Origin of the sequence: Kitasatospora sp. NPDC092039, assembly GCF_044756065.1 — a bacterium.
In the GTDB taxonomy this organism is placed as follows: Bacteria; Actinomycetota; Actinomycetes; order Streptomycetales; family Streptomycetaceae; genus Kitasatospora.
Genome location: NZ_JBIVSD010000011.1, coordinates 1 through 115,343 on the forward strand (window position 1 = coordinate 1; position 115,343 = coordinate 115,343).

General features: G+C 70.6%; 96 protein-coding genes and 6 pseudogenes (1 of these 102 running past the window's edge). 60 read left to right on the forward strand and 42 right to left on the reverse strand.

The features are described 5' to 3' along the window. Positions 1-249: 249 nt before the first annotated feature. The 3 genes from ACIQI7_RS21715 (at position 250) to ACIQI7_RS21725 (ending at position 2,987) form a co-directional block, all read left to right on the forward strand. Positions 250-1,053, forward strand: coding sequence for an MBL fold metallo-hydrolase (locus tag ACIQI7_RS21715; protein ID WP_401112489.1), 804 nt, complete (start codon positions 250-252; stop codon positions 1,051-1,053). Between the two features lie 7 nt (positions 1,054-1,060). Further along, the gene (locus tag ACIQI7_RS21720) at positions 1,061-1,492 is read left to right on the forward strand and encodes a nuclear transport factor 2 family protein (RefSeq protein ID WP_401112491.1); all 432 of its coding nucleotides are present in this window, start codon (positions 1,061-1,063) and stop codon (positions 1,490-1,492) included. Positions 1,493-1,679: 187 nt separating this feature from the next. Further along, positions 1,680-2,987, forward strand: coding sequence for an NAD(P)/FAD-dependent oxidoreductase (locus ACIQI7_RS21725; protein WP_401112492.1), 1,308 nt, complete (start codon positions 1,680-1,682; stop codon positions 2,985-2,987). Positions 2,988-3,699: 712 nt separating this feature from the next. Here ACIQI7_RS21725 and ACIQI7_RS21730 read toward each other — a convergent pair. From ACIQI7_RS21730 to ACIQI7_RS21740, 3 genes are all read right to left on the reverse strand, one after another. Next, positions 3,700-5,022 (reverse strand): hypothetical protein, encoded by a 1,323-nt coding sequence (locus tag ACIQI7_RS21730; protein ID WP_401112494.1) that lies wholly within the window; start codon positions 5,020-5,022, stop codon positions 3,700-3,702. A 209-nt stretch (positions 5,023-5,231) separates the two neighbouring features. After that, positions 5,232-5,603 (reverse strand): hypothetical protein, encoded by a 372-nt coding sequence (locus ACIQI7_RS21735; protein WP_401112496.1) that lies wholly within the window; start codon positions 5,601-5,603, stop codon positions 5,232-5,234. Between the two features lie 784 nt (positions 5,604-6,387). After that, a complete protein-coding gene (locus ACIQI7_RS21740; RefSeq protein WP_401112498.1) occupies positions 6,388-10,812 on the reverse strand; it encodes a ricin-type beta-trefoil lectin domain protein in 4,425 nt (1,474 codons plus the stop codon). A gap of 342 nt (positions 10,813-11,154) precedes the next feature. On the opposite strand from ACIQI7_RS21740, the gene ACIQI7_RS21745 reads away from it, so the two are divergent. Both ACIQI7_RS21745 and ACIQI7_RS21750 read left to right on the forward strand, forming a co-directional pair. Then, positions 11,155-18,333: an RHS repeat-associated core domain-containing protein gene (locus tag ACIQI7_RS21745; protein WP_401112499.1), complete on the forward strand. Its 7,179-nt coding sequence runs from the start codon at positions 11,155-11,157 to the stop codon at positions 18,331-18,333. Beyond that, positions 18,326-19,078: a hypothetical protein gene (locus tag ACIQI7_RS21750; protein ID WP_401112501.1), complete on the forward strand. Its 753-nt coding sequence runs from the start codon at positions 18,326-18,328 to the stop codon at positions 19,076-19,078. Before ACIQI7_RS21745 ends, ACIQI7_RS21750 begins: the two co-directional genes overlap by 8 nt. A 1,031-nt stretch (positions 19,079-20,109) precedes the next feature. Here the strand turns inward: ACIQI7_RS21750 and ACIQI7_RS21755 are convergent. The 4 genes and pseudogenes from ACIQI7_RS21755 to ACIQI7_RS21770 form a co-directional block, all read right to left on the reverse strand. After that, positions 20,110-20,604: an ATP-binding protein gene (locus ACIQI7_RS21755; RefSeq protein ID WP_401112900.1), complete on the reverse strand. Its 495-nt coding sequence runs from the start codon at positions 20,602-20,604 to the stop codon at positions 20,110-20,112. Between the two features lie 25 nt (positions 20,605-20,629). Continuing rightward, positions 20,630-20,959, reverse strand: a pseudogene (locus tag ACIQI7_RS21760) (ATP-binding protein); the annotation flags it as partial. Next, the gene (locus tag ACIQI7_RS21765; protein ID WP_401112503.1) at positions 20,956-21,312 is read right to left on the reverse strand and encodes a hypothetical protein; all 357 of its coding nucleotides are present in this window, start codon (positions 21,310-21,312) and stop codon (positions 20,956-20,958) included. The pseudogene ACIQI7_RS21760 and the gene ACIQI7_RS21765, both read right to left, overlap by 4 nt. 10 nt (positions 21,313-21,322) lie before the next feature. Continuing rightward, positions 21,323-21,589, reverse strand: coding sequence for a Mu transposase domain-containing protein (locus ACIQI7_RS21770; protein ID WP_401112505.1), 267 nt, complete (start codon positions 21,587-21,589; stop codon positions 21,323-21,325). Positions 21,590-21,681: 92 nt separating this feature from the next. On the opposite strand from ACIQI7_RS21770, the gene ACIQI7_RS21775 reads away from it, so the two are divergent. Both ACIQI7_RS21775 and ACIQI7_RS21780 read left to right on the forward strand, forming a co-directional pair. Continuing rightward, the gene (locus tag ACIQI7_RS21775; RefSeq protein ID WP_401112506.1) at positions 21,682-22,308 is read left to right on the forward strand and encodes a DUF6000 family protein; all 627 of its coding nucleotides are present in this window, start codon (positions 21,682-21,684) and stop codon (positions 22,306-22,308) included. Positions 22,309-22,362: 54 nt separating this feature from the next. Beyond that, positions 22,363-22,638, forward strand: a complete 276-nt coding sequence (locus ACIQI7_RS21780; protein WP_401112508.1) for a hypothetical protein — start codon at positions 22,363-22,365, stop codon at positions 22,636-22,638. Positions 22,639-22,661: 23 nt separating this feature from the next. On the opposite strand, the gene ACIQI7_RS21785 is transcribed toward ACIQI7_RS21780, so the two are convergent. The 3 genes from ACIQI7_RS21785 to istA are packed head-to-tail and all read right to left on the reverse strand — an operon-like array spanning position 22,662 to position 27,433. Next, positions 22,662-24,917: a tyrosine-type recombinase/integrase gene (locus ACIQI7_RS21785; protein WP_401112510.1), complete on the reverse strand. Its 2,256-nt coding sequence runs from the start codon at positions 24,915-24,917 to the stop codon at positions 22,662-22,664. Continuing rightward, positions 24,832-26,217, reverse strand: a complete 1,386-nt coding sequence (locus ACIQI7_RS21790; RefSeq protein ID WP_401112902.1) for a tyrosine-type recombinase/integrase — start codon at positions 26,215-26,217, stop codon at positions 24,832-24,834. Before ACIQI7_RS21790 ends, ACIQI7_RS21785 begins: the two co-directional genes overlap by 86 nt. Then, on the reverse strand, positions 26,198-27,433 hold the full coding sequence (istA, locus tag ACIQI7_RS21795) for an IS21 family transposase (RefSeq protein WP_401112511.1): 1,236 nt from the start codon (positions 27,431-27,433) through the stop codon (positions 26,198-26,200). The genes ACIQI7_RS21790 and istA overlap by 20 nt, the downstream gene beginning before the upstream one ends. Before the next feature lie 869 nt (positions 27,434-28,302). On the opposite strand from istA, the gene ACIQI7_RS21800 reads away from it, so the two are divergent. Further along, the gene (locus ACIQI7_RS21800; protein ID WP_401112513.1) at positions 28,303-28,617 is read left to right on the forward strand and encodes a hypothetical protein; all 315 of its coding nucleotides are present in this window, start codon (positions 28,303-28,305) and stop codon (positions 28,615-28,617) included. Between the two features lie 615 nt (positions 28,618-29,232). Here the strand turns inward: ACIQI7_RS21800 and ACIQI7_RS21805 are convergent. Next, the gene (locus ACIQI7_RS21805) at positions 29,233-29,781 is read right to left on the reverse strand and encodes an NUDIX hydrolase (protein ID WP_401112515.1); all 549 of its coding nucleotides are present in this window, start codon (positions 29,779-29,781) and stop codon (positions 29,233-29,235) included. 1,242 nt (positions 29,782-31,023) lie between these two features. Between ACIQI7_RS21805 and ACIQI7_RS21810 the strand changes: the two genes are divergently transcribed. The 5 genes from ACIQI7_RS21810 (at position 31,024) to ACIQI7_RS21830 (ending at position 35,363) form a co-directional block, all read left to right on the forward strand. Continuing rightward, positions 31,024-32,739, forward strand: a complete 1,716-nt coding sequence (locus ACIQI7_RS21810; RefSeq protein ID WP_401112516.1) for a hypothetical protein — start codon at positions 31,024-31,026, stop codon at positions 32,737-32,739. Between the two features lie 241 nt (positions 32,740-32,980). Further along, positions 32,981-33,664, forward strand: coding sequence for a hypothetical protein (locus ACIQI7_RS21815; protein WP_401112518.1), 684 nt, complete (start codon positions 32,981-32,983; stop codon positions 33,662-33,664). Further along, the gene (locus tag ACIQI7_RS21820; RefSeq protein WP_401112519.1) at positions 33,661-34,335 is read left to right on the forward strand and encodes a hypothetical protein; all 675 of its coding nucleotides are present in this window, start codon (positions 33,661-33,663) and stop codon (positions 34,333-34,335) included. Before ACIQI7_RS21815 ends, ACIQI7_RS21820 begins: the two co-directional genes overlap by 4 nt. Next, positions 34,332-34,958: a hypothetical protein gene (locus tag ACIQI7_RS21825; protein ID WP_401112521.1), complete on the forward strand. Its 627-nt coding sequence runs from the start codon at positions 34,332-34,334 to the stop codon at positions 34,956-34,958. The genes ACIQI7_RS21820 and ACIQI7_RS21825 overlap by 4 nt, the downstream gene beginning before the upstream one ends. Positions 34,959-35,096: 138 nt before the next feature. After that, entirely contained in the window at positions 35,097-35,363 is a 267-nt protein-coding gene (locus ACIQI7_RS21830) for a multiprotein-bridging factor 1 family protein (protein ID WP_401112523.1), read from the forward strand. 172 nt (positions 35,364-35,535) lie between these two features. Here the strand turns inward: ACIQI7_RS21830 and ACIQI7_RS21835 are convergent, their stop codons facing one another. The 6 genes from ACIQI7_RS21835 to ACIQI7_RS21860 form a co-directional block, all read right to left on the reverse strand. Beyond that, on the reverse strand, positions 35,536-35,850 hold the full coding sequence (locus ACIQI7_RS21835; protein ID WP_401112524.1) for a DUF6980 family protein: 315 nt from the start codon (positions 35,848-35,850) through the stop codon (positions 35,536-35,538). Between the two features lie 312 nt (positions 35,851-36,162). Beyond that, positions 36,163-37,149, reverse strand: a complete 987-nt coding sequence (locus ACIQI7_RS21840; RefSeq protein WP_401112525.1) for a hypothetical protein — start codon at positions 37,147-37,149, stop codon at positions 36,163-36,165. A 388-nt stretch (positions 37,150-37,537) separates the two neighbouring features. Further along, positions 37,538-38,317: a transposase gene (locus tag ACIQI7_RS21845; RefSeq protein WP_401112527.1), complete on the reverse strand. Its 780-nt coding sequence runs from the start codon at positions 38,315-38,317 to the stop codon at positions 37,538-37,540. Positions 38,318-38,992: 675 nt separating this feature from the next. Beyond that, the gene (locus ACIQI7_RS21850; protein ID WP_401112529.1) at positions 38,993-39,598 is read right to left on the reverse strand and encodes a Fic family protein; all 606 of its coding nucleotides are present in this window, start codon (positions 39,596-39,598) and stop codon (positions 38,993-38,995) included. Further along, positions 39,585-40,307: a hypothetical protein gene (locus ACIQI7_RS21855; RefSeq protein ID WP_401112531.1), complete on the reverse strand. Its 723-nt coding sequence runs from the start codon at positions 40,305-40,307 to the stop codon at positions 39,585-39,587. The genes ACIQI7_RS21850 and ACIQI7_RS21855 overlap by 14 nt, the downstream gene beginning before the upstream one ends. 141 nt (positions 40,308-40,448) lie before the next feature. After that, positions 40,449-40,646 carry a hypothetical protein gene (locus ACIQI7_RS21860; protein WP_401112533.1) on the reverse strand — a complete coding sequence of 66 codons (198 nt, stop codon included), beginning with the start codon at positions 40,644-40,646 and terminating at the stop codon, positions 40,449-40,451. A 632-nt stretch (positions 40,647-41,278) separates the two neighbouring features. Here ACIQI7_RS21860 and ACIQI7_RS21865 point away from each other — a divergent pair. Beyond that, positions 41,279-43,108, forward strand: a complete 1,830-nt coding sequence (locus ACIQI7_RS21865) for a hypothetical protein (protein ID WP_401112535.1) — start codon at positions 41,279-41,281, stop codon at positions 43,106-43,108. 342 nt (positions 43,109-43,450) lie between these two features. On the opposite strand, the gene ACIQI7_RS21870 is transcribed toward ACIQI7_RS21865, so the two are convergent. Next, positions 43,451-44,038: an SMI1/KNR4 family protein gene (locus ACIQI7_RS21870; RefSeq protein ID WP_401112903.1), complete on the reverse strand. Its 588-nt coding sequence runs from the start codon at positions 44,036-44,038 to the stop codon at positions 43,451-43,453. Positions 44,039-44,620: 582 nt separating this feature from the next. Here ACIQI7_RS21870 and ACIQI7_RS21875 point away from each other — a divergent pair. The 5 genes from ACIQI7_RS21875 to ACIQI7_RS21895 all read left to right on the forward strand — a co-directional run bounded on the left by ACIQI7_RS21875 (position 44,621) and on the right by ACIQI7_RS21895 (position 48,683). Continuing rightward, positions 44,621-45,010, forward strand: a complete 390-nt coding sequence (locus ACIQI7_RS21875) for a hypothetical protein (protein WP_401112537.1) — start codon at positions 44,621-44,623, stop codon at positions 45,008-45,010. Positions 45,011-45,115: 105 nt separating this feature from the next. After that, entirely contained in the window at positions 45,116-46,024 is a 909-nt protein-coding gene (locus ACIQI7_RS21880; protein ID WP_401112539.1) for an ABC transporter ATP-binding protein, read from the forward strand. 11 nt (positions 46,025-46,035) lie between these two features. Further along, positions 46,036-46,776 (forward strand): ABC transporter permease, encoded by a 741-nt coding sequence (locus tag ACIQI7_RS21885; RefSeq protein ID WP_387751100.1) that lies wholly within the window; start codon positions 46,036-46,038, stop codon positions 46,774-46,776. A gap of 3 nt (positions 46,777-46,779) precedes the next feature. Beyond that, complete coding sequence (locus ACIQI7_RS21890; protein WP_401112541.1) at positions 46,780-48,063, forward strand: sensor histidine kinase; 1,284 nt, start codon at positions 46,780-46,782, stop codon at positions 48,061-48,063. Next, a complete protein-coding gene (locus ACIQI7_RS21895) occupies positions 48,060-48,683 on the forward strand; it encodes a response regulator (protein ID WP_387751094.1) in 624 nt (207 codons plus the stop codon). Before ACIQI7_RS21890 ends, ACIQI7_RS21895 begins: the two co-directional genes overlap by 4 nt. Before the next feature lie 69 nt (positions 48,684-48,752). Here the strand turns inward: ACIQI7_RS21895 and ACIQI7_RS21900 are convergent, their stop codons facing one another. The 4 genes from ACIQI7_RS21900 to ACIQI7_RS21915 all read right to left on the reverse strand — a co-directional run bounded on the left by ACIQI7_RS21900 (position 48,753) and on the right by ACIQI7_RS21915 (position 54,127). Continuing rightward, positions 48,753-49,568 (reverse strand): thioesterase II family protein, encoded by an 816-nt coding sequence (locus tag ACIQI7_RS21900; protein ID WP_401112543.1) that lies wholly within the window; start codon positions 49,566-49,568, stop codon positions 48,753-48,755. 10 nt (positions 49,569-49,578) lie between these two features. Then, positions 49,579-52,755 carry a type I polyketide synthase gene (locus ACIQI7_RS21905; protein WP_401112544.1) on the reverse strand — a complete coding sequence of 1,059 codons (3,177 nt, stop codon included), beginning with the start codon at positions 52,753-52,755 and terminating at the stop codon, positions 49,579-49,581. Continuing rightward, positions 52,752-53,897, reverse strand: coding sequence for an HAD-IIIC family phosphatase (locus tag ACIQI7_RS21910; RefSeq protein ID WP_401112546.1), 1,146 nt, complete (start codon positions 53,895-53,897; stop codon positions 52,752-52,754). Before ACIQI7_RS21910 ends, ACIQI7_RS21905 begins: the two co-directional genes overlap by 4 nt. 107 nt (positions 53,898-54,004) lie before the next feature. Next, the gene (locus ACIQI7_RS21915; protein ID WP_401112548.1) at positions 54,005-54,127 is read right to left on the reverse strand and encodes a hypothetical protein; all 123 of its coding nucleotides are present in this window, start codon (positions 54,125-54,127) and stop codon (positions 54,005-54,007) included. Positions 54,128-54,354: 227 nt separating this feature from the next. On the opposite strand from ACIQI7_RS21915, the pseudogene ACIQI7_RS21920 reads away from it, so the two are divergent. Then, positions 54,355-54,551: pseudogene (locus ACIQI7_RS21920) on the forward strand (transposase); the annotation flags it as partial. Between the two features lie 51 nt (positions 54,552-54,602). Then, positions 54,603-54,839 (forward strand): annotated as a pseudogene (locus ACIQI7_RS21925) (oxidoreductase C-terminal domain-containing protein); the annotation flags it as partial. Positions 54,840-59,241: 4,402 nt separating this feature from the next. On the opposite strand, the gene ACIQI7_RS21930 reads toward ACIQI7_RS21925, so the two are convergent. From ACIQI7_RS21930 to ACIQI7_RS21950, 5 genes are all read right to left on the reverse strand, one after another. After that, positions 59,242-60,351, reverse strand: a complete 1,110-nt coding sequence (locus tag ACIQI7_RS21930) for a hypothetical protein (RefSeq protein ID WP_401112549.1) — start codon at positions 60,349-60,351, stop codon at positions 59,242-59,244. A gap of 2 nt (positions 60,352-60,353) precedes the next feature. Continuing rightward, positions 60,354-63,434, reverse strand: coding sequence for a type I-U CRISPR-associated helicase/endonuclease Cas3 (gene cas3u / locus ACIQI7_RS21935; protein ID WP_401112551.1), 3,081 nt, complete (start codon positions 63,432-63,434; stop codon positions 60,354-60,356). Then, positions 63,431-64,903, reverse strand: coding sequence for a type I-U CRISPR-associated protein Csb2 (gene csb2 / locus ACIQI7_RS21940; RefSeq protein WP_401112552.1), 1,473 nt, complete (start codon positions 64,901-64,903; stop codon positions 63,431-63,433). The genes cas3u and csb2 overlap by 4 nt, the downstream gene beginning before the upstream one ends. Before the next feature lie 6 nt (positions 64,904-64,909). Continuing rightward, positions 64,910-66,103, reverse strand: a complete 1,194-nt coding sequence (gene cas7u / locus ACIQI7_RS21945) for a type I-U CRISPR-associated RAMP protein Csb1/Cas7u (protein WP_401112554.1) — start codon at positions 66,101-66,103, stop codon at positions 64,910-64,912. 355 nt (positions 66,104-66,458) lie between these two features. Further along, positions 66,459-66,833, reverse strand: a complete 375-nt coding sequence (locus ACIQI7_RS21950; RefSeq protein ID WP_401112556.1) for a hypothetical protein — start codon at positions 66,831-66,833, stop codon at positions 66,459-66,461. Positions 66,834-66,895: 62 nt separating this feature from the next. Between ACIQI7_RS21950 and ACIQI7_RS21955 the strand changes: the two genes are divergently transcribed. Beyond that, positions 66,896-67,300 carry a transposase gene (locus tag ACIQI7_RS21955; RefSeq protein ID WP_401112558.1) on the forward strand — a complete coding sequence of 135 codons (405 nt, stop codon included), beginning with the start codon at positions 66,896-66,898 and terminating at the stop codon, positions 67,298-67,300. Between the two features lie 23 nt (positions 67,301-67,323). After that, positions 67,324-67,706, forward strand: a pseudogene (locus ACIQI7_RS21960) (transposase). Positions 67,707-67,772: 66 nt separating this feature from the next. Here the strand turns inward: ACIQI7_RS21960 and ACIQI7_RS21965 are convergent. Then, entirely contained in the window at positions 67,773-68,687 is a 915-nt protein-coding gene (locus ACIQI7_RS21965) for a transposase family protein (protein ID WP_401112905.1), read from the reverse strand. On the opposite strand from ACIQI7_RS21965, the gene ACIQI7_RS21970 reads away from it, so the two are divergent. The 4 genes from ACIQI7_RS21970 (at position 68,661) to ACIQI7_RS21985 (ending at position 71,430) form a co-directional block, all read left to right on the forward strand. Then, positions 68,661-69,203, forward strand: a complete 543-nt coding sequence (locus ACIQI7_RS21970; RefSeq protein ID WP_401112560.1) for an integrase core domain-containing protein — start codon at positions 68,661-68,663, stop codon at positions 69,201-69,203. The genes ACIQI7_RS21965 and ACIQI7_RS21970 overlap by 27 nt on opposite strands. 454 nt (positions 69,204-69,657) lie before the next feature. Further along, positions 69,658-69,795 (forward strand): hypothetical protein, encoded by a 138-nt coding sequence (locus tag ACIQI7_RS21975; protein ID WP_401112562.1) that lies wholly within the window; start codon positions 69,658-69,660, stop codon positions 69,793-69,795. Positions 69,796-69,963: 168 nt separating this feature from the next. Continuing rightward, positions 69,964-70,410 (forward strand): hypothetical protein, encoded by a 447-nt coding sequence (locus ACIQI7_RS21980; RefSeq protein WP_401112564.1) that lies wholly within the window; start codon positions 69,964-69,966, stop codon positions 70,408-70,410. 195 nt (positions 70,411-70,605) lie between these two features. After that, a complete protein-coding gene (locus tag ACIQI7_RS21985) occupies positions 70,606-71,430 on the forward strand; it encodes an SAM-dependent methyltransferase (protein WP_401112907.1) in 825 nt (274 codons plus the stop codon). A gap of 75 nt (positions 71,431-71,505) precedes the next feature. On the opposite strand, the gene ACIQI7_RS21990 is transcribed toward ACIQI7_RS21985, so the two are convergent. The 3 genes from ACIQI7_RS21990 to ACIQI7_RS22000 all read right to left on the reverse strand — a co-directional run bounded on the left by ACIQI7_RS21990 (position 71,506) and on the right by ACIQI7_RS22000 (position 74,368). Further along, the gene (locus tag ACIQI7_RS21990; RefSeq protein ID WP_401112566.1) at positions 71,506-72,471 is read right to left on the reverse strand and encodes a Scr1 family TA system antitoxin-like transcriptional regulator; all 966 of its coding nucleotides are present in this window, start codon (positions 72,469-72,471) and stop codon (positions 71,506-71,508) included. Positions 72,472-72,580: 109 nt separating this feature from the next. Then, positions 72,581-72,826, reverse strand: coding sequence for a DUF397 domain-containing protein (locus ACIQI7_RS21995; protein ID WP_401112568.1), 246 nt, complete (start codon positions 72,824-72,826; stop codon positions 72,581-72,583). A 1,341-nt stretch (positions 72,827-74,167) separates the two neighbouring features. Beyond that, complete coding sequence (locus tag ACIQI7_RS22000; RefSeq protein ID WP_401112570.1) at positions 74,168-74,368, reverse strand: hypothetical protein; 201 nt, start codon at positions 74,366-74,368, stop codon at positions 74,168-74,170. A gap of 416 nt (positions 74,369-74,784) precedes the next feature. Between ACIQI7_RS22000 and ACIQI7_RS22005 the strand changes: the two are divergent. From ACIQI7_RS22005 to ACIQI7_RS22015, 3 genes and pseudogenes are all read left to right on the forward strand, one after another. After that, a pseudogene (locus ACIQI7_RS22005) lies at positions 74,785-75,361 on the forward strand (EamA family transporter); the annotation flags it as partial. A 575-nt stretch (positions 75,362-75,936) separates the two neighbouring features. Then, entirely contained in the window at positions 75,937-77,070 is a 1,134-nt protein-coding gene (locus tag ACIQI7_RS22010; protein WP_401112572.1) for a sensor histidine kinase, read from the forward strand. After that, positions 77,067-77,744 (forward strand): response regulator, encoded by a 678-nt coding sequence (locus tag ACIQI7_RS22015; protein ID WP_401112574.1) that lies wholly within the window; start codon positions 77,067-77,069, stop codon positions 77,742-77,744. The genes ACIQI7_RS22010 and ACIQI7_RS22015 overlap by 4 nt, the downstream gene beginning before the upstream one ends. A 164-nt stretch (positions 77,745-77,908) precedes the next feature. Here ACIQI7_RS22015 and ACIQI7_RS22020 read toward each other — a convergent pair whose 3' ends face one another. The 9 genes from ACIQI7_RS22020 to ACIQI7_RS22060 all read right to left on the reverse strand — a co-directional run bounded on the left by ACIQI7_RS22020 (position 77,909) and on the right by ACIQI7_RS22060 (position 89,641). Further along, a complete protein-coding gene (locus ACIQI7_RS22020) occupies positions 77,909-79,294 on the reverse strand; it encodes an alkaline phosphatase family protein (RefSeq protein ID WP_401112576.1) in 1,386 nt (461 codons plus the stop codon). A gap of 336 nt (positions 79,295-79,630) precedes the next feature. Then, on the reverse strand, positions 79,631-80,668 hold the full coding sequence (locus ACIQI7_RS22025; protein ID WP_401112578.1) for a LuxR C-terminal-related transcriptional regulator: 1,038 nt from the start codon (positions 80,666-80,668) through the stop codon (positions 79,631-79,633). Further along, positions 80,668-81,072 (reverse strand): hypothetical protein, encoded by a 405-nt coding sequence (locus ACIQI7_RS22030; protein WP_401112579.1) that lies wholly within the window; start codon positions 81,070-81,072, stop codon positions 80,668-80,670. Before ACIQI7_RS22030 ends, ACIQI7_RS22025 begins: the two co-directional genes overlap by 1 nt. A gap of 388 nt (positions 81,073-81,460) precedes the next feature. After that, complete coding sequence (locus tag ACIQI7_RS22035; RefSeq protein ID WP_401112581.1) at positions 81,461-81,961, reverse strand: ATP-binding protein; 501 nt, start codon at positions 81,959-81,961, stop codon at positions 81,461-81,463. 254 nt (positions 81,962-82,215) lie between these two features. Then, a complete protein-coding gene (locus tag ACIQI7_RS22040; protein WP_401112583.1) occupies positions 82,216-83,553 on the reverse strand; it encodes an L-serine ammonia-lyase in 1,338 nt (445 codons plus the stop codon). Further along, the gene (locus ACIQI7_RS22045) at positions 83,550-84,560 is read right to left on the reverse strand and encodes a TolB family protein (protein WP_401112585.1); all 1,011 of its coding nucleotides are present in this window, start codon (positions 84,558-84,560) and stop codon (positions 83,550-83,552) included. The genes ACIQI7_RS22040 and ACIQI7_RS22045 overlap by 4 nt, the downstream gene beginning before the upstream one ends. Then, on the reverse strand, positions 84,557-85,723 hold the full coding sequence (locus ACIQI7_RS22050) for an MFS transporter (RefSeq protein WP_401112587.1): 1,167 nt from the start codon (positions 85,721-85,723) through the stop codon (positions 84,557-84,559). Before ACIQI7_RS22050 ends, ACIQI7_RS22045 begins: the two co-directional genes overlap by 4 nt. Before the next feature lie 201 nt (positions 85,724-85,924). After that, entirely contained in the window at positions 85,925-87,631 is a 1,707-nt protein-coding gene (locus ACIQI7_RS22055; protein ID WP_401112589.1) for an alkaline phosphatase family protein, read from the reverse strand. 102 nt (positions 87,632-87,733) lie between these two features. After that, a complete protein-coding gene (locus tag ACIQI7_RS22060; RefSeq protein WP_401112591.1) occupies positions 87,734-89,641 on the reverse strand; it encodes a S8 family serine peptidase in 1,908 nt (635 codons plus the stop codon). Positions 89,642-89,796: 155 nt separating this feature from the next. Between ACIQI7_RS22060 and ACIQI7_RS22065 the strand changes: the two genes are divergently transcribed. After that, positions 89,797-90,780: a helix-turn-helix transcriptional regulator gene (locus tag ACIQI7_RS22065; RefSeq protein ID WP_401112593.1), complete on the forward strand. Its 984-nt coding sequence runs from the start codon at positions 89,797-89,799 to the stop codon at positions 90,778-90,780. 234 nt (positions 90,781-91,014) lie between these two features. Here ACIQI7_RS22065 and ACIQI7_RS22070 read toward each other — a convergent pair whose 3' ends face one another. Together ACIQI7_RS22070 and ACIQI7_RS22075 are read right to left on the reverse strand one after the other, a co-directional pair. After that, positions 91,015-91,593, reverse strand: a complete 579-nt coding sequence (locus ACIQI7_RS22070; protein WP_401112594.1) for a hypothetical protein — start codon at positions 91,591-91,593, stop codon at positions 91,015-91,017. 8 nt (positions 91,594-91,601) lie between these two features. Next, positions 91,602-91,895, reverse strand: coding sequence for a hypothetical protein (locus ACIQI7_RS22075; protein ID WP_401112596.1), 294 nt, complete (start codon positions 91,893-91,895; stop codon positions 91,602-91,604). Here ACIQI7_RS22075 and ACIQI7_RS22080 point away from each other — a divergent pair. The 29 genes and pseudogenes from ACIQI7_RS22080 to ACIQI7_RS22220 all read left to right on the forward strand — a co-directional run. Next, on the forward strand, positions 91,870-92,106 hold the full coding sequence (locus ACIQI7_RS22080) for a hypothetical protein (protein ID WP_401112598.1): 237 nt from the start codon (positions 91,870-91,872) through the stop codon (positions 92,104-92,106). The two genes, ACIQI7_RS22075 and ACIQI7_RS22080, sit on opposite strands and share 26 nt — an antisense overlap. A 179-nt stretch (positions 92,107-92,285) precedes the next feature. After that, positions 92,286-93,269, forward strand: coding sequence for an acyl-CoA dehydrogenase (locus ACIQI7_RS22085; RefSeq protein WP_401112600.1), 984 nt, complete (start codon positions 92,286-92,288; stop codon positions 93,267-93,269). A gap of 539 nt (positions 93,270-93,808) precedes the next feature. Beyond that, entirely contained in the window at positions 93,809-95,275 is a 1,467-nt protein-coding gene (locus ACIQI7_RS22090; RefSeq protein WP_401112602.1) for an SCO6880 family protein, read from the forward strand. Positions 95,276-95,310: 35 nt separating this feature from the next. Then, positions 95,311-95,760 carry a DUF6238 family protein gene (locus ACIQI7_RS22095; protein ID WP_401112604.1) on the forward strand — a complete coding sequence of 150 codons (450 nt, stop codon included), beginning with the start codon at positions 95,311-95,313 and terminating at the stop codon, positions 95,758-95,760. 23 nt (positions 95,761-95,783) lie between these two features. Continuing rightward, positions 95,784-97,289, forward strand: coding sequence for an ATP-binding protein (locus ACIQI7_RS22100; RefSeq protein ID WP_401112605.1), 1,506 nt, complete (start codon positions 95,784-95,786; stop codon positions 97,287-97,289). Positions 97,290-97,320: 31 nt separating this feature from the next. Beyond that, positions 97,321-97,866, forward strand: coding sequence for a hypothetical protein (locus ACIQI7_RS22105; RefSeq protein WP_401112606.1), 546 nt, complete (start codon positions 97,321-97,323; stop codon positions 97,864-97,866). A gap of 76 nt (positions 97,867-97,942) precedes the next feature. Beyond that, the gene (locus tag ACIQI7_RS22110) at positions 97,943-98,578 is read left to right on the forward strand and encodes a hypothetical protein (protein ID WP_401112608.1); all 636 of its coding nucleotides are present in this window, start codon (positions 97,943-97,945) and stop codon (positions 98,576-98,578) included. 346 nt (positions 98,579-98,924) lie between these two features. After that, positions 98,925-99,158 carry a hypothetical protein gene (locus ACIQI7_RS22115; RefSeq protein ID WP_401112610.1) on the forward strand — a complete coding sequence of 78 codons (234 nt, stop codon included), beginning with the start codon at positions 98,925-98,927 and terminating at the stop codon, positions 99,156-99,158. Positions 99,159-99,256: 98 nt separating this feature from the next. Next, entirely contained in the window at positions 99,257-100,003 is a 747-nt protein-coding gene (locus ACIQI7_RS22120) for a hypothetical protein (protein WP_401112611.1), read from the forward strand. Positions 100,004-100,062: 59 nt separating this feature from the next. Further along, positions 100,063-100,896, forward strand: a complete 834-nt coding sequence (locus ACIQI7_RS22125; protein WP_401112613.1) for a hypothetical protein — start codon at positions 100,063-100,065, stop codon at positions 100,894-100,896. Between the two features lie 114 nt (positions 100,897-101,010). After that, positions 101,011-101,508: a hypothetical protein gene (locus ACIQI7_RS22130; RefSeq protein ID WP_401112614.1), complete on the forward strand. Its 498-nt coding sequence runs from the start codon at positions 101,011-101,013 to the stop codon at positions 101,506-101,508. Between the two features lie 77 nt (positions 101,509-101,585). Continuing rightward, complete coding sequence (locus ACIQI7_RS22135; RefSeq protein WP_401112615.1) at positions 101,586-102,089, forward strand: hypothetical protein; 504 nt, start codon at positions 101,586-101,588, stop codon at positions 102,087-102,089. A gap of 144 nt (positions 102,090-102,233) precedes the next feature. Further along, positions 102,234-103,463, forward strand: coding sequence for a hypothetical protein (locus tag ACIQI7_RS22140; RefSeq protein ID WP_401112617.1), 1,230 nt, complete (start codon positions 102,234-102,236; stop codon positions 103,461-103,463). Positions 103,464-103,638: 175 nt separating this feature from the next. Next, a complete protein-coding gene (locus ACIQI7_RS22145) occupies positions 103,639-103,998 on the forward strand; it encodes a hypothetical protein (RefSeq protein ID WP_401112619.1) in 360 nt (119 codons plus the stop codon). 23 nt (positions 103,999-104,021) lie between these two features. Continuing rightward, the gene (locus ACIQI7_RS22150; RefSeq protein ID WP_401112621.1) at positions 104,022-104,447 is read left to right on the forward strand and encodes a hypothetical protein; all 426 of its coding nucleotides are present in this window, start codon (positions 104,022-104,024) and stop codon (positions 104,445-104,447) included. A gap of 106 nt (positions 104,448-104,553) precedes the next feature. Continuing rightward, a complete protein-coding gene (locus tag ACIQI7_RS22155; RefSeq protein WP_401112623.1) occupies positions 104,554-106,338 on the forward strand; it encodes a type IV secretory system conjugative DNA transfer family protein in 1,785 nt (594 codons plus the stop codon). A 191-nt stretch (positions 106,339-106,529) separates the two neighbouring features. Further along, the gene (locus tag ACIQI7_RS22160; RefSeq protein ID WP_401112908.1) at positions 106,530-107,405 is read left to right on the forward strand and encodes a hypothetical protein; all 876 of its coding nucleotides are present in this window, start codon (positions 106,530-106,532) and stop codon (positions 107,403-107,405) included. 53 nt (positions 107,406-107,458) lie between these two features. Continuing rightward, a complete protein-coding gene (locus ACIQI7_RS22165) occupies positions 107,459-107,899 on the forward strand; it encodes a hypothetical protein (protein WP_401112624.1) in 441 nt (146 codons plus the stop codon). Positions 107,900-107,927: 28 nt separating this feature from the next. Then, positions 107,928-108,170: a hypothetical protein gene (locus ACIQI7_RS22170; protein WP_401112626.1), complete on the forward strand. Its 243-nt coding sequence runs from the start codon at positions 107,928-107,930 to the stop codon at positions 108,168-108,170. Beyond that, positions 108,170-109,321 (forward strand): DnaB-like helicase N-terminal domain-containing protein, encoded by a 1,152-nt coding sequence (locus ACIQI7_RS22175; protein WP_401112628.1) that lies wholly within the window; start codon positions 108,170-108,172, stop codon positions 109,319-109,321. The genes ACIQI7_RS22170 and ACIQI7_RS22175 overlap by 1 nt, the downstream gene beginning before the upstream one ends. A gap of 112 nt (positions 109,322-109,433) precedes the next feature. After that, positions 109,434-110,021, forward strand: coding sequence for a hypothetical protein (locus tag ACIQI7_RS22180; RefSeq protein WP_401112630.1), 588 nt, complete (start codon positions 109,434-109,436; stop codon positions 110,019-110,021). After that, positions 110,018-110,197, forward strand: a pseudogene (locus tag ACIQI7_RS22185) (DNA methyltransferase); the annotation flags it as partial. The gene ACIQI7_RS22180 and the pseudogene ACIQI7_RS22185, both read left to right, overlap by 4 nt. Next, positions 110,184-111,212, forward strand: coding sequence for a DNA cytosine methyltransferase (locus tag ACIQI7_RS22190; protein WP_401112632.1), 1,029 nt, complete (start codon positions 110,184-110,186; stop codon positions 111,210-111,212). The pseudogene ACIQI7_RS22185 and the gene ACIQI7_RS22190, both read left to right, overlap by 14 nt. 158 nt (positions 111,213-111,370) lie before the next feature. Next, positions 111,371-112,579 carry an MFS transporter gene (locus ACIQI7_RS22195; protein ID WP_401112634.1) on the forward strand — a complete coding sequence of 403 codons (1,209 nt, stop codon included), beginning with the start codon at positions 111,371-111,373 and terminating at the stop codon, positions 112,577-112,579. A gap of 32 nt (positions 112,580-112,611) precedes the next feature. Further along, complete coding sequence (locus ACIQI7_RS22200) at positions 112,612-113,325, forward strand: HAD family hydrolase (protein ID WP_401112636.1); 714 nt, start codon at positions 112,612-112,614, stop codon at positions 113,323-113,325. 138 nt (positions 113,326-113,463) lie between these two features. Further along, the gene (locus ACIQI7_RS22205; RefSeq protein WP_401112638.1) at positions 113,464-114,054 is read left to right on the forward strand and encodes a DUF4913 domain-containing protein; all 591 of its coding nucleotides are present in this window, start codon (positions 113,464-113,466) and stop codon (positions 114,052-114,054) included. Beyond that, positions 114,051-114,800: a glycosyl hydrolase gene (locus ACIQI7_RS22210; RefSeq protein WP_401112640.1), complete on the forward strand. Its 750-nt coding sequence runs from the start codon at positions 114,051-114,053 to the stop codon at positions 114,798-114,800. Before ACIQI7_RS22205 ends, ACIQI7_RS22210 begins: the two co-directional genes overlap by 4 nt. Further along, positions 114,797-115,288, forward strand: coding sequence for a hypothetical protein (locus ACIQI7_RS22215; protein ID WP_401112642.1), 492 nt, complete (start codon positions 114,797-114,799; stop codon positions 115,286-115,288). Before ACIQI7_RS22210 ends, ACIQI7_RS22215 begins: the two co-directional genes overlap by 4 nt. After that, a protein-coding gene (locus ACIQI7_RS22220) for a hypothetical protein (protein WP_401112644.1) crosses the window boundary here: on the forward strand, positions 115,288-115,343 show its 5' end (the start). Its footprint extends 592 nt past the window's final position; 56 of the gene's 648 nt are visible here — the first part of the coding sequence; its start codon is at positions 115,288-115,290; the stop codon falls past the right edge of the window. The genes ACIQI7_RS22215 and ACIQI7_RS22220 overlap by 1 nt, the downstream gene beginning before the upstream one ends.

Below are 115,343 nucleotides of genomic sequence, written 5' to 3' on the forward strand. Positions count from 1 at the left end.
GCCAATGCTCCGCAGTGGCTCCCTCCTCCGCCTTGCGATGCACGCACCCCAACGCCGCGCCCTGATCCGACGCGAATTGTCAGACACGCCCTAGCCCTTCCGGATGCGGACGGGCCGCCGACGCCCGATCCTGGCGGCGAGGCGTGCCCGGCCCCGAGGAAGGACACCGAACGTGAGCGAACGAAGTGAGCGGACGACCAGCAGGCGCGCATCGCGCGAAGCGCCCGCCGAGCGAAGCGGGGCGGGGGCATGAGTGCACTCGACTTCGAGATCATCGACAGCCCGGACAGCTCGCTCAACAAGACCTCGGTCCTGGTCACCGGCCCGCACGACGCACTGCTGGTGGACGCCGGGTTCACCCGCTCCGACGGGCGCCGCCTGGTGGACCGGATCGCGGCCAGCGGCAAGCGGCTGACCACCGTCTTCGTCAGCCACGGCGACCCGGACTTCTATTTCGGCGCCCAGGAGGTCCAGGACGCCTTCCCGCAGGCCCGCTTCCTGGCCACCGCCTCGACCGTCGAGCACATCCAGGAGACCTACGAGCCCAAGCTGCGGGCCTGGGCGCACCTGGGGCCGGAGCTGCCCACCCGGCTGGTGCGGCCCGAGGTGCTGCACGGGGACGAGCTGGTCTTCGAGGGCCACCGCTTCGAGCTGCGCGGCGCCGACTTCCACCTGCCGGACCGGCACTACCTCTGGCAGCACCACCACCGCGCCGTGCTGGGCGGGGTGCTGCTCTTCGAGGGCCTGCACGTGTGGACCGCCGACACCCCCGCCTCCGCCCAACGGGCCGCCTGGATCGACCTGGTGGACGGCATCGAGGCGCTCCAGCCGGCCTGGGTGGCGGCCGGCCACCGGGTCGCCGGCGCACCCACCGACCACACCGCCATCGACCACACCCGCGCCTACCTGCGCGCCTTCGAGACGGAGATCGGCCGGGCCCCGGACGCGGCGGCCGCCAAGGAGGCGCTGGAGCGGCGCTTCCCGCAGCTGGGGCTGCGGATCGCGGCGGACATCGGCACCAAGGTCGTCATGGGCGAGATGGCGTGGGGGTGAGCGGACGGTGATCGAGATCCCCCGGGACACCGCGTCCTTCGCCGAGTCGCCCGCCCCCGCCGACGTGGTGCGCCGCCAGTACCTGGCCTCCGCCCGGGGCGACCTGGCCGCGCTGCGCAGCACCCTGGCCGAGGACGTGGAGTGGACCGAGATGGCCGGCTTCCCGCTGGCCGGCACCTACCGCACCCCGAAGGGCGTCACCGCCAACGTGATGGCGCGGCTGGCCGCCGAGTGGCACGACTGGACGGCGCACGACGACACCTACGTGGTGGACGGCGAGACCGTCGTGGTGCTGGGCCGCTACACCGCCGTGCACCGGGCCACCGGGAAGCCGCTCGCGGTCCGGGTCGCCCACCGCTTCACCGTGCGCGGCGGCCGGATCGTGCGCTTCGAACAGTTCACCGACACCGCGCTGGTCAGGGACGCGATGACCCCGTGAGACCGCCGCCGGGCCGGGCGCGCGGCGCCGCGTGCGGAGTGCGGCAGACCTGCCCGAGGCCGGGCGCCAAGGCGCCGCGTTCACTCGTACGGGCGAGCGCGGCGCGGCGCGCCAGGCGCGGTCTCGACAGACCACCCGGACGGCGGCAGGCTGGCCCCGACCACGGCCGCAGAGCGAGGAGTCGAGCATGGCGGGCACGGACACCGGGACCACCGCGGCGGACGGCGGGCGGGAGCGCCCGATCGTCGTCGTCGGGGCGTCCCTGGGCGGCGCGAAGGCCGCCGAGGCGCTGCGCGAGGCCGGGTACCGGGGCGGCATCGTCCTGATCGGCGAGGAGCACGAGCGCCCGTACGAGCGGCCGCCGCTGTCCAAGGGCTACCTGCAGGGCAAGACGTCCCGGGAGAAGATCTACGTCCACCCGCCGCAGTGGTACGCGGAGCACGACGTCACGCTGCGGCTGGGCACGGCGGTGGCCGCGATCGACCCGGCCGGGCACACCGTGACGCTCGCCGACGACGGCCGGGTGGAGTACGCCAAGCTGCTGCTGACCACCGGCTCGGTGCCGCGCCGGCTGCCGGTGCCCGGCGCCGACCAGGACGGGGTGCTCTACCTGCGGCGGGTCGAGGACAGCGACCGGATCAGGGCGACGCTGCGGCCGGGGGCCCGGATCGCGGTGATCGGCGCCGGCTGGATCGGGCTGGAGGTGGCGGCCGCGGCCCGGGAGGCGGGCGCCGAGGTGACGGTGCTGGAGGCGCTCGAACTGCCGCTGCTGCGGGTGCTCGGCCGGGAGGTCGCCCAGGTCTTCGCCGACCTGCACCGGGAGCACGGCGTGGACCTGCGCCTCGGCGTCAAGGTGGCCGAACTGACCGGTGAGGGCGGCACGGTGAGCGGCGTGCGGCTCGCCGACGGCACGACGGTGGCGGCCGACGCGGTGGTGGTCGGCATCGGCATCGCCCCCGCCACCGGCCTCGCCGAGGCGGCCGGGCTGGAGGTCGACGACGGCGTGAAGACCGACCAGCACCTGCGCACCTCGGACCCGGACGTCTACGCGGCCGGCGACGTCGCCAACGCCTTCCACCCGCTGTTCGGCACCCATGTGCGAGTCGAGCACTGGGCCAACGCGCTCAACCAGCCGCAGACCGCCGCCCGCGCGCTGCTCGGGCAGCCGGACGCGGTGTACGACCGGATCCCGTACTTCTTCACCGATGCCGAGTGGACACCCCGGCATCCTAACGAGCCGGTGGCCTCACGGGACAAGCTGAGCATGGAATACCTCGGCTACGTCGAGCCCGACGGCTACGACCGAGTCGTGTTCCGAGGCGACGTGAAGGCCAACGAGTTCATCGCGTTCTGGCTCAAGGACGGCCGGGTCCTCGCCGGTATGAACATGAACATCTGGGATGTCACCGACCCGATCCGCGAACTGATCGTCTCCAAGCGCGTGGTGGACGCCGACCGCCTGGCGGACCCGAATGTCCCCCTCGGCGAGGTCTGAGACCCGACCGGAGCCCTGGCCGACGAGCAGCCAACCGATCCTCGCTGCGAGCCGCATGAACGGGACCGGTTCGGTGGCCAGGACTCCCTCCGGCGGGCGTACAACCCTCGCCGAGTACGGAGAAACCATGTCGAGCGACCCATCCGGCCACTTGACCCCCAGTCGCCCGGGCGTAGCCATCGCTGCACGTCAGACGGTAGACAACCCGCGCTGTTCGTTCGCCGAAGGGCACCTCAGAGACGGTGGTGAACGGCGCGTGGTCCCCGACAAGTCCCCACGGATACCCCTTCCGCTGCGGCCCCTCAGTCACGCTCGATGGGCAGCCGCATACAGAGGAGTGGAACTCGGGAACTCAATCCAAAGGTCGTACTCGCCGATCTCGCTGTGACGGTGCCGCACAGGGATGATGCGGAGCGACCAGGGCTCGGACCCGTGCGCGGCCTGCATTGACCTGCTGCGATGGTGCCGCGCTGGGACGGCTCGGAGCGACGGCCTGTGCCGGGCAGGCGCCACTGTCCGAGGTGTCGCTGCGATGGTGCCGCGCTGGTGAGGTGAGGAGGGACCAGTGGATCTCCTGGTGGGGCCGACCCGACTTGAAACACTGCGATGATGCCGCACTATGAAAATGCGGAGGGACTCGCCGCCTGGGTTAGTATCTCGAAGCCTCTCAATGGCTGCGATGGTGCCTCACCCGGATAGTATGGAGTGACGTTCAGCGCCCAGAGTTTGCCGGCGCAGTTAATGACCCTGAGATGATGCCGCACCGGGACGGTGCGGAGTGACTGACGTGACCGTCGGGGACGGCGGGACGTTCAAAGTCCTGCGATGGTGCCGCACCAGGATGGTGCGGGTCGAAGACCCCCGGCCCCAGGGGACCCGCTTCGTCGGCAGCCGTCGGGGCGCCGGGAGGCTCGGGCTCGCACCGCACGAGCGCGGTGCGAGCCAGGAGTTGGTCGACGACCAGCTGGGGTGCACGGAAAGTGAGCCTGCGCCGGCCCCAGTCAGCGCTGGTCAGGTAGGTGAGCAGGATGCCAATCGTCCAGTGGTTGAGGCCGCCCAGCAGCGTCCGCTCACGCTGCTGCGAGTAGGGCTCCTCACCCCGGGGTTCCTGCAGGTGTGCGGTCAGCGTCACCATCACGCCCAGGTCCGAGAGGCGGGCGACCCGGCGTGCCTCCTCCTCCCAAGAAGCCAGCAGCCGGTCGGCCGCACGGCGGGCTTCGCTGTACCCATTGCGCCGTGAATTGATTCCCCCGATGGCGTGATACGTGACCAGGGGGTCGCCCGGCAGCCCCCACGCGTCCGCCGCTGAACCCTGCCAGCGGGACCACATCGACCGCAGCCGGCCGGCGATCTCCTCGCGGTCGCCGATGGCGCTGAACGCGTCGTCATCCGTGGGGAGTTCTGGCATCTCCAGGCTCGCGGCCGCCGCTGCTTCCACCAGTGCGGCCGCATCGACGAACAGTCCCGCTCGTTCACGCAGCGCCTGGAGGTACTCCTCCTTCAGTGCCACCTTCGGCCGCGCCCAGTCGGCGAGCCAGGGAAACCTCGCGACGACGCTCTCGGCGAGGTGAAGGCTGTCCGCGGCGTCACGCCACCTGGACAGGACCAGATCCCGGAGGCGCTCCGCGTCGTCGCGGGCATCGCTGTCCTCGTCGTAGGTCTCGTCCTCCTCGGAAACCGGTTCGGCGCGCAGAACCTCCGCGGCGCCTTCTGCTTCCTCCTGCGTCACCTCGTCGTCCGGATCCGCCTCCGTGTACTCCTGCAGTTGGGAGAGCAGCCCGCGGTAGCCGCCGAGCGCGCGCAGGAAGAGTCCGACACCGCTGTCCGGACGGTCCCAGTCCCCGTGATGTGCGCAGGCGGAGCACATCCGGGCGATCGTCGCGGCGTTCAGCGGCGCTTCGGAGGCCACCGCTCCGTCCGCGCGAAGCCGGGGGCATCGCAGGTGTGCATGCAGCTTGGAGGCTTTGCCCTTCGCCGCGAAGACAGGGACGAGATGGCCGTCGAACGGGCCGAGCGGAACGTCAGCAGTCAGCATAGAGTCGCGCACGTAACTCCCCTATCAGTCTCGACCGGTGAGCATATCCGGCAGCACGGACACCGGCCCCGCGAGCGCCTGTTCCGGGCGAACTGCACCACAGCGGGAGCGCGTCCGTGGTACCCCAGCACGCTCGCTCCGAAGAGAAGCCGATCCAGCATCGCGCGAGGACCGGGCTGCCCGACCCACCACGCGGCTGCGGATCTCGGTCAGCTGCCAGGTAGGGCTTCAGGGCCGTGGTCGACGTCGAGGAAGCGGTACTCGGTCGCCCGGGTGCGGCTCATCGCGTCGAAGGTGCGGCGTTGCTCGACGACGAAGCTGACCTGATCGCCGAGGGCCAGGCGCATGGCGAAGAGCTGCTCGGGGTCGTCGAACTTCACGTCCCAGGCTGGTGACTTCTTCGAGGTGCCGGTCTTGATCCGTACCACGCCGGAGCTGCGCAGTTCGGTGATCCGGCCGGACAGGCACTGGACGTCGACGGCTGTGTGGGTCTCGCGAAGGCGGGCGACGTACGCCCGGCCGCGGGTTGTCAGGGTTGCGGTGCGGACGTCGCCGTCGGTGGCAAGCCACTTCAGGCTCATGCCGAGGTCGAATTTTGTCGAGGGCTCTGACGACCTCGCCGCCGCCTGAGACCCCGCCGGCGACCTCGCGGCGTGGACAGGGATCTCCCCGCGAACGCCTACGCCGACTATGCGGCCTATGTGGAAGGGGGCTTGATTATCGCGTTCGGGTGGTGCCGCCTGCTGGACCCGCGGCCGGAGTAGATCGAGAACTGGTCGGCCGCACAGCGGAACCGGCGGGCTGTCGGCTGAGCGTCGACTTCGACGGCGCGTTGCAACTGAGCGCCGCCCGACTGACGGTTGCGTGCCAGCTTCAGGGCCTCGCCAGGAAGGACCTCGACTTCCTCACAGCTCAACCCGCCGTCACCCCTGCCAGCACAAACGGTGCGAACGCCGACCACATCAGCCACTTCCAGGGCGACTGTTCCGACAGTCCGGAGATACCGCACCAGGCTGCCGCAGCCCCTCGTGCCCGTCGTGGAGCCACCGAGCGCGGCTATCGGGCCGGTGCCGTCGGGCGAGATCCTAACGTCCAGAGCCCGCCGACTCCGGACCGTCGCCGCCGGAGACCACCACGGGTCAGTCCGATCGGCCCAGATTCTTACCGGTCGACCGGGCACGGACGAAGCGGAGCCGGGTGTCCTCACAGTCGGCAGCAACCCGGCGTGTGGCGGCAAGTCATCATTGGCCGCCTGGTCCGGCAGAGCCCGTGGTTCTCCCCGGAGTGCAGGCGCACGGTCGCACGGCCTTCATGGAACTGGGCCCCAGCGCCGGTGCGCAGAGGCCCAGTTCCGTGCGTGACGGGTCAGGGGTTGACAGGCTGGGGCGGGGTCCTGAGAGCGGGGAAGCTCCAGGTCTGGGCGGGTGTGCCGTTGCAGGTGGAGGCGGCGAGGCGGCTGCCGGGGGTGGTGTCGTTGTTGGGCAGGTCGAGGCAGTGGTCGGTTGCCGGGTTGTAGAGGCTGCCGTCGGCGCGGGGGAGCCAGACCTGGTTCGGGGCGCCGGGGGCGCAGGTCCAGAGGCCGACGCCGGCGCCGTTGGCACTGCTGTTACCGGTGATGTCGAGGCACATTCCGCGCAGGCTGACGGTGCCGTTGGTGGAGTCGACGGTCAGGCTCTGGGCGGCGGTGTTGTTGCAGAAGGTGAGTTCGATTCCCTGGCTGGTGTCGTTGTAGGGGACGTCGAGACAGTTGTAGCTCGCGGCGTGGCGAATCGCCATGGGAGCGGTGGGCGGGTTGACAGGGGTGTTGTAGACGGCGAAGTTGCTGATGCTGCCGTTGAAGCTGGTCGTCGGCTGGCCCTGGTCCTGGAAGCGGCCGAGGACCAGACCGCCAGTGGGGGCGGGGCTGGTGGCCGCGTTGTGGTAGGCGCTGCCGGCGAGGGCGCCGTTGACGTAGAGGTTCATTTGGCTGGTGTCGGCGTTGTAGCTGGCGGTCAGCCGGGTCCAGGCGCCGTTCTGGACCAGGGCGGCGCTGTTGCTGACCTTGGTGAAGTCGTAGGGCCAGGTGTTGTCGTCGCCGTGCGCGAGAGCGAAGCGCCAGGCGCCTCCGGTGCCTTCGCTCCAGAGGAGGAAGCTGCTGGCGTGGACGGTGTTCTGGCTGGCGACGATCTGGCCGCTGCCGTTGGACTTCGCCCAGGTGCTGATGGTGAAGCTCTTGCGGGTGTCGACGACCGGCTTGTCGGTGGTCATGGCCGAGGTCGCGCCGTTGAAGACCGCGACCTTCGTGCCGCGGCCGTCGACGGTGTCCGCCGCGAAGGCGAGGTCGGTGGCGGTTGCGTTGTAGTCGATGGCAGGGTCGGCGCTGACAGAGCTGGTATCGCCCTGCAGCTTCCACTGGGCGGCCGGGGCCTGGGTGTTGCCGCGGAAGTGGTCGATGCCGAAGCCGGTGACCGTCTTGCCGGTGAGCGAGCCGGGCCAGGCATGGAGCTTGCCGGAGCTGTCGAGGGCCCACAGGTCCGGGACGCCGTCGCCGGTGACGTCGCCGTCGGCGCCGACCGTCGGGAAGGCACCGGTCGTGACGTCGGTGCCGATGCGGTGTGCGCTCGCCGGGGAAACCGCCACAACGGTGGTGTATTCGCCGAGGCCGTCGGTGCGGGTCTCGGTGGTGAGGGCGTACTGGAAGATGTCGCCGGCGGTCCGGTTGCCCGTGGTGGTGCGGGCACGTGCCCACAGGGCCGGCGTGACCGGGATGGTGCCGGCGGCGTCGACGGCGAGGGTGTTGCCCGGGACCATCAGGTCGAGGGTGTCCCAGCCGCCGGTGGCGACGAGGTTCGGCGCGCGCAGGGTGTGGTTGGGCTTGGCCGGGTAGTACCAGAGGTTGCCGGCCTCGACGGCGAGGAAGCCGGTGGCGTCCTTGACCTCACGGTTGGGGGTGCGGGTGTCCTTGGCGGAGCCGATCGGGGTGATCTGGCTGGTGTGGCTCCACTGCTCGTCCTGGTGGTAGCCGGGGCAGCTGGTGTCGCCTCCGGAGCAGTTGGGACGGTCGAGGGTTGCTGCGGTGCCCAGGGTGAAGTGGCCCGGGTCGGATTCCGAGTTGGCGTAGTAGTAGAGCTGGTCTCCGCCGTCGCGGTGGACGAACAGGTCGTCGGTGTTCTTGCCCGGGTCGCGGGAGCCGCGGTGGGTGACCTTGAAGTCCTTCCAGGTCCGGCCGGAGCTGGCTTCGGGTGCCTGGTCGGCGGGGGCGGCGGTGCCGGTCGGGGGGACGTCGGTGTTGCCCGGGTCGGTGGCCCGGCCATGGGTGATCAGGTTGCCAGCGCTGTCCGGGACGAGGATGTCGGGGTTGGCGTCACCGGTGGTGTCACCGTAGGCGACCGGGCCTGGGGCCCACGGGACGTAGAAGGAGTACGACATGGTCTGCGAGGCGTTCGCGGCGTCGTCAAAGACCTGGGCGTACAGGATGTTGGTGCCCCAGTGGGGGGGCGTGGTCTTGATCTCGGTGACGTTCAGGGTACTGCCGGCCGCGGAACAGTTCTGCGTGTAGTTGGCGAGCTGCGGGTCGTAGCCGTAACGGACGCAGACCACGCCCGAGGCCAGCTTGCCTGAAAGGTTGGGGTCATAGGCCGTGAAGGGGATCGAGCCTTCCTGGCCGAGGCGCAGGTTGGTGGTCTGGCCGTTGCCGGACGGCGGGAACTGGGTGTTCGGGTCGGTGAAGGTGCCGAACGCTGCGACAGGCGGGGTGGTGTCGACCGCGAAGTGGCACGTGGCCGTCTCCGGTCCGCGAAGGATGCCGTCGTCGCCCTGGGCGGCCCAGCCATAGATGTGACCGTCCTGCAGGGTGAAGCGGGGGACGGTGTAGGAGGCGCGGCTGCCGTTGGGGATGAAGTCGGACCAGCCGTTGCTGACGATGGGCGATCCGGTCACGGTGTCGTCCCAGATCCTGACGTACTCGGTGAGCTGGCCCTGGTTGTGGCTGTTGACGACCGAGGTCAGGTTGACCGTGGTGTCGGTCACCCAGCGGAACGAGGAGAGCGTCTCGTCGCCGCAGGCGTCGCTCTCGCCTCGGGTGACGCTGCGCGGGGCCGGCAGTGCGCGGGGGTCGCCCGGCTGGAGCGGCACGTGGTCGTACTCGGTGGACAGGACGGCGTCGTAGGCGAGGCGTTTGAACGCCATCTTGTCGCCGGTCCCCTCCCGGCCGATGAGGGCGAACGCCAGGGGCGTGCCGGTGTCGGCGAGGGCGTTGCGCATCGCGCTGGTGACGTTGAAGTCGATGGGGACACCGGCCATGCAGGCGTTGTCGCCTCCGTTGCCGGGGACGTCCTTGCCTTCGAGGAATTCGAAGATGTGGTGGGTGCCCCAGGAGATGCTGCTGTCGAAGGCTCCGGCCCGGTAGGCGCTCACCGGGTACGGAGTGGTGCAGGAGTGGTCGGCGGACACGTGCTGCCAGACGCGAAGGTTGGCGTAGTTGATGGCGGTGTCGGGCAGGTAGCCGTTCAGGTTGAACTCGTACAGCGACCGTTCGATGCCCTTGGTGGTTTCCCAGCCCTGGTAGCCGACGCCGGGGTGGTCGCGGTCGGCAGAACCTGTGCGGTCGTAGTTCCCGGTCCCCGGGTATGCGGATTGGACCCAGGCGTGGTGGCTCTTGCCGCGTGCGTCGTTCGACCACGTCGGGTCGACGTAGATCGGGTAGTTGGTGTTCGGGCCGTCCAGGAGTTCCGGGCTGGGTGACAGGACGATGCTCTTGCTGCCGTTCGCACCCGTTCCGGTTGCCACGGGGATGTCGGCGACCGTGGCCCCGGCTCCGGGGCCGTCCGTCGTACTCGGTGTACCCGATGTCTGCCCGGCGGCCTGGCCGGAGACGCCGCCCTCCGCCGGCGAGTTCGTCGGGCTGGGCGCCGTCGCCGAGGACTGGGTGGCGAACGACGCCTTCACTGCTGTGGAGGTCTGCGTCGGCGCGGCGCCCCCGGACACCGGTGCCGCGGCCGACCACATCTGCGGTTTCGGGGCGGTGAAGATCTCCTTGCCCTCACTGACCGCCTTCAGGCTCCCGTCCTCGTTCGTGGAAAGTTCCACGCCCTTGGTGCTGGTGGGGAAGGTGAGCGAGCGTACCGCCGGGTTCGAGGCGGCGGCGGGCGTGTGGAGGATCAGTACGGTGCTGTAGCCGCCGAACCGGGTCGCGGTCACCTTCAGGTCGGTGTCCGGTGCCACCGATGCGTACAGGGCGCTGTTGCCGCTCACGGTCGGGATCGGCAGAGGCCCCGGGAACGGCGAGCCGACGGCGAATTGCTTGCCGTCCTTGGTCGTCATGGTCGCCAGCGTGCTGCTGCCACTGCCCGAGATGACGAGGTTGTCACTCGCCGCCGCCGGAGCGAGGGTGCCGTCGGGGCGCTTGAGCAGTGTGTCGTCCAGCGCCGTCCATGACCCGTCGGCGCGCTTCACGCGCTGGGCGTCCAGGTGCCTTTCCTGGCGGAGCTTGCCGGAGGGTGTGGCGACCGTGGTGCTGAACTCGTCCGTGAGTGACGGTATCGGGACGTCCTTGCCGGTCTTCTTCGCCTCGGCGAGCGCCAGCTCGGCTGGCCGGGGCTCCAGCAACTCCCCCACATGCCTGGCGTCTCCTGCGGTGACGACGTTCTGCGCGGCCTGCCATGGATCGGTCGCCGGTTCGGCTGCGGCGGGGTGCGACGCGAGGCCTGGCAGCGTCACCGCGAGCGCCAGCAGCGCCGCCAGTGACGAGAAGCGGAGTCGAGCTGGCCGCCGCCTGGCGGTCCTTCCGAGCAGCAGTCGACTGTCAGTCATTTTCCTACCTGGAACACCCATTGGCTCTTTCCGGTGTGAACCCTCGACGCCGGACGCGCAGAGGTCAGGCGGACGGTCTCAGGGAATCAGGCCGGTCGTCAACGATTTTCTTTCCGGAATATCCGCATTGACTGGCATAGACACCCCCACCCTGCAGGCCGTGACGCATGTCACATCGTCGCGTTCTCGATACGAAGAGATCAACTTTCATCACCTCCCATAGAATCCACCAGCCCATAGCAGCACCTTAGTTAACTTGTCGTCAGAAAAACGGAATCGTCGATGCAAATTCGTAGAAGAAACGGGTCACCGCCGGTGAGCAGGCGCATAGCCTGCGCCGTGGTGCTGGCCCTGACCTCATCACTGCTGGGACCTGTCGTCTCCCAGGCCATCGCGGCCGGGCCCGACTTCTCCCGGGTGTGGTCGCCACCCAACACCCCGCTGCCGCGCACCCCGTCGGTCAACGCGGCGGCGGCACCGAAACCGTCCGAGGCCGCGCCGCACTACCCCGTCCCTGCGGCCTCGAACACCGCGCCCGCCCGAACCCCCGTCGAGCAGAAGAGTGCGACAACGGACCTGACGGCCACGCCCTCGCGTGCCGGGACGCTCCCGGTCTGGGTCAGCCCATCCGAACAGGGCTCCACCCCAAGCGCGGTAACGGTCACGCAGGCTGACACGAGGACCGCGGACTCCGCTCAGGTGAACGGTCTCCTGCTCTCCCTGAGCGCCGCCCCATCAGCAGCCAATGCACCGTCCACAGCAGGCGACGGCACGCAGAAGGCGGCCGTGAAGGTCGCCGTCGATGTCGCGGCACTGGATTCGGCAAGCGGGACAGTCGGTGAATTCGCCTCCCGCGGCCGACTGGTCACGATGCCACCCTGCGCACTGACTACCCCGCAGGTGCCGTCCTGCCTGGTCCGCACCCCCGTTGCCACCGCCTACGACGCCGCGTCGAAGCGGCTGGTCGCCGACCTGGAACTCCCTGCTGACCACACTGGCGCGCAGTCCCCTCAGGCGGCCGGCGGAGCGGTCAAGGCCACGTTCTCCAGCACATCGACCTCGACCGGTGAGACCGGGGCCGTTCTCCTCGGTGCGGAGACGGGCTCTTCCGGCGGCGGGGGGACCTATCAGGCTACGAGTCTGTCGAGTTCGTCCGGCTGGGCAGCGGGGGGTTCCTCCGGCGCCCTCACCTACAGCTACAACGTCGAGGTCCCGCCGGCCCTCGGCGGCGCTGCGCCGCTGGTCTCCTTCGGGTACAACTCGTCGTCGGTGGACGGGAAGACGTCGGCCACCAACGCCCAGGCGTCCTGGATCGGTGACGGATGGGACTTCAACCCCGGCTTCATCGAGCGCAGTTACACCCCGTGCGACAAGGACGGCATCACCAAATCCGGAGACCTGTGCTGGGGCGGGTTCAACGCCACGCTGTCCATGGGCTCACATGCCGGACCGCTGGTGCGCGAGTCCAACACGGCGACCACGTCCGACGAGGCCACCGGTGTGTGGCACCTGAAGAACGACGACGGCACCCGGATCGAGTTCGGCGCGGACCCGGCCAGCGGCAACGGCACCTACAACGGCGCCTACGCCAAGGTCACCGACACCTCCGGCACGGTGTACTACTTCGGCCTCAACCACCTGCCCGGCGGCGACCGGAGCGACCCCGCCACCCAGTCCGCCTCCACCGTTCCGGTCTACGCCCCCAACAGTGGCGACCCGTGCTACGACAGCGCCAAGGGCAAGGCCTCGTGGTGCCAGATGTGGCAGCGCCTGTCCCTCGACTACGTCGTGGACGCCCACGGGAACCTGATCACCTACACCTGGGCGCCGGAGAAGAACTACTACTCCCGGGGCGCCGGCCAGAACAACGGCAACGGAACCCTGACCTCGTACACCCGGGCGAACACGCTCGCGCGCATCGACTACGGCCAGCGCCTCGCCGACCAGGTCGCGGCGAAGGGCACGCTCCAGCCCGCGGCCCGGGTCGCCTTCGGCACCGCCGAGCGCTGTCTCGCCACCGGCTCCGCCTGCGACCCGGCGAACCGCACCGTCGCGAACAAGAGCAACTGGCCCGACGTACCGGTGGACCAGGAATGCAAGGACGCCGGCACCTGCGCCATTTCGAGCCCCACGTACTTCACCGCCAAGCGCCTGACGTCGGTCACCACCCAGGTGCGGGTCAACAACGCCTGGCAGGACGTCGACTCCTACGAGCTGAAGCACTCCTTCCTCGACCCCATGGACGTCACCAGCGACCCGAAGGACGCACTCAGCCAGCGCGTCCTGTGGCTCGACTCCGTGCAACGCACCGGGAAGACCGCCACGCCGAACGTCAGCACGCCCGCGGTGTCGTTCACGGCGGTCATGCTGGCCAATCGGGTCGACGGATCGGACCTCGTCCCGGCGCCCCCGCGGATGAACCGGCCGCGCATCCAGCAGATCCGCAACGAGACCGGCGGCGTCCTCACCGTCGACTACAACGACCGCGACTGCTCCCGCGTCAACCACGTGATGCCGACGGCCGAGGACGACAACACCCGCGCCTGTTTCCCAGTGCGCTGGATCGTACCGGGATCCATCGTCGGCGCCGACCCGATCCTCGACTGGTTCAACCACTACACCGTCCGCACGCTCGCCGAGAACGACTTCGCCACCGGCGCACCCGCCAAGACCACCAGCTACGAGTACGGCCCCGCGGCCTGGCACCGCGACGACAGCCAATTCACCGACCCCAAGGCCCGAACCTGGAACGACTTCCGCGGCTTCGCCACCGTGACCACCACCGTCGGCAGCGGCAACGACGGCCCCAAAACTCGGACCGTCACCACCTACCGGCCAGGCATGGACGGCGACATCCTCAAGAACGGCACCCAGCGGACCGTGCCCCGTCTCACTGATGCCCTCGGCCGCAACGTCACTGACGTCGAATGGCTTTCCGGCCGGGTGCTGCAGACCGAGGCGATCGACCTGACGACCGGCAAGACCATGGCACAGGTCGTCAACAGCGCGACTCGGGAACGGACCACCGCGACCCAGCCGCGCGGCAGCGGCCTTCCCGACCTCGTCGCCCGCTACCCGGCCACCGTCAACAGTACGACCAACCGCGCTCGCAAGGCCGATGGAAGCTGGCAGGCCGTCACCAGTACCACCACCGGCGACGAGGCCCACGGAAACCGGCCGGTCACCGAGCTCAACCAAGCCGACAGCCTGCAGGACCTGTGCACCCGCACCGCATACGCCACCGGACCGGACCTCCAGCGTCTCGACCTGCTCTCCGAGACCCTGACCGTCTCCGGCCCTGACGCCTGCACCGCCCCAGCCACAGCAACTAACACCGTCTCCAGGGAGCGGGTCTTCTACGACGGCAAGCCCTACCAGCAGGCCGGGGCAACAGCCGACCCGACAGCCAAGCAGGTCCTCGACCAGTACGACAATGCCGGTACACCAATCTTTACGACTGTGGGTACCCAGACGTTCGATACCTATGGCAGGACCATCTCCAGCACCAACCCAAACAGCACCGACGCTCAACACCCCAGCGGTTCGACCAGCACGACAACGTACTCGTCATCGGCTGTCGGCGAACTTCCGACCACCGTCACAGCATCGATGCCTGTCCCTGGTACGGCGACGGCAAGCTGGGACATCGTCACCACCATCGACAGTCGGCGATCCTTGGTGCTGAGGGTCAAGGACGCCAATGACAAGGTGACTACGGAAACCTACGACGGACTCGGGCGCCTGACCGCGGTCTGGTACCCCGGTCGTACCCCAGAGCTCAAGCCGAACGCCAACCTGACGTTCAGCTACAACGTCTCGAACACCATCGGCGTCCCGTCAACCACTACCTCCTCCACCCTCACTTTCGACGCCAACACCCCCGTCTACACGAGACAGATCACGCTGCTCGACGGCTTCGCCCGCACCCGCCAGGTCCAATCCACGCCGGCAGGCCCCGGCTACACCGGTCGGCTAATCACTGACACCCAGTACGACTCGCAGGGCCGGACCTGGGCCTCCAGCGCGCCCTGGTACAACCAGGCCTCTGGCCCCTCGACGACCCTGGTCAGCGCCCCGGACAGCGATATCCCAGCCCAGACGCGCCTGACCTTCGACGGCCTCGGCCGACAAGTCACCTCGGCGTTCTGGTCCCGGGGTGTCCTGCAGAAGCAGACTGCCACCTCCTATCCCGGTGTGGACCGCACCGATGTGCTCCCCCCGCTAGGTGCCTGGCCAAGCACCACCCTGACGGACGCCCGCGGCCACACCATCGAGGCGTGGCGCTACCGCACGACTACAGCCACAGGGCAGGCTTCCGATGCGGCGGTGACCCGCTACAGCTTCACGCCGGCCGGTCGGCTCGTCGGCCTAACGGACGCCGCGGGCAATACCTGGACATACACGTACGACCTGCGCGGACGCCAGACGAGCGCCACCGACCCGGACACCGGCACGTCCACCCGCACCTATGACGCCGCATCTCGTCTGTCCACCACTACCGATGCCCGCGGCCAGACGCTCACCAACACCTACGATCTGATCGGCCGAAAAGTCGGCCTCTATCAAGGGGCCGTCGCACCAGCCAACCAGCTCGCCTCGTGGGCCTTCGACACGGTGATGAAGGGCAAGCCCACCTCGTCCACCCGCTATGTCGGTGGTAGCAGCGCAGGACGGGCGTACACGTCCGCCGTCACCGGCTATGACAACGGCTACCGCCCGACTGGCACCACCCTGACCATCCCCGGGACCGAGGCGGGCCTCGCCTCCGGCACCTACACCTACGCCACCTCGACCACCTACGACCAGATCACCGGCAACCCCAAGCAGACCACCCTGCCCGCCACCGGCGGCCTGCCCTACGAAGAACTCGCCTACTCGAACAACAGCTACGGCCAGATGTTCTCCTACGCCGGTGCCACCACCTACGACGTCCAGAGCGAGTACGACGCCTATGGCCGCCCCCTGCGCTCGACCGTCAACCCGTGGGGCACCCAGATCGTCGCCACCACCGACTACGACCAGGCCACCGGTCGCGTCCGCGGCCAGTTCCTCGACAAGCAGACCTCCACGCTCGGAGCCGTCCAGCAGACCAACTACACCTACAACGCCGCCGGATCGATCACCTCGATCACCGACATCCCCGACAACGACCCCGCCGCGACCGACCGGCAGTGCTTCACCTACGACTACCTCGGCCGCCTCACCACCGCCTGGACCGACACCGGCGGCATCACCACCTCGGACCCTCTCCAGCACAAGACCCTCGACCAGGGCGCCTGCACCAACACCACACCCACCAGCGGCGCCATGGCTCCGGCCAAGACCACCGTCGGCGGTGGCAACCCCTACTGGCAGGAGTACACCTATGACCTGACCGGCAACCGCACCTCCCTGGTCCAGCACGACCAGTACGGCGACCCGGCCAAGGACGTCACGACCACCCAGCAGTTCCCGGCCCCCGGCACCGTCAACACGCCGACCACCGCGGCCAACACCGGCGGCGGCACCGGCGGTGCCCACGCCCTGCTCGGCTCCACCGTCAAGACCGGCACCACCACGACCGCCACCGGCGCCACCCAGTACGACGCGGTCGGCAATACCACCGCCATCCGAACCGGCATCACCGGTACCGGCACCTCCGCACTGACCTGGAACAGCGAAGGCAAGCTCGCCTCCTACACCGCCCCCGCCCGGATCACCGGCAACGGCGGCACCTGCATCTCCACCGCCGGCGGCAGCAATGCCAACGGCACCAACCTGCAGATCAGCACCTGTAACAACAGCAGCAACCAGCTCTACACCATCGCCAACAGCAAACTCGTCGTCCTCGACAAGTGCGTCCAGGCCATGGGCACCGCCGCCGGATCAGCCGTCCAGCTGCAGGACTGCGACAACTCCGCCGCACAGACCTGGAACACCCGCCCCGACGGCACCATCCACAACCCCGCGACCAACCAGTGCATCGCCATCCCAGGCGACGTCACCACCAACAACACCGCCCTGGCCCTCGGCACCTGCGCAAGCACCGTCCCGGCCGGACAGAATTGGACGGTCCCCAACACCACCACCACCTACCTCTACGACGCCGACGGCAACCAGCTCATCCGCCGCAACCCCGGCCAGAACACCATCACCCTCGGCACCGACGAACTCACCGTCAACGCCACCACCAAGGCCCAGACCGGCACCCGCTACTACCCCATCCCCGACGGCCTCACCATCGTCCGCCAAGGCGCCGGCACCGCACCCGGAACCTTCGTCGTCCAGGCAACCGACCACCACGGCACCAGCACCACCAGCATCGACCTGACCACCTCCGCCACCAACCGCCGCACCAGCGACCCCTTCGGCAACCCCCGAGGCAACCAACCCGCACCCGGAACCTGGCTCGGCACCAAGGGCTACATCGGCGGCACCAAGGACGACACCACCAACCTCACCAACATCGGCGCACGCCAGTACCAACCCACCACCGGCCGCTTCATCAGCCCCGACCCCATCCTCGACCAGACCAACCCACAACAGTGGAACGCCTATGCCTACAGCAACAACAACCCCATCAACCTCAGCGACCCATCCGGCCTGATCCCGCTAGGATGCGGGACGGAGGGAGCGTGCTACGGCTACTCCCCCGACAACGGCTGCAAGGGAGGCACCTGTGGAAGCTCCGAGAACCTCGTGTGGGGTGCCGAGCACGGACTGACTCCCAACAACGGCGGCGGATGCAAGCCTGGCGACTGTGGGACACCACGCGCTTCTGGTACAACCGGCACGTCCGGCTCCTCGGGCAAGGGGAGTTCGTCAGGTAAGGGTGGCTGCGACAGTGCTTGTCAGGCTGCACTGGACTCGCTCGTTCACCGTGGAAAGTGGAAGGACGACGACCTGGAGAAGGGAGTCCACCAGGCACTCGCCGTGGAGCTGCAGAAGTACATCCTGACCCTCGGTGGGAACATCCAACCCTGCAAAGAGGGTGCCAAGGTAACGTCCGGAACAATTGCAGCCTGCAATCAGCTGTCCGGCACCTCACCACAGCTCACCTGGCAGGACCTGCTTCAGCTCTGGGCGGAGGGGAAGGACGGCGCTAACATCTCCTTCGACGGGGGAAGCCAACTGACCCAACAGATCGCCAGAGACCACCACAGCCAGGAGATCCTCAATGCCCTGGCTGCCCAGATTCGGGACGGCAACTACCAGGTCCCACTGTCCGAGCTAGGTGGACAGAATGACTTCGTCGACGGAAAGGATCTGGTCGAGAAGGCGCACAATTTCCCAAAGGACCTTGCGGGAATGGCGACCGACGGGAAGCGCGGAAATCCCACACCGGAGGCCTTCATGGGAGGATATGACGTGGTTTACCAGGTGATCAACGTATCGCCAGAGAAACATTCCTTCACCGTGGCATTCGCCGCCTACAATGACACCGGAATCGCCTCCCTAACTCACGCCCTGCCGAACACCACATGGGGCCCCGGCGCCAGCGTCAGGCAGGAATTCTACTGGGTTGGAACTATTCATGCTTAACACCGCCCAACCCAGCAGTGCTCGCGCCAACAATAAAATATTAGAGTTGGCATCAGGAAAGTTCTTCAGATGGACTGCGCTGCTCCTCCTGACGGCCAGCTACCTGGCAGTGCTCGTCGTCCTATTCCCAGCCAGTTCGGACAACGCAGAGCTAATTGACGACCTGCGATCACGACGCACCTCGATCGTCCAAGTAGATACCAATGGCTCAGAGGTGTTCGTCGAATGGTCCACAGGCATACTTTCCCGCAAGAAGCAAACCTATCAGTTCGCATACGGGAATCCTGGATCGGCTGGCGCCTTCGAAAGGTTCAAACAGGCCACAGAGCAAGATATCGCTGGCAGCGGCACCATTGTTCAGTTTCAGCCCTTCGACCCAAGCCATGGCTTCGGCGGCCTGAAACTACTGGTCTCGATCGCATATCCAAGTCTACTCGGCTGGTCACCACTGGGGATAGGCGCCCTTGTAACAGGCCTATTGGCCATCGGCCACATCCTTTTGGGCATCAGAAATAACCCTCAGAAGAATTTGGCATGGCTCTGGATCTGCATGCTCACCGGATTCGGCTTTTTCGCCTACCTTTGGGTTGAACCACGACCCCTTCTGGCCTTCTCGGCCAAGCGGCGGGAAAGCGGCCCGGCAAGGTCGCCTAGTACTCTAGGCGTACTCGTTCACACCGCCCTCACGATGGCTGTCCTTGCGGCCTTGGGGATCGCCTTCATTCAAACGATCCACGCCATTTAGTAACAATCCCGACCTCGTATGGGTCGTCCGCCGATGGCGGGCGGCCCATACGGCGATAGGGCGCGATGCATGGGGCCGCTCAGGGAACCGTCGGCTACCCGATCGGCGCCAACCGGACCGGGCCGTTCCTCGCGGCGGGCCGGGCTATCGTCCCCGGGTGCCGTCCGATCGGAATCCCTGTCGCGTCGCACCAGGAGCGGGCCACCGCCGCCTCGACGGGGCCTCGCGCCAGCTATGCAGCTCCAGAGCGACCCCGGGCCAAGCGGCCGCTCGACAGGTCGGGCCTACGGCCGGTGGTAACGGGCCGGGTCTGCCTGGCGGGCCTGGAGATCGGCAGCGTTGACCGGGCGTAGCTCGATGGGCCGGGCGACCTCGCCACCCGGATCGTCTCCCTCCCGGCCGAGGCCGACACCTCTGTCCTGCTGAGCCTGGCCCGAGCCTCACCCAGCTCTCCGACGCCGCCTGGCGTACCTACACCCACCCGGCCAGCGCCGCCGCCTCCCAGGACCCCAACTCCGAGGGCTGGCGCCGCGCGGAGGAACGCACGGCGTTCGACGAGGTCCCCGGTGCCATCACCCGGCCGAACCTCCCCCAGGACGGCATGTTCGACGTCGAGTACAGCCCCCTGGCCGAGTCCGCCCACCGCGCCGGCCGCGCCCTGCACGCCCTCGGCGACACGGGCCTCACCGACGCCGTCCTCGCCGAAACCGCCACCGAGCTCGCCGCCGTGGAGAACGCCGAGCTCGGCGACCTCACCGGCCGCGCCCGCCAGACCGTCCTCCTCAGCCGCGAAAGCGCCTCTCCCGTCCAGGTCGCCGCCGCGACCGCCTCCTTCAGCAGAACCCCTTCGGCCCCGCCTCACTGTTCACTGACATCGACCCCACCGCAGCCGCCGTCGCCGCAGCCCACTGGCTCGCCGCCGCAGCCGAAGTCACTACAGAAGTCACCGGCCACTCTCCCAACGTCCTGCTCCTGCGGCCGACGACATCGAAGCCCTCCCCCACGAAACCCCCACCCACGTCCTCGAACTCCTAGAAGCCGGCGCCTCTTCCTACGCCGCGGTCACCGGCCTCGTCCGCCACGCCCTCCACGTCGCCGACGGCCTCCTCCCCGACCCCGTCGGCCTGCGCGAACAACTCGAAGGCATCGACGACCTCGCCCAGCACGCCGGTCCGGACATCGCCCCCGAGGACACCGGCCTGCGCCTGACCCTGCTCGATCCCAAACGCCCCGCCCCCGACCTCCTCGAAGTCCTCCTCGCCGGCATCCACGGCTGCCGGCTCCTCCACGAGGAATACGACGAACTCGACGATCTTGCTGTAGCGGGCGATCACCGAGGACAGGCGGCGGCTCGCGTCGGCCTCGGCGAGCTCGTTCACCAGCGCGCTGGTGGTGGTGTAGCGCACCGACAGGCCCGTCTCGGCGATCGCGGTGCCGATGCCGATCAGCAGGTGGGACTTGCCGGTGCCGGAGTCTCCGATCAGCACCAACGGCCGGCCTTCGCGGACCCAGGTCGGGGACTTCAGATCGGCGACGACCTCGGGGGGGGACGTTCGGGTTCTTCTCGAAGTCGAAGTCCTCCAGCCGCTTGGGCCGCGGGAAGCGGGCCAGCCGCAGCAGCCGCTGCTGGCGGCGAAGGTCCCGGTCGGCGAGTTCGGCCTGCAGCATGTCCAGCAGGAACTGCTTGTAGGTAGCCTGCTCGCGCCGGGCGGTGCCGGCCAGGTCGATGAACCGCTCGCGAAACGCCGGCAGACGAAGCTCGCGGCATGCCTCGTCGATGAGCATGTCCTCCGGATCGCCGGGCAGCGACAGCCTACGGCCGGGGACCTTGCCGGTGTCCTGCTCGTCGTCCTGGTCGGTGACGGTGATGGTCGGGCTCATGCGCCATGGCCTTTCTGGGTCTGGCTGTCGCGGCTGACGACCGCGCTCAACAGCCGGTCGTACTTGCTCATGTCGGGCAGTGCCTGGCGCGGGTCGGGCGGCAGGCGGCGCGCGTGCAGGGAGATCACTTGGGCCCCGCCGTCCGCGGGTGCGGCAGCGGACCCTTCTGCGGCCGCCTCATCGGGGCCGGCCAGGAGCTCCGCGTCGTCCGCGTCGGTGCCCTCCATCGCCTTGCGGGCCTCGATCGCGACCAGGTCGGTGGAGACCAACCCGATCCGGAGGCAGGTCTCCATCGCCGTGACCAGCGCTTCCGACGGCAGCTGGCGGTGCAGCAGCAGAACCTCGATGAGCATCCTGGTGCCCTCACGGTCCCCGGCCTTGGTCTTCGCCGCTGCCCAGAACGCCGCGGGCCTGCACGAGCGCGGAGGCCCCGGCGAAGGCGCCGGGCTTGACCAGCAGGATCTCCAGGTAGTGGTCCAGCAGGTCGTGGTAGGTGTAACGGCGTGTCAGCCGGGGGTGGCGGGCGACGACCTTGCGCCCGTCGAACACCCACAACTCGTTGGCCCGCAGCTTGACGCGGACCTTGGCGCCGATGAACTTCGCCGGCACCGAGTAGTAGCACTGCCGCACCGTGATCCGTTCTCTGAACTAGCGATCACCGCTCGGCAGCCCCTCGGGTAAAACCGCTGGCCGCTGGGCGTTCACCGGGCAAAGATGCAGCTATGCGCCATGCCACCACTGACCCTGAGCTGCTGGGCTTGGTCCGCCGATTCGTCACGCCCGGACGGCGGTACCTTCGGTTGGGTGGAAGCCTGCTGCGGTTGAGTGGGCCTGAGCGCGTGGTGTTCGCGAGGGAGTTGGTCCAGGCTGCCTCGGAGATCACCCCTGCTGAGCTCGATGTCCTCTTCGAAGGCGGATGGCGAGAGCGTAAGACTGCTTCCTGGCTGGTCGTTGTAGCCGGCAGGACCGAGTTCCGCAGCCGTATCGGCGAACTTCTGCTGGCCAGCGAAGGGCCCTATGCCGGCGCGGCGTACTGCGTCACCCTCGCCACGTTCGGTGACAGCGCGGACGCCGATTTGCTGTGTCGGTACCTTGATCGCTATTTGCCGCGGCCTGACCTCGACTACGACCAGGGCTTTGCTCTTGGCGCACTGCTTCACCTCGATGCCGCCCTCGGGTCCGAGCGTGCATCCCGATACCTTGCCGCAGGTGGATTGTGGCAGCAGTGGACCGACGCTCCGCCGCCCAGAAACCAGGACCCCCAGAAGTATCGGCAGGTCGTGCACCAGCTCTGCTCCTTCGCCAGCGAGTGCGCTGAACTCTTCCCGGCACTGGAAAACGAGCACTGATACTTGACCGCTGGGAGCCCCGACTCCCGCGGGGGCCTCGATAGAGTCGGGGCGATGACTGGGAACCGAGGCCGCTGGCCAAAGACCGATGAGGATCGCGGCGTCGAGGACGTGACGCTCTTGATACTGGAATGGCTGGGCGAGCAGGGTGTGAACGCCATGATCAGGATGGACGCGGAGAGGCTGGCTGACAACGCGCCAGCGTGGACGTTCGCTGCCAGCGGTGGCCCGTTGGAGCATGGCATGCGAGCTGACGGCAGGACTGTCCAGCAGTGCATGTCCGTCGCTCTGTCCCAGCTGCGCGACGCTGGACTGTCGGTTCCGTTTTGATCTTCGACCGCCGTTGACGTCGATCACGATGACGGCTTCGTCGTTTCGACGGTTCCTGTGGACTGGCCGAAACCTGGCATGCCGAGTTCAACGGCGGTCGACCGCCTGTTGACGAGCGCGTCGATCTGGGCGAGCTTGTCGTTGGCGCCCGCCAGGCTGGCTTGCAAGCCCTCGACCTCTCCGAGCCAGCCCTCGCGCTCGGCCTCGGCGATGCGCGCGATGAGGTTGTCGCGGATCTCCTCGATACGGAAGCGCTGGTCAGGGTCTGGCCAGTGCATCGAACATCGCAGGCAGGCGTGTTCATGAATGCAAGGGGTTGAGAAAGCGCGTCCGCAGAGCCCGGTGGCGACCTTTCGCCGCTCGAAGTGGCCGAGGAATTCCTGCCACTCGGAGTCGGTGGGAGTGCGGTATTCCTCGCTCGAGCGAAGGGCTCTGCGACGGGCGAGGAAGGCCAGGTGGGACCTGATGGTCTCCTCCGGATATACGGCCTTGTAGCCGATCGTCACGGCTATGTCCTGGTGCCCGGCGATCACCTGGGCGATGTGCGGGGGAAGGCCGTTGAGGATGGCGTCCGTGATGAAGATTCGGCGGAAGTCGTGCGGGGTGTAATGCAGTGCGGTGCCGTCGGCCTGGTCGATCAGGCCGGTGTGGGAGAGGGCATCGTCCAGGAGCGCGCTGACCCGCTCCCGGGCGATGCGCTGCGGTTCGGCGGCGACGTGGCGTTGGAACAGCAACGGGGCCGGTGGCAGCCAGATGTGTTCGTGGTAGTCCCGGGCGCGGACGAGTGGGACCGCGCCGCTGGCGTCGCGGATCCGGCAGATGATCGCGCTGAGCACGTCGGCCAGTTCGGGGCTGACCACCAGAAGCCGTTCGGCATCGGTCTTGGACGGGGCGATCTGCAGCAGTGGGACGATCTCCCCGGTCGTCGGCAGCCGGTATTGGACCAGGCTGTGGTGGCTCAGCTCCAGCATCTCCTCGGCGCGGACACCGGTGTGCCGCAGAACCTCGATGATGGCCCAGGCCCAGAAGGCGTTGTCCTCCTCCCGGTTGAGCAGGCGCCGCTGCCCGGTGGCCAGGTCCTCGACCCAGACGTTGTCCGGGTTCGCGTGCGGCCGGCGGATCCGGATCAGGGTCTGACCGGCGGCACTGAATTGCTGCCCCGGGCCTGCCAGTCGTCCAGCGGCGAGCAGGGCTGCTGAGTCCCGGCGCTGCTGGTCGGCGGAGCGGACGAGGATCGGCAGCACGGGGAGCCGTTCGCGGGTACGGGCGTCCATTCGTGCTTTGCGCCGCCGGGTGGTCTTGCGCCGGTTCAGGTCCTGCTGGCTGACAGGGCAGGGCGCGACCCACTGACCCCACTGGCCGGGGTCCTCCAGGGCCCACTGGGCCAGATCCAGGTAGAACGCTCGGACGCAGGCCAGGGTGTCCTGGTAGCCGAGCCGCTCGACGGCGACCTGGACCCGGTCCCCGCTGCCGGTGGTGGTCGTGGTCCGCCGGGTGCGCAAGCGCTGCTTCCAGGCGGCTGCGACATCGGCGGCAAGACGCAGCGAGTCGATGCCGGGATGGTGCAGCTCCAGGTCCTGCCAGAAGCACTTGGCCAACTGGTAGGTCTGCCCGCGCAGCGTGCCGTAGTCCAGGGCGGGCTGTCGTTCCTTGAGATACTCCACCAGCAGATCGCGGATCGCACGGCAGGCGATCGAGTAGCGGTCGACGAGCTCCTCGACTGACCGCTGGCCGATGCTGCGGATCTCGCGCAGCGTGGGGACGCCGGCGCCGAAGACGCCGGTCTCGCGCAGTGCCCGGAACGTGGCCGAGCCGGAGCGGCGGCTCCCGCGCAACTGGGCCTCGACCGCCAGAACCTCCAGCAGATCCCCGACCCCGATGTCGGCCACCGTCCCGCCCTTGGCAGCGATGATCACCGCGGTGCGGAACAAGACGGCGCGACGGGCCAAGTCACTGATCCCGGGATCGGCCCGGCAGAAGTCGTCCAGCCGGGCGAAGCCGCCTGCGTCGCGGGAGCGGATCATGTTCCGCGCGAGCTTGCGCTTCTTGCCCCCGGTGAGCAACCAGCCCAGCGATGGCCGGATGACGTCGGCCCCGATCATGACGACCAGGGAACTGGTCATGGTCTCCAGCCGGGTCCGCGAGAACTTCCCCAGCAGCTCCAGCCAGCTCGCCGGGCCGTCGGCCCACCGCTCACCAGCCGCATCGGCGCCGCTCGCGTGCCAGCGCTCGTGCCAGGTCCGGCCCGGTTGCTCCTCCAACCAGTCCAGCATCAACATCAGACCGCGCCGACGAAAGTCGTGGCTGCGAGGGTCCTCCTGCCGCGGCGTCGCCTCGATCCACATCCGCAACACCCCGTCGCGGTCCATCTCGGCAGCAGGCCAGTGGGCCGAGACGGGACGCGGCGGAAACTTCGCGGTCTGCTGCTCGGCCGAGAGATGAGGCCGGGAGACCACAGGTGCAGCGGCCAGGAGGTCGGTGACGATCACGCGATACCCTTGCCGAACAGCACATCCATCGTCTCCGGCCGATAACCCGGCGCCGGAGCGGGCGCCTTCCGCTCGGCCGCCTGCCGACTCTGTTCAGCGTGATGGACCAGGACCGACGGATCACGTCTTCCTTGCGAGGCGTCAGGTAGAGCTGTGTCGTAGTGAGCTGAGCATGCCCGAGGACGAGCTGAACGTCCGTCAGCGGCAGCGCTGGGTCCTCGGCCATCCGGAACGCTGCAGTATGGCGTAATGCGTGGAGCGTCGCCGAGGTTCCCACCAGCTGATTCACCCGCTCGAACATGCGGTGCACCGCGTGATAGGTCAGCGGGCGGACCGGGCGTCGAAGCGTCCACCACAACGGCAGACGACGACCTCTCGGGATGAGATCGCCCATCTGGACCTGGTAGAGCCGCAGCCAGACGAACGCGTCGGTGGACGCCGGGAGTTCTTGAACCGCCCCCGTGCCCTTGCGTACCACCGAGATCAGCTGCCGCCCAGGGGCGACCCCGCCTTGCAGCGTCGACAACAGCTCCGAAGCCCGCGCCCCGGTGGAGACGTAGAACGCGACCAACGCCCGGTCCCGGTGCGAGGGGAGCTTGGCGAAGATCTCGTTGAACTCCTCATCCGGGATACTGCGCGGAATGCGCTTCGGGACACGGGGCCGGTAGAGACCTGTCCGCTCCTTGCGGTGCGGCTCCATCGGGTTGTGGTGCGCGTTCACCCGACCGCTGCGGCGTGTGCGGTCCAGCGGGAACGGGTTGACCAGCATGGGCCCGGTGGCGATGTCCAGGTGAAAGGCGTAGAAGCAGCGCAGCACCGTCTCGTTGTGCGCCCGCACCGAGGCCGCATACGGCTTCGCCGAGCTCGGCGACGGCTCCGATGGCTGCCCCGAGCGCCAGTGCGGACGATCGGGCTGTCCGTTGATCAGCAGCCACCGGCAGAAATCCCTCGCTTCGAGTCGCGTGGCGCGGTCCCACGACACGTCGATCGCCCACAGGAAGCGGAACCAGCGCAGCAGGTCCATCCCATAGGAACGCACCGTCGATTCGGTGCGGCCGGCTGCCTGCAGGTCACGGAAGTAGTCCGTCACCGCCTGGACGCCGACGCCGCTCGGGTCGACCAGACGGTACGGCTCCCATCGGCTTCCGGTCGCCAGCAACGACCCGACCGCAGGAACGACCAATGCGGCCAGATCTCGATGCTCTTCCTCGTCTCCGATCACGACCAGGAAACGTAGACCCTGGAGCGCGTATCCGTCCCCTGAACTGCGGAATCTCTGGCCGTAGTTCAGTCAACAGAAGGGAATTGCGCGCGACCGTCGGCGTCAGGTCGATCCCGCAGTCGTAGTCGTCCGCCGGCAGCGCCCGCAGCTGCTCGCGCTCGGCCTCGAAGTCGAACCCGATCGAGGTCGGCCGACCGTGGATGTGCCGGGCGTCTTCCGCGATGTCGATCGCGGCCAGGCGCTCGTTCAGCTCCGCCAGCGAGTCGACCGCAGGGGGCGGGACCAGGTGCTTTCTGCGGAACCGGCCGCCCTCGTGTTCAACCCCGCCCTTCTCGTGGGCGCCGTCCTCGCCGGGCGCGCAGTAGAACGCCGAGAACTGATACCAGGACTTGAACGACGCCCACCGGGCCGATTCCAGCCTGGAGCGCCCGAACAGCACCTGCTTTACCGCGGGCTTCAGGTTGTCGTAGCGGATGTGCACCGACGGCACCCCGCCCAACGCCGTGAACGCCTCCAGGTGCCCTTCCAGGAAGGCCTCCTGGGACGCGGTCGCATAGACCCGGTGTACCGCTTTGCCCGAGTAGCACAGCCGCAACGTGAACAGCACGCACTTGCGCCGCTGCCCGGCCAGGTCCAGCCAGAAGTCCGCGAAATCGACCTCAGCCTCCTCGCCCGGCCTCTTCGCCTGCGGCACCATCCCGTCCAGATGCCGACGACCCTCCAGGGTCTCCGCGCGGATCTGCGGGCGCCGCTTGGACACGTAGTCCCAGACCGTGGTGGAACGGGCCAGCTCGAAATCGTGCTCGGCGGCCAGACGCTCCATGATCCGCGGGATCGTGTGCTTCTGCTTCGCCGGTGCGTCCAGATCCTCGCGCAGCATCGCGTCGATGAAGCCCTTGACGGGCTCCAGCACGCTCTTGCGCGGCGGCGGCGACTTGCGCTTCGGCGGCACCGGCGACTCCAACGCCTTCCTCACCGTGTTCCGCGAGACCTTGAACCGCGCGGCGAGCTCCCGCCCTGACAGCCCCTGCTCACGCTGAGCCCGGCGGATCCTTTCGAACAGCCACTCACGTGACCTGTGCACCAGCGGTCTCCCTGACCTGGACCGTGATCAACAGGCACAGCGTGACGGCCGAACGGCGCAAGCCCCCGCGATTACTCCGAAAGCGGCATGTTCCACACCATCACACCGACTGGCTCCCAAACTCGCCGAAGAGCCACCGGCTCCCGAACAGGCCGAAGCCGTGGCTCTACTTCACCCCGGCAAATACACCTCGCCCGCATCGTCGTCGACGGCCGCGCCCTGTCGACGACAGGACCGCGCACTGCCCCGACATGAGCGTCCAGAGCCTTCACCAAGGCCCTCAAGGACATCCTGCGCGTCCTGTGATCTTGGGCCCTGGCGGTAACCGGGGCAGTAGGTTCGGGGAGGGACCCCGATGGCGAGGAGCGGTGGCAGAGGATCAAGATGCTCAAGCGCCAGATGTTCGGCCGCGCGGGCTTCCGTCTTCTCCGCAAACGCGTGCTGCTCGCGTGAAAGGGCCGGGACCCAGTGGGGTCTACTCAGGACTCCGATCGCGAGTCACGCATACGGCTGCCGCCTAACCGCCTCTTACTCCCACTGGTTCGGCCCTGGGGCCTCGGATGCCCCGGCGACACCTGTTGAAGCGACCGAGCGAGTATTTCACGTCCTGATCAACAAGCCCAGAACCACGGTCAGATGTAACGCACAGTTCACGGTCCACAAAACCTGAGCCAGAACCCGTTGTCATCTACGGAGCCACGAGCAGCCAGGCGCGATGGCCTCTTCGACCGCCTCCGCCTCCACCTCCGTGCGCGGCCCGCGGGTCCTCCCGGGCCATATTTGAACATGTTCAGATTCTTTGCCAGGATGACCCTGCAAGGCCGACGGGCGCTGGGCCTGAGCCGGTCCGTGGATGGGGGAGCAACGCCGTGATACTGACCTTCTTCCTGGCCCTCGGGGTTCTCGCCACGGTGGTTCCGGCCGCCGCGCTCGGCCTTGGCGTGGCGATGCTGTCGGGCCGGCTGGCGATGCCCGTACGGGGCACCCTGCTCGTTGTGGCAGGGGCGGTCGGGGCGGCGGCGTGGATGCTCCTGATTCCCGCCGGCCACGTGGGGACCGTCGCCGCCGCACTGTCCGCCCTGGCCACCCTCGTCGCCGGGGCCGCTGGCCTGGCCTGGTCCGCCCGCCGGCGCCTGGTTGCCCTCGTAAGAGTTCGCATGGACTCCCGGATCACCCGCATCTGACGCAAGCTGGCCAAGGTGCCCTACGCCGCACTGCGAAGCCACTCCTTCGGGGAAGAGAAGCACGGGTTTCGCCTCGAACCCCCGTTGCCCGGACGTGAAGGTCACCGAGTTTGAGGCCGACCACCGACGAACCGAGGCCGAGCTGCGCGCCGCGATGGCCGCGGTCCGCCCTGTTGGCGCCAGCCGTGAGGACGTTCTCGGATCCGATCTGCAGACCGTCCGGGACGCCGTCGCTACCTACCGCACCGACGCCCTCGCCGCGCTGGCCCGCTCGCCGCTCGCCGACGCCGAGGCCGACCTCGCCCACGACCGCGCTGCGCGCCCACCGAAGCCGCCTCACCGCCCAGACTGCCGCCGAACAGGCCGCCAAGGAAGCCCGCGCCGCCACCGCCGGCTACCTGCTCCTCGAGCGCCTGGAGACCGTACGGGCGCTGCGCGAGCGCACCGACCGGATCCGGCGCCGACTGCGGCGAGCACCGCGGCTGACCCCTGCGGGTGCGGGGAAGACGCGCTCCGCCCCTGAACCACCGCCCCCGCTCGGCTTCGGCCGGGCGGGGGCGTCTTCGTGCGTTCCGACCCGGGCGGCCGCCGAGACCGGCCATCGGACGGTGCAGGTCAGGGGCGCGGGCGGCTCAGCCGGTGCGGACCGAGGTAGTAGGAGAGGCCGGCATGCGACGGACCGTCCGCGACCTCGCCGCTGACCAGCAGCCTGACCACGTCGGCCTCCGGTAGCCACTCCACACGGGTCGACTCCGACACGTCCTCGGGCTCACCGACCTGGGTGCAGCCGGTGACGTGGTAGGCGCGGAAGTGGGCGTCGCTGATGCCGGCCATGGCGTCGTACTCGGTCAACAGCTCGACCCGGCCGGGACGCCAGCCGGTCTCCTCCTCGACCTCACGGGCGATCGCAACCGCCGGGTCCTCCCCGGGCTCGACCCACCCGGCTGGCACCTCCCAGCCCCAGCGGCCGGTGATGAACCGGTGCCGGTAAAGGAGGAGGAACTCCCCAGCCTCGTTGGTGACGACCGCACTGGTCGAGGCGCGCGGGTAGCGGACGACGTGGTGGTCGATCCGACCGACGCCGGGCACGTCGACGTCGTCGAGCCACACCTGGACCCAGGGGCTGCCGTAGACCTGTCGACGTCCGAACGTCTTCCACTCCACAGCGGCCTCCCTACATGCGCACGAGCTGTGCCCCCGACTCTCTCACGCGTGCGGCCAGCTCTCGCACGGGCCTCTCGGCGGTCCACGGAGCGACCGAGCGCTCGAAGGCGCGCGCGGAGGACGATCGGCTGGACGACGCTCCCGTTCGCGACGTCGAGGGCCTCGTGTGCGAGCGCGCAGGCGGCATCGAGGTCGCCTTGGGCGAGCCGGACCTCCGCAAGGTCGAGGGTGAGGACGGCAAGGCCCTTGACGTCCGCCGCGGCTCGCCGGTCGATGGCGGTCTCGAGCAGGCGCCCCGCCGCGTCGTGTTCGCCAAGGTGCGCATAGGCCTCGCCCGCGAGACCGTCAAGGCGCGGGCCAGTGAAGAAGTCGAGGCCGCCAACGGGCTCGTTCTCTGCGAGGTCGAGGTGGTGGGCGGCCTGGTCGAGGGCAGCCAGGGCCGCTGTGCTCTCGCCTCGCGAGGCGAGGTTGGGGCGCTTGAACACGGCCGGCTGACCCCCGCGGGTGCGGGGCGGACCCGCCGGAGCGGTGCCCGGGGCCGGGGGTGGTCGGCTGACCCCCGCGGGTGCGGGGCCCGTTGTTCGCCGCGCTGGAGGACGGCTGGCCCCCGCCCGCGCGGGGGAGACGTCAGCCCGACCGCGGCCAGCAGCTCGGCGTACGGCCGACGCCTTCGCCCGACTGGCCCATACATCGCTGGCCGACGCGTAGGCCGACCTTGCCCGCCGGAACCGTCTCACGGCCCAGGCCGCCGCCGAGGAGGTCTCCGAGCGGGCTCGCGCCGCCACCGCCTCAGCCTCAGACCGGCGCCGATCTTGCCCGCACCGTCCTGCACGCCGCCCGCCAGGCCGCCCGCACCAACGGCACCATCCCGGCCCAGCGGGCCGCTCGCACGGACCGGCCCGCCACCACCGCCCGCCGCGTGCCCGCGCGAGCCCGAGCCGATCGCCGAGGAGTTTCTCGCCCTGGTCGCCGCTCACGGCTGGACCCTCGGCACCGCCGGCGGAGGCCTGCGCGACCGCTGGCCCACGCTCGTCGGCCCCGACGCCGGAACAGACCTTCGCCGCAGCCACCGTCGCCGCCCACACCGGTGCCCCCTGGGTCCGGGGCTACCTGGCCGCAGGCCACCGAAGGGCCTCAACTCCGAAGGGCACCACGAAAGTCGAGGCTGCCACTACGCTCCGGACGGCACCCCTGTCCCCGCACCGCCACAGCCTGTCGGAGTTCCCCGTGTTCCGAAGCACCATGCTGTACAGAACCACCCTGACCATCGACTGCACCGACACCGAGCAGCAGCCGGACATCTTCAAGACCGTCCGCGGGAACGCCGCCGCCTGGCTGGACAGCAAGGGCTACGGCGCCGAGGCCCTCGGCTCCTCCGGCCAGCACCAGCTCGACGCCAGCACGACCCTCGACGTCGTCGGCTCCTACAGCCCCGACGGTGACGAAATAGGCCTTCGCCTGCAGTTCATAGAACAGCGGGCGCAGCGGTGGACGACGACGCTCACCGCCGTCGGTCCCGACGCCGGGGGGACCGGCCTGGTGGCGATCGACCTCGAATGCCACAGCGCCGGCGTCCTGCCGCCCAGCGGGCCGCCCCGGATCATCCGCGAACTCGTCGCCGCGCTTCCCGTCATCGACGGCCTGGCACCCGAGGCCGACGGCGGCTGGGCGCCGGTGACCCGGCTGACGGCCTCCCCGCAGCACATAGGAGCAGGTGACGTCGACCACCTCCTGGAGGTCCTCACACATCAGGACCGCCGCCGGCCGGTCATCGTGGCCGCCCGCCCCCACCAGCCGTCGGGTGACTGGACCTGGCGCACCGACAAGGCCTGGGGCGGCGCGGCCGGTTTCGCCTCGCTCTTCCTGCTCACGGACCAGGCGGCCGTCCAGGCGTTCCGGCGTGAGATCGGGCCGGACCACTGGGTGGCCCCCGGCGCGGTGCGCACCTACCTGCCCGGCGTCGATCCGGCCTGGGCCGCCGACGGGTACCGCCACCGGTTCCTGACCTACCAGCGCTTGAACGACCGGCGGGACGAGGCGTGGAGGCACATCGCCAGCGGGGTCCAGGAACACACCCTCGACTCGCCCGTCCCCGAACGCCTCGCCGGCCTGGTCCTGCTGAACACCAGCCCGGCGCCGCAGTCCCCCCAACGACGGCCGACGCCGTCATCGACCCACCTCAACCCGGCCGAGGCGCGCAGCGAGGTCAGCCGCCTCACCACGATGGTCTCCGCCCGCGACGAGGAGATCGCCCGGCAGCAGCGCATGCAGCTCAGCCTCCAGCACCAGCTCAACGACGCCAATGCGAAGCTCACCGCCTCCGAGGCCAGCAACGACATCGAGCTTGCCGAGCACATCGACTCCCTTGATCTCCTGGACCGCGCCAACCGCGAGATCAGCCGGCTCCGGGTACTTCTGATGACGCTCGGCGCCGGCAACGAGGCCTACGCCCAGCAGGACGCCGAGGACGCACCCCGCACCTTCGAGGCCGTCCTCGACCGCATCGCCTCCCTTCCCGGCGTCCAGTTCACCGGCGACCGCTCCCGCACCCTGCGTCTGGACGACACCGACACCCGCAAGGTCCCGGGTTGGGCCCGTAAGGCCTGGCTGGCCCTGCAGGCACTCAGCAGCTACGCGGAGATTTCCACGGGCGAAGGATTCAAGGGGAACTTCCGCGAGTTCTGCCTGCGCAGCCCCCGCGGCGCCGTCGTCATCTCGGGCAACACCGTCGCCATGGTCGAGTCGGAGGACACCCTCAACCAGTGGGCCAACGAGCGCGTCCTCCCGGTGCCCCCACAGGTTCGGCCCGAAGGCGAGATCCTGATGGAGGCCCACATCAAGCTCGACGTCCGGGGGTCCATCTCCCCCCGCATCCACTTCTACGACGACACCGCTGGTCCGACCGGCAAGGTCCTGGTCGGCCTCATCGCCCGTCACCTCACAATCAGCAAGACCTGACGCGCAGGTCTGCCGGGACGGCGATCCGCCGCTACGGCGCCGCCGGCGTCCACGCCTGTGAGGCCTGCCGGGCCGAGAACCGCCCGGCGGTAGTCACTCGCTGGGGGTCGGCGGTGCCTGGTCAGGATCGCCGTACCAGCGGGTTCGACCGGCTTACCCGCAGCAGTTTGTTGTTTCAGCCGCTCCGGCCTCGGAGGGCTCGGACGCCGAGGTCGTAGGCCTCGGCGTCCGCATGCAGAAAATGATCAATGAAGGGGCGTTCGTCCCCCGACTGCGCGACGAAGCGCCCACCGAGGACGCCGCCCAGGACGCGGAACCCGAGGTGCAGGCCGAACAGCCCCCCTCCCGGCACATCCTCGCCTGCGCCAGCACCCTGCGCATCGCACCCGGTCCGATCGACGAGCTGTGCTGCGTGGCCCTGGACGAGGACACCGCCGACCGCTGCAAGCGCGGCGTCTTCGAGCCGGACGAAGGTCAGTGGGTCCAGATGCCGGTGCCCGCCCCCAGGACCCGTACCCGTGCCCGTACCGCGCCGGCCGGCGGTCCGATGTGGGTCTGGGAGGTCAACCCCCTGCTGGGATACATGGACTCGCTGCGCTGGCTGCGCCAGCACTGCGCAGGGCACCACCAGTCGGAGGCGCCGGACGCTACGGCCGTGGAGCTCGTCGACTTCCACCCCGGCTGGCACGCCCCGTACGTTCTCCGCGACCGGCCGGAGGGCTTCGCGCTCCCGGCCGAGCCGGCGGAGAAGCCCCAGGGCAGGGAGCACAGCAGGGTGGTCTGCGCCGGCGACGACTGCCACAACTCGACGGTGGTCCGCGGCGTCCGGCCCGGATGGCTGTGCTACGTGTGCACCCGCCGCGCCGGACGGCGGACGGCGACGCACCGCCGCTGGCAGCAGTACCCGAGGACGGAGGGGCAGTGACGAGATCGACCTACATGGCCAGGGGCCAGAACCCGGTCACCTGGGTGACCAAGGGGTACCCGTCGGTGCTCGTGGGGATCCTGGACAAGCACGGCGGTCTGCCCCGCACGGTCCCGCCCCTGGTGCACCACGAACTCAACGGCCGTACGCCCGCGCAACTGCGCGAGCGCATCGAACGGCGCTGGTACCTGCACTACGCGCGGCTGTCGAAACCGGAGCTGGCCGCGCGCGCCGACCTGATCGCCGAGGACCTGGTCCGTCCCGGCGACTGCCCGGAGCCCCGGTGCGAGGACGGCTGGCTGCTGGACCCCTACGACACGAGCTGCGGCACATGCAGCCGCGGCCGCACCGAGGTCCACCACACCGGGCAGGACGAGGTCGTCGACGGTCCCCGCTCCGCCCCGGAGAACGTCGCGCGGGTCGCGGCCGGCATCCGGGCCCGCATGCGCTCGGCGCACGGCGCCCCCCGCGGCGAACGAAGCCGCCACGTCCTGCGCAAGGACCTCCAGCCGCACGTCCCCGCCCCCTACGCCCGCGAGCCTGAAACCCCGTCCGAGCAGGAGGCCCCCGGCACGCCGCCGCGCTGGAGCCTTCGCGAACCCGAACCCGACCTCGCCGCCGGCCAGAACCCCCCGTGGGCCGCCGCCGACCGTCAGGAGCCACGCCCGTGAACCCGAACGTCCCCGCCAACAGCGTCACCGCCGTCCTGCTCGCCGACGGCTGGCACGACGTCAAAACGGCCACGTTCACGATCGGATCCGACCTGGCCGCCCCCCTCGCACTGCCCCGGCCGGGACGCCGTGGCCGCGCCGCCGCGAAGCGGCCGGCCCCGGCCGCTTTCACCTTCCTCACCACCGACGGCGACCGCATCTCCGGCCCGCTCACCTCGGTCCTCGCCGTCAAGAGCCCGGCGCCCGCACCGGCGCCCGCACCCGAGGTGCCACAGTGGTGCGGACTCTGCAACGACGGAACGCCCACCGACATCGTCGGCCAGCGCTGGACGCAAGGCGATCGCGGCATCATGCGCTGCCCCCGCTGCCACCCGCACGCCGGCGCCACGGCCGAACCCGCCACCAGCCCGTGGTGCGGCCGGTGCCAGCACACCGCCGCCCGCTGGATCGTACGGCGCACGGAGCGCAACGGCGCCACGGCCTTCCAGCCGATCCCCTGCCCGCACTGCCACCCCTCCCCCGAACGGCTGCTGGAAACCGTGCCCGCGGCCCGCCAGCCGTACGAGCAGTACGTCGCGCTGGTGGCAAGCGACCACCCGGACAGCTCCGAGAGGGCGGTATGAAAAGATCTGCCCGATTTTTCTCCGTCTCGGGACCGATCGGCGGGGAAGGGCAGTTGGCGGGGCCTGCCGCTGCCCTCGCGGCCTGGGATCGAGACAGAAGAAGGCTGTCGAAGCCGGGCTCTGCGGCATACTGCGGCCATGAGTGAAGAATCGGCACGGCTGGCGCGAGCCCTCGTCGAGTTCCGTGAAGCCGAAGGTATCTCGGAGCGCGAGCTCGCACGACGTACCTGGCTGAGTCACGCGACCATCAGGACCTTCGAACACGACCGTGGGGACCTGCCCACTCCGACCGTTGCCCGCAGGTTCGAGGAAATCCTCGGCTGGGCTCCGGGGAGCATCAAGGCCACGCCGTCCGAAGCGACAGGCCTTGAGACATCGGCTGATTCTGGCTCAGGCCTCGTGTAGGCGCGCTGGTCAGGGCTGCTTGCTGGACCAGTTCGACGTCGCCGGCGCTGCTCGCCTACTACGTCGTCCCCCGTCTGGAACTCGTCGTCTGCCGGATCGCACCACCACCGGCACGCTGATCGACCGGCCCCCCGCGCTCACGGGGAGGACGAGAAGTCGATCAACGGTTGCTTCACTCCTGACGTAGCGAAGCGAGCCAGGCCCCGTCCTCGAACTCGGCAGGGACCTGGTCTTCCCACGGATCGATCCCGCGACGCTCCAGTTCGTCGAACCAGCGATCCCGCTGGGACTCGGGGAGGCGCTGTCCGCACCAAGGGCAGAAGTCGATCCCGATGCTCGCCGTGCCGCCGTCGTGGACGATCAGCCCGTACTCCTGGAACTTGGGCCTGAAGCGAATCAGGGCGTCTGGGCAGGTGAAGGTGTCGTCGTGCTGGTCGCACTGCCAGTTCACCCGGCTCGTCATCGTCTCGCAACAGTGGTCGGTCACGGTCTCGGCTCCTCGTTACTCAGCAGGACGACTGGAAGTAGATCATGGTCCGAGATGGTCCCGGGGTGGGACAGGGAGAACTGACGACGTCCAGGGCGCCCAACCGAAGGTCCGCCGCAGCGCCGCCCGTGGCAACGACGTCCTGGAGACGGTATGCCGGGATGCCGTGACCGCCCGGCTGCTGCCCCTGATGACGCTCCCCGAAAACGGCCACCCGTGCGACAGGGTTGGCCAGACCTGCTCACCTTGATTCCCCATGGGGTTGCCCGACCCGGACGAACGCCACACCCCCCCATGGAACGCGCCGGCTGTTTACTGCATGACCTCCAGGTGCGGGTGATCGAAGGAGGCGGGGCAGTAGTAGAGCTGCATGTCGTAGCTCCGTCCGATCATGATGCCGATGTCCTCGTCAGAGTCCCGGTCCTCGACCGGATCCCAGCCGCTGCCGTCCAGGGCACTTGAACTGATCGTCAGCAGCGGTCTCATGACGCACTCGCAGGTCGTGCACCGCATGATTGACGGATCGCTGAAACTCCACGGGCCCCAGCCGCCCACCTTCCACCCCGGGGCGACGGACAGCTCATACTGGTAGTAGCGACGGAACTCCTCTTCGTACAGGTACCTCGGGTCAGTGCCGGTGAACTCCTCTTCGCACCAGTCCCCGATACGCTCCGCGAGGTCCGGTTCCAGCTCCAGCAGAGCCGGGTACTCGGTCACCACCTCGGGGTGCAGTACGCACGGCTCGGGCAGGTAGTTGCCGTGCCCCGACACGTCCGCGGGCTGCGGCGGCTCCACCAGCAGCGCGCCCGCCGCGGCAGAGTCGCGCCACACAACCTGGGCGGCCGGCATCCAGTTCGGGTCGTGCTCCAGCGGACACCACAGCACCTGCAGCAGGTCCGAATCCGCAGGGCACGGCAGCCCGGGGATGTCTCTTGCGTAGAGCTGGGCCACCGGCAGCAGGGCATTCGGCTCCTGGCTCCATGGATGACCCACGTACGTCGCATCGAGCGCCTCTTGCTCCTGCGCGGCGGGACTCCCGCCCGCCCAGTCCGTCCTGTGGAGCTCGCGGCGACGCCGGACGTCCGCCAGTGACACCGGCAGGTCGTCCTCCGGGTGCGGGCCGCCACAGGCCGGCCACGGCTCGTCGGCGGGCCACAGGAGCGGGCCGCCGACCGAACTGTCGCGAACGGTCGGCACGCCCAGCCGAGGGTGCAGGCGGACTGCCTGCCGGGCCAGCAGCGCCAGTTCCGGGAAGACCGCAGCGATGTCCACGCGGCGCGGCGGGGTGGTACGGGCCATTGAGACCGTCCTTCAACGGAGCAGGAGACAGACGAGCGGACCCTAACCGCTGCCACCGTCAACCACAGTTCCCGGGTCCGCGCCACAGCAGCAGACCGCGGACGCGGCCAGGGGCTGGGCCCTGCATGCCCAACGCCCGTCACTCCTCAGCCTCCTCAGACGCTTGAACGACCAACGATCTGAGGAACGGGAGCAAGGGCGGGGAAAATCCCGAATCCTCATCACCCCGCCAAGGGCCGTGCCCGGGGTTCTGTGTTCGTCACCCCCCGACGCTCTGGCCCCGGCACGGTGCAGCGATCCCCGACTGCCCGGCGCGGTCAGGCTCCGGCTAAAGCTTGTTCCAGAAGTCCGGGTGTGGGCAGGTCGGTATGCGCTCTGACCTGCTGGTTCACCGGGTTCGGGCGAGGTTGTGCATGTGGGCGACGGCCTGCACCGCGTGGTGCAGGCCGTCGCCTTTCTGCCGGCAGTCCCGGAGGATCTTGTAGTTCTTCATGCGGGCGAAGGTGTGCTCGACGCGGGCACGTACGCGGCGGTGTTCGGCGTTGTCCTCCTCCTGAGCTCGCAGCAGGGGGCGGCCGGCGCGTTTGCGGTGGGGGACGACCAGGCCGGTGTTCAGGTAGGCGCCGTCCGCGAGCACGGTGGTGCCCGCGCACGTGGCGGGTAGGTCGGAGGCCCGCCATGCGTGGGCGTCGGCTTTGTTGCCCGGCACGGGGCGGGCGGTGGCGACCACGAGGCGGGTGTCGGCGTCGATGACGACCTGCACGTTCGCGGAGAACCGGTAGTTGCGGCTCGATGCCCCGACGCTTCGGTCGCGGACCGGGACCAGGGTGCCGTCCACGATCCACAGCCGCTCCACGCCCGGGGCCGGGCGTGGAGCGGCGTCCAGAGCCAGGAGCGGGCCGAGGCGCTGGACTATGCGGCACACCGTCGCCGTCGAGACCCCGAACAGCGGCGCGAGCTGCCGCATGGTCAGGTTGGTCCGGTAGTAGACAGCGACCAGCAAGATCCGGTCAGGCAGCGGCAGGCACCACGGCCTGCCGCCGCCCGGTCCGTTGCCGCCCCGCTCACGCACCACACGCACCACACGCACCAGGCTCTCGAACTGCCGCATCCGCAGCCCCGCGAACGTCTCCACCCAGACCGGCTCAGCCCGAAGCACCCCACCCATACCGGAGAAATGCCCTCTCACCGACCTTCTGGAACAAGCTTTAGCGGGAGCGGACGCCGCACTCCGGCGGGCAGGTGGCCGTGGTGGTGGCGGGCGACGGCCTCCAACAGTGCCTGGCGGGCCCGGCGCCAGCGGACGTCCTCGGTGCGGCTCCCACCAGGGCGCGGCCAACTGGCCGAACTCCTCCCAGGTGGTGCGCAGGGCGGCGTCGACGGCGGCCGGTGACCACGGGGGCTGGGTGCGGGGAGCGCGGACGGTGTCGGCCAGGACCCGGTCGGCGCCGGGCCCGAGCGCCCGCCTGGTTCGGCCTGGCCGCGCCCCGGTGTTGCCGTGGTTCACCAGTCGGGCTGGGCGGCGGCGCGGCCGGCAGCGACCGCGTCGTCCTCACCTGGGCCAGGTGGGGCAGCTCCCGCTCGTACCAGGTCAGCGCGGTGCCCGGCATCGCCAGGGCCAGCGCGGCGACGGCGGCCAAGGCGATCCGCTCCCCGCCGGTGATCTCCGGCAGGGTCTCCAGGTTGGTCGCGCCGAGCAGCACGCCGCCGTCCAGGCGGTAGCGCAGCTCTGCAGCGCGCGGGCCTGGCCGTAGGAGAGGGGGCCAGGCCGGTGTCCGGGCACACGTCGAGGGCGGAGAGCACCTTGGCCCGGCGGAAGTTGTCGGTGCTCTCGTCGAACGCTTCAGTGTCGGCGGCGATTGAGCACACCGATGAGAGCGGCAAGGTCGGCGGCACCGGCCGGGTCGTCCGCGTAGCGGGTGGTCTGGAGGGGGCCGACCTCAGGAAGGACGATGTCCTCCCGTGCCAGAACATGGACCAAGGTCAGCAGCGCGGCGCGGGCGTTGCCATCGGTGAAGGGGTGGAAGAACGCCACGTCGAGGTAGGCGCGGGCCGCGCGGGCCGCCAGCGGGATGTCCGAGTCGGTCGTCTCGCGCAGGCAGGAATCAAAGTCGGCCTGCGTGTGGGGGGTAAGACCGTAGCGCTCGCGGCCGGTCTTCGCATAGGCGTCGCTCACGCGGAACGCTGCTGGTGCAGCGAGGACTTCGCGTTGCCAACCAGCCAGGAGTGCGAAGTTCAGCGGGGTCTGGCGTGCGGCATCTTCTCGGGCCAGGGTGACTGCGGCGAGCAGACGTTCGGAGCGAATCGGGTCACGCCGGCGCACCGGACCCTCGCACCAGGACCGGAACCCATCGCGGTCGGTCGGGACCCGTCGTAGAGCCGGTGCGTGTTGCCAGTCGGCCTCTTGGCGTACGCGCAGCCAGTCCGAAAGGCTGTCAGTAGCGGTCATGGAACTCCTCAAGCGCCGCCCTCTCACGGTGGTCCTGGTACGGGGCGTGGCCGGTGAGGCCGACTGCGAGGTCCTCGCCGACGGATTCGATCAGGGTCCGTTCCGGGTAGACCCAGCTCTTGAACCGACCGCCGATCGCGCGCTCCACCGCTCGCGCGGCTTCGGCTCGGTCCATGCCGGTGCTGGTGAGGAACCAGCCCAGGACGATCGAGGTCTGGCCGCGCCACGCGTTGTCCGCGCCAGAGTCCAGCGTGTGGGTCACGAGCCGGATGCAGGCCCGTTCCAGGTGCCAGCTGCGATCCTCGGGTGAGGCGTCCGGCGGCGGCGCCAGTTCGGCGAAGCGCTGGGCCGTCCGCTCCAGCCAAGCCCGCCACTCCAGTAGCGCAGCGACGACGCGTACTGCGGTCTCGTCGGGGGTTGTCACCGAGCTTGACGCGCTGCCCCAGTTGCCGATGGGCCCACCATCGCGGTAGGACCAGCTCCATCCCCAGGTCCAGGTGCCGTATCGCTCCCGGAGGACCGCGTCCACCTGGCTCTCGCACCAGCGTTCTCCCTGCCACCAGCCAGCCATACCGGAGAGCACGGGCGGCACCCACTCGCGGACCAGCGAGCGGAGGCGTTCCTCTTCGTACTCGTCCCAGGCGAACGAGTGGCGGGCAGGGTCGAACTGATCCCAGCCCCGAATGCCCTCGTAGGTGACGCGGGGCACACGGTTCTCGGGGAAGGGCAGGATGTCGCGGTTGTACGTCAGGGCTGGCCACTCTTCCTGTCCGATGTAATCGACCCATCAGTCTCGGCTCAATGCTCCTGGGACCGCGAACGGTTTTTTCGAACCGCGCCGGCTTGCCTGTCATGCCGCTGCCGCCTTCTCATCGTCGCCGAGCACACTGAAGTCGATGTCCAGGTGGGCGTCGTAGTCGTCGGGGGTGATGCCGAGTTCGTGGGTGGAGTACTCCCCGAAACGCTTGATGTGCTCGGTCAGGTACGGGGAGACCTGCGCGAGGTCGAGCGGGTCGACCGGGCGCCCCTCGGCCTGGAGCTCGCGCACGACGTCGGCGATGTTCCAAGGTGCTGTGGAAGATCACCAGGTTGGCCAGCAGGAAGGTGAACTTGGCTGCGGCCGCCCGGGCGGCGGACCGTGAGCAGGGAGCGTCGACGGTGGTGGACCCGTGCGGGAGGGGCGGTCGTTAGGGGTAGCCGTCGATATCTGGCCCTTCATGATGTGGGCGGGGTGCGGGCGCCCCGGGCCGAGTAGGTCTTCAGACTCGGTCAGGGGCATCCCGCAGTGAAGAGGGCCGATCCGGCCGGTTCGTGCGAAGTCGACGAGCACGTTCATCAAGGTCACGGCAGTGACTGTGACACTCTCCCGGGCCTGTGCGCACTCCGATATCAGCGCGGTGCGGTGCCTGCCCTGCCCTGTCGGGCGTCTACGAGCGGCAGAAGACGGGCTGCCGCCGGCAGGTCCAGTTCGCGTGGTGTCGGACCGGCCGGAGTGCGGCTGCCGCGGGCAGCGGCGGGTCGATGCGCAGCGGGCTGGCCCCGGCGGTGACGGCGTGGGCGAACGGGGGGCAGCGCGGACGCCGCCCGGCGCAGCGCGTCGTCCAGGTCCGCGCCGGGCCGGGTTGGGCTCGTATCGTGGCCTGCGGGCATTGTCCGTGTTCGTACCTAGAGTGTGCCGGTGTGAGATCACCTGAAGAGCTGCACACGATCGACTGGCCCTCGTTGGAACACGCCTACGGCGAGGGCAGCGACGTGCCCGGCTGGGTACGCGCCCTGTACTCCGACGACCGGCGCCAGGCGGACAAGGCGCTGTCCGAGTTCTTCGGCCGGGCGCTGCACCAGGGGTCGGTGTCATCGGTCGCGGTGGCGGCCGTTCCCTTCCTCGCCCACGCCGCGGCGCACACCCGCCACGAACGGGCGGACCTGCTTGCCGCTCTGGCCGGATGCGGAGGCAGTGGAGCGGAGCCGGAGTACGACGACGAGGTGCGGGGGTGCGCCGGGGTCGCCGCCGAGGTGGCCGGGCTGCTGCACCTGCTGCACGACGAGGACCCGGTGGTGCGCCGCAACACTGTGCGCGTCGCCCGCCGTGCCAGCGACGAGACCGTCCCCATGGTGATGCGCGAGCTGACCGCCTGCTACGAGTCCGACCCCACCGCCGCTGTCCGCGCCGAGGCGCTCACCGTCCTGACCCTGCTCGACACCGACGGCGATGCCGCCGACCGCCGCCTCCGGTCGGCCCTGACGGACCCGGTTCCGGCCGTCCGCGCCGCCGGCGCACTGGCCCTGCTGGAACGCTCCGAGGCGCCCTACCCGGGCGACCTGGTCGCCGTCCTGGCCGAGGCCGGAGGCGACCCCGGGTTCGACGTCGGTACCCGCGAGTTCGCCCCGGGGATCGGTAGCGTCGACGAACGCGCCTGGATCCTGACCGACGACGCGGATGCCCTGGCGACGGTGGCCCGCGGCTGGATCGCTCAGGGGGACCACCAGAGCCGCGGCACAGCGCGGGCCCGGCACCTGTCCGCGATGTGGCGCGACCGCGAGGACGAGACCGTCGGTCTGCTCACCGAAGCCCTCCGCCATGAGCACGACCTCTGGGACCTCGGCCACCTGCTCGGCACGATCTCCCAGTACCTGCTCGGAGCTTCCCGTCCCGGTCCGGCGCTCGCCGACAACCTCCTCCCCCACGTCCACACCGACACCCTCGCCGGCCGCCGGGCCCAGACGATCCTCGGGCAGCTCGGCGATCCGCGCCTCCTCACCCACGTTCCCGAGCCGGCCCCGGAGGCACTGGCCGCACTCGCCGTCCGTACCCGCGACCCGGAGCACCAGCGCCTCGCACTTCGGCACCCCGACGGCGCTCATCTGGACGGCCTCTACACCGATCTGTCCGCCGAGGAGGCCCGTACCCATCTGCCCGACCTCATCCGCCTCCTGCGCGACCGCCCCACCTGCGCCCTCGTCCGCTGCTTCGGCGACTGGGCGATCCGGGACGCCGGACTCCTCGATCGGCTGGAAGCCCTCACCCACGCGGCCACCGACGACGAGCTCGCTTGCGCAGCAGCCGTCGCCACCGCCCGCCTCACCGGCGATCCGGTCATCGCCCTGCGACTGCTGGCGCACCAGCTTGCCGAGAGCAGTCGACGGCTGGAGGAGGCAGGGCGCCTGGGCGATGCGGGCGCTCCCCTGCTGCCGCTGATCGAGTGCTACCTCGACGACGACTACGACTGGACACGGCTGCACGCCGCCGAGGCCCACTGGCAGGTCACCGGCGAACCGGTTGCTGCACTCCCCGTCCTGACGGCGCTGGTGGATCCGTCCCGTCCCGTGGGTGTACGGGCCCTTCAGGCACTCCACCGGATCGGACCACCCTACCCGTCCGATCTGCAACCGCAGCTGCTGCACTGGGCAACCAGCGAGCGCCGACTGCTGCGCGAATACGGCATTGGCTCCCCAGCTCAGCGACACCGGGACGACCAGCTGCGCGAAACGGCTCGCCGGATGCTCGGCTGAGGTCGGCACCGGTAGAGGCCGACGCCGACGGGGGAGTAGGGCCGGGCCCCGGAGTCGAGTACCGGTAGTCGTGAAGGCCCGGGGCCATGGGGGATAGTTGCGCAGCTCGCCGAGCACCGCGTGGAGTGGGCGTAGCGGGCCGTCCCAGACGGGCTGGCGCGTCCGTCTCGAACCGGCCGTAGGGTTCACGTGAGTTCAGAACAGTGGGGACAGCGCCCTGCGGTCTGCGTCAGTGAGCAGTTCGGCCCACTTCGGATCAGCAAGGGCCTGCTGCATCAGTAGGGCCGCGGCGAGGCCGAGGTCGGGCAGGTCTACGGCGGCGGCCGAAGCGTTGCTGTTTCGCTATGCGCCGGAGGACAGTCGGCTTGCGGCCTGGTCCCATGGCTGAGGTTCGACCAGGTCGTCCTTGTCGAAAGCGTCCTCCTCGAACCAGCCCGTTCCCGCGAGCCATCTTTCCAGCCACGCTGCGAGGCTGGCGGAGTCGAGGAACCAACACTGATCCCACGATCCGCCGCTGTACGGGTTCGGCTCGAAGAGCAGGACCTGTCCATCTTCACTGAGACAATCAACTCCTGCGTACATGCCACAGCCCCAGGTCAGGATCGGTACGACGCCTTCGGGCCACTCCGGGTGCTCCACGCCAACGGAGGCCTCACGTCGCGTCATGTATTCGCCAGCGACGCTGGAGCCCGACCCAAGCAGCGGCAGCAGTCGGTAGTCAGGGCCGAAGCCGCCGTCAGCGACTTCGCGATACAGGCGCGCAAGTAGGGGATGCAGCGCGAAGCCCAGTCGCCCCTCGGCCTCCGCAATCTCGGCATCGCCGACAGGCGCGGGAAGGTCCTCGTTGTCCGATGCGGCCCGTGTGGCGACGCGTTGCACGAGGTTATCAATATTGGTCATGACCGTGATGCTGTCAGAGCCCGCCGACATGCCGACGGCCAGGGCCGCCGAGCAGACTGGTGGGCGGAGTTCAGCGAACTCGCTGGCGGAAGAGGCCGCTCCATCACCACGCCGCAACCGGCACGTCGGCAAGATGCTGCGCATCCGGGCGAGCGGGGCGTGGGGCAGCCGCGCCCCTGCCACGGATCGTTCGGAGCGGAGACCAGCGCGGCGGCCTGTTCGCGCTTGGTCAGGGTGGGCAGCCCCAACCGTCCCGGGGCCCTGCGGCCGCTGTCCGCGCTGCGGTGAGGCATCGGTAGCCTCCGCCCATGGCCTGGATTGCCCTGTGGCCGGGTCAGTGTGTGGGCGGGTGTCGAGCAACGGACCGGAAGCGCCTCCTGTCCTGCCTCTATCGGTGCCCGGCGTATCGTGCTCGGTCATCGACGGGTCGATGCCGCCGATCTCGGCATGGCGGCCCAGGGTGTCACCGGCCGTGTCCGAATCGAACTCTGACCGGGGTCTGCGAAGCCCGCACCACCGAGAGAAACGAGCACCCGTGGGGTCCAGCTTCTACGTCAGCGCCGATCGCGAGCGGGTCGGACCGTGGGCGTTCACCGGCGAGCAGGTAAAGGAGTGCGTCCGCAGGCACTGGCCGGACGCCACTTCCTGGAGATCGTGGCGGACGTCGGCCACGGGCGGCCGGCGGAGCTGTCGTTCAACCTCCGGGGCACCGGCATGCGCCGCGGCGAGATCCTGGCCCTCCACTGGTCCGATGTCCACCTCATGGACCGCAAGCTCTACGTCCGCTGGACCCTCGCGGCCGTCAACAACAACGGCATCCTCGTCCGCGGGCCCAAGACCGAGGCCGGCCGCGCCTGGATCAGCCTCTCCCCCAGGGTCATGACCGCCCTCCACTGCCAGGCCGCGATCCAGATGGCCGCCCCCGGAGGGCCGACTGAAGGGCCTCGTCTTCGCCCTACCGGCGGTCTATCGAAGCGCGAAGCGAGGGCGGAGCGCCGCTGACTCTCCATCAACCGATTGGTGGATGGTGAGCATCCGCCGCAGCAAGCGGCAGGTGTGGCCGTCCAGTCGATCCGGCGGACCGGGGTCGGCTGCCAGGCTGATGCCATGGCAATCATCGAGGTGGAAAACCTCGTCAAGCGCTATGGCGACCACTCCGTGCTGAACGGGGTCAGCTTCGCCGTCGAGCAGGGCGAGATCTTCGGCATCCTGGGCCCCAACGGGGCCGGCAAGACCACGACCGTCGAGTGCATCGAGGGTCTGCGCACCCCGGACGGCGGGACCATCAACGTCTGCGGCCTGGACCCGCAACGCGACGACGGCGAGCTGCGGCAGCTGCTCGGCGCGCAGCTGCAGGAGAGCGAGCTGCCCGACAAGCTCAAGGTCGGCGAGGCGCTGGAGCTGTACAGCTCCTTCTACCGCCAGCCGGCCGACTGGCGCGAGCTGGCCGAGATCCTCAACCTCACCGGCAAGCTCGGCACCCAGTTCCGGCGCCTGTCCGGCGGTCAGAAGCAGCGGCTGTCGATCGCCCTCGCGCTGCTCGGCACCCCGAAGGTGGCGGTGCTCGACGAGCTCACCACCGGCCTGGACCCGCAGGCGCGTCGCGACGTGTGGGGCCTGATCGAGCGCATCCGCGACCGGGGCGTGACGATCCTGCTGGTCACCCACTTCATGGAGGAGGCGGAGCGGCTCTGCGACCGGCTGGCCGTGATCGACACCAGGCGCGTCATCGCGATCGACACCCCGGGCGGCCTGGTGTCGAGGGTCGACAAGAGCCAGCGGCTCCGGTTCCGGCCGTCCGGGCCGCTGGACGAGGCGAAGCTGTCCGCGCTGCCCGAGGTCACCGCCGTCGAGTGGGCCGGCCCCCAGATCGTCGTGACCGGCACCGGGGACCTGCTGCTCGCCGTGACCACCCTGCTGGCCGGCCAGCGGATCTCCGCCCTCGACCTGCGGGTCGAGCAGAACTCGCTGGAGGACGCGTTCGTAGCGCTCACCGGCCGCCCCGTCGAATCCTGAGGAGTCCCACCGTGTCCCCCCTGCTCCGGCTCACCGCCACCGAGACCAAACTGTTCCTCCGCGAGCCGATCGTCGTGTTCTTCGCGGTCGCGTTCGCCCCGATCCTGCTGGTCGTGCTCGGCCTGATCCCGTCTATGCGGGAGAACAGCCCGGAGCTCGGCAACGTGCGGCCGATCACCCTGTACCTGCCGATCGTCGTATCGATGGGCATCGCCCTGTTCGCACTCAGCGGTCTGTCCCAACTGTTCGCCTCCTACCGGGAGAAGGGCGTGCTGCGGCGGATGCGGACCACGCCGGTCAAGCCCGGCGTGATGCTCGGCGCGCAGTTGCTGATGGCCACGGTGCTGTCCGTGGTGACGATGCTGGTCATGCTGGCCATCGGCAAGCTGGCCTTCGACGTGGACCTGCCCCGCAAGCTCCCGGCGTACCTGCTCAGCTACCTGCTGGTGGCGCTGGCGATGTTCGCCGTCGGCCTGCTCGTCGCCGCGCTCGCGCCGACCGGCCGCAGCGCCAGCGCGATGGGTTCGCTGGTCTTCTTCCCGCTGGTCTTCTTCGCCGGCCTGTGGCTGCCGCGCGCGAAGATGAACGACGTGCTGCTGACGATCAGCGACTTGACGCCGCTCGGCGCCGGCGTGCAATCATTGCAGGACACCACCGCCGGACACTGGCCGCAGCTGATCCACCTCGCCGCCATGCTGGGGTGGACGATCGTGGCCGGCGGACTGGCCGCGCGATACTTCCGCTGGGAGTAGTGGGTGAGCATCGAGGCCGAGCTGCGCGCCGAGTTCGATCACTGGGAGCGTACGGAGACCGCGACCTTCAAGGCCCTCCCGTACGTACTCCTGGCCATCAGCACCCTGATCACGCTGTTCCAGCTGGTCCGGCAGGTGCCGATGCACGTAACCCTGGTGCTCGGACTCTCCGCCGCCGCCGCGCTCTGGATGCTCTGCTTCCGTACGCTCCGCCTGGAACGGCGTCAGAACCGCCGGCTGATGAGCGGATACTACGCCGGGCTGATGCTGCTGGCCGCCTGCCTGGTGGCCGTCGCTCCCTGGTACGGGCTCTTCACTTTCGTCGGCTACCCCCAGGCGTTCCAGTACCTGCGGGGTCGTCGGCGTTACGCCGGCGCCGCCGCTACCGCGATGATCTCGGCGGCGGCGTTCATGGGGGGCGTGAGCGGCATCAACGACGCCCGGATGTGGTGGGCGTGGCTGGCCGTCGGGCTGATCTCCGCGGGGTTGGCCGGGGCGCTCTTCTACTTCGTCGAGATGGCCGACCACCGCAACGACAAGCAGAAGCAGGCGCTCGTCGAACTGCACGAGGCCAACGTCAAGCTGGAGGCGGCACTGGCGGAGAACGCCGGCCTGCACGCCCGGTTGATGGTCCAGGCCCGTGAGGCGGGCGTGCTGGACGAGCGGCAGCGGATGGCCCGGGAGATCCACGACACCCTCGCCCAGGGGCTGGCCGGCATACTCACCCAGCTCCAGGCCGCCGAGCAGACCATGGACGAGCCCCCGACGCTGCGTCAGCACCTGGCGAACGCGACGAACCTGGCCCGCGAGAGCCTCGTCGAGGCCCGCCGGACCGTCCACGCGGTGGAGCCGTCGGTGCTCGCCGAGGCCCGGCTCCCAGACGCGATCGGCGACGTGGCCAGGCGCTGGTCGGAGATCCACCACATCGACGCGGCGCTCACCACCACCGGTGACGCCCGGCCGATGCACACCGAGGTCGAGGTGACGCTGCTGCGGACCGCGCAGGAGGCACTGGCCAATGTGGCCAAGCACGCGCGGGCCAGCCGGGTCGGCCTGACGCTGTCGTACATGGAGGACCTGGTCACCCTCGACGTGCGGGACGACGGCGTGGGCTTCGACCCGAACGCCAAGCGGGTCAGCGGCTCCACGAACGGGGGCTTCGGCCTCGTCGGCATGCGCCAGCGGGTGCAGCGCCTCGCCGGGCGGTTGGCCATCGAGTCGGAACCGGGTGGCGGGACGGCGATCTCGGCGGCCGTCCCCGCCATCCCCGCGGGAGGTGCGGATTGATCACGCTACTGATCGTCGACGATCATCCGGTGGTGCGGGACGGACTGCGAGGCATGTTCACCGCCGACCCCCGGTTCGAGGTGCTCGGCGAGGCCGGTGACGGCGCGGAGGCCATCACCGCCGCGGAGGAACTGCGGCCCGACGTGGTCCTGATGGATCTGCGGATGCCGAGGACCGATGGGGTGACCGCCATCAAGGAACTGACGAAGCGCGGCGTGCCCGCGCGGGTGCTGGTGCTCACCACGTACGACATGGACAGCGACGTCGTGCCGGCCATCGAGGCCGGCGCCACCGGCTACCTGCTGAAGGACGCGCCGCGGGAGGAGCTGTTCCGTGCGGTGGAGGCTGCCGCGCAGGGGCAGGCGGTGCTCTCCCCCTCGATCGCGACCCGGCTCATGGGCCAGGTGCGACGGCCCGCGCCCGCGCCGCTCTCGGCGCGCGAGCTGGAGATCCTGGAGCTGGTCGCCCAGGGGACGACCAACCGCGAGGCCGCTCAGAAGCTCTTCATCAGCGAGGCGACGGTCAAGACCCACCTCCTGCACATGTACGCCAAACTCGGTGTCAGCGACCGGGCGGCCGCCGTGGCCGCCGGGTTCTCGCACGGCTACCTGACGCCCTGACGAGGCTCGCACCGCACGCGTGGGTGCCTCCCCGGCGGCACAGCGCCGGGGAGGCACCCACGCGACGCGTCACCGTCCGCCGGCGGAAGGGCTGGTGGTGCCCACGGCCTCCGAGAGGTGGCCGTCCAGGAGCCCGATGACCCGCGGCATCTCCTCGGTCAGGAAGAAGTGGCCGCCGGGGAAGACCTGGAGGTCGAACGCCCCGGTGGTGTGGGCCCGCCAGTCCTCCGCCTCCGCGATCGAGGTCTTAAGGTCGCGGTCGCCCGTCAGGGAGGTGATCGGGCAACTGACGACGGCGTCCTGCTCGGCACAGTAGGTCTCGATGGCGCGGTAGTCGGCGCGCAGCGCCGGCAGCGCGGCCGCCATCAGGTCGGGGTCGTCGAGGACGATGGACGAGGACCCGTCCAGTCGGCGGATCTCGGCGGTGATCGCGTCGTCCCCGAGCAGGTGCACTCCCTCGGACGGTCCCAGCCCGATCGCCGGGCCGCGGCGGCCGGAGACCACCAGGCGGGCGGCCGGCCGCCCCGCCGCCTCGAGACGGCGGGCCACCTCGAAGGCGACGACGGCGCCCATGCTGTGGCCGAACAGGACCAGGGGCAGCTCGGGCCGCCGGGCCAGCACCTCGTGGATGCGATCGGCCAGGACGTTCAGGTCGGCGATCGGCTCCTCACGGCGGCGGTCCTGGCGGCCCGGGTACTGGACGGCCAGCACCTCGACGCGGTCGGCGGCGGCCAGCGCGAACGGCACCGGGCGGTAGAAGGGGGCGGTGCCCCCCGCGTGCGGGAAACAGACCAGGCGGGCGGTGGGAGCTTCCGTACCGCGGTAGCTGCGCAGCCACAGGTCGTCGTCGGCGGCGGCGGGGGTGGGGTCGGGTCGGGTGGACATGGTTCTCCGTTCAGTGTTCGCGGTCGGGACCGATCTCGGCCTCGATGAGGGCGAGCAGTTCATCGTCGGTGGTGTCGGACAGGGCGTCCGCGGCGGTCCCGCGGCCGGGCCCGCCGACGGGCCGGCCCACCAGCGACTCCAGCCGGACCAGCGCCCGCGCCCCGGCCGTCGGGTCCTCGGTGGCGGCGAGCAGTGCTTCGAGGGTGTCGAGCGCCGCGGGTAGCGGGTCGGGGTTCAGCTCGGCGTGCAGGCGGGACGCCAGGGCGGCGGGCGACGGGTGGTCGTACACCAGGCCCGGCGCCAGCGCGAGACCGGTGGCGGACACGAGCCGGTTGCGCAGCTCGACGGCCAGCACGGATCCCATGCCCTGGGACTTGAAGGTCCGGGTCGGGTGCACCCGCCCGGCACCGTCGTGGCCGAGGACGGCCGCGGCGTGGCCGAGGACGAGGTCGAGCACGGCCCGTTCGGTGCCCAGGGCCGCGGCGACCGGCCGAGCCCCCGGATCCGGGGACAGGGCGGCGGCGGGAGCCGGATGCACCGGGGCCGACTGCCCGGTGGCCAGCCAGTGGTGCGTGCGCTGGAAGGGGTACGCGGGCAGGTCCACGGTCCGTCCGGCCGCCGGCAAGACCGCGCGCCAGTCGACGGGCACCCCCTGGACGTGGGCCTCAGCCAGCGAGGCCAGCAGGCGCTCGGCACCGCCGTCCTCACGCCGCAGCGTGCCGACGGCCACCTCGGCGGCGATGCCGCCGACCAGCAGCGGATGCGGAGACACTTCCACGAAGGCACCGTGGCCGGCGGCAGTGAGCACCCCGACGGCCCGGTCGAACTCGACGGTCTCGCGCAGGCTCGCATACCAGTAGTCCGGGTCCGCCTCGGGGCCGGCCAGCCACCGTCCGGTCAGCGCGGAGACCATCGGCACCCGGGCCGGGCCTGGCTCGATCCCCTTCAGGACGGCCAGGACCTCTTCGCGCAGCCCGTCCACGTGGGCGCTGTGCGAGGCGTAGTCGACCGGGACCATCCGGGTGCGCACCGTCTCGCCGCACGCGGCCGCCAGCTCCCGCAGGGCGTCGGGCTCACCGGACACCACTGTCGTCGCGGGGCCGTTCACCGCCGCGACCGACAGCCGCCGCCCGAACGGCGCGATCCGCGCCCGGACCGCGTCCACCGGCTCGGCGACCGAGAGCATCCCTCCACGACCGGCGAGCGCCGTCAGCGCCCGGCTGCGCAGCGCCACGACCTTGGCCGCGTCGTTCAGCGAGAGGATCCCTGCGACGGCGGCGGCGGCGATCTCGCCCTGCGAGTGGCCTACCACCGCGTCGGGGACGACACCCGCCGTCTCCCAGACAGCGGCCAGCGAGACCATCACGGCCCACAGCGCGGGCTGCACCACGTCCGCGGCCTCGAAACCGTGCTGGCCGGCCAGGACGTCGTCCAACTGCCACTCCACGTACGGCGCGAGAGCCTCAGAACACTCCGCCAGCCGCGCCGCGAACACCGGGCACGACGCGGCCAACTCGCGGCCCATGCCGACCCACTGGCTCCCCTGGCCGGGGAAGACGAACACCGTACGCCCGGGACCTTCGGGGCGGCGGACCGCGCCGGTGACCACCACGGCGGAGGGGCGGCCCTCCGCGAGGGCCGCCAGGCCTTTCCGCAGCTCCGGGCCGAGCAGCACCGCGCGGTGGTCGAGCGACGCCCGTGTCGTGGCGAGCGACCAGGCGACCTCGCGGTCCGACGGCTCTGGCCGGGCCGCCAGGTGCTCCCGCAGCCGGTCGGCCAGCGCGGCCAGCGCGGCCGGTGTCCGGGCCGATAGCCTCCAGACGGCAGCGGCGTCGAGCAGTGGCCGGGGCCCGGTGCCGTCCGCCGCGGTCGCTTCGGGGGCCGGGGCGGGCGGGTCGGCCGGTCCGACCGGGGCTGCCTCCAGGACGACATGGGCGTTGGTGCCGCCGATCCCGAAGCCCGACACGCCCGCGCGGGGCGGGTGCGCGGTCTCCGGCCACGGTGCTGGCTCCGTCAGCAGCCGCACCGCGCCGTCGCCCCAGTCGACGGCCGGCGTGGGCTCGGTGATGTGCAGCGACGCGGGGAGCGTGCGGTGCCGCAGCGCGAGGACCGTCTTGATGACGCCGGCGGCGCCCGCCGCGGCGAGGGTGTGACCGAGGTTGGATTTCACCGAGCCGACCAGCAGCGGGCGCCCGTGCGCCCGGTCCCGGCCGTAGGCAGCGAGCAGGGCGCCCGCCTCGACGCGGTCGCCCAGCCGGGTGCCGGTGCCGTGCGCCTCGACGGCGTCGACGTCCGCGGGGGCCAGCTCCGCGTCGGCGAGCGCGGCGAGTATGACCTCGTGTTGGGCCTCGCCGTTCGGAGCCGTCAGGCTGTGACTGGCGCCGTCCGAGTTGACGGCCGATCCACGGATCACCGCAAGCACCCGGTGGCCGAGGCGGTGCGCCCGCTCCAGCCGCTCCAGCACGAGGACGCCGGCCCCCTCCGACCAGGCGACGCCGTCCGCGTCCGCGGAGAAGGGCTTGCAGCGGGCGTCCGGGGCCAGACCGCCCAGCGCGCTGAACGCGACGTGGTAGCCGGGCGTCGTCATCACCGTCACCCCGCCGGCCAGTGCCAGGTCGCACCGGCCGTCGCGCAGCCCCTCGACGGCGAGGTGCAGCGCCACCAGCGAGCTGGAGGCCGAGGTGTCAACGGTGAGCACTGGCCCGTTGAGGCCGAGGACGTGGGCGAGGCGCCCGCTGATCACGCTCGGGGCGGTGCCGGTGAACAGCACGCCGGCCAAGTCGGCGGGCGCTTCGTGCAGCGGCGGCCCGTACGGCCGGGCCTCGGCGCCGAGGAACACCCCGGTGCGGGAGCCCCGCAGGGTGGTCGGGTCGATGCGGGCGCGTTCCAGGGCCTCCCAGCCCACTTCCAGGGCGAGCCGCTGTTGTGGGTCCATGGCGTCGGCCTCGCGCGGGGAGAGGTCGAAGAACGCGGCGTCGAACCGGGTCGCGCTGTCGAGGAACCCGCCGCGGTCGGTGGCGCAGCGCCCGTCGCGGCGCAGCGCGTCGAGGTCCCAGCCACGGTCGGTGGGGAAGGGGCCTGTGACGGTGCGGCGGTCGACGAGGGCCTGCCACAGGTCCTCGGGCGAGTCGATGCCGCCGGGGTAGCGGCAGGCCATGCCGACGACGGCCAGGGGCTCGGAGCTCATGCGCCGGCTCCGCCCGCGGATCCCACGGGGCCGAGGGCGGGGGCCTCGACGCGCACGGTGGTGGGGGCCGGACGGCGGTCGGGCACCAGGTGCCGGAACTCGATGCCCGCGCGCCCGGAGCCGGCCGCCCCCGCGTCGGCGGCAGCAACGTCGACGGGGCCCGCGGAGGGCAGTTCGGCGAGGCAGTCACACGCCGCGTCGGTGAAGCCGGCGAACCGGTAGGCGATCTCCATCATCCGGTTGCGGTCGGTGCGGCGGAAGTCGGCGGCCAGGTGGACGCCGGCCGCCGCTGCCTCGCCGATCAGCCAGTCGAGCAGGACGGCGCCCGCGCCGAAGGACACCACCCGGCAGGAGGTGGCCAGCAGCTTCAGGTGCCAGACCCGCTCGTGGTAGCCGACGAGCAGCACGCCGACGGCGCCGTGCGGACCGAAGCGGTCGGTGAGGGAGACCGTGAGGACCTCGTGCTCCGGATCGGCGATCAGGCGCCGCAGGTCGGCGTCGGAGTAGTAGACGCCCGTGGCGTTCATCTGGCTGGTGCGGAGGGTGAGTTCCTCGACCCGGGAGAGGTCGGCGTCGTCGGCCCGCTTGATCTCCATGACCAGTTCCAGCGAGCGGAGGAACGCCTCGTCGGGGCCGGTGAACTCCTCGCGCTCGGCGGCCCGGCGAAAGCCCGCCTGGTACATGCTGCGGCGGCGGGCGCCGTCGACGGTGACGACGGCCGGGCTGAACTCGGGCAGGGCGGTCAGCTCCGCGGCCCGCGCCGCGTCGAAGCAGCGGACCTCGGGGTGGTGGTGGGCGACCTCGGCGCGCTCCGCCGGCTGGTCGTCGATGAAGGCGATGGTCTTCAGGGCGAAGTTCAACCGGTCGGCGATCTCCTTGACCGACTGGGACTTGGGATGCCAGCCGATCTGCGGCAGGACGAAGTACTCGGCGATGCCGAGGGCCTCCAGCTGCTGCCAGGCGTGGTCGTGGTCGTTCTTGCTGGCCACGGCCTGGAGGATGCCGCGGGCGTCGAGTTCGACGATGGTGCGGCGGATCTCCTCGGGCAGCACCACCTCGTGGTCCTCCAGGAGGGTGCCCCGCCACGGGGTGTTGTCCAGGTCCCAGACCAGGCACTTGACGAGGGTGGGTGCGTCGGACACGGGGCGCTCCTTCGATTTCCGTTCGTTGCCGTGTTCGTGGTGCGTGTGGTGTATGTCGTGCTTGTGGTACGTCGTGCTGGTCGCGCCCGTGCGGGGCGGCGGGCGGCTCAGAGCCGGTCGAGGGCGTGCCGGGCGAGGATCAACTGCGAGATCTCGGTGCTGCCTTCGATCAGCCGTTGATCAACTCCTTTGTGGTCCGAGCTGTCACCATTGATCCAGTGACTGATCACCCGGGGACCGGATCTGCACGCTCGGCGCCAGCGTGGGCGCGTCGGGCCCAGGAGGAGAGGTGCCCCGACAGTCAGCGGAACGTTTCTGGCTGTCCATCGGATCGGGCCGCCCGGCAACGCCGACCCAGCCCACGCGAGGTGGGGCGAGGCGGCGACAGCCGTCGGACAACCACACCCTCGTCGAACATAATCCTGCGGCCGGACTGGGATTCGGCGAACATCTCGGCGCCGACGACAGCATACTGATCATCGACGAAACCGGCTTCGTGAAGAACGGCACCACCTCCGCCGGAGCCAGCGGCAGTACTCCGGCACCGACGGCCGCACCGAGAACCCGCCGAGTCGGAGTCTTCCTCGCGCATTCCGGGAAGCTGGGTCGGACCCTGACGACCGGACGCTCTACTTGCCGCAGTCCTGGACTGATGCCGAGTGGACACCTAGGCATCCTAACGAGCCGGTGGCGTCGCGGGACAAACTGAGCATGGAGTACCTCGGTTACGTCGAGCCCGACGGCTACGACAGGGTCGTGTTCCGGGGGGACGTGAAGGCCAACGAGTTCATCGCGTTCTGGCTCAAGGACGGCCGGGTCCTCGCCGGTATGAACATGAACGTCTGGGACGTCACCGACCCGATCCGCGAACTGATCGTCTCCAAGCGCGTGGTGGACGCCGACCGTCTGGCGGACCCGAATGTCCCCCTCGGCGAGGTCTGAGACACAGCAGGAGCCCTGGCCGACGAGCAGCCAACCGGCCCTCGCTGCGGGCCACACCAACGGGACCGGTTCGATGGCCAGGGCTCCTGGCGGGCGTACAACCCTCGCCGAGTAGGGGGAATCGTGTCGAGCGACCCATCCGGCCACTTGACCCCCAGTCGCCCGGCGATAGCCACAGCTGCACGTCAGACGGTAGACAGCCCGCGCTGTTCGTTCACCGAGAGACAACTCAGAGGCGATGGTGAACGACGCGTGGTCCCCGACAAGTCCCCAACGACACCCCTTCCGCTGCGCCCCTCGGTCACGCTCGGTGGGCTACCGCATACAGAGGAGTGGAACTCGGGATACCCATACAGGTCGAACTCGCTGCAATGGTGCTGCACTGGAATGGTTCGGAGCGACCGGGCCCGTGGCGCTGAGACGCCGATCCAACGAGCCGTCCTGCGATGGTGCCGCACAGGGGTGGTGTGGAACGACTCGTAGATCGGCGGGGTACCAGTCGAGGTGAGGTTCCTTCGATGGTGCCGCACCAGGAAGGTGTGGAGTGACGGTGAACACCGGGGCTTGGGAGCCGATGCAGACCAGGTTGTGCCTGTGCCGTACCGGGATAGTGCGGAGCGACTGCCGGAGCTGACTACCGAGCCGTCACCCTGAACTCGGCTGCGATGGTACTGCACCAAGGTGGTGCGGAGGGACATCCTCGTGCTGGCGTACGGCCTACGGCGTGTCGCTGCGATGGTGCCGCACCACGATGATGCGGAGCGATCGCTGGGTGCCCATCACTCGGCAGGCCGCAGACGAGCTGCGATGGTGCCGCACCAGGATGATGATGCGGAACCACGCCAGGGCCAGCTGCCCTCAGCGCCGTGGCAGATGCTGCGATGGTGGCGCACTGGGATGGTACGGAGCGACGCCTCGCCGGCGCCCGTGCGCACGCGAGTCATCTGGCTGCGATGGTGCCGCACCGGGACGGAGCGGAGCAACGGGCGTGCACCGGGACGTTCGTTGCCTGTGCAGCGGCGCTGTGATGGTGCCACACCCGAATGGTGCGGAGCGATGGAGATCGAGCGGGACGCGTCGATCACCGTCACATCGCTGCGATGGCGCCGCACTGGGGTGGTGCGGAGCAACCGCTGGGTCCGACGGCCGGATCGGTGTGATCGACACGCTGCGATGGTGCCGCACCGGGACGATGCGGAGCGACATCGCTGCGCGGACGGTGTCGCGCTGCGGGAGGGTGTTGCGATGGTGCCGCATCGGGTTGGTGCGGAGAGACGACGGAGCAGGGCAAACGGTTCGCCGAGGCCACGATGCTGCGATGGTGCCGCACCAGGATGGTGCGGAGCGACACGGGTTCAGCCGGTCGGTGCGGCCGGGCCCGATGCTGCGATGGTGCCGCACCAACGAGGCGCGGAGGCTCCGCCTTCGCGTCGATGTTGGTCGTCCTGAAGTACGCGCGGCGATGGTGCCGCACCGGGGTGGCGCGGAGCGACATGCGTGGACGCAGCCCAACGCCACCGATCTCAAGGGACTGCGATGGTGCCGCACCGAGGTGGTGCGGAGGGACCGGAGCCGAGCACGTCAGGCCAGGCGGCTGCGGCGTTGCTCTGATGATGCCGCACTGAGGTGGTTGCGGAGCGACGGCGAGTGGAGTTTCGGCCAGCTGGTCGGGCTGGGGCTGCGATGGTGCAATGCCAGGATAGCGCGGAGGGACCGGTGCAGCGGGCGCGGCGGTCGGCAGCGTGGACGTAACTGTGATGGTGCCGCGCTGGGAGGGTGCGGAGCGACGAGGTGCTGCCTCAGGGAGAGGACGCAGTAGGCCAGGCTGCGATGGTGCCGCACCGGGAAGGTGCGGAGTGACCATCAGGCGGGAGATCGTGGACTTCCTCCTGATGGAGCTGCGATGGTGCCTCACCGGGGTGGTGCGGAGCGACGACCGCGAGGAAGTGGCCGAGGACCGGAGAGCAGGAGCTGCGATGGTGCAGAGCGACGCGCGAGGGCGGTCATCGCGGACAGAGCGGGATTGCCGCTGCGATGGTGCCACGGCACGATGCTGAGGAGTGAAGCGGCCTTGATCACCAGCTCGGTGCAGCGGGGCCTGCGGGCTTAACCGGCCGTCCCCGAGGGAGTGTTGCTGCGATGGTGCCGCACCAGGGTGGTGCGGAGTGACAGCCATGCCCACAGGTCCCCGTACCGCTCGGCCCGGCTGCGATGGTGCCGCAAAGGGATGGTGCGGAGTGACGCGGCGCAGCGCGGCGTAGACGTCCAGGGGGGAGCAGACTGCGATGGAGCGCAAAGGGATGGTACGGAGTGACTCGTTCCGCTCGATCCTCTCCAGGCCGGGTTCGGCGCTGCGATGGAGCCGCACCGGGATGGTCCGGACCGACACTGGTCGGCGTGGGCGGTGTCGGCTTCGGGGTCTAGCTGTGATGGTGCCGCACCGGGATGGTGCGGAGCAACCCATCCGACGCCTGTTCCCGGACGTGTTCCAGCTGATGCTGCGATGGTGCCGCACAAGAGCGGTGCGGAGCGACTGGAACGACGGGTCCGGCGCGTGGTGTGGCTGATGCCGCACCGAGGTGGTGCGGAGGGACCGTCGTCCCGTCGGATCTTGGGTTCACGGACACCGTGCTGCGATGGTGCGCACCGGGACGGTGCGGAGAGACCAGCCCAGGCCAAGTTGAGCAGTTCCTCGACCGCGTGCTGCGATGGTGCCGCACCAGAATGGCGCAGAGGCCACGGGCAGGTCCAGCGAGCCGTCCTTTCAGTCGAGGCTGCGATGGTGCCGCACCGGGATGGTGCGGAGCAGTTCGCCGCCGATGGGGCCCTTGCTGCCCCAAAGAACGCTGCGATGGTGCCCCACCGGGGTGATGCGGAGGGACCGTATACCTGCCAGTACATGGCGGCGAGCATGGCCGTGCCGCGATGGCGCCGCACCAAAGAGGTGCGGAGGAACGTCCGGCGGCTACTCCCCAATCAAGGCGACCCTGCCCCCACGATGGTGCCGTACCGGAAGGGTGCGGAGCGCCCCGTTCGGCAACATCATCAAGTTTGGCACCAGCAAGCTGCGATGGTGCCGCACCAGGATAATGCGGAGCGACGGCCTTGAGCTTGGCCGCACGGCTGACATCGTCAGACTGCGATTGCGCCACACCGGGGTGGTGCGGAGCGACGCCGAGCGCCGGGTCCGCGCTGATCGTGCCCTCGGGGCTGCGATGGTGCCGCACCGAGTCGGTGCGGAGCGCCGCCGACCGTGGCATTCCAGAATCGAGCGACCGCATTCCTGCGATGGTGACGCACCAGAATGGAGCGGAGCGACGTCAAGCTCACCACTACCGCGGGTGAAAGCCAGGCGCTGCGATGGTGCCGCACCAGGGTGGTGCGGAGCGACGGCTGGGCCCGGCTGGCAGGAAGCCCTGGTGATCCCGCTGCGATGGTGCCGCATCGGGGTGCGGAGCGACCAGCCGGATGACGGTGAGGGAGATCGCGAGGCTGAGGCTGCGATGGTGCCGCACCAGGATGATGCGGAGCGACCTTCATCGTCGGCGGGGGCGAAGACCCCGCTGTAGAGCTGCGATGGTGCCGCTCCGGGGTGGTGCGGAGCGGCCCTGGTCGGCGTGGGCGGTGTCGGCTTCGGAGTCTAGCTGTGATGGTGCTGCACCTGGACGGTGCGGAGCGACGAGATGACCGCGAGCGGCCGGGGCAGGCCGACGTCCCTGCGATGGTGCCGCAGCAAGATGGTGCGGCGCGACACCGGTGGGGCCGGACCGGCGCGGACATCCTTTGGCAGCTGCGATGGTGCCGCACCAGGATGGTGCGGAGCGACGTCCTGGTCGAGCGCTCCAAGATGCTGAGCTACACGCTGCGATGGTACCGCGCCAGTCAGGTGCGGGGGGCGACCCAGCCCTAGGTCAGCGGCTCCAAGACGTGGCTGCGATGGGGCAGCATCGAAGTGGCGCGGAAGTGCCAGGCGCGGCAGGTGGTGGTGTGCGTCTCGGCGTTGCTGCGATGGAGCCGCACCGAAGAGGTGCGGAGGCGCGATGGGTGGCGACCCACGGGCACGAGACTCCGGGCCTGCTGCGATGGTGCCGCACCGGGACGATGCGGAGCGACTCGTGGCCAAGGGCGCGGCGGAGGCCTTGGAACAGAAGCTGCGATGGTGCCGCACCGGGACGATGCGGAGCGACGGCGGTTGAGCTGCTGGTCTGGTGGTCCGGCGGGTTGGCTGCCGCGCATACGTGGGTGCCATTTGGGGTGATTCGGACTTCTCCCTTCGGTGCAACGGGGTGTTCTCGTGTGTGCTTGTGGTTCCGAAGTCGTGTCCGACTGGGGCGACTTTCTCGGTGTTGGCGCTGTGGAGTTGTCAAGAATCGGGTGTTGAAGGGGTGGCCGGGGGTGGGGTTCAGGGCCAGAGGTGGCGGCTGGCGGCGAGGGGGCCGTTGGATTGTTTGAGGCCGGTTCGGGGTGCGGTGTAGAGGGCGGTGATGCCGAGGTTTGTCAGCATTCTGGCATTGCGGGTGTTACTGGGTTCGGTCGCGCGGACGGCGGGGTGTTCGAGGAGGACGGTCACGTCGGTGGTGGTGAGTGGGGGTGTCCAGGCGGGCCAGCGTAGGGCGCCGCGGCTGTCGGTGGTGTCCCAGCTGGTGACGGCTTGGGTGCGGCCGGTGGCGGTGAGGCGGAAGGTGGCGAGGGCGTGGAGGGCGAGCCAGGTGGGGCCGGGGGCTCCGCGTTGGTAGGCCTTGCCTTCGGAGTTGGTGTGGGCGTCGCCGAGGGAGCGGTGGTCGAAGTTCGCGGAGGCGTAGTCGGAGATGCGGCGCCAGCCGTCCAGGGCCGAGCGGATCTGCCTCGGGTCCTTGTGGCAGCCGAGGACGGCTTTCTGCATCAGGCCGGTGATGGTCATCTGGCCGGCGGCGGCGATCAGCGGGGTGACGGGGGTGCGCCGCACCGTGGCGGGCCCCGGCTCTTCCGTGGGTCCCGGGTCGTTCTTGCCGGTCTTGGGTTTGGTGTCTTCGAAGCACATGACGTTGGTCAGGGAGGCGAACCAGCGGGCTTGGCGGTCGCCCGTCTCGCGTTCGGACCGGGCGAGTTCGCGCAGCGTCTGGTGCGCGATGTCGACGCGCATGCGCAGGGCTTCGTTCGGGGCGGTGGCGTCTTCGCGTGGTCGGGTCAGGAGTCCGGGGACGTGCGAGAAGGAGTCCCAGACTTCACCCTGCGCGCCGGCCGCTTCGGCGTCCTTGTCCTCCTCGTCCTCCGTCTCGGCGCTGTCTGCGGGCTCCCCGGTTCCGCGGGCCGTCTTGGCGGGCTTGGGTGGGAGGTGGCTGGTGAGGAGCCCGGTGAGGGTGTCGAGGGTGAGGGGCTGGTCGGTGGCGAGGACGGCTGCGCCGGCCGGACCCTTCCAGTGGAGGCACGGCTCGGTGGGCAGGGTGGCGGTGGTGAGTTCGAGGATGCCGAGGGCGGCGAGGAAGCCGAGCGGGTCGTCGGCGCGCAGGGCGGGGAGTTCGAGCTGGTGCATGGTCAGCTGCCTTCTTCGGAGCAGGCGATGTCGGCGAGACGCAGGACCGTCTCGAGGAGGGCCAGGCCCCAGAAGCCGTAGCGCCGGTTGAGGGCGCGAAAGCGGCGTGGGCCCATCCAGTCGGTGCCGATCACGGTGCTGGAGACGGCGACGGTGGTGTTGTCGGGCATCGTGCACTCGACGAGGACCGGCTCGGGGTCGGCGAACGCGGGCAGCATCGGGCGGGCGTAGCCGTGGTGGGCGGCGACGAGGTGGGTGATGAGGTCGTGGTCGAGTCCTCGGGCGGTGGGGGGGTCGGTGGCGAGCCAGGTGTGGACGGCGGCGGCGCTGAGGGCTTCGTGGCGCAGGTGCTTGGACCAGTTGGCCAGGCGGGCGGCGCGTCGGCGGGCCGTACGGTCGGCGGGGTCCATACGGGACTTGGCGAGGGGTTCGGGCAGGGATTCGGCGAGCAGGCGGTCACCGGAGCAGAGCATGCACTGGAACCGTGGGTGGTGCTTTCCGCAGTCGTGGGCCCTGGCCGCCAGTACGACGGCTTCGACCAGGTCGTCGGGCAGTCCGATGGCCCGGGCGTAGTCGCGGGCGCGTTCGCCGACGGCCTCATGGTGGTACTTGAGAGTGACGGTGCGGGTGAGGCTGCTGCTGTCTGGGTCCTCGTCGTCCACGGCGATCCGGTAGCGGCCGGCGTCGGCGAGCCGGGGCGGGAGGAGGGCGATCCTGCCCGGACCACCGTGGTCAATCAGCACCACCCCGGCCGCGGCCGCCCGTCCGGTGCGCCACTCGGCGACCTCCAGCAGGGTCTCCAGGCGCTGGCGCAGCAGGGGGGTATGTCGGGAGGGGCCGTCTGCCGGGGTGTTGGTGGGCAGGGCGTTGAGGAGCCGGGTGATCGCGGCGTGGACCGCGTCAGTGGTGCTCGGGGTGTCCGGGTCGTCGGGGTCTGCGGTGAGGTCGGTGTGGGCCTGTTTGATGATCGGGGTGAACTGCTCGGGGGCTGTGCCGGTGGTGCTGGCCAGGACGGCCGGGTCGAGGCGCATTGGGGTGCGGGTGTTGTCGGTGGGGTGGTCGCCGAGGTCGGGGACGGGGGTGTCGGGGTCGGCGGTCCAGCCGTAGGCGTCGTGGCCGCCGGCGGTGGTGGGAAGGATGAGGGTGGCGCCGGGCTTCAGGTCTTGGATGAGGCGTGGGGTGGTCCAGGTGCCGTCGGTCTCGCGTTGGAGGACGGTGGTGCGCAGGCGGGTGGGTGGGTTGCGAGGTTCGGGGGTGGTGTCGGCGTCGGGGCCTTCGAGGTCGCTGGTGTCGGGGGTTGCGCGGGGTTGGGTGAGGAAGCGGCGTACCGCGGCGAGGGGCAGGGCGAGGGTTTCGGCGGTGTGGACGGGGGTGGTGTGGATGTGTTCGGCGAGGGTCTCGGGGTCGGTGGTGTCGGTAGGCAGGTCGGCGCGCCACAGGAGTTGGACTTCGGGCTCGCCGGTGTCGAGGCCGTGGAGGAAGGGGGCGGGGGATTCGTCGGGGACGGGGATGGGGCTGGTGCGGGCGAAGGCGCCCAGCCGCACCTCATGGACCGGGGGGATGTGTTCGCCAGCGCGGGTGAGCGGCGCGGTGTCGGTGCCGTCCAACAGGCCGGGCAGAGCGGCGGGGTTGAGGACCAGGCCGTCCAGGAGGTGGGGGGTCAGCTCGGCGGGCTCCTGGCTGTCGTGGGTGGAGGCCTTCCCGGTGAGCCACTGCCAGGTGTGGGCTGCGGCCGGGCCGTAGACGGGGATGCGGTCCGGGTCCTCGGGGTTGTGGGTGCGGACGAGGACCGCGGGCACGGGGCCGAGTTCGCCGCGGCGGTCGAGGCGCCCGAGACGCTGCAAGGCGGAGGCCCAGTCGCCGCATTCGCTGACCATCGCCCCGAAGGTACAGTCGATCCCCACTTCGAGGGTCTGGGTACTGATCACGACGAGGGGGCGTTCACGGTCCCGGCTGACACCGTCGAGGAGTTCGGCCAGCGGTCCGGTGACGAGCAGGTCGCGCTCCGCGGGCCGGCACCGGCCGGTCAGCAGCAGCACGTCCACGTCCGAGCGCCGGGCCAGCACTTCGTGGGCGGCGCGGGCATGGGTGATGGTGTTGGCGATCACCGCGACCGCGGGCAGCCGCAGGACGGGCAGGACGGCGTCCAAGCCAGTCTCGGCAGCCAGGGCGAACGCCTCCGCGGGCTTCTTCGACCAGGCGCCGGCGTCAAGCAGCGTCACGTGGCGCTCGGCCGCGATCCGCCGCCCGGCGATCGGGTGAGCGTGGTCGGCGTCACCGATGCCCAGGCGGGGCCGGCCGCTGGTGGCGCTGGTCGCTGACAGGCTCACCGCCCGAAGCGCCCGGGCCGCCAGTTCCCCGCGCCCCGCTGTCTGCTGGTAGAGCGCAGTGTCGGCGGCGGTCGCGAGCAGGGCCTTCGAAAGGTGCGCCTCGTCCAGGGCGAGCAGGGCGTCGTGCCCGGTCAGGGCGGCGTCGATCGGGGCGCGCTGGGGGGAGGTGTGGTAGCCGCGGAACAGCAGGCGGCTGCCGTACTGGTCCACGGTCGAGGTCACCACCAGCGGCTGGGCCGGGCTGCGCACCCAGTTCGACTCCCAGCGGGCGCCGCCGCGCATCCGCACCACCTCCAGCGGCGACTCGCCACCGCCGAGGTCACGCAGCGCGGCGGCGACCTTCGCCCGCACCGAACCGGGTGGCGCCTCGGCGAGAGCTGCGGCCAGCTCGATGGAGTGCTGGTGAGCCTGGTCGACCACCAGGCGCCGGTCGACGCAGAAGAACAGCCGCAGCGGCACCGTCCGGTGCTCCCACCCCGGTCCGCGGGCGTGCTCCCAGGCGAGGAGGAAGAGCCAGATATCGATGAACGTCGTCTTCCCCAGGGCGGTGGGGACGTCGAGGTCGGGCCAGTCCGCGCCGCCCGCCACGGCGTCCAGGTAGGCGCTCTGCCACGGGAACGGCGCCCAGCCCTCGCACCGGTCGCAGGTCGCGGTCACGGCCCCGTCGGGGCAGTGGGTGTGATGGTGGACCTCCCGGAAGAAGGCGGGGAACTCGGCCGTCTCGATCACCGGCAGCCGCTCGGTGCCCGTCACTGGTCGTCCTCCTGAAAGTGCGGATCCGGGCGGCACAGGCCCAGGCCGAAGTTCTTCTTGCTGCCCAGCACCACCGGCCCCGTCACCGGGATCGGGAAGGTCAGGCGCACGTGGCAACTCGGCAGCGGTCGCTCTCCGTCCTTGCGGCGCACCGGGAACCCGTCCACGCCCCGGACCCCGGGCACGAGCGCGCCGCGGGGGCTCACCTGCACATGCGCGGGTTCTGGCAGCCCGGCCGCGACGCAACTTGCCGCGACCGAGTCCGCCCATGCGGTTTCCTCGTATTTCTTGGGGAAGCGGTCGAGGACCATCGGCAGCACCGTGGTCCACACCGTCGATGGCTCCTGCCACGTGCCTGGCTGGACGGTCTGCGGCCACTGGTCGTGGTCGGCGGGACTGACCCGTACGAGGTCCAGTGGGTCCCCGTCCGCGAACCGGATCCAGCGCAAGCCGCCGTCGTGGCGAAGGAGGGCAGCGAGGAGAGCCTTGCGGTCTTGCCTGGGCATTTCGCGGGGCATGGCGATGCCGAGTCCGCGGAGCAGCCCGTCGGCGTGATGGTGTCCGGCGAACGGCAGCGCGAGGTAGGCGACCGGCCTTGGGTCGTCCGGGCTGTTCTTGTGGCCGTGGACCGTGGTCATCGCCTCGACGTCGTGGCCCATCGCCTCCAGCGTGCCCAGCACCATGCTCCGCAGCTGGCCGGTCAGCTCCAGCGTCCATCGCGGGTCCAGCGCCACGCCTGGGGCGAACGAGAACGTCAGCAGGTCACCGAACGGCCCCTCCGCCACCGCCGGCTCGTCCCGGTCGGTGTGGTCGGGGTCAAGGTAGTGGTGGGTGACCGACTGACTCCAGGCTGGCCGCTGCTCCTCGAACGCCTCCTCCAGCCACGCCAGATAGCCGCGGTAGGGGATCCGGATCGGCCGCGAGCCCTTCGGGTACTCCGCGTCGGTGGCAGGCCTCCAGTGCTGCCGCCCCCCGTGCTCGTCACCGGGCTCGTCAGGGCCGCACCAGGCATCCAGCAGCCCGGCCCCCGTCGAGCGCCCGAAGTACGGCACCCGGCGGGCTAGTTCCTTCAGCACCGGGGCGAGCTCCTCCCCCGGCTCCGCAGCCCAGCTGAACACCATCCGCGTACCGGACAGCGTCTTCTGTGCCCATGCTCGCGGCACACCGCCAGCGGTGCGTCCCGGCAGCAGGCCATGGGTCACCTTCTTCGGGTCCACGATGTTGGTCACCACCCACGCCGCGCGCGGGCTCTCCGCCTCCAGCGGCCTGGCCGGCACCGTGACCACCGGCGGCTCCTGCGCCTCCAGCCAAGTCAGCGCCATCCGGTGCGCGGCGTCTTCGAGGTCGGCATGCGCGACCAGCGCGCAGAACAGGCGGGCCGGGTGGGGCGGCCACTCCGCGCGCTCGCCGTCCATGCCGGTCGCCTGGTAGAGCGGCTCCAGCAGCTCCACCGAGATGTGGAATGGCATGACGCTCTACTCGCCTTCCGCCTCGCCGATGCCCTCCAGACGGAAGGAGCGCTCGATCGCCTGCTGCACCTGCGCGTTCGGCCGCAGCCGCACCGGATCCTTCGACCACACCAGGCCCGCCTCCTCGGCGCGCGAGCGCGCGAACTCGAACAGCTGCAGCGCCTGCGCCGCCGTGTCCAACTCCAACGACTCCGTCACCGCCACGCCCTCGCGCCCGCGGCCGACCCACTCGATCCGCTCCGACACCAGCAGCAGGTCGCACCCCGACCGCAGCCGCACCGCCGGCGCCGCGAACGCCAGCCGGTCCCCCAGCAGCGCCAGCGCCGCCAGCAGGGCCCTTGCTGCCCGCACGTACTCCTTCGAGGCGTCACCGAAGCGCAGAGCCCGCAGGCCCGCCATGGCCAGCGTCGCGTTCCGCTCGATCGCCCGGACTGTCACCCCGCCCATGCCCTCGACTGGCGGGATCATGCCGTGCCCGACCGCCGACGCCTTGAGCGTCTTCCCCTTGCTGCCCTTCTTGCCCGTGCCGTCGACCGGCCTCCAGCCGTCGGCGGTCAGCTCCACGTTGTCGCCGGGGAAGTTCCAACTGTCGAAGCGCCCTGCCGCCCGCTTCCCGGACAGCGGGTCCAGGCCCACCATCTCGGAGGTGTAGGTGCGCGGCACCTTCAGCTGCACGCGGCGCTTGCGGTGTGAGTCCCAGAGGCCGAACACCAGGTCCGACGGCGCCGACTCCAGGAATGCCCGCACGTCCCCCGTTCCCGCGTCACGCAGCGCCCGACCCGTGTCCGTCTCGTCGAACTTCACACCGGCCTCGTCCAACGCGTCCCGGAAGTAGGCGTCGCGGGAACGGTGCGGCGCGTCCAGGTTCGTCATCCGAAGCTCCCGGCCTTCCGCGGTCACGTGCAGCGCCAGGTGCGGGACCACCGCATCCCCCAGATCTACGGCCTCCAACAGGGCCGTCTCACAACGGTTAGCCTGCGACTGTCGCTGGTCCAGCAGCACCACCTTCGTGCGCTGCCCGCCGACCCACCGGTCCTCGAACAACTGGCCCGGGCCGTCGGTCTCCTTGAGTTTCACTGTCGGCGGCGCCACCGGCGCCCCCACGCCGGCCACCGGCTCGTACTGGGCCACGATCCGGATCGCACCGTCCGCCGACAGCCCGCTCGCCGCCTCGGCCAGCCGCTCGTACAACGCTTCCATGAAAACCCTCCTTGGGCAGAACCTCGCGGACAGCTCGCATCGAAGCAGCCCCCACCGACAACCATCACTCATTTGAGTGATAGATCGTCAGAACTACTTCTACATGGATGGCTTCGACTAAAATCCGCGGCGGTCGGGTACCTGCCGGAGGCCGGGCAGTTGCTCGTCGAGGTGGCGCACCCCGCGCTGGATGTGGTGCCGGGCGTATCCGGGTATCGGTTCGTCGCCCAGCGCGGGGAGGTGGTCCCGCTGCCGGCCAAGGAGGCCGCGCGCAGGAGGCCTACCGGCGACTGCTGGCACGGTTGGCCCTGCGGGCGCTGGACTAACTGGTCGTTTCAGAATGGGCGTCGGGCGGTCATTCGTCTTGGAGCCGCTGGAGAATCCGGGTGAAGTCGCCGTCGTCGAGCAAGCCGGCCAGTACCTGCGTCATGTTGTCGATGCCGGGATCCCGGACGATGAGGCCGTCGGAGCACCAGAAGTAGCGGCCAGCCAGTGCCTCGCCAGTTCGGGACCACCTCTCCATGAGGCGTTCGACCTCTGCAACGGTGAACACGGTCGCGCTCCAGCGTGAGCCGTCCGCTGTGAGCCGGACCTCGACGTCGATGTTGCAGACGCTGTCCAGAGGCTCGCCCGCGCTGGGCAGGAACGACGCCTCGAAGTGATCCGTTCGGACGCGGTACCAGGGGCCGTCCCAGCCCTGGTCAGCGGTTTCGGTCCTGGTGTGGGTCATACAGGGGAGCATCTCCGGCCTGCCGAAGTGCTCAACTGGATTCTCCGGCAAGCTTCAGCGTCGTGATCGCGAACCTTGTCCCCGACGAGCTCTGGGATCGAATAGCCCCACTGATGCCGGCGCGGCCCGTGCGGCGGCATCGCCACCCCGGGCGGCTTCCAGTGCCGGACCGTGTCGCGCTCGCTGGCATCGTCTACGTCCTGCGCAAGGGCGTGGCTTGGCGAGACGTACCGGCTTCGGTCGTGGGTTGCTCGGGGGTGACGGTCTGGCGACGGCTGCGAGACTGGACCGAGGCGGGTCTTTGGCCCCGTCTGCAGGCCGCGTTGTTGACCGAATTGCGCCGAGCAGACCTGCTGGACCTGGACGACTGCGCGGTGGACGGCTCGCACGTCCGGGCCCTCAAAGGGGGGATCACGTCGGCCCCTCGCCCGTCGATCGTGCCCGGCCCGGCTCCAAGCACCACCTGATCGTCGATCGCCACGGCACCCCGCTGGCCGTCACACTCACCGGCGGCAACCGGCACGACGTCACCCAACTCCTACCGCTGCTGGACGCGGTCCCACCGATCCGGGGCCTGCGAGGGCGGCCCCGCCACCGGCCCCGGCGCCTGTACGCCGACCGCGGGGCTACGACTTCGACAAGTACCGCCGCCAGCTGTGGAAGCGCGGCATCAAGCCGATGATCGCCCGACGCGGCATCGCCCACGGCTCCGGACTCGGCAAAGTGCGCTGGGTCGTAGAGCGCGCGTTCGCCTGGCTCCACCAGTTCAAGCGCCTCCGCATCCGCTACGAGCGACGCGCCGACCTCCACCAGGGACTCCTCGAACTCGCCTGCTCAATCATCTGCCTGCGGCGGCTCTCGCGATCATTCTGAAACGATCAGTAACGACCTGGTGCGTGATTGCGGTGGCGATGTGACCGGCCGGTCGACGGCGTGTGGTCAGCTGGTGGCAGTGCGGTCGGAGACGAGGCCGGCGACAGCGAGGTAGGTGGCCGGGAGGCTGTCGCGGCGGTGGGTCCAGCGGGCCAGACCCTTCCATCGCTTGTGGTCGGCGAGGGCGTGTTCGACGGGAATGCGCCGGGACGAGTGCTCGTGGCGGGCCCGTTCGCGGGCTTCGTGGACTTCGGGTGGGGAGATCTTGTTCGGCTTCCTCGGTGGGGTGATCGCCTTGCCGGGGTGGTCGCGACGCAGTCCCAAGTAGCCGTCGTCCAAGAGAACTTCGACCTTCGGGAACTGGTGGAAGAGGTCGTCGATGCCCTCGCCCCGTATTGCGGTGGTGTCGTGCATCCGTCCTGGGCGGAGGTTGCCGGCCCATAGGGTCCGGCCCCGTTCGTCCGCCACGATGGTGGCCTTCATGGTGTTCTGCTTCTTCTTGCCGGAGACGAAGGCTCGCCTACCGCCCCGGTGGGAGGCAGGCCGGCGGACCTGGACCTCGGTGGCGTCCAGCCGCAGTACCACGCCTTCGGCCTGCGCGTAGGCAAAGACGTCCGCCAGGGTGCGAAGCCGCACACCCGGGCGGTCCGGCGCTGCGAAGCCGCGGGCTGCCAGCAGGCCCCTCACCTCGGCAATCGCCCGGCTGATCGTGGAACGGTCGACCCCAAGAAGCAGACCAAGGACCGCATGGGGCAGGTCGTGCCGTAGATGGATCAGTGTGGCAGCCACGCGGTCGGCGAAGACCAGCTGGTGCCGGGCCCCTGCTCCCGCGGCCCGGCGACGCGCACCGCCACGGGCGGTGTGACGCCGGCCCTCGACCACGGCCTGCCAGGGAGAGGCGAGCTCGACAACCAGATCCGCCAGGTGCCGCCGCGAGAGACTCGTCAGCACCCGATGCCCGAGCACCGCACGGTTCACCATGATCGTCACACCGTCAGATCATGCCGCCCGCAGGCCTGCCGGTCACATCGCCACCGCAATCACGCACCAGGTCGTAAGTACTACCAGTTCACCGCGATCGACGACTGCACCCGACTGCGCGTCCTGCGGATCTACCCGCGGTGCGACCAGAAGACCGCTGTCCAGTTCCTGGACTACGTCCTGGAACGGCTGCCGTTCCGCGTCGAGGCCATCCAGACCGACAACGGCGCGGAGTTCCAGTCCGCCTTCCACTGGCACGTGCTCGACAAGGGCATCGCCCACACCTACATCAAGCCGGCATCCCCGCACCTCAACGGCAAGGTCGAACGCTCACACCGCATCGACGCCGAGGAGTTCTACCGCATGCTCGCCGGTGTCGTCATCGACGACACCGGAGTCCTGAACGACAAACTCCGAGAATGGGAGGACTACTACAACTTCCACCGCCCCCACGGCGCTCTCGGCGGCCAGACGCCCTACGAACGCCTCAAGCAGAAGACCGCGGCCCAGGTGTAACCGGGCTCCGGCAAATGCACAGCGCTAGCACTCGCTGAACAGTGAGATCGGCCCAGGCAACGAACTCGCCTCGAACTTCTTTCACGGCGAGCCACCGGAGCGCGATCGCGCGCAAATGGTGCCGCATTCGGCGCTCGCCAGCGCAAAGTTGACCGACATCTGACCGGTTGCGACCGAGGGATTGCGCAGGCCCCCGAGGGGCATATGCAGGACCCGGCGCGCTGTACGGTTCTGCTCAACGGCCCTTCCCCGTCACGGGGTTGCCCCACCCGGTGGTAGCACACCGAGTGAGGCGGGCAGGCCGATCAGAGAATGAGGCACATCCATGTATGACCGACCCTCCCTGGGACAGGCGAACCTGCCCCAGGTGATTTCCCACGCTAGCAGGGGCAACGACACCTTCACGGGATTTCGTGGCCTGCGCGCCACCCGTGGACGAGTTCAACTCGACGCCTTGCTGGCTGTTTTCGCGCTCGCCTGGGCGATGTACGCCGACGACCCGATCGCGTGGGAGCGCGTCGCACTGATCCTCGGCCTGCTGAGGACGTGTAGGTCGAGCGGCGTCGAGTGGTTCTGGGCCCGCCGCCTCTGAACGAACCGCTCCCGGCCCGGGCGCCCGCCGCCCGGGCCACTACTTGTGGGACGCAGCTGAACGCACGCCCCCACCTCTCGCACTCAGCCCCCCGCTGTGCGCCTCGTGCGCCCCTCCATCACCTTGCCGTCCTCCGCAACCTGCGGCCCGACGCCAATGGGAGGCACAATGCCCAGTTCGCGCAGGCCCGCGATAGGCCCGGTCGGTTACGCGGCGTTCGTCCAACTCCACCACCGCGGTTACGAGATGTACGCCCGGGCGCGCCTGGGCGACAGCGCCCTGGCCGCGCTGGTCGTCGCACAGGTCCTGCGCATGGCCGAACTGAGCTGGAGCGCACTGATGCTCCGCGACAATCCGGTCGCCTTCACCTGGCGGGCGCTGCGCGACGCGGTCACCGCCGCCCGCGCAAGGGTCCGCGACTCCCGCACCGACGGCTTGCACCGCGCCCTGCCTGACCGGCCCGCCGACGCCGCGCTCCTCCACGAGCGGCTCGGCATGGAACCCAAAGCGGCGGCGGCCCTGATGGGCCTGGGCGAACCGGAGTTGCACGTGCAGCTCAAGGCGGCCCACAGGATGCTGGCCGGCCTCGATCACAGCCAGGACGGAGCCGCCTGACACCTCACCCCTCGAACGCCGCTTCCACCGTGGCGCACCCGCACGCCTCCACGAGCGCCGGTGCGCTACGGCTTCGCCATGTCTCGCCACAGGTTCACCCAGCGGGGTTGTTTCAGCCACAAAGGGGCAGGCCTAGAACGATCAATGATCAGAATGGCTTGATGGCAAGGGACTTCGGTGAACGCAGGGGACAGCATGAGCGAATTAAGGGACGACTCGCAAGATCATATTGACACGAACACGCCGAGTGCGGCACGGATGTACGACTATCTCCTGGGCGGGCACTACAACTATCCGTCCGACCGGGAAGCCTGCGACCAGTTGCTGCAGACCGCGCCCAGCACGCGGGAACTCGCGGTCAACAACAGGGCCTTCCTCGTACGGGTGGTACGGCACATCGCCAGGCACTACGGCGTCAAGCAGTTCATCGATCACGGCTCCGGTCTTCCGACCCAGAACAACGTGCACCAGGTCGCCCAGGCCGTCGACCCGGACTGCAAGGTGGTCTACGTCGACAACGACCCGCTGGTCCTCGGCTACGGGCGCGCGTTCCTGGAGGAGAACCCGAACGTCCTCATCCTGCCGTCCGACATGCGGGAGACCGCGACCATCGCGGCCGGCGCGGCACAGATCATCGACTTCAAGGAGCCGGTGGCCGCCCTGTTCGTGTCCGTGCTGCATTGCATCCCCGACGACGATCAGGGCAATCCGCGCAGGATGATCGAGGACACCGTACGACTGCTCGCCCCCGGCAGCGTCGTGGTGATCTGCCAGCTTGTGAGTCCTCACGAGTGGATTCGCGAACAGGTCACTGAGCTGATGCGGGAGCAGACCGGCAATCGCTGGGGCCGCGTGCGGACACAGGCCGAAGTGGATGAGTTTTTCACCATCCCCCGCCTGCACCTCGAGGAGGAAGTAGGCCTGCTCGACGTCACCGACTGGCGACCGGACACCGAGCTGGTCCGGCGTCAGGCCACTCGGGAATGGATCGAGTACGGGGGGCTGGCCACGGTCGGCTGAGTCCGGGGACGCCGGCGCCCCCCGCATGCACAATCTCCAGCGGGGGGTGCAGGTGCCGGTGTCCGCTCCGGCGCGTCAGAGGCGGGCGCGGTGCCACTCCAGTGCCTCGACGATCAGCTCACGGCTTCGCGCCAGCCCCGGGGCCTGCTTGATGACGTTGTCGCCGAGGTCCTGGTAGTCCAGGTAGTCGCTGTCGACCTCCTCGCCGGCGATCGGGCCCCGGTGGAACTCGGCCCGCCCGCCCGCCGAGATGTAGATGACGTCCGGCGCGGCGAACGAGCCCTTCGCGAAGCTGAGGCGGATCAGCGTAGACACCTGGAGGGCGAGGGGGTCCTCCAGTGCGATCACCCGGATGGCGACCGGCGACCTTCGATCGTCCACGTGCCGCAGTAGCGCCAGTAGCTGCTCGACCATCATGCCGGGCTCACCGAAGTCGGCGTAAAGGGCGCCGCGCTGGATAAAGAAGGTGGACCTCGGCAGCCTGGCCTCGAACTTCTCGGCTCGCATCCCTCGGACCTCGATGGCCCGGTCGGCCAGCTTCCGCTGGCTGGCCAGGAGCGTCCTGCGCGTGACCACCTCGCAGTACCGCGGGGTCTGGAGCGCCCCCGAGATCACGTTGGTGTCGATGACGAGCTGCCGCTCGGCCCATTCCTCCAGGCTGGTGAGACGCAGCATGGAGTCCGGCACGGCGTCGCGGTACGCCGCGCGGGCGCGGGTGCGGACGGAGCTGGCCCACCCCTCTATCGAGGCATCGTGGGCAAGCTGGAGGAGCTGCTGTCGCCGCGGCCCGGGCCGAACCCCCAGGGCGTCCAGCAGAACCTCGACGACGGCGGGCTTGTCGATCCGCATCTCGCCGTTCTCGATCCGGCTGTAGACCGACGCGGACACCTTGATCTTGGCCTTCGCCAGCACCTGGCGCTGCGTCAGGGCGGCGCGTTCGCGTTCGATCTGCATCTCCGCGCCCAGCAGTAGCGCGGGAACGCCCCAGGAGCCGGGCGGGTCGGCCTTCGGCCGCTCAAATGGGACTACGCGATCTTCCATAACTCTGGTCCCCCCTTGGGTATAGCTCGAATCACCCGAATGGTCGGGCCAAGCTTCACACAAGAGGGGCGCCAGAGTCACGCCGGGCCGCTAAGGTCAGGCGTTTGATCTACGGCTCAACCGCCATGTGGTCGAATTCGCCGTTTTTGACTCCGAACAGAAGCGCCCCGATCTCCCGCGCCGTGAGGATCAGGGCCGGCCCAGCCGGGAAGCGGCTGTTGCGCAGGGCCACCTGGCCGTCATCCAGTTTCCTCATCTCCAGGCAGGCTTGCACCCCCTCACTGGCCTGCGCCTTCTGCCAGGCCCCAGCGGCCTGGACCACGTCCGCCGGCATGCCGTTGAAGTAGTCGAACACGATCAGCCACCTCCACTGTCCGATTAACGCCCAGCTCGCTTCTCAGATCTTCACACTTTCAGAGAAGTGCCCTGGTTGAGCATCTGCGAAATTCTGCACGGAATTTCGCAGGCGGGGCGAGTTGAATCATTCACCCATAGAATCGAACAGCACCACCCCCTGATCGAGTGAAGGGATCCCTGCTTTTGCATATCTATGGTCAGAATCTGATAGCACAGGCGGTCTCGGCCGGTGATCTCGGGTTCGCGGCGGGGCTTTTCCCTGGAAGCCGACAAGCCCGCGGCTGGCGATCGCGCCCACCCCGCCCCGGCCGGTGGGAGGCCCTCGGTTTCAGGCTGCACTGCCTGGTGGCGCAGACCCAGGACCTGCAGGCCGCGTACTACCGCTGGAAAGAGGCCGCCCAGGTCCCGCTCAGCGGCGCCACCCCGGGATAGGGACAGGCATGAAGCCATCGCTCCACCGGATCACGCAGCACCGGGCCTGACCGCCCGGCACCAGGCGCAGATCCGGTGCCACGGGATCTGCGCCCGCTCTCGGCCCGGCACGCCGCAGGTGCCCACCGGGTGCTCGAGCCTGCGCCCGTGGGCGGAGCGTGAATCCCGCCTCCCAAACCGCCCTCGATCGCTAGGTGCTTCCGTGACCTGGAACTTCGCCACAAGTCATATCGGCCACGACGGCGCCGGCGCTCTGACGCTGGAGGTCTGCCACCACCGGGCGGACTACGGCAACCGCTTCGGCGGGATGTTCTGGCGAGCAGGGGCTGCCACGACCGGTCGGGACGGCGGGCTCCCCGCTCCAGGAGCACCGCGCAGTGCCGGGGCAAGACGACGCCGACGATGTCGTCGACCAGGTGCTTGTACAGCAGGCGGCCGAGCGGGACCTCCGCGGGGACGCCGTCCAGTCCCGGCAGCGCGACCAGCAGGTGGCCGTAGGCGACGCCTTCCTGCAGGCCGTCGGCGACGCCGGGGCCGGCGGCGGTCAAGGGGAACGAGACGACCGCGTCGTCCCACCCGTCCTTCCCTCCGCCGCCGTACGGCACGTCGTCGTAGGTCGGGAAGAGGGAGAGGTGGACGATCGGGGCCGCCGACGGGCCGCGGTCGACCACCACCGCCGTGACCCACGGGGAGACCCGGCCGTTCAGCACGGTACTGCCGGCCAACGCCGTCGGCACCCCGCCGTCGCTCCGCTTCCGCAGCATCCGCGCGAGCGCGGGGCGGCGCGCGTCCACCACCGGTGTCGCTCCCGGAGGCATGTCGGCGCGGTGGCAGGCCAGGACACGCCCCACCTGCCCGGCCACGTCGTCGCCGCCGGCCGCCGCCTCGACCTCCTCCAACGACGCTGTCAGCAACGGCGGCCGAGCGCGCCCGGCCGCCGGGGAAAGCGGAGCAGCGTCTCAGCGAGCCGCCGCACCACCTCTTCGCGCCGCGGCACGGCGCCGAGCCCCTGTTCCGCCCCTGCCGTCAGGTGCTCCGCCCACTCCCGGCACTGGTCGAGCCCGTCGTCGGCGGCCAGCTGACCGAACAGCTCGTCGTCCGCTCTCATGTCCCCACCACGTCCCTCGGCCGGGTCCCGGCTCACAGCCGGAACAGGCTGCTCGGCCCGAGCAGCGTGTCCAGGCCCGCCAGAAGGGCGGGGCGCGGCGTGCCGTCGCCGGGGGCGGGGCGTTCGGTGCGCAACGAGTCTGTCTCGCCTCCGGGCAGATCCTGCAAGCCGTGCCAATGACGCGCCACGAAAGCCGCACCCCTCTTCTCCGCGGACGACCAGGCACACCTGGACCAGAGCGGAGGTTGCGGCCTAGGTCCACGCAGGCTACCGCTTGGCCGACTACTGGTGCTGCAAACATGGTTCTCGTTGTGATCATCCGTTGGCGGTACCCGCAGTGGGGAACATGGTGCTGTCCCGAGCCTTCTCAGAGGTGATCCGGACGCCCGTCACCATCCCAGGCACAAGATCTCCCCCACCTGGCCGGTGCCGGAGTCGGGCTCGCCGGGGTGTGCCTCATGCTGCTCACCGGTGCGGAAGAGGTCAGCGCGGGCGGTGTGGCCGCCTCGGCCGCCGCCATGCTCGCGTCATCCTTCGGCCTCGTCCTGGCCAGACGGTGGAGCGACGGCGCCGACGTGCTCGCCTCGACCGCCTGGCAGCTCACCGCGGGCGGCTTGCTCCTGCTCCCGGCAGCGGCAGCCGCGGAGGGGCCGCCCCCGGCACTCTCCGCACCGGCGCTTCGCGTTCGCCTACGTCGCGCTGGCCGCCACGGCACTGGCCTTCACCGCCTGGTTCACCGGGCTCCGGCACCTGCTGGCGGGGACCGTAGGATTGCTCGGACTGCTCAACCCCGTCACGGGCGTGCTGCTGGGCACGGCGATCGCCTCCGAAACACTGAGCATGCAGCAACTCGGCGGACTGGCCCTGGTCCTGGCCGGAGTCGCCCTCGGCCGACCCACCCGCGCGGAACGACGTGGCAGCGATCAGGTACCGGCCCGCCCTGTCGGTGAAGGCCGATCCGGGCGGGAGACGCCCTCCCGGAAGACCCCATGAGTCGCCGGAATCGTCCAGCGGTCCGCGCGGCGAACCGAGTCGGCGGGACGGTGCCGCAGTGGACGTGTCGCACTACTGGACGGCCCGACGCCGTACCCGCGGACGCGCGCGGGTACGGTGGTCCGCTGACGGGTCGGCACAGGCGACGACAGCGTGCCGGTGACGCACTACCGGCGCGCACCTGGACTCGATGAGGGCTCTGGAGGGTAAGTTCGTCGCGGCCGCGGGGCAGGGCGCGCGACCCGGCGACGAAGCCCCCATGACGTGGTCGGGGGCCGTCAGGGCCACGCCGGGAGTGCGGTCGCGGCAGAGAGGCCGGGACCGACGGCGTAGCTTCCGGTGACTCGGGGCCGAGCACTGGGACCGCGGGTTCGCGCGCCTCCGGCGCGCCCCCTTGTCCGCCACGGTCGGGTGACCGCTGCTCTCGCCCTGGCTCCTCGGCGAACTCGCGACAGTTGATACCAGAGCCCACCAACACCAAGGAAGCACACACTCACACGATCAAACCGGCCGCACGGGGCCCCCGTCACTGATGAGGCGCGTACTGTCCCGCAGTGCGGCATATGGTGAATAACGTGCATGAACGGCAGATAGCGTGGTTGATCCCGTTGGTCGTGTTCGCCCTGGTGGCCGTCCTGCCCGCGGTGGCGGGACATCACGAGGAGACCTGGGCGCAGCTCGGTGTCGGGGCCGTGGGATGTGCAGCCCTGCTCCTGAGGGTTCGCTGGCCGCTGCCGGTACTGGTCGTGACGCTCGCATGCGCGTTGGCGTCCATGGCGCTGACCGCGCTGGTCTTTCCCGCAGCGCTGATGGTCCTGGTGGCCCTCGTCCGGGTGGGCATGAGCCTCCCGGTGCGGGTCGTGGCCGTGTGTACTGCCGTCACCGTGTGTGTGGTCTACTTCACGGTCGACCTTGCACGGAACATCGAGTCCTTCGATCTGAACACCGCCGACCAGCTGGGCTGGTTCGTGGCGGCCTCGGCCGCCGGCGTGGCCGTGGCCAACCAGCGACGTTTCGTCGCCGAGGCCGAGGAGCGGGCGCTGCGGGCCGAGCAGTCCCGCGAAGCCGAGGCGCACCGCCGGGTCAGCGAGGAGCGGCTGCGCATTGCTCAGGAACTGCATGATGTCATCGGCCACAGCATCGCCGTGATCAATGTCCAGGCGGGTACGGCAGCGCACGTGATCGATATCCGGCCCCAGCAGGTGCGGCAGTCGCTGGAGCTGATCCGCCAGGCCAGCAGCTCTGCCATGGAGGAGATCCGCACGACCCTGGGACTCTTGCGCACTGCGGACCCGCAGCACCTGCCGGTGGCGCCCGCGCCTGGCCTGGACGACGTGTCTGGCCTGGTGGACGGCGCCCGCGCCGGCGGCCTGCGGGTCTGCCGCGTCGTGGACGGCCCGGTCAGAGAGATTCCGCATGTGGTGGGCACCACAGTGTACCGGCTGGTGCAGGAGGCCCTGACTAACGCGGTGAAGTACGCAGGAGCCGGGGCGAACGTGGAGGTCCGCCTCGAGTACGAGGAGCACGGGCTGCGCTTGTCCGTCGAGGACGATGGAGCGGGTACGGCAGCGGCGGGGCCACAGGGGTCGGGGCTCGGCCTGCGCGGCATGCGCGAGCGGGTCGAAGCGGTCGGCGGGACCCTGGAGGTGTGGCGCCGCCGGCCCCGCGGATTCCGGGTGGCGGCGCAGATCCCTACGGAGGCTCCATGACAGTGCGTGTGCTGCTGGTCGACGACCAGGCCCTCGTCAGGGCCGGCTTTCGAGTGCTGATCGACTCCGAGCCGGACCTGGAAGTGGTCGGCGAGGCCTCCGACGGAGCCGAAGCGCTTGGACTCATCGGGGCGCGCCTGCCGCAGGTCGCGCTCATGGACATCCGGATGCCGGTCATGGACGGGATCGCCGCCACCCGGGCGATCTGCGCCGACCCCAAGCTGTCCGGGGTGAAGGTCGTCGTGCTGACCACCTTCGGGCACGACGAGTACGTGTTCGCCGCCTTGCAGGCCGGAGCGAGCGGCTTCCTCATGAAGGACACCGCCCCGGCCGAACTGCTCGCCGCGGTCAGAACAGTGGCCATCGGAGACAGTCTGCTGCTGCCGCGCCGCACCCGGCGTCTGATCGAGGACTTTTCCGGCCGCCGACGGCCCGCGGACCGACCTACACCGAGTCTGGACGCCCTCACCGACCGGGAGCGGGAGGTGCTGGTGCTGGTGGGACGGGGGCTGTCCAACGACGAGATCGCCGCGGAGCTGACCTTGTCGCGCCTCACAGTGAAAACTCACGTCAGCCGCACCCTAGCCAAGCTCTCCGCCCGGGACCGCGCGCAGCTGGTCATGATCGCCTACGAAACCGGCCTGCTGATTCCGGCCGCCGGAGACGGGGCATGAGAGGGCGGCCCCGATACCTGGCCGGAATCCGGGGCGCGCCCCAGGACGAGACGTCTGCAATCGACACCGGGCCCGGCCGGCGCCTACCCGAATCTGGTGGGCGGGGGCGGCCGCGATCGCCGCCGCCCCCGCCCACCTCCGGATCGACCGCCACGCGGACCGGCTCAGCTGCTGGTGACGGTGAGGTCGTCGATCTGTGCCTCCACGACGCTGCTGGCGCCCATGTCCGCAGCGGTGATGCGTAGGCGGACGGTCTTGCCGGCGAAGGCCGACAGGTCGGCGTTCGCCGCACGCCACGCCCCTGCGAGGCGGGTGTCAGCCGTTCCGTTCTGCTGGAACACGGTGGTGGAAGCAGTGCCGCTGACGACCTCGACGCGCAGATAGTCGTCCGGCCCCGACTTGCTGTTGTACGCGAAGTTGTACCACCAGCTCATCTGGGGAGTGGTACCGGTGGGCAGGGTGATGGCAGGCGAGGTCACGCTCGTGATGCCGTCGTCCACGTCGTCGGACGCATACGAGTCGCCCGCCAGGAGGCCGGTGGTCAGGGCGTTGGTTCCGGAGTGGGTCGTACCCAGTTGCTTGATGTCGCCGCTGGAATCGGAGACGGTCTCCTCCGGGTTGCCCCGCTGCCACAGACCCGAGGTCGCGGTGTCGGTGCCGGTGGTGTTCACGCGCCAGCCCTTGTCCGACTCGAAGTCGTCGGAGAAGAGTGCCGGTCCGCCGGGGACGCTCCACACATCGGTGACCGCGGTCTTACGGGCGGCGTTGCCCAGGGCGGGCAGGCCGTACATGTCCTCGATGGTGCGCAGGACGTTGAAGTGGTTGATCTGGGTGTTCGACTGGTAGCCGGTCTTGACGTGTGCTCCGACGAACGCGGTGTAGATCTGGTTGACCGAGCTGGTGCGGGAGTCCTCGTCGAAGGTGACGATGAGCAGGCTGTTGTGGGTCTTGGCCCATTGCGCGTAACCGTCGAGGTTGCTCTTGAGCCAGCTGTCGCCGGTGCTGACGGAGCAGTTGTGCATGTCGCTGCACAGGTCCGGTACGACGAAGGAGACCGTGGGGAGTTTGGTGTAGTCGGTGGGGAAGCTGGAGAACGGCAGGTGGTGGGAGGAGTCACGGACGGTGGGGAAGTCCGTCCAGGGCGCGTGCTTACGGGCGTAGTCGCCGCTGCTGCAGCCGGTGTATCCGGCGCTCGGCAGGTCTTCGGAGTACGCCTTGAACGTGTGTCCTGCGTCGATGAGCTGCTGACCGAGATTGCCGCCGGTGAAGCTGTGGGGGCAGCTGTCGTCGGTGACGCCCTGCGGGGAGCCGGAGAAAAGGCTGATGTAGTTCGGCTGGCTGGGGTGGGTGACGCCGAAGGACTGGGTGAACAGAGCTCCCTGGGCGGCCAGCGACTTGAAGTACGGCGCGGTGTCCAGAATGTCGCCGTAGTCGTGGTTCTCGAAGGGGACGACCACGACGTGGTCGTAGCGGGGAATGACGGTGGCTGCGGCCACGTGGTCGCCCGGGCCGGCGAGTACCGGACCGAGGAACGCGCCGGCGGCCATCATGGCCAGTGCCGATCTTCGGAGTGTGGTGGCCAGGCGTGGAAACGGCATGGTGAACCTCCTGGGGAGACGAGAGTTCGCAGGTGAGCGCAGCGAGGCCCGCGCCCATGCGCCGAGGTGCGTCTTCGGTGCAGGCGCGCTTGGCTGTTCCCGTGTGGATGCGCTCAGCCGGAATGCGAGGGTCCGCCTGGTCTACTCCCTCACCGGACAGCCGTGTGGCACCGGCATGCCAATGGCGATTCTGCGTCAGACGCGGTGGGCCGGATCCGTCCGGGTTTGCCTCCGGTCTGGAGCGCCCTTCTGCTGGCGCAGGGGGTGAAAGGGCCCGGAAGAGGGCTGTCACAGCCAGCCGCGGCGGGATGCGGCGAGCGCCAGCTGGAAGCGCGTCGTGGTACCCGTTCGGTGTGCAAGCCGCTCTACGTACCTGCTCAACGTCCGCCGGCTGACGTCGAGCCGCCGGGCGATGTGCTCGTCGGTCATCCCGGTCGACATCAGCTCCAGGAGGCGCAGTTCCATGGGGGCCAGCTGCGGCGGGCAGGGGCCTGTGGTGTGCATGGGGAAAGCACTGTGCCAGGCGAGCTCGAAGAGTTCCTTGAGGGCGGAGAGGAGCCCGGATCCGCGCACCATGAGCATCTGCCGCTGTCGCGGCGGGTCGGCGGTGGTCAGACCGAGCAGGGCGCAGCGGCCGTCGTAGATCCTCAGCTCCGTCGGCAGGGTGGAGACGACCCTTGCCTGTATTCCCAGCGCGACACCGGGCCGTACGGCCTCACGGTAGTAGGCGGAGTCCTCCACGGCCGCCTTGGCATACACGACACGATGGACCACGCCCTGGGTGAGGAGCGCGGTGGCGGACCGGGACGGCGGCTCGTGATCCACGGGGTGCGGTACGAAACGCAGGACCTCGTGCCGTGCCGAACCTTCTGCCTGCTCGATGCGCTCGCTGATCCGGACGTCCGCGATGACTTCGAAGGCGTCCTCATGCCCAGCGGCCGGCATATGCCGCCGATAGTTCCGGTAGGCGTTCTCGGCAGCCACGTGGGCCTGCAGGACGTCCACCGTCCTTTCCTGCGCCAGGCACTGGAGCGCGGAGCTGGGCTCGACCGGCTCCGCGTCCTGGCCGTGCTGCCCGCCGCACGCCAGTCCTCGTTGTGCGAGCCGATCCACCGCACCGCGGGCCTCACCCACCCCGACATGCAGCGCATCGGCGATCGCCGTGACGGGTACCGGCCCGCACTCAAGCAGGTGCAGGTAGGTCCTGGCTTCCAGCCCCTTCAGCCCCAGGGTGCGCAGGTGCCGCTCCGACAGCCGCGTCGGCGCCGGGGAGCCCTTGCCGTGAGAGGGCCGCGGCCACAGGCCGGGGGCAGGGTCCTGGCGCATCAACCCGTACCCTCCCAGCCCGCGGCCTGCGCCCGGCCCCAGCTGCGCCAGTCCTCCGCCACCGCGGACGCGGGATCGATCGCGGCCCCGCGCCGGTGCGCAACCGCAACCGGTGTCCGCAGCCGGGCGTGGGCCTCGGCCAGCGCCTCGCGGGATGTGGGAGCGTCGACGACGAAGGTCTGCGTGCCCGCACGTCCGTCGGTCGTCGTGGTCGCCATGGTCACGAGCCAGCGCAGGCTGTAAGAAGGGCGCGGCGCCGACGGAGTGAACGGCTGCCCAGGGGCAGGAGCCGACCGGCGGGAGAAGCCGCTTCCTCCCGACTGCTGTGACACCTGGAACGCGGCCGGGTCCCCCCACACCGGTTCGCGGTGCTGCATCCGACAGGTGAGTTCGAAGGACAGCATGATGGGGGTCTCCTCGGGCTAGACGGGAAGCGGACGCCCGCCGCCGTCGAGGCGGTCGCGGGCGGTGCGGTAGTGCCAGCATCTGCTGGACGCGGACCCTGCGCGTCCGGCGCGGGAAGTCACATCAGGTCGTTCCCGAGGAGGTCTGCCCCCCTCCTGTACCTCCGGAGGAGTACACCCCGGACGCGGTTGGGTGCCATGTGTTACCGAATGGGTGCAAGAGGTGACGGGTGCCCACTTGGGGACGAGTACCCGGCTGTGGGCGAGGGCGGCGAGGCACGGGCAAGTCGGGCTGCTCAGCAGCGTCCGGGCCAACGTGACCACCTCCGCGTAGTCAGCCACCGGGCCGCCGTAGGTGGCGGCGGCAACCACCGGGTGAAACCAGAGTTCAGCCGCCGCCGAGAAGCCTGGCGAGCAGCTGCGCTCCGGCGGGGGTGACGGTCCAGCGGGCTGAGTCGCGCAGCGCGTCGCTGCCGGGCGTAGCGTCGGTGGCGCCGGTGTGTGACCGCAGTGGCAGGACCGCCCAGCAGCGCTTGCCGGAGGCTGTGAGTTCGCTGCCATGGATCAGGCAGAGTGCTGCGACAAGTGCGAGTCCGCGTCCGGTTTCGTCGCAGGGGCCCGCCGTTCGCGGCCGCGGGGCAGTAGTGCTGCCGTCGTGGATTTCGACGAGGAGAAGGTCGTGATCCAGTGCGATCGAGGCGGTCAGCCGACCGCTCGCGTGCAGCACGGCGTTGGTGACAAGCTCCGACACCACCAGTTCCAGGCGCCAGCGCAGATCCTCGTCGAGCGGTACGCCCCAGCCCCGCACCTTCGCCGAGATCCGTTGGCGCGCTGCGGGGACTGCGGCCGGGGTCGCCTCGAAACTGAACCGGGTCTGAGCAGAGTGCATAAGGCGGTATCTCCTCGCAGCGTGGGGCGGTGCCCCACTCCTATCGGCTGGAGGCTGCGGGCGGTGGCCATATGGCGCAGCTGGCGCCAGGTGGCCAGGGGCGGTGGGAGGTGCCGTCGACGTGCACCACGGGCAGGGCGTTCACGGAAAGTGGTGAGCGACCGAAGCGCGCGGAGACGCCCCCCGGCAGCGTGTTGGGCGGCCGTTCACTGGCACCGTCTCGACTGTGGGAAGGTGCCGGAAGGGTGCGGCCGTCAGCACTGGATGACGTGGAGGGCGAGGCCTGCGCGGGAGGTTTCCTTGTAGTTGGTGCTCATGTCGGCGCCAGTCTCGCGCATGGTGGTGATCGCTGTGTCCAGTGAGACGATGTGCTGCCCGTTGCCTTTGACGGCCATGCGGGCGGCGGTGACTGCCTTGACGGCCGCGACGGCGTTGCGTTCGATGCAGGGGATCTGCACCAGGCCGCCTACCGGGTCGCAGGTCATGCCGAGGTGGTGTTCCAGGGCGATTTCTGCGGCGTTCTCCACCTGCCCGGCCGTGCCCCCCAGCCGTTCTGCGAGTCCTGCGGCTGCCATGGCGCAGGCCGAGCCCACCTCGCCCTGGCAGCCGACTTCCGCGCCGGAGATGGAGGCGTTCTCCTTGATGAGGCTGCCGATGGCGGCCGCGGTGAGCAGGAATCGGACGATGCCCTCGTCGTCGGCTCCGGGGACGTCATCGCGGTAGTAGTGCAGGACGGCGGGTATGACGCCGGCGGCTCCGTTGGTGGGGGCTGTGACGACCCGGCCGCCGGCGGCGTTCTCCTCGTTGACGGCCAGGGCGTGCAGCGCGACGCGGTCCATGATGCGCAGCGGGTCCTCGCCGGAGACACCGTGTTGCAGCGATCGGTGAAGTCCTGGGGCACGGCGCCGGACGTTCAGGCCGCCGGGCAGGATGCCGTCGCTCTCGCAGCCTCGGCGCACACAGTCCCGCATGACGTCCCAGATGGCCAGCAGGCCGGAGCGGACCTCTCCCTCGGGGCGCCAGGTGGCCTCGTTGGCGAGCATGACATCGCTGATCCGGCGGTCTCCTGTCTGCGCGAGGAGTTCCTCACCAGATCGGAAGGGGTGGGGCACGCTGCGGCCGTCGGCGGCGGTAGCGGGTTGCTCGCCGTGCAGGAACCCGCCGCCCACCGAGTAGTAGGTCTGCGTGTGCAGGACGAGCCCGTCGTGGTCGCAGGCGGTGAAGGTGAGGGCGTTGGGGTGTTGGGGCAGGGCGTGTGCGTGCAACACGAGGTCGTAGTCGGCCGGACGGACGTCCAGCAGAGGGACGCGCCGGTCTTGGGCCAGTTGGCGGACTCGTTCGTCGGCCGTCTGCACGTCGACGGTCGCTGGTTCCTCGCCCATCAGGCCGAGAAGGACTGCCTTGTCGGTGCCGTGGCCCGGTCCGGTTGCGCTGAGCGATCCGTACAGCTCGATACGTACGGACTCGACATGGTTGAGAAGTGCCGCTGCGGCCAGGGCGGTGGCGAAGAGGCGGGCGGCGCGCATCGGGGCCACGGTGTGGGAGCTGGAAGGCCCTATACCGACGGTGAAGAGATCGAAAGCGCTGATCACTGGGCCTCCTGGGTGGTGGTGCCGAGGGCGGCGGGGGACTCCGCGTCGGGGATGAGGATGCGGGGGGTTCCGGTGCCGTCGGCGGGGACCTTCCACACATCGGAGTGGCCCCGGCCCCGCTGGATGGCATAGGCGACGGTCCGCGGGTCGATCCAGGCGGCCTGGTCGTCCACGCTGCGGGTCTCGGCGAGTGGGGTGACGTGGCGGGTGGCCAGGTCGAGGACCGACAGGCGCCAGCCGTAGGCGGGGTCTCCGCCGTGCGCGGACTTGAAGGCGATGCGGGTGCCGTCGGGAGACAGCGAGGGGCACTCGACGTTGTCCATGAGCGCTGTCAGGTGGTGGGTGGCCATGTCGCCGAGGACGAGGTAGCGGTGGCCGGCGGTGGACATGGTCGCGTAGAAGTGACGGTCGTCGGCGGTGAAGGTGATACCCCAGAAGTTGAGGTCCCGGGCACGGTAGGGCTCGTCGTTCACGGTGACCGACCAGTCCTCCAGGGTGGGGATCAGCTCCTGGGTGCGGGTGTCGAGGATGCCGGCGCGGGTGGAGAAGCGTCCGCCGTTGTAGGAGTCGCCGGTGACGAAGACGGTCCAGGCGACCATCCGGCCGCTGGGCGAGACCCTGGCCCGGTTGGGCACACCGACCAGGGGGATCTCCCGGACTGTCTTCAGGTGCGTGTCGAGTACGGCGAGCTGGTAGGTCGTCATCTCGGGATCGAGGCGCAGGCAAAGACCGGTGCCGCCGGCCGCGTACACCCTGGCGCATGACAGGGACGAGACGGTGCGCTTTGCGGCGGGGTCGTCCGCCGACACGGAGACCAGGCGGCCGGTGCTGTCCGAGGCGGTGCTGCGTGCCACCAGGCGGGGTCCCGGAGCCAGGGAGATCTGGCCGGTCGCTGCCTGGGCGGACGATCCGGTCCCTCTGGCGATCACGATGGCCAGGACCGCTACGAGGGCCAGTGCTGTGACGGCGGCGATCTGGATCGTGATGCGGGTGGTGCGGCTGGTCACGCGGCGGCCTCCTGCTGTGTGCGGCCTGCCAGGACGGCGGCCGTGACGGTGACGGCCAGGACCGCGGTGACCGCGGCGGACGCGGTCGCCGCGGTGGTTCCCCATGTCGTCCAGGCGAGCCCGAAGGCGGCGGAGGAGACGAAGTAGGCAAGGGCTTGGACGGTCTGCACGCAGGCCAGGCCGGTGGTGCGCAGGCCGGCCGGCAGCAGGGGGCCGGCCAGGGCCATCAGGACTCCGTCGGTGGCGGCGTAGAACGCGCCGTAGCAGCAGAGCACGGCTATGGTCACGGGGATGCCCGACAGTGGGCTGCACAGCAGCAGATAGACCGCGACGAGCGCACCGTAGCCGGCGAGCAGCATGGTGCGGCGGCCGTGCCGGTCCGCGAAAGCCCCGAGCGGAGCGGCGAGGAGCAGGTAGACGAGATTGGTGCCCACCGCCATGAGCGGGAACCAGCCGGTCGACACGGACTCACGCCGCATCAGCAGCAGGTAGACGAAGCCGTCACCGACGGTGGCCAGCCCCAGCAGCCCGGCAGCACAGAGCAGTCGGCGGACGGAGGCGGCGTGCAGCAGTCGGGCGGCGGCCCTCAGACTGACGGGGGTGGCAGCGGGCTGCTCGTCGCGGCGGTCGCGGGCGAACACGGCCAAGGCCAGCAGCCCGGCGGCTGCGACACAGAAGCTGGTGACGAACAGTGCGTCGAAGCCCGCCGGGCTGGTCGTCCCGACGGCAGCCAGGACGCCGAGCGCGGCCAGCGGCCCCGCGAAGGCGCCCATGCTGTCCATGGCCCGGTGGACACCGAACGCCTGGCCGAGCACCGGTTCGGGAACCGACAGGGTGATGAGCGCATCGCGTGGTGCGCTGCGCAGTCCCTTTCCGGCCCGGTCGGCGACGATGACCGCGCCGAGTACGGGAAGGGAGGATCCGGCGGCCACCAGACCCAGCTTGGCCAGGGCGGAGATGCCGTAGCCGGCCGCGGCGACCGTCTTGCGCCTGCGGAAGCGGTCGGCCACATACCCTCCGACCAGCCGCAGCAAGGCGGTCGCGCCGGTGTAGAGGCCGTCCATCAGACCGTAGGCGGCCGGGCTGAGCTGCAAAGTGAGGACGAAGTACAAAGGCAGGACGGCGGTGACCATTTCCGCGGAGACGTCGGTGAGCAGACTCACCGTCCCGAGCGCCAGAACGTTGGCACCGACTGTGGCGGCTGTTGCGCGCGGGCCCCGGCGCGTGCCGTCTCCTCTGGATCGGTCGATGGTGGACAGATACACGGCCGGGTTCGCCTCCTCGGGGGCGGTCGGAAAAAAGGGGTGCTGGAGGCCGGACCGAGGGGAGCGGTTCCGGCCTCCAGCCGATCAGGGGGCTACTGGTCAGCCCTGGGTGATGGTGAGGTCGTCGAGTTGGGCTTCGAAGAGGCTGGCGGTGCCGGCGTCGGCGGCTTCGAGGTAGACACGGATGGTCTTGCCGGCGAAGGCGGACAGGTCGGCGGTGGCGGTCTGCCACTGCCCGGCGACCTCGCTGGCCGATCCGGTCTTCTCGAACACCGTGGTGGGTGTGGTGCCGTCCAGGACACGGATGCGCAGGTAGTCGTCGGTGCCGGAGTTGTCGCCGTTGGCGACGTTGTAGGTGCAGTGCAGGGTCAGCGGCCCGCCGGCGGGCAGGGTGATCTGCGGGGAGAAGACGGTGGTCTTGCCGCCGTCCAGGTCGTTGTCCCCGTAGGCCGCGCCGGCCGCCGCACCGGTGGTCAGCGCGTAGGAGCCGGAGGCCGCGGTGAGCTGCTTGATCTGGTTGCTGTGGGTGGAGGTGGTCTGCTGCGGGATGCCTCGCTCGAACACGCCCGACGTCGCCGTGTCGCTGCCGGCAGCATCGACCTGCCAGCCCTTGTCCGACTCGAAGTCATCCGAGAACACCGCGCTGGTGCCACCGGAGGCGGTCACGGACCAGGTGAAGGAGGCGGACGCGGTGGCGCCGGTGGCGTCCTTGACGGTCGCCTTGACCGTGGAGGTACCGGCGGTGGTCGGAGTGCCGGTGACCCGTCCGGTCGTGGAGTCGAGCGACAGCCCGGCGGGCAGCCCGGTGGCCGACCAGGAGTACGGACTGCTGCCCCCGGAGGCGGCCAGCTGCAGCGAGGCCGCCTGGCCGACGGTGCTGCTCTGACCGCCGGGATCGGTGACGGCCAGTGCGGATGTGGAGGACGTCCAGGCGTCGGTGATGGGCGACTTGCCGGACGCGTTGCCCAGGGCGGGCAAACCGTACATGTCCTCGATGGTGCGCAGGACGTTGAAGTGGTTGATCTGGGTGTTCGACTGGTAGCCGGCCTTGACGTGCGCGCCGGCGAAGACGGTGTAGATCTGGTTGACGGAGGTGAAGTTGTCCTCGTCGAAGGTGGCGATCAGCAGGCTGTTGTGGGTCTTGGCCCACTGGACGTACCCGTCGAGCTTGTTCTTGATCCAGGTGTCCCCGGTGCCCACCGAGCAGTCGTGCATGTCGTTGCACATGTCCGGGATGACGAACGACACCGTGGGCAGCTTGGTGTAGTCGCTGGGGAAGGTGGAGTACGGCACGTTGTACGCGGCGCCGCTCACGGTGGGGAAGTCCACCCAGGGTGCGTGCTTGCGCCGGTAGTTGCCGCTGCTGCAGCCGGTGTACCCGGCGCTGGGCAGGCCCTCGGAGTAGCCCTTGAAGGTGCGGCCGGCGTTCAGCAGCTGCTGTCCGAGATTGCCGGTGGAGAAGGACTTGGGGCAGTCGTCGTTGGTGACGCCCTGCTGGGAGCCGGAGAACAGGGCGATGTAGTTCGGCTGGCTGGGGTGGGTGACGCCGAAGGCGTTGGTGAACAGGGTTCCCTGGGAGGCAAGGGAGTTGAGGTAGGGGGCGCTGGAGCCGCCCTTGATGGACGAGTAGTTCTTGTTCTCGAACATCACCACGACCACGTGGTCGAACTGCGGGACGGCCGAGGCGACGGGCTCCGCCGAAAAGCTTGTGGCGGCGTACTGCGGGGATGACGAGAGCGGGCTTGCTCCGGTCAGGAGGGCGAGGGCCGAAGCCCCGGCCAGGGCTGCGATGCGCAAGCGGCGCATGAGTGCTGACCTCCTCATGAGGGGTTGGAAGGGGAACGAGACGGGTGGTGCCGCACCGCCGCTGGTCCGCTCGGCGTCGCAGCGGCGGAGACCGGTGGGCCTTCAGCCCTGGGTGATGGTGAGGTCGTCGAGTTGGGCTTCGAAGAGGCTGGCGGTGCCGGCGTCGGCGGCTTCGAGGTAGACGCGGATGGTCTTGCCGGCGAAGGCGGACAGGTCGGCGGTGGCGGTCTGCCACTGCCCGGCGACCTCGCTGGCCGATCCGGTCTTCTCGAACACCGTGGTGGGTGTGGTGCCGTCCAGGACACGGATGCGCAGGTAGTCGTCGGTGCCGGAGTTGTCGCCGTTGGCGACGTTGTAGGTGCAGTGCAGGGTCAGCGGCCCGCCGGCGGGCAGGGTGATCTGCGGGGAGAAGACGGTGGTCTTGCCGCCGTCCAGGTCGTTGTCCCCGTAGGCCGCGCCGGCCGCCGCACCGGTGGTCAGCGCGTAGGAGCCGGAGGCCGCGGTGAGCTGCTTGATCTGGTTGCTGTGGGTGGAGGTGGTCTGCTGCGGGATGCCTCGCTCGAACACGCCCGACGTCGCCGTGTCGCTGCCGGCAGCATCGACCTGCCAGCCCTTGTCCGACTCGAAGTCATCCGAGAACACCGCGCTGCCGGAAGTGGTGGCGCCGGTGTAGAGCAACCGGTTCGGGGTGTTGGTGCCCGCGCTCTTTATCTTGCCGGTCGTGGCGCTGTTGATCAGTGCGTCCTGGACGTCGGCGGGGGTGGCGGTGGGGTGGGCGGCGAGCCACAGAGCGGCGGCGCCGGTGACGTGCGGGGCCGCCATGGAGGTGCCTGAGATGGTGTTGGTGGCCGTGTCGCTGCTGTTCCAGGCGGAGGTGATGGACGTGCCGGGCGCGAAGAGGTCCGTGCACGGCCCGTAGTTGGAGGTGGAGCGGCGGGTGTCGCTGGAGTCGGAGTTGTTGACCACGATCGCGGTGTCGATGTCCCCGGGGGAGTTCTTGCAGGCGTCTGTGCCGCTGTTGCCGGAGGAGACCACCCAGGTGACGCCGGAGGCGATGGACTTCTTGATTGCCGCGTCCTCGCTGCTGCTCGCCGGGCCGTTGATGCTCATGTTGACCACGGCGGGTTTGGCCGCGTGCGCGGTGATCCAGTCCGCGGCGGCGATGATCGCGGAGGTGCTCGCGCTGTCGTTGCAGTCGGTCACGCGGACGGCGACGAGTTTCACGCCCTTGGCCACGCCGTAGTCCTTGCCGCCCACCGTCCCGGCCACATGGGTGCCATGGCCGAGGCAGTCCTGCCCGTTGCGTCCGTCGCCGACCTCGTCCACACCGATGCTCGCGCGGCCCTGGAACTGGGTGTGGGTGGTGCGCAGGCCGCTGTCGACGAGGTACACGGTGACGTTGCTCGCCGTGGTCCCGTAGGTGTAGCCGTGGTCGAGGGGCAGGCTGCGCTGGTCGATGCGGTCCAGGCCCCAGGACGGAGGGTCAGTCTGGGTGGTGGAGCTGTGCTGCACGGCGTCCTGCTCCACGTAGGCCACGGCCGGGTCGGCGGCGGTCAGGCGCGCCTCCTCTGCGGTCATCTCGGCCGCATACCCGTGCAGCGCCGTGGTGTAGGTGTGCCGGATCTTCCCGCCGTGTGCACGGGTAAGCCCTGCTGCCTCGTCCCGTGCCGAGGCTGCGGGGCCGGCCGTGTCCTTGAGGACCACGATGTACCGGCCGGCGAGGGCTCCAGCCACGGGCCGGACGCCCCCGCCTCCGGCAGAGGGCGCCGGCGCTGCGTCGGAGGGCTGCACAGCCAGGGCGATGAGTGCGGCTGCCGCAAGAGCGGCAAGGACGGGTCTGCGGGCACGTGGGCGCACGTCGGCTCCAAAAGAGAGGGGGAGGGGGAGGCTGGGCCCCGGCGGTGGTCCGGGCTCCCCCTGGTGTACTCCCCGGTGCGACGTCGTGGTGGCGACCTGTTGCCAGCGGCCGAAAGGAGACAGGCGAGGTAAGCAGGATTCGGAAAGCTTCACCGCGTGGAGGCCGGTGCGGATCTCCTCGTCCCGGACCTGTTCCCAAGCTGCCCGCCCGTGCCACCATCTCGGCTGGAACCATCGCGTCCGGATCTCCGGAATTCCGCCCCCGCCTCCAGGCAGCCACGTCCGCCCTCGGTGTAAAGGGACCCCTCATGAGCGACGACGACCTGCTGGCGCATCTGCACCGTCTCGGGCTGGCAGCCCGGGAGGCCGGACTCTACCTGGCCATGCTGCGCACCGGCCGTACTGCCGCAGTGGAGTTGGCTGAACACCTCGGATGGAAGCCCGATGAGGCCGAGCAGTCCATGGGGCGCCTCGTCGAACTCGGCCTGGCAGCAGCCTGCGCACCGGACCGGTCCGAAGCCGTTCCGGTGGATCCCACCATCGCCCTCGACCATTTGTCCCACACCAGGGCGGCGGAACTGCGCAAGGCCCAGACCTCCGCGGCCAACGCCTACCGCGACTACCGGCGCTCGGTATGCCCGCAGGCCACTGACGACCTCGTCGAGGTGATCGCCGGCGCCCAGATCACCGACCGGATCCGGCACGCCGAAAGGACCGTGGAATCACAGGTCCTCCGCTTCGACTCCCCGCCCTACCACATCCCCGCCGGCGCCAACCCTATGGAGCTGGAAAACCTGCAACGCGGCGTCGAGTACCGGGTCGTCTACTCCAAGTCCGCCGTACAGAACCACGCCTACTACGCCGCCAACATCCAAGCCTGTATCGCGGCAGGCGAGCAGGCTCGGGTGCTGCCCACCGTCCCCGTAAAGCTCACCATCTTCGACCGGCGGCTGGCCATCGTCTCGATGTCCTTCGTCGAGGCCGAGGTCAACAACTCCCTGCTTCTGGTGCGCCCCTCGAGCCTGTTGTCCGCGCTCACCGGGCTCTTCGAGACCTCTTGGCGCTCGGCGTTCCCCATGCACTTCAGCGACCGCGTCCCGCCCACGCTGCGCCCCATCCATGTCCGGACGCTGGAACTGCTCGGCGCCGGCGTCACCGACGAAACCATTGCGGAGCTGCTCGGCATCAGCCGCCGCACCCTGTCCCGCAACCTCGAACAGCTCAACCAGCGAGCCGGCACCGTCACCCGGTTCCAACTCGCCCTGCACGCCGTCCGCAACGGATGGATCTGACCCCCTGTTCGTCCTCATGCTCGCTGGAGCCACGGTTCCCCGCGGCAGCGGCCAGGGCGAAACAGCCGTTCGTTTACGCCCGGTCGATGACCGCCTCGCGTCAGCCGGGTCAGCCGTCCACCAGGCAGACGTGGACGTGCTGCGGGTGGTGAGGAGGAACCACCCGCAGCACGAGATGCCGGTCAGCTGTGGAAGGCAGCCGTTCCGTTCGGCGTTCCCAGGCCCGTCGGGCCGTCATAGCCTTCCTCTGCCGTGCAGAAGTAGGCCGGAGAGCAGCTGCCGTTGTTGCCTGCGGTCACGTCGTTGAGCGCGTCCGGGTGGGCGTACGGGTAGGATGCCGGGCTGGATCCGGCGGCCGGGGTACCCGCGTCCGCGTAGACACCGGCTATGACGGGAGTGGCCGCGCTGGTCCCGCCGTAGACGCCCCAGCCGCCTTCCTGGTAGCTGTCGTAGACGGCGACGCCGCAGGCCGAAGACGTCGAGGCGGGCCAGGGCCCGGTTGTTGGCGGTTACGGCGACCATCCGCCACAGTTCGGTCAGGGTTCCGTCCGCGTTCCTGATGCGCCACTGCTGCAGGACGCTCATGCCGCGCGAGAGCTGGCCGGCGGCGACCAGGGACTCGGCGAGGTCGTATCCGCGGCCTTTGCCGAAGCGGCGCAGCTGCTCGGCGGCATAGCGCTGGACGTGGACGGCCTGCTCGTAGGTCTGCTCGGTGAGGGTGAGGGCGGCCAGCGGTTCCCCGTTCTCTTCCGCCGCCCGCACGACGGGGCGAGGGCAGCGGTGGCCGAGCGCGGAGCAGGGCGGCCCGGTCATGCTCGGCTTCACGCACCCGCCGGGCGGCGTCCGCCAGCTTGGTCTCCGCGGCGGCGAGGGGCGGAGGCGTAGTGGGGGTCGTCGCTCGGGGCGCGGCGGCGGGTCTCGCGTTCCTTCTCGGCCGCCTTCCTGGCCTTTTCGGCGGCGTCGAGCGCGGCATCGGCGGCGATCAGGTCGGCGACGCGCTTGGTGGCCTCGGGGCTGGGCGGGGACCAGGTGCCCATGGTGCGGTCGTTGAGGTCCCACGGGGCCACGGCGGCGCCGTGCACGTCGCAGATGAGCAGGAGGAGCGCCGACGGCACCTCCGTGACCCTGCTGCCCGGCATCCGACCGCAGAAGGCGCTGCTTCTGGAGGCCTGGGAGCTCGTGCAGGAGCTGGTGGACCGCGTCGACGGCAGAGTCTTCACGGCGACCAAGCGCCACCCGGGCCTGGCCGTCGCGCGGGTGCTGGAACGGACGAGCGCCGCGCTGCTGAGCCTGCGGGACGGCGTCCGCGACGAGTTTGGGCTCTAGCACGAGTTGTGTGGCACAGTCACGTTGCGTAATGCGCTGGGGGCATGCCGCTCGGTTGGTTAGGCTCCGGCTATGGGTGGTCCAGTGTTGGTGATTGCGGCACCTTCACCAGCACGCTCGGCAGCAAGCGCAAACGGTTCCTCACCAGCATCAGCCGGGTCACCCTTGGCAAGCTCTGCATGAGCGCCAGTGCCCTCGGCGCCACCCGGGCGGCGCTGGCCATCGCCATTCGCTACGCCCACCACCGCGAGGTGACCGGCGCCCGTCCTGACCGCAAGGTGCCGCTCTGGGCGCACCGCACCCACCACGGCCCGCTGCTGGAAGGCCTCGCCACCGCCTACGCCATGACAGCGCTGCACCGGGCCACGGTGACCCGCTGGGCCGAACACGATCGCGCCGACCCGACGGCCGCCACCGTCGCCGAACGCGAGGCGGTGGTCGCCAAGGGCTGGATCACCTGGCAGGCCCGCACACTGCTGACCGAGTGCCGCGAACGCTGCGGAGCCCAGGGACTGCTCCCCGGCAACGGGACCGTCTTCGCCACCATCGACGTCGAGGGCACGATCACGGCCGAGGGCGACAACCTCGCCCTGTGGGCCAAGACCGGTGCCGAACTGCTCCTTGACCACGACACCCCACCGCCCACCATCCCCAGCGGCGAGCTGGGCGACCCGCCGGTCCGCCAACAACTTCTGCACGCGGTGGAACACCTGCTGCTGGTCCGCGCCCGCACCCGTCTGCGTCAAGCGCCGCCCGGTGACAGCCTGCGCCGGTGGAACGCCGCTGCCCCCGCCGCCCTGGCCGCCGTCACCGCCCACGCCGAACACCGTGCCGCCGCCGCCCTGCTGGCCATGGCCGGGTCCGCCGCAGACCCGCGGACCCGCACCGCCCTGCTCGACCTGCACCGGCTCTTCACTCTGAGCTGCATCAGTTCCCACAGCGGCACGCTGCACAGCGAGCAGCACCTGACAGCCGACCAGACCAGCGAACTGCCCGACCTGAGCGAGGAGAGCATCGCCCGACTCACTGACCAGGTGCCTGCGCTGATCGACGCCTTCGACCTGCCGGAACGGTTCTTCGCCGCCCGCCCGATCGCCAACCCCGACTACCAGGATGCCTTCGACAACCCCACCGCGCACTGGAACCTCGCCACACACGCCTGACGAGGGCGGCGGATGCCCCGCGCAGCAGTCGACGAAGTTCCGCTTCGGCGAGAACCCGAGCGCGCCCGGCGACCGCGGACGCGCCCTGGTCACCAGGCCCGGCATCCCGGCCCTGGTCACCCGGGCCTCGCCCAGCGCAGGTGGCGGGCAGCCGCAGTCCGGCGGCGGCCAGGAGTCCCCGGCCGCACCGCCCCTCCAGGACGCGGTCGCGGCGGGCACGGTCTCGCCGTCCGGCACTGCCGTGCCCACGGCCGCGAGCCCGCCCACGCCCGGGGCCTCCGCACCGGCACCTGGCGGACCGGCCACCCCGGCACCGTCCCCTGCCGGAGCATCCGCTCCGGAGCCGGTCCGGTTCGTCTTCCCGAACCGGCCTGCCCAGCCCGGTTCCTGACCGAAGCCCCATAGCCCGGGGTGGGCGGCAGAGCGCCGCCCACCCCGGGCCCTACCCCCGAGCCCCTGGAAGGAACACCTGCGATGACGTCCAGAAGAGCGCCGCGCCCCCGCCCGCCGCCCGCACGCTCACCCCGTCTGGAACACCGATGTCCTCCTCGACACCCGACACTCCTGTGTCCGTCAAGTTCCCCCACCGCTCCAAGCGCGGCATCCTGCTCGGCCTGAGCGCCCCGCAGCTGATCATCACCGCTGCCACCGGCCTGCTCATGCTCGCCGTGCTCATCACCCGGGGCGTCACCGGCGCCCTGCAGCTCATACCCCTGTGGGCGGGTGCCGCCGCCCTGGTGTTCATCCGCTACCGGGGCCGCGCCCTCGCCGACTGGGCGCCCGTCGCCGCCCGATACGGCCTGCGGCGCCTGCGCGGCCAGCTCATCTGGCTCACCCGCCCCTCCTCCCGCCCGGTGCGCGAGGGCCTGCTCCACCTGCCCGGCAGCGCGGCCAGCCTGCGCGTGGTCACCGCCCCCGATGGCCGCTACGGCGCCGTCCACGACCCGCACGCCGGCACCCTCACCGCGATCGTCAAGGTCTCCTCCCGCGCCTACGCCCTGCTCGACCCCGGCACCCAGAACGCCAACGTCAACGGCTGGGGACGCTCGCTCGCGGCGCTCGCCCGCACCGGCCAGGTCGCCCGCATCCAGGTCATCGAGCGGACCGTCCCGGACACCGGCGACGCGCTTCGCCGGTACTGGGAGGAGCACGGCCGCCCCGACGCGCCGCTCGCCGGTGAGCTGTACGGGGAGCTGATCCGCGGCGCCGGCCCGGCCGCCGCCCCGCACGAGGCGTACGTCGCCATCGCCCTGGACTTCAAGGGTGCGCGGCGGCTGATCAACCAGGCCGGAGGCGGCCTGACCGGCGGATTCGCGGTCCTGGCCCAGCTCACCTCCGCGTTCGAGCAGTCAGCGCGCACCGCCGGTCTCACCCCGGCCGGCTGGCTGTCCGCGGGCGAGATCGCCGCCGTCGCCCGCACCGCCTACGACCCGAAGTCCCGAGCCGCGCTGGACCGCTGGTCCAAGGACGGGCGGCCGTCCGCCGACCCGAGCGCCGCAGGTCCGGTGGTCGTGGTGGAAAAGGCCGACCACATCTCGACCGACTCCGCCCACCACACCACCTACTGGGTGGAGAACTGGCCCAGGACGCAGGTCAACCCCGGCTTTCTCCACCAGGTGATGTTCGCCTCCGGGGTGCGCCGCACCGTCTCCCTCGCCTACGAGCCGCAGGACCTCGACTCGGCGCTGCGCGACGTACGCCGCAAGAAGGCCAGCGTGGTCGCCGACTCCGCCGAGCGCGCCCGCAAGGGCCAGGTCTCCAGCGAGGCCGACTCCGTGGAGTACCAGGACATCCAGGACCGCGAGCGGCAGCTGATCGCCGGCCACGCCGACGTCGCCCTCACCGGGCTGCTGACCGTCTCCGCGGACACCGAGGACGAACTGCGCTCCGCCTGCGCCGTGGTGGAGACCGCCGCCGTGGGCGCCCAGCTCGACCTGCGCCCGCTCACCTGGCAGCAGGCCGAGGCGTTCACCGCCTCCGCGCTGCCGTTCGCCCTCGCCGCCTGATGCCGGCCCTCCCGCCTCCCGAAAGAGCACCCCTGATGCCGGCCACCACCCCCGTCGCACAGGACTTCGTCCCGTACGCAACCGCCGCGATCGACTTCCACCGCGCGCTCAACATCCCCACCGGCCCGCTGGTCGCCTCCCGCGCCGAACTCGACTCGCTCCACGAGCACCTGGTCGCGCTGCACGGCCTCCTCGACGCCCACGCCCAGCGCACCGCGCCGCTGCTGTCGGCCGAGGGCGACCACCTCAAGGCCGCCCGCACCCGCCTGTGGCAGGCCACCGACCACCTCCACGCCGCCTACCACGCCTCGCCCCGGCCCGGCAGCGGCGAGGTCCCCGGTCCCGACGCCTGCCGCGCCCGTCTGCCCGAGGGCGCGCCGGAGCTGACCATCTGCCGCCGCCACCAGCAGACCGCCCGCCTGGTGCGCCGCCGCGCCACCCCCGCCGACCTGCACACCCCGTTCACCGGTCTCATCCGCCGCTGACCCCCACCCCGGAATCCGTGATCATGCCCAGGAACCGCGCCACCGCCAGCCCCCTGTTCGTCCCGCGCAAGATCACCCGCGCCCAACAGCGTGCCGCCCGCGCCGAGTTCGCCCAGGCCCGCGCCAAGGCCCGCCACGCGCAGCCCACCGCCGAGCGCCTTCGGAACAGTGCTCCCGACGCGGACCTCCAGCCCGTCTACCCGGCTGCCGGCCGCCCGGGCCCGGCCTCCGCCCGCGGCGGCAAGCTCCGCCTGCCCAAGCACCGCCTCACCACCGCCGTCGCCGGCGGCGCCTACCCCTTCCTCGCGGAAGCCGGCCTCGGAGCCGAGGGAATCTTCATCGGCCGCGACCTCCACGCCGAGGGCAGCTTCTGCTACGACCCCTTCACCCTCTACAACAGCGGCCGAATAGAAGGGTTCACGAACCCGAACGCGATCCTGTGCGGCGTCATCGGCATGGGCAAGAGCGCCCTGGCCAAGTCCATCGCCACCCGCGCCATCGCCCACGACTACAAGATCTACGTGCCGAGCGACCCGAAGGGCGAGTGGTCCGGCCTGGCCGAGGCGCTCGGCGGCCAGACCATCGCCCTGGGCCCCGGCCTCCCAGGCAGGCTGAACCCGCTGGACGCCCCGCAGCGCCCGGAGGAGGTGAGCGAGGAGGACTGGAGCAGCGAGGTCCGCAAGCGCCGCCTGCTCCTGCTGGCCAGCCTCGCGGCCACCGTGCTCAAGCGGGACCTGCTGCCGATGGAGCACACCGGCCTCGACGTCGCGCTCGACCTGGTCGTCGCCGACACCGACGCTGCCGGCACCGTGCCGCTGCTCGGCGACATCGCCCACATCCTCGGCCGCCCCGAGCGCCTCGACGCCGCCCTCGGCGGCCAGGCCGGAAGCCTCGGCCACGCCACCGACGACCTCGCCCACGCCCTGCGCCGCCTGGTCCACGGCGACCTCAGCGGGATGTTCGACGCCCCGTCCACCGTCGTCTTCGACGCGAACGCGCCGATGCTCTCCATCGACCTGTCCCGCCTCGGCAGCAGCGGCGACGACACCGCCCTCGTCCTCGCGATGACCTGCGCGAGCGCGTGGATGGAGGCCGCCCTCGCCGACCCCGCCGGCGGCCGCCGATGGGTGATCTACGACGAGGCGTGGCGGATCATGCGCCACGTCGGCCTGCTGGAGCGGATGCAACAGCAGTGGAAGCTCTCGCGGGGCCTCGGCATCGCCAACCTGCTGATCCTGCACCGGCTTTCCGACCTGCTGTCCGCCGGCGACGCCGGATCGCGCGGGCGGGTACTCGCCGAGGGCCTCCTGGCCGACTGCAGCACGAGGATCATCTACCGCCAGGAACCCGACCAGATCCCCGCCGCCATGGCCCTGCTCGGCCTCACCGGCGTCGAGGCCCAGGCCATCGCCGCCCTCACCCGCGGCCGTGGCCTGTGGAAGGTCGCCTCGCTCTCCTTCATCGTCCAGCACCTCCTCCACACCAGGGAGAAGCAGCTGTACGACACCGACTTCCGCATGGCCGCCTGACCACCCGGCCTTTCGAGAATCCTGAACTCACGTGCCTGACAACGACGTTGAATCCTATCTCGACCACGCAAACCTCACAACGGCCGACTTCGCGGCGTTCGAACAACTGGTCGTCGCCCAGCGCGAGCGCCGCCCGTACACCGATTCCGACTGGCACCTCGTACTCAGCTCCAGCGCCCGCGGCAGCGACGGACGGTGGGAATCCACCCACGCCCTGTTCCGCCCCGGCGGCGCCTTCGGTACCCGGGACACCAGCGACAAGACGTACGTGCGGGTGTACTTCGACGAGAACGGCCGAGCCCTGCCCGACCAGCCGCGCGCCCCCAGGCCCCTGCCACGGTTCGCCGCCGAGCTGGCCGAGCACCTGCCCGGCTGGACCGTCCAGGCCAACCTGCTCGTCCCCGGCCGAGACCTCGCCGAACTGGGAGGGCAGACGTGGGGCTGGGGGCGGCTGCCGTGGACCACCGTCTCCGCCCCGCACACCGCCCTCGCCCTCACCGGCCCGGACTGCGAACGGCTCCTCGCCGAGGAGGACCGGCAAGGACGCCCCGATCCTCCTCGGCGCCGCAAAGCCTGACGCCCTGCCCGCCTACGACCCCAGGGCGGTACATCTGCCCGCGCTCGTCGCCCTCCCCACCGATGCCGCGCCAGCCATGGTGGCCGCCGAGGTCACCGCTCTGGGGCCGAGCTGCCGACAGGCGGCCTGGCAGGCCCGCACCAGCGCCACCGCCCACGCCGTCTCGGCCCTGCGCCGCCTCGCCACCGCCTACATCCCGGCCCCCGGCGACCCCTGGGGCCGCGGCGAGATCGGCTCCTTCGACTCCGTGGAGGACCGTAACCGCGCAGCCTGGCCGTACGCCGAGACGCTCATCCACCAGGGGCCGCACCTGGTGGCCGGGATCCGGGCCACAGCGACGATCGAGGACCACCTCGACCCCGCCATCGGCTCCGACCTGCGGCGGCTCCACGTCACCGAGGTCGCGCTCGACCGGCTCCGAGAGGTCCGCGACGGCTGGCGCACGGCCACAGCCGCCCTCATCGGCGAGGCGACGCGAGAACGCGCCGAGGACCTGCGCAACCAGGAGGCGTGGGAGTGCGCCGTTCGGATCCCGGACGGTCCGCTTCCCGCGCTCGCCGCGCACGTCGCACCGAGGATCGGTCTGCTCGTGCCGGACCGTGAGCAGCAGGTCAAGGCCGCGCTCGCCCGCAAGGGCCAGTTCCACGGCGCCACTGCTGCGGTGCCGGCGCCCGCCGCGCCGGCACCGGGCGCACCGCGCCGCACGCGGTGAGCGCCTATCACCGTTTCGCGGCCGGTCCAAGTTCTCTCTCCCCGGCATCATCAGCGCCTGCCCACCACGCCACCGGGCGCACACCCGCAGGAGCCCCCATGCAACCCGACCAGCTGACCGTCCTGTTCACCGACAACGGCTTCGGTGTCACTGCCCACGTCCACGGCCCGGACACCCTGACCGACCGTGACACCACCGGTCCGGGCCGGCGCTACGCCCACGTCACCCGTCCCCTCGCGCAGCGGGGCCTTGAGACCGAGGTCGGCTTCGGGGCGGACGACTACATCGTCGTCGCCCAGCTGCCTCCGATCCGCACTACGCCGCCCGCCTGCGCTACATCGCGGACATGGCGGACGGCTACGTGCGGGAGATCCGGGCGATGCGCGGCGACCTCGCCGACCGGCACACCGTCCACGCCGACCGCGCCCGTCCCACTACCCAGGCCACGGCCGGCCCCGGCGCCCGGGTGCTCGCCTCGCTCGTCACTTCCCCCGCCGCCGTGCGCACGCTCACCGGCCACCCCGCCGAGGCCGTCCTTGCCGCATCGGCCGCCGCGCACGCTGCCGGGCCGCGCCGCTGAACCCCCTTGTCCAGGAAGGACGACCGCTGTGCCCCGCCGGAACAGACCTCGCCCCGCCCACCGGTCCTACCGTCCGACCAGCGAAGCGGAGCCCCACCGTGCCTGCCGCCGAATCCACCCAGCTTCCCGACGTCGCCATCGGGCACCACCCGAACCACGGCATCGTCGCCTCCCTGCCCACCCAGAACGCCGCCGCCCAGTGGATGCTGGAACGCCTCGACTTCCAGCAACTGCCCGGCAACCCGCGCCTGTACGCGCTCACCGACCAGCACCGCGAAGCCCCCGAGCGCGCCGCCTGGGCCTCCAAGCTCCTCACCGGCGCCGGCTACCACGTCGAAACCGACATGTCACTCGCCCCCGACGAGAACACCAGCAGCCGGGAACAGGCCCGCTCCCGGCTGCCCGCGACCGAACCGGCGCCGGACAACGGCCCGGACGTCGCTTTCGCCGAGCACCCGCAGCTCGGCGTCGTCGCGGCCACTGCCGACACGGCCAACGCGGCCGTACGTGGTGGTCAGATCCTCGAAGCCCACGGCTGGCGGTTCAACCACATGCTCGACGTCTACACCCGGCCGGTCACCGCCGACCGGAGCGAAGCGCTGGAGCGCATGGCCGCCGCCACTGCCGCCATGCACCGCGCAGGCGACCTGCGTGTCGCGGTCCAGCCGCATCTCGCCAAAGACCTGGTCGCCCGCCACGCACCGGCTCAGCACGCGTTCACCACGCACAAGTTCCGCGTCGACGAGGCCGCGCTCAAGGCGCCCGCCACCGTGTCGACCACTGTCGCCACGAGCCCGCCTCCGGCTGCGGTCGACCCGCGCGTCGCCTTCGCCCGCGCCCGGTGACGAAACCCCGACCCACCGTACGGCCACCACCCCGGGGGCGGCCACCGCAGGAGCACAGCATGCACTCCGTCCACATGCAGCCCGTCCACTTCTCCGAGGACGACCGCGGCATCACCGCCCGCACCCGCCTGCCGCTACCGGCCGGCAGGTTCGCGCCCATCACTATTCCCCTGGCGAAGCGAGGAGTCGACTTCACCATCGACTTCGAAACCGGCGAGCACATCGAGGCGCGGCTCCCGGACGGCAGCTTCCTGTTCGCGGGCCCCACGTTCGACGAGATCGACGAGGAACTCGACACGGCGGGACCGCAGAACGGCTGGTTCGTGGGCTGGCTCGACCCCCGCGTCGGCAAGGTCGAGGTCGAACCCTTGTACGACAGCCAATTCGGGGGACTCGACCAGCAGCACGGAACCGATGTCGCGCCAATGCGCGCCGCCCTCGACGCGCACCTCGACCGCCGTGGTGTTCCGACCGAGCAGGACGTACAGGACCGGCGGAACCGAGCCGAGTCCCTGCTTCGCCGAGCCGGGTTCGTCGCGGTCACCACCGGCCACCAGCAGACCCACCACCGGCTTCCCTCCGCAATGACCGACCCGGTGAAGCGCCGGGCGGCAGTGACCCGGGCGATCGACTACCTGCGGGCCGAGGGCTTCGCGTACGACTGCCCGGTCGACCTGGTCAACCAACCTGCCGCTTCCGCAGACCACACCCCGCACCCGGACCTCGCCGAACCGGCGGTGAGGGCCGCCAGCCTCGCCGCCGCCACCGACGCCCGGCTCAGCGCCGCCCTCGCCACCTCTCCCACCGCCGCGCCCACCCGCACCGGGCAGCAGGAACAGTCACCACGTGCGCCCGCGCCGCCCAGCGCCGGTCGTCCCGGCCTGCGCCACTGACGTCAACCGATGCAACCCGGCCCGCCTCCCAAGCCCGGCCCGCCATCAGCAGCCACCGGATCTGGTGCGCATGCCTGATGACCAATCCCCTGATCACCAAGGAACAGAATTCAGATGACTGTGAAGAAGGTCTGGCAGATCACCCACCAGTGCGGGCACGAATCGGCAAAGGATCTCGGTGACCGTCCGGCCGACCGCCGGGCCGGCTTCGCCGAGTGGCTGGCCAAGCAGGACTGCACCGACTGCTGGCGCGCCGCCCAGAGCGAGGACGAAGCGGGCAAGGCGCAGTGGCTGGCAGCCAAGCGCGCCGCCGAACAGGCCGAATCCGACGCCTGGTCCGAGCAGTTTCGGATGCCGCCGCTGGAAGGCACCGCCAAGGGCATCGCCTGGGGGGTTCGCTGCCGCCACCAGGCTCTCGCCGCCGCCTACACCGCGCTCGTCCTCGACTCCGGCATGGAGGAGGCCGAGTGGGAGCTGATCGAGGACCAGGCGCGCACGATCACCCGCGCCGGCTGGTGGATCGACCAGCGCGCGTGCGAGCCGGGCGACCTGCCCGAGCTGCTGGAGGCGGCCGTCGACGCCGACCGGCCGACCGAGAACCCCTTCGTCTGACCCGCCGGCGCCCCGCCCCGGCGCAGGGCGCCGGCCCCAACTCGCCTCCAGCGCACACTGATTCGGAACACCGCACCATGGCCACTGCCCCTCTGTACTGCACCGTCAAGCGCACCGAGAGCACCCCCGACCTGCTCGCCGCGCTGTACGACGACGATCCCGGCTTCGAGTCCTACCTGCTGGCCTCGTGGTCGCCCGGCCCGCCCGCCGAGCAGGACATCGTCCTGCCGGACCTGGCCGCGCTGCTGGACGAGCCGGTGGCGCTGCGCAAGCCCCGAACCGGCCACACCCCCTCCCGGCGTCTGACCTGGCACTGCTCGATACGCAGCACCGGCGCGCTCAGCGACGACCAATGGCTCGAGCTGACGTGGCAGGTGCTCGACGCCACCGGCATCGAGCCGGACGGCGACCCCGACGCCTGCCGGTGGGTGGCCCTGCGCAACACCGGCGACCGGCTCGACCTCGTCGCCACCGTCATCCGCAAGGACGGCCGCTGGGCCCGGCTGCACAACGACCAGCGCCTCGCCCGGTGGGCCTGCGAGGACTTCACCCGCGACCACCAGCTCACCACGCGGCGCTGACACCCCCACAGCGCCCCGCCTGGGCCCGGCCGACGACCGGCTACCACCGATCTACGGCCGGGCCAAACCGGCGGATCTGCGGATCCTGTCCCCGCCGGCCCGCCCGCCGGGCCCCACCGTCCGCCGTCCGAGAAGGGGACGCTCGTGATCGCTCACCTGCAGCGCGCCGCCACCACGGCCGCGCTGATCCCCACCCTCTACGGCCTGGACGACCCACGCGGGCGGCTGCGTCCCCGGCTGATCGGCGCCGACTACCACGGCGCCGACAAGCAGCTGCCGCTGTTCGGCGACCCGCAGGAGGTCCTCGGCGGCGGCGTGCTCGACGCCCCGGCCCTGCGGCTCGGAGCCCGGGCACCCGAGCAGCCGGTGTGGATGTGCTCGGTGCGCTCCGACCCCCGCCACCCGGACCTGAGCGACGCCCAATGGGCCGACGTCGCCCGGCGCCTGGTCACCGCGACCGGGCTCGCCCCCGCCGGCGACCCGCACGGCTGCCGGTGGGCCGCGATCCGCAACGGCGACCGGTCGGTGCACGTCGTCGCCACCGTCGTCCGCGAGGACGGATACATCCACAACACCTACCGGGACCCCTTCCACGTGCAGGCCGAGTGCACCCGCATCGCCGCCGAACTCGGCCACCTCACCCACACGGTCACCACCACCAAGGACCACCGGATGCCCGTCATCACCATCAGCGCCGCGCCCAGCGGCAGCATCGTCGCCACCGGCACCGGCGACGACCTGTCCGCCACCCTGCTCCGGCACGCCGGGTTCCAACAGATCGACGACTGGCACGGCCGCCGACACCGCCTGCCCACCACCACACCCCGCCCCGAAGCGGCCTCCATCGCCACCCACGCCACCCAGATGCTGCGCGCCGCCCTCTACAACGTCGACCTCGACCCCAAGCTCCACGTCGAGCCGCTCGACACCCCGGGCCAGCAGATCCTCCACCTCACCGACGCGATCCGCGGCGCAGCCAACTTCGCCGAACTCGCCGGGGTGCTCGACGACCTGCTCGACCCGGACGACGGGATGCTCGTCCGCCTCCAAGAGGCCCTGGAGACCGCCTCCGAGCAGATCACCGACCTCGACCCCGACCAGTACGAACTCTCCGACCGGTTCGGCGCCGCGTCCGACCAGCTCGTCACCGCCCAGGCCGAACTCGCCGGGGTCCTCGACGAGGTGCAGCTCGCCACGTCCGACACTGCCGGCACCGCTGAGGTCCTTGCCGCCGAGGACCTGCGCACCCGCGCGGCCCTCGCCCGCAGCACCGCCCTCGCCCCCAACGCGGCGGACGCGCCCGCCGCGGCAGCCTCCACCGGGCTTCCGCCCGTGCCCGCGGCAGCGGTGGGCGCTGCCGGCCGCACCCGCTGAAACGTTCCTGCCTTTCACTACCGCCCTGGGAGCCGGATGCCCGAGCACTACTCGTCGATCGGAGAAGCGGTCGGCGCCGCCATGCAGCACAACATCCGCCTCCAGCGCCCTGACCGGGCCACTGACGCAGCTGACCGAGCTGGTCGCAGCCACAGCCGACTGGGCCGGAGCCCGGGTGGACTTCGACCCGCCCGGTTACAACCTGTCCTACGACATGTGGACGCGCCTGGCCACCGCGCACCAGGCGCTTCTCACCGTCCGGGAGGACCTGGAGGCCGCCACCGAGGGAATCCCGGCCTGCCCCGCCGAGCCCAGCCCCACGCGCCATCCGGACATGACGCCCGTCCTGCGCACCCGCGAACTCCTGCACGACGTCATGGGCGCGTCCGCGCCCAACCCGGGAATGCCGGACACCCGCCGCCAGGCAGCGGCTCGCCACCTCCCCCAACACCACCGCCGCAGGACCGCCCCCACAGATCCGCCGACCCCCGCACCGGGCCCGACCACCGCAGGCCGGCCCCGGCCCACCCGCTGACCGAACGAAGGAAGACCAGGAAGATGCGTACCCTCGCCGACGTGTTCGGTACCGACGTCGAGATCGTCCACCGCTCGGACGACGTAGTCCGGGCGTTCTGCCGGACCGACGCCCCGGAGCAGATCCACGACGTCCTGCGCCAGTGCGGGTTCACCGCGTCCGAGAAGCACAGCTCCTGCTGCTACAGCCTGCCCCCGGAAACTCCCGGCGCCGACCAGGCCGCTGTGGCATCCACAGCGGCCACCCTCCTGGACGACGCCGGATACCGGGTCGGAATCGCCCCCCACCTGGTCGTCGGCTACGTCGGCCAGAACTGCATCGTCCAGACCGAGTCACAACGGCACGCCGCCACCCTGCGGACCGGGCCCTCCGCCGCTGCCAACGCCACCCCCACACAGGCCAGCGCGCCCGCGGCAGCGCCTGTCCGGCCTGCCGCCCACATCCGCTGAAACGTTCCGCCAGCCCCAACTCCGGAAGAGAGCAGACCCGTGGTGATCCGTACGAGAGCCGAGCGCGCCCCGCCCGCCGCCCGCTCGCACACTCCTGGACTCCCTCTTGCCTGCCCCGCGCACCGGCGCGCCGTCGACCACCACCGGTACGGACGCGCTCCTCTACTCCCTGTTCGCCGTCGTCGGCGCAGCCCTCGCCTTCGGCTCGCTCGCCTGGCTGACCGGCAATCTCACCAACGCCCTTGTCGGGTCCGGCCCGTGGGCGCCGTTCCACGCTACCGAGGCCCTTCTCCACCCCGACCGGTTGTGGCCGGACCTGGGCCCGGTCGCCGTCCTGGCCGGCGCCCGCATCGTCCCCGGCGCGCTCACCCTCGCCCTTGCCGTCACCGCGCTCATCCTGTGGCTGCGCCACCGCTCCGGGACGAGGAGTGGCATGGCCCGGTCTGCGGACATCGCGCCGCTGCTGGACAGGGAGATCACTGCCAAGGCCCGCAGCCTGCGACCGAGTCTGAGGGACGTCAAGGACATCGCCCCGGCCGACCGCGGTATCCCTATCGGCACGCTCTCCCCGGGCAAGGCCGAGGTCCGGGCCTCGTGGGAGGACGTGATGGTCGCGATCATGGCGCCCCGCTCCGGCAAGACGAGCGGCATCGCTATCCCCGCGATTCTGGCCGCCCCCGGTCCCGTCCTGTTGACGTCGAACAAGGCCGCCAACGACGCTTTTACGGCGTGTATCGACGCCCGTGCGAAGGTCGGCACGGTATGGACGCTCGACCCCCAGCAGATCGCGCACCACCCACGCGAGATGTGGTGGGACATCCTCGCCGACGCCCGCGACCTCGCCGGTGCCAAGCGCCTCGCCGGGCACTTCGTCACCGCCAGCGTGGACGAGTCCAGCGGCTCCGACTTCTGGTCGACCGCAGCCAGCAACACGCTCGGGTCGCTCATCCTGGCTGCGGCGAGCCACCGCCGCCCGATCACCGACGTGCTGGCCTGGCTCGCCTCCCCCTCCGACCGCACCCCCGTCGACCTGCTCACCGACGCCGGCCACCACGCGGTCGCCGCCCAGCTCCAGGGCACCGTCACCGGCGCCACCGAGACCAGGGATGGCATCTACGAGACGGCGCGCCAGTACGCGAGCTGCCTGCTCGACCCGGAGATCGCCGCCTGGGTCACCCCCACGCCCGACCTTGCGGAGTTCAAGCCGTTCGACTTCGCCTCCTCCCGCGACACGCTGTTCCTGCTCAGCAAGGACGGCGGCGGCAGCGCCTCGGCGATCATCGCCGCTGCGGCCGACGCGGTGATGCGCGCGGCCGTCATCGTCGCCGAACGATCCGGCGGCCGGCTCGACCCGCCCGCCCTGTGCGTCCTCGACGAGGCCGCGAACGTCTGCCGCATCAGCGACCTGCCGGACCTGTACAGCCACTTGGGCAGCCGCGGCGTCATCCCGATCACCATCCTGCAGAGCTACCGGCAGGGCCAGCGCTGCTGGGGAGAAGCCGGAATGGACGCCCTCTGGTCCGCAGCCACCGTCAAGGTCATCGGCTCGGGAATCGACGACGCCGACTTCGCGGACAAGCTGTCTCGGCAGATCGGCGAGCACGACGTGCAGACCGTCTCCGTATCCGACTCCGGCAGCGGCAAGTCGACGTCGGTGTCGATGCGCACCGAGCGCATCCTGCCGCCCGACGAGATCCGCGCCCTGCCCAAGGGCAAGATCCTGCTCTTCGCGACCGGCATGCGCGTGGCGATGCTCAACATCAAGCCCTGGTACAAGGAGCGCTCCGCCAAGGAGATCGGCCCGGCCTCCGCCCGCGCCACCAAGGCCATCACCGAGCGCGCCCTCGCCAAGAGCACCGCCGGCCGCGACGACTTCACCCTCTCTGCCTGACCTGCCCCATCCGGCGGCGCCGACCAGGAGTCCGCCCTTCTCCGGCCGGCGCCGCCACGGCCACTTCCCTCCTCCGCTCCGACCGGGTGTGCCACGTCCACCCGCCCACGCCAAGGACACCCGCTGTGACCACAACGACCTTTCCCGCCCTGCGAGTTCTCTCCCTCGGCGCAGGGGTCCAGAGCAGCGCGCTGCTGCTCCTGGCCGCCGAAGGCCACCTGCCGCGCCTCGATGCCGCGATCTTCGCCGACACCGGTTGGGAGCCGCGCGCCGTCTACGAGCACCTCGACCGCATCGAGCGGGAGATCGCCGAGCCCGCCGGCATCCCGATCCTGCGGGTCTCCTCCGGCAACATCCGGGACGACGCGCTCGACCCGACGAAGCGCTTCGGGTCGATGCCGCTGCATATCCTCAACCCCCAAGGCACCGAGGGACTTTCGCGACGCCAGTGCACGGGTCAGTACAAGATCCGGCCCATCAAGGAGAAAGTCCGTGCCCTGCTCGGGTACCCGCACCCGCAGCGGGTGCCGGCCGGAGTATTCGTCGAGCAGTGGATCGGTATCTCCACCGACGAGTTCCATCGGGCCAAGGATGCTGACGTCGCCTACATGAAGAATCGTTTCCCTCTGATCGAGGAGGGGTTCTCCCGCGCGGACTGCCTGCGGCTGCTGCGCTCGCGCGGCTTCGAATCCACGCCGAAGAGCGGCTGCTTGGGGTGTCCGTTCCACGGAAACGCGCAGTGGAGGGCCCTGCGCGACAACTCGCCCGCGGAGTGGGAGGACGTCGTCGCGTTCGACCGCGCCATCCGCAGCGGCAACGCGCGGGCGACCGCGGAGGGCACCCCGCTGCTGGGGCAGGCGTACCTGCACCGCAGCCGTCGCCCGCTGGACCAGGCGCCGATCGACCGGGTCACTGCTCACGAGTGGGCGGGGCGGCAGACCGACGTCTTCGACGCCCTTGCGGACGCCGAGCTGGAGGCCGGCGACGCGGACGGCTGCTCGCCGTGGGCCTGCCGCGCCGGCCAGCCGGTCAGCGTCGGCCGTGACTCCTTCGGGCTGGCGGCGTGACTCGCCGGAACACCACCTTCACCGGCCGCTTGGGGCCGGGCACCCCAGCCGCCGTGCCCGATCCGCCGTTCGCCGGGCCCGGCTGGCGCCGACCGCGCAAGGACACCTGGGTCTACCAGGAAGGCCAAGGGGCTGCCCACGTGCAGGCGGTCTTGCTGGATGACGGGAACTGGTTCCTGGACCTGTGGTCCGCGCAGTCCCGGCTGCTCGCCCGCGGTTCGGCCCCCGCCGACGAGGTCGCCTCCCTCGCCCCGGCGCTCACCGCCAACGCCGCACGGTGGGCGCCACCGTCCGACGCTGAGTGCTCCCGGCGCCGCTTCACCGCGACCGCTGAGGCCGTTCGCGCCGACGATCGCCCCGTCGCAGACCAGGCCCGGGTCCGGGCAGCCACCGCCGCCTCACCGTCCCGCGTCCCGGGTCAGAGCGCGCAGCCGCCAGTCCCGGCCGAGGCTGTCGCGGTGGCTGGCCCGGCAGCCGCCCGCCGCAGCCGCTGAACCACCGATCGATTCCTGGGAGGTCTTCATGTCCGACACCAACTCGCCTGCGGCCCAGCACCGTTCGGCTCCGCTGGGTGGAGCGCCGGTCGTCCGGCGCGGCGGCCAGTGGTGGCTGATCACCGGTACCGGTTCGATCCTGGCCACCGATCCAGTCTTCAGCGGCGAGCTGGACCGCTTCGCCGCCGCGATGGCCGCTGCCGACCGCGAGGTCGCCCGGCTGCGGGAGGACCAGGCTGCCGTCCGCAAGCAGCGTAAGGGGGAGCGGTGATGGACGCGCTGTTCAAGGGCGAGCAAGCCCTTCTCGGCGCGGTCCTGCTCGACCCGGCCCAGCTCGACACGCTGGCCTGGCTGACGCCTGCCGACTTCTACCGCCCGGCCCACCGCGCCCTGTTCGCCGCGATGCGGACCCTGGCCACCGAGCGGCGGCCCGTCCGGGAAGCTGACGGCACGGTGCCGCTGTCATGGGTGACCGACACCCTCGCCGAGGCCGGCCGCGAGGTGCGCGGGCTGAGCGCCTCGTACGCGCACACGCTGATCGCCGCGTGCCCGCGCCCGCAGAACGCCCCGGTGTACGGCCGGATGGTCCTCGAAGGGTCCATCCACCGCACGGTGCTGGAGCACGCCGTCCGCCTGGAGCACGTCGCCCGGATCGACGCCGAGCAGCACCAGGTCGAGGGCGTCCTGCACCACGCCGACATCCTCACCGGTGTACTCGGCGACCTCGCCCGGCGCTGGGGCGCCGAGCCCCGGCCCGTCCCACCGCCCGCAACGGGCCCGGCCGTTCCTCCCTCACCGGTCGGGCCCGAGGAGGCCGAGGACGAGCGGTTCCTCCTGGCCGTCCTCGTCAGCCAGCCTGCGGCGATGGCCGAGGTGTACGAATGGCTGCGACCCGGCGACTTCGCCGACGCCGGCCACGGCCGGGTCTACCGCTGCCTCGGAGCTCTCCACCACCGGGGCGAGCCGATCGACGAGGTGACCGCCGTGTGGGAGGTCCAGCGGCGCGGCCTGCTGGCCGACGGCACGATCTCGCGCGAACACCTCGACGCGCTCTTCGGCGGGCCGGGGGCGGGTTCGGCCGAGTGGCTGGGCGACCAGGTCGTCCGCTCCTCTGTCGTCCGCACCGCTGCCGGAGCCGCTGCCGCGATCAAGGTGCTCGCCGAGGGCTCGACGATGGCGCCCGGCCGTCTCATCGGCCAGGCCCTGCACGCCCTCGGCCCGCTCGACGAGGTACGCGCCCGCTGGCGCACGGCCAACCACCTCTCTCCCCCCGCAGCAGAGAAGGCCGACCCGGCGGGGCGCCCGGCCCCTGAGGCCCGGGTACGCGCGGCGCTGTCCCGAAGCCCCCAGCCACCGTCCGCCCCAAGGGCCGCCCCGACCGTCGCCACAGCGCCCCGGCGAACCCCAGCCCGCTCGCGCTGAACCGACCCCCCCCCGCCACCTCCACCACGGGGCCGCTGACATAGGGGCTGTCTCCGCTCGGGCAGGCCCCGTCCGCCCCCACCGCCACCGACCCCTCCTCCAGGAACCACCCGTGAACACTCCCTTCGACGAATCGCTCGCCCTACGCACCCGGGCGAATGCCCTGCTGCAGCAGGAAGCCTTGCTCCCCGCCACCGGACCGGCCCAGATTCCCGACGCCGTACAGGTCGGCCAGCAGATAGCCGAACTCGGCACCCTCATCCGGGAACTGGGCGGCGAGTTCTCCGCCCGCGCCGCCGAGCAGCCGGCGCCCGGCCACGCGATCCGCGCCGCCATGGCCTACGCCGAAGCCATCGGAAGTCTCGGCGAAGCCTCCGCCGCTCTCGGGACGGTCGCCCAGCAGCTCGGTTTCCTCGGCGAGACCGCCGAGATCCGCCACCTCCCCTGGGCCCGGGAGGGCCGCAAGGACGCGGTCCGGGCAATCGAGTACGCCGTCGAGACAGCCCGCGACGAACTACGCCACGGCAGTCGGACCCTGAACCAGGCCGCCCTGCACCTCTCGCCACCGGCCGAGGACCTTCGCCGGCAAGCCGCGCTGAGCCGATCGGCCAACGCCTCCGCGCCTGCTCCGGCGGACCCGGGCGGCCCGGCACCAGCCCCCGCTGCAGCCGCCGTTCACGCCGACCGGCGTCTGCGATGACCCAGACACCCCTGTCCGCCGGTCCCGGCCCGCTGGTCGGGAGTCTGTGCAGCGGGTACGGCGGTCTCGACCTGGGGGTGCTGGCCGCGTTCGGTGGCTCCGTCGCGTGGCACGCCGAGACCGAGCCCGGCCCGTCCGCGATCCTGTCCCGCCACTGGCCCGGTGTGCCGAACCTGGGCGACATCACGACGGTCAACTGGGCCAACGTTCCGCGGGTGTGCGTCCTCACGGCAGGTTTTCCCTGTCAAAGACGTCTCGGTCGCCGGCCGCCGCGCCGGACTCAACCCCGAAACCCGATCCGGCCTCTGGCTGCACGTGGCCCGCGCCGTCGAGGCCCTGCGCCCACACCTCCTGGTGGTCGAGAATGTACGAGGACTGCTCACCTCCCCCGCCGTCGCCGCCTCCACTGGCGACGTGGAACGCTGCCCGTGGTGTCTGGGAGACGAACCAACCCAGCCTGATCTGCGGGCACTTGGCGCCGTACTCGGCACCCTGGCCGAGCTCCGGTACGACGCGAAGTGGCTCGTGCTTCGCGCCGCCGACGTCGGGGCGCCCCACCATCGCTCCAGGGTCTTCCTCACCGCCTGGCCCGCCGAGCACGGCGCTGCTCAAGACCCCGACGAGCAACATCGCGACCAACGGCGGCAGCCAGCATCCGGAGAAGAGGAAGCGCGGGGGCCACGGCCCGAACCTGGCGGACGAGGTGGAGTGGCTGCTGCCCACTCCGAAGGCGTCGGACGGGATCAAGGGCTCGCCGAACCAGCGGCACGGCGGCGGGGACCTGACCCTGCCCTCGGCAGCGGCCTCGCTGCGGCCCTCCTCGCCCCGGAACCCGGCCTCTCGCTCCTCCCGCCGCCGGGCCTCGGCGGCGGTGGAGCTTCCGCTGTGGCCGCAGGCGCCGCAGGACGGCCCGATCCCGGACGGTGGGGCCCCTACGCCGCAGCCGTCGCCCGATGGGAGATGCTCACCCGCCCGGCTCCGGCGGCCACCGACGCAGGCGGCAAGCTGCGCGCGGAGTTCGTCAAGTGGATGCAAGGGCTTCCAACGGGCTGGGTGACCGCCACCCCCGGCCTCGGCCGACCCGCCCAGCTCACCGCCCTCGGCAACGGCGTCGTACCCCAACAAGCGGCAAGGGCATTGGAGTTGCTTGCCCCTCCCTTCCCGAGTTGTGCGCGCTGCCGTACCGGGTGAGGGGCTTCTACCTCTTTTCTTCGGCCGTACCAAATCCGCGGTTCCGCGGACTCTTCTCCCCGCAGCCGCACCGAATCGAGGGGGCTGTCATGCCTGCGCATGCCCCGGTCCGGCGCGCCCGCGCGCCGCCGACCCGTATGACCGAAGGACGTTTCTCCTTGAGCACCACCACCGACCGCGGCCCGGCCCAGGGCAGCAGCTACCGCGCTGTCCTGGGTTCGCCGCACGTCGCCCGTCTGCTGGGCGGCACCCTGATCGGCCGCCTTCCCACCGGTATGGCGCCGATCGCGATCCTGCTGCTGGTGCGCGCCGAGCACGGCCCGCTCGCCCTGGCCGGGCTGCTCGGCGCCCTGTACGGCCTTACCTCCGCCGTGGGTCAGCCGCTGCTCGGGCGCCTGGTCGACCGCCACGGCCAGGCCCAGGTCCTCCTCCCCGCCACGCTCGTCGCCACTGCGGCGTTCCTGGCGCTGCCGTGCACCGGCCCGGTGCGCCACCCGGTGATCGCCGCGCTCACCGTGCTGGTGGCGGGGCTTTCGACGCCGCCGCTGGAGGCCGGCCTTCGCGCCCTGTGGCCGCACCTGCTGCCCGACGCCGGACGCCGGCGCACCGCGCTCTCGCTGGACAGCAGCACCCAGGGCCTGGTGTTCGTCGCAGGTCCCCTGCTGGCCACCGGCTTCGCGGCCGGTTCCGGAGCGGTGAGCGCGATGGTGGCGACCGCGGCGCTCGGCCTGCTGGGCACCGGCCTGGTCGTCACCGCCCGCCCCTCCCGTACCTGGCGGCCTACGGAGTTCACCGGGGAGGTGCACTGGACGGGTCCGCTGCGGGTTCCGGGCCTTCGGGTGCTGTTCGCCGCGCTGATCGGCACCGGTGTCGCGCTCGGCGCGGTCAACGTCCTGGCGCTGTCCGCCGCCGAGCGCCACCACGCCGGGTGGTTGGCCGGGGTGATGCCGGCCGCACTGTCCATCGGCAGCATGCTCGGCGGCCTCGCCTACGGCCGCCACGCCTGGCCCGGAGCCCCCTCCCGGCACCTGGTCGCTGCCTCGGTCGGCTTCGCGGCCGGATGGCTGCCGCTGCTGCCCGACCCGGTGCCCGCCGTCGCCGTCCTGGGTGCGGTGCTGCCCGGAACCTTCCTCGCGCCGCTGCTGACCGCCTCGTTCCTCACCGTCGACCGCCTCGCCCCGTACGGCGAGAGCACGGAGGCATTCGCCTGGCTGATCGCCTGCATCGGCGTAGGCCAGGCCGCGGGCACCGCCCTCGCCTCCCTCGCCGCCACCGCCGGGCCGCTGCTCGTCGCCGCCGTCCCGCTCGCCGGGGCCGCCTTCGCGCTGTGGCTGCTGCACCGCTTCAACGACCGCCTCTCCGCGTGAACCACCCACGCTCACCCCGAAGGACAACCGCCGTGAACACCCCCTTCCTCACCGCCGCAACCGCCTCCACCCGCATGCACGTGGTGTGGGACTGGAACGGGACGGTCAAGGACGACCTCGACGACCACGTCGACGCGCTGAACGCGACCCTTCCCGCCCTCGGCGGCCAGCCGGTCGACCGCGAAACGTACCGGGCCAAGCACACCGTGCCGATCCCGAACTTCTACGCCCGCCTGCTCGGCCGCACCATCACCGAGCAGGAGTGGGTCTCCAGCGACAACGCCTTCCTGGACCACCTGCGTGCCCAGCCGGTGCGCGTGCGCGAGGGCGCCGTCGAGCTGATGACCGCCCTGCGCGAGGCCGGCCACACCCAGTCGCTGCTGTCGCTGTGCCCGCACGACACCCTCGTGCGCGAGGTCGAGCAGGCCGGCATCGGACACTTCTTCACCCGGTTCGAGGGCCGCACCGGGCCCTCCGGCGGCACCAAGGCCGCCCCGCTCGCCGCTCACCTCGAAGCCCTCGGCCTCGCCGAGCAGGCGCACCGGGTGCTGCTGGTCGGCGATGCCGTCGACGACGCGGACGCCGCGCATGCCAACGGCGCGTACGCGGTACTGCACACCGGCGGGCTGCACCACCCCGCCAAGCTCGCCGCCTCCGGCCACCCGCTCACCGCAACCCTCGCCGACGCCGTCGCCGTCGGCCTGCGCCTCATCCAGGACCACGGCACCCAACTGGCCTGCGCCTAGCGCGAATCGACGGCCGGACCAAACCGTCGATCCTGCGGACCATCTCCCCCAACGACCGCTTCATCGGAGCCCAACTGTGACCAGAAGAAGACCCGCCACGCCCGCCCTCCCCGTCCGTACGAACCCCCTGGATGTGCCATGTCCGAGTCCGACCCGATGCCGGGCGCCCCCGAGCCTGAGCCGATCCGTATCCCCGACGAGGACCTCGACGACCTCGTCAGCGCTCTGAACCGCACCATGGCCGAGGTCCGCCAGCACGGCGTCATCCTCGACCGCCTCGGCTCCGAAGCCGACGACGAGACCGGATCCGGCCCCGCACAGCCGGACCCGGCGGGCGGGGCCGAACCCGTCGCCGCCCCATCGCTGTTCATCCTCGCGATGGGCGGCGCCCAGTACGCCGCCGAGCTCGCCGAGCTCTCGTTCTGGGTCACCCACATCCTGCTGCCCGTCTACGGGCGGGAGATCGGCTCGACCCGGCCCTGGTGCGCGAAGTGGCACGAGCACCCGGAGGCCGTCGCCCGCCTGCACGCGCTGTGGCTCGCGTGGCAGCAGCTGACCGCCGCCGAGTCCGGGCAGAGCGGTCCCTCGACGTGGCACCGCGACCACCTGGACCACACCCTGCTCCAGCTCCGCGCCCCGGACGGCCCGTTCGCCGCCTGCACCACTAGCCCAACCCGGCTGGCCCACCGACTTCTGACCACTCCCGACCAGCTGGGACTCGCCGCATGACCCCCAAGATCGACCTCCAGGTCGACGGGCTCGCCCCGGCGGACAAGGACTCCCGCCGTCTGAGGGACAAGACGAAGGACGGGGACTTCAACGTCCTCGCCCAGCACGACGCCGGCGAGCGGTCCTTCATCCTGGCCTTCGACCGCACAGCGACATGGGCCGCCCTGTACGGGGAGCCGGACCTGGCCACCTTCGACGTGGTCCGCAACCGCCGGCAGAGCTCGTTCAGCCTGCAGAAGGCGGAACACTCCAACCTCTCGTTCGCACGGAAGTGGCTGATCGAACGGGGCTGCCCGTCCGATGCCCTGCACCTGGCCTGGATGCGCCCCGCCGACGAGCTGACCATCCGCGTCGAAGACCGCGTCTGCCGCTCCGGCAACCGGTACGAGATCGTCGACCAGCTGGCTGGGGACAGCGACGCCAGCGAGGCGTGGACGATGGCCCTCGACCGCTCGGCGGCTGAGCTGCCCGTCCGTCTCTTCGTCGAAGAGGTCCAGCCTACCCAGGGCACCTACACGGTGCGCGAGGGCGCCTTCCCCGATGTGGACACGGCATGGCGGTGGACCCGCACCGATCTCGGGCCGCTGCCCTTGGTGCCGGAGGATCTCGCCCCGGAGACGAAGCGGACCCGCGCGGCCCTGGCCCGCAGTACCACCGTCCCGACCGCTTCCGATACGGCCGCCATCGTGGCCGCCGCGCCCGCAGCTGCCGTCATCGCTCGGCCCGATCGGGGGCGGTCGCTGTGAGCCGCGCCAAGTTCGCCTTCTCCGCCCACCCCGACGCCATCGCGGACCTGCGTCAACTCCCGGACGCCGTCCGCGACCAGGCCCTGCTGAGCTTGCAGGACCTCGTCCGTGGCGAACGCGTCGCCACCCGCCTGGAGGGCCGGCTGGAGGGCTACCACAAGGTCTATCTCGGCGTCGGCAACCAGTGGGCCAGCCACCGCCTGGTCGTGCAGTTCCGTGACGCCCCCGCCGAGTCCCAGCACCGGCGCGAGGTCCACCTCGTCGCTGCCGGACCCCGGCTCGACTACCAGGTCTACCGCTCCGCGCAGAACCGCCTGGGCCGTACCGGACTCAACCTGCCGTCCGGCACCAGCCCGGCCGAGGAAGCCCGCGTCCGCGCCGCCCGCGCCCGGTCCGTACGCCCCGCGCCGGTGGCCGCCGCCGGCCCCGCCTACACCACCGCCTCCCCTGGCTTCGCCACCGGCGTCGCCGCCCGAAAGGCCCGCTGATGACCACCCCCGCCCACACGCACGCCGATCTCGCCGTGTGGCTCGCCGAGGCCGC

Bases quoted from the DNA above. Each gene is read 5' to 3' on its own strand.
- ACIQI7_RS21715 (WP_401112489.1), top strand. From the start codon at position 250: ATGAGTGCACTCGACTTCGAGATCATCGACAGCCCGGACAGCTCGCTC.
- ACIQI7_RS21725 (WP_401112492.1), top strand. From the start codon at position 1,680: ATGGCGGGCACGGACACCGGGACCACCGCGGCGGACGGCGGGCGGGAG.
- ACIQI7_RS21730 (WP_401112494.1), bottom strand. From the start codon at position 5,022: ATGCTGACTGCTGACGTTCCGCTCGGCCCGTTCGACGGCCATCTCGTC.
- ACIQI7_RS21735 (WP_401112496.1), bottom strand. From the start codon at position 5,603: ATGAGCCTGAAGTGGCTTGCCACCGACGGCGACGTCCGCACCGCAACC.
- ACIQI7_RS21740 (WP_401112498.1), bottom strand. From the start codon at position 10,812: ATGACTGACAGTCGACTGCTGCTCGGAAGGACCGCCAGGCGGCGGCCA.
- ACIQI7_RS21750 (WP_401112501.1), top strand. From the start codon at position 18,326: ATGCTTAACACCGCCCAACCCAGCAGTGCTCGCGCCAACAATAAAATA.
- ACIQI7_RS21765 (WP_401112503.1), bottom strand. From the start codon at position 21,312: ATGCTCATCGAGGTTCTGCTGCTGCACCGCCAGCTGCCGTCGGAAGCG.
- ACIQI7_RS21775 (WP_401112506.1), top strand. From the start codon at position 21,682: ATGCGCCATGCCACCACTGACCCTGAGCTGCTGGGCTTGGTCCGCCGA.
- ACIQI7_RS21780 (WP_401112508.1), top strand. From the start codon at position 22,363: ATGACTGGGAACCGAGGCCGCTGGCCAAAGACCGATGAGGATCGCGGC.
- ACIQI7_RS21785 (WP_401112510.1), bottom strand. From the start codon at position 24,917: ATGTTGATGCTGGACTGGTTGGAGGAGCAACCGGGCCGGACCTGGCAC.
- ACIQI7_RS21810 (WP_401112516.1), top strand. From the start codon at position 31,024: ATGCTGTACAGAACCACCCTGACCATCGACTGCACCGACACCGAGCAG.
- ACIQI7_RS21815 (WP_401112518.1), top strand. From the start codon at position 32,981: ATGATCAATGAAGGGGCGTTCGTCCCCCGACTGCGCGACGAAGCGCCC.
- ACIQI7_RS21830 (WP_401112523.1), top strand. From the start codon at position 35,097: ATGAGTGAAGAATCGGCACGGCTGGCGCGAGCCCTCGTCGAGTTCCGT.
- ACIQI7_RS21840 (WP_401112525.1), bottom strand. From the start codon at position 37,149: ATGGCCCGTACCACCCCGCCGCGCCGCGTGGACATCGCTGCGGTCTTC.
- ACIQI7_RS21845 (WP_401112527.1), bottom strand. From the start codon at position 38,317: ATGGGTGGGGTGCTTCGGGCTGAGCCGGTCTGGGTGGAGACGTTCGCG.
- ACIQI7_RS21850 (WP_401112529.1), bottom strand. From the start codon at position 39,598: ATGACCGCTACTGACAGCCTTTCGGACTGGCTGCGCGTACGCCAAGAG.
- ACIQI7_RS21870 (WP_401112903.1), bottom strand. From the start codon at position 44,038: ATGTCGGCGGGCTCTGACAGCATCACGGTCATGACCAATATTGATAAC.
- ACIQI7_RS21880 (WP_401112539.1), top strand. From the start codon at position 45,116: ATGGCAATCATCGAGGTGGAAAACCTCGTCAAGCGCTATGGCGACCAC.
- ACIQI7_RS21900 (WP_401112543.1), bottom strand. From the start codon at position 49,568: ATGTCCACCCGACCCGACCCCACCCCCGCCGCCGCCGACGACGACCTG.
- ACIQI7_RS21905 (WP_401112544.1), bottom strand. From the start codon at position 52,755: ATGAGCTCCGAGCCCCTGGCCGTCGTCGGCATGGCCTGCCGCTACCCC.
- ACIQI7_RS21930 (WP_401112549.1), bottom strand. From the start codon at position 60,351: ATGCACCAGCTCGAACTCCCCGCCCTGCGCGCCGACGACCCGCTCGGC.
- csb2 (WP_401112552.1), bottom strand. From the start codon at position 64,903: ATGCCATTCCACATCTCGGTGGAGCTGCTGGAGCCGCTCTACCAGGCG.
- cas7u (WP_401112554.1), bottom strand. From the start codon at position 66,103: ATGGAAGCGTTGTACGAGCGGCTGGCCGAGGCGGCGAGCGGGCTGTCG.
- ACIQI7_RS21950 (WP_401112556.1), bottom strand. From the start codon at position 66,833: ATGACCCACACCAGGACCGAAACCGCTGACCAGGGCTGGGACGGCCCC.
- ACIQI7_RS21970 (WP_401112560.1), top strand. From the start codon at position 68,661: ATGCCCGAGCACCGCACGGTTCACCATGATCGTCACACCGTCAGATCA.
- ACIQI7_RS21965 (WP_401112905.1), bottom strand. From the start codon at position 68,687: ATGGTGAACCGTGCGGTGCTCGGGCATCGGGTGCTGACGAGTCTCTCG.
- ACIQI7_RS21980 (WP_401112564.1), top strand. From the start codon at position 69,964: ATGCCCAGTTCGCGCAGGCCCGCGATAGGCCCGGTCGGTTACGCGGCG.
- ACIQI7_RS21985 (WP_401112907.1), top strand. From the start codon at position 70,606: ATGAGCGAATTAAGGGACGACTCGCAAGATCATATTGACACGAACACG.
- ACIQI7_RS21990 (WP_401112566.1), bottom strand. From the start codon at position 72,471: ATGGAAGATCGCGTAGTCCCATTTGAGCGGCCGAAGGCCGACCCGCCC.
- ACIQI7_RS22000 (WP_401112570.1), bottom strand. From the start codon at position 74,368: ATGAGAGCGGACGACGAGCTGTTCGGTCAGCTGGCCGCCGACGACGGG.
- ACIQI7_RS22015 (WP_401112574.1), top strand. From the start codon at position 77,067: ATGACAGTGCGTGTGCTGCTGGTCGACGACCAGGCCCTCGTCAGGGCC.
- ACIQI7_RS22020 (WP_401112576.1), bottom strand. From the start codon at position 79,294: ATGATGGCCGCCGGCGCGTTCCTCGGTCCGGTACTCGCCGGCCCGGGC.
- ACIQI7_RS22025 (WP_401112578.1), bottom strand. From the start codon at position 80,668: ATGCGCCAGGACCCTGCCCCCGGCCTGTGGCCGCGGCCCTCTCACGGC.
- ACIQI7_RS22030 (WP_401112579.1), bottom strand. From the start codon at position 81,072: ATGCTGTCCTTCGAACTCACCTGTCGGATGCAGCACCGCGAACCGGTG.
- ACIQI7_RS22035 (WP_401112581.1), bottom strand. From the start codon at position 81,961: ATGCACTCTGCTCAGACCCGGTTCAGTTTCGAGGCGACCCCGGCCGCA.
- ACIQI7_RS22055 (WP_401112589.1), bottom strand. From the start codon at position 87,631: ATGCGCCGCTTGCGCATCGCAGCCCTGGCCGGGGCTTCGGCCCTCGCC.
- ACIQI7_RS22065 (WP_401112593.1), top strand. From the start codon at position 89,797: ATGAGCGACGACGACCTGCTGGCGCATCTGCACCGTCTCGGGCTGGCA.
- ACIQI7_RS22070 (WP_401112594.1), bottom strand. From the start codon at position 91,593: ATGACCGGGCCGCCCTGCTCCGCGCTCGGCCACCGCTGCCCTCGCCCC.
- ACIQI7_RS22080 (WP_401112598.1), top strand. From the start codon at position 91,870: ATGAGCAGGAGGAGCGCCGACGGCACCTCCGTGACCCTGCTGCCCGGC.
- ACIQI7_RS22085 (WP_401112600.1), top strand. From the start codon at position 92,286: ATGAGCGCCAGTGCCCTCGGCGCCACCCGGGCGGCGCTGGCCATCGCC.
- ACIQI7_RS22090 (WP_401112602.1), top strand. From the start codon at position 93,809: ATGTCCTCCTCGACACCCGACACTCCTGTGTCCGTCAAGTTCCCCCAC.
- ACIQI7_RS22095 (WP_401112604.1), top strand. From the start codon at position 95,311: ATGCCGGCCACCACCCCCGTCGCACAGGACTTCGTCCCGTACGCAACC.
- ACIQI7_RS22100 (WP_401112605.1), top strand. From the start codon at position 95,784: ATGCCCAGGAACCGCGCCACCGCCAGCCCCCTGTTCGTCCCGCGCAAG.
- ACIQI7_RS22110 (WP_401112608.1), top strand. From the start codon at position 97,943: ATGGTGGCCGCCGAGGTCACCGCTCTGGGGCCGAGCTGCCGACAGGCG.
- ACIQI7_RS22115 (WP_401112610.1), top strand. From the start codon at position 98,925: ATGGCGGACGGCTACGTGCGGGAGATCCGGGCGATGCGCGGCGACCTC.
- ACIQI7_RS22125 (WP_401112613.1), top strand. From the start codon at position 100,063: ATGCACTCCGTCCACATGCAGCCCGTCCACTTCTCCGAGGACGACCGC.
- ACIQI7_RS22130 (WP_401112614.1), top strand. From the start codon at position 101,011: ATGACTGTGAAGAAGGTCTGGCAGATCACCCACCAGTGCGGGCACGAA.
- ACIQI7_RS22135 (WP_401112615.1), top strand. From the start codon at position 101,586: ATGGCCACTGCCCCTCTGTACTGCACCGTCAAGCGCACCGAGAGCACC.
- ACIQI7_RS22150 (WP_401112621.1), top strand. From the start codon at position 104,022: ATGCGTACCCTCGCCGACGTGTTCGGTACCGACGTCGAGATCGTCCAC.
- ACIQI7_RS22170 (WP_401112626.1), top strand. From the start codon at position 107,928: ATGTCCGACACCAACTCGCCTGCGGCCCAGCACCGTTCGGCTCCGCTG.
- ACIQI7_RS22175 (WP_401112628.1), top strand. From the start codon at position 108,170: ATGGACGCGCTGTTCAAGGGCGAGCAAGCCCTTCTCGGCGCGGTCCTG.
- ACIQI7_RS22205 (WP_401112638.1), top strand. From the start codon at position 113,464: ATGTCCGAGTCCGACCCGATGCCGGGCGCCCCCGAGCCTGAGCCGATC.
- ACIQI7_RS22210 (WP_401112640.1), top strand. From the start codon at position 114,051: ATGACCCCCAAGATCGACCTCCAGGTCGACGGGCTCGCCCCGGCGGAC.